Annotated in this window: 122 protein-coding genes and 1 tRNA gene (2 of these 123 cut by a window edge); 38 read left to right on the top strand and 85 right to left on the bottom strand. The window is 36.8% G+C overall.

Translation table 11 applies throughout. The annotated features are described in order from the left end of the window. From ACULEU_RS13500 to ACULEU_RS13775, 56 genes are all read right to left on the bottom strand, one after another. On the bottom strand, position 1 holds a 1-nt sliver of the coding sequence (locus ACULEU_RS13500) for a hypothetical protein (RefSeq protein WP_445453085.1). 2,030 nt of this gene lie to the left of the window's left edge; just 1 of its 2,031 coding nucleotides falls inside the window; its start codon straddles the left edge of the window (only 1 of its three bases is visible, at position 1); the stop codon falls past the left edge of the window. Between the two features lie 20 nt (positions 2-21). Then, a complete protein-coding gene (locus tag ACULEU_RS13505; protein WP_445453086.1) occupies positions 22-2,247 on the bottom strand; it encodes a hypothetical protein in 2,226 nt (741 codons plus the stop codon). Continuing rightward, entirely contained in the window at positions 2,244-6,437 is a 4,194-nt protein-coding gene (locus tag ACULEU_RS13510) for a hypothetical protein (RefSeq protein WP_445453087.1), read from the bottom strand. The genes ACULEU_RS13505 and ACULEU_RS13510 overlap by 4 nt, the downstream gene beginning before the upstream one ends. After that, entirely contained in the window at positions 6,437-7,030 is a 594-nt protein-coding gene (locus ACULEU_RS13515) for a hypothetical protein (protein WP_445453088.1), read from the bottom strand. The genes ACULEU_RS13510 and ACULEU_RS13515 overlap by 1 nt, the downstream gene beginning before the upstream one ends. Continuing rightward, positions 7,027-7,479, bottom strand: coding sequence for a hypothetical protein (locus ACULEU_RS13520; RefSeq protein ID WP_445453089.1), 453 nt, complete (start codon positions 7,477-7,479; stop codon positions 7,027-7,029). The genes ACULEU_RS13515 and ACULEU_RS13520 overlap by 4 nt, the downstream gene beginning before the upstream one ends. A gap of 65 nt (positions 7,480-7,544) precedes the next feature. Next, the gene (locus ACULEU_RS13525) at positions 7,545-7,751 is read right to left on the bottom strand and encodes a hypothetical protein (RefSeq protein ID WP_445453090.1); all 207 of its coding nucleotides are present in this window, start codon (positions 7,749-7,751) and stop codon (positions 7,545-7,547) included. Positions 7,752-7,762: 11 nt separating this feature from the next. Next, on the bottom strand, positions 7,763-8,644 hold the full coding sequence (locus ACULEU_RS13530; protein WP_445453091.1) for a hypothetical protein: 882 nt from the start codon (positions 8,642-8,644) through the stop codon (positions 7,763-7,765). An 11-nt stretch (positions 8,645-8,655) separates the two neighbouring features. Then, on the bottom strand, positions 8,656-9,189 hold the full coding sequence (locus ACULEU_RS13535; protein WP_445453092.1) for a hypothetical protein: 534 nt from the start codon (positions 9,187-9,189) through the stop codon (positions 8,656-8,658). Between the two features lie 3 nt (positions 9,190-9,192). Next, positions 9,193-9,780 carry a hypothetical protein gene (locus ACULEU_RS13540; RefSeq protein WP_445453093.1) on the bottom strand — a complete coding sequence of 196 codons (588 nt, stop codon included), beginning with the start codon at positions 9,778-9,780 and terminating at the stop codon, positions 9,193-9,195. Between the two features lie 9 nt (positions 9,781-9,789). Further along, positions 9,790-11,331: a major capsid protein gene (locus tag ACULEU_RS13545; RefSeq protein WP_445453094.1), complete on the bottom strand. Its 1,542-nt coding sequence runs from the start codon at positions 11,329-11,331 to the stop codon at positions 9,790-9,792. A 2-nt stretch (positions 11,332-11,333) separates the two neighbouring features. Then, on the bottom strand, positions 11,334-11,717 hold the full coding sequence (locus ACULEU_RS13550) for a hypothetical protein (protein WP_445453095.1): 384 nt from the start codon (positions 11,715-11,717) through the stop codon (positions 11,334-11,336). A 25-nt stretch (positions 11,718-11,742) separates the two neighbouring features. Further along, entirely contained in the window at positions 11,743-12,414 is a 672-nt protein-coding gene (locus ACULEU_RS13555) for a hypothetical protein (protein ID WP_445453096.1), read from the bottom strand. 128 nt (positions 12,415-12,542) lie between these two features. Beyond that, positions 12,543-12,827 carry a hypothetical protein gene (locus ACULEU_RS13560; RefSeq protein ID WP_445453097.1) on the bottom strand — a complete coding sequence of 95 codons (285 nt, stop codon included), beginning with the start codon at positions 12,825-12,827 and terminating at the stop codon, positions 12,543-12,545. 52 nt (positions 12,828-12,879) lie between these two features. Then, positions 12,880-14,289, bottom strand: coding sequence for a phage portal protein (locus ACULEU_RS13565; RefSeq protein WP_445453098.1), 1,410 nt, complete (start codon positions 14,287-14,289; stop codon positions 12,880-12,882). A gap of 3 nt (positions 14,290-14,292) precedes the next feature. After that, positions 14,293-15,561 carry a phage terminase large subunit gene (locus ACULEU_RS13570; protein WP_445453099.1) on the bottom strand — a complete coding sequence of 423 codons (1,269 nt, stop codon included), beginning with the start codon at positions 15,559-15,561 and terminating at the stop codon, positions 14,293-14,295. A 189-nt stretch (positions 15,562-15,750) separates the two neighbouring features. Next, positions 15,751-15,990 (bottom strand): hypothetical protein, encoded by a 240-nt coding sequence (locus ACULEU_RS13575; protein ID WP_445453100.1) that lies wholly within the window; start codon positions 15,988-15,990, stop codon positions 15,751-15,753. Positions 15,991-16,047: 57 nt separating this feature from the next. Continuing rightward, positions 16,048-16,293 (bottom strand): hypothetical protein, encoded by a 246-nt coding sequence (locus ACULEU_RS13580; protein ID WP_445453101.1) that lies wholly within the window; start codon positions 16,291-16,293, stop codon positions 16,048-16,050. A 39-nt stretch (positions 16,294-16,332) separates the two neighbouring features. Then, positions 16,333-16,488 (bottom strand): hypothetical protein, encoded by a 156-nt coding sequence (locus tag ACULEU_RS13585; RefSeq protein WP_445453102.1) that lies wholly within the window; start codon positions 16,486-16,488, stop codon positions 16,333-16,335. 220 nt (positions 16,489-16,708) lie between these two features. Then, positions 16,709-16,781: transfer RNA gene (locus ACULEU_RS13590), tRNA-Met, on the bottom strand. A gap of 211 nt (positions 16,782-16,992) precedes the next feature. Beyond that, the gene (locus ACULEU_RS13595; protein ID WP_445453103.1) at positions 16,993-17,124 is read right to left on the bottom strand and encodes a hypothetical protein; all 132 of its coding nucleotides are present in this window, start codon (positions 17,122-17,124) and stop codon (positions 16,993-16,995) included. An 82-nt stretch (positions 17,125-17,206) separates the two neighbouring features. Beyond that, complete coding sequence (locus ACULEU_RS13600) at positions 17,207-17,695, bottom strand: hypothetical protein (RefSeq protein WP_445453104.1); 489 nt, start codon at positions 17,693-17,695, stop codon at positions 17,207-17,209. Between the two features lie 2 nt (positions 17,696-17,697). Next, positions 17,698-17,934, bottom strand: coding sequence for a hypothetical protein (locus ACULEU_RS13605; protein ID WP_445453105.1), 237 nt, complete (start codon positions 17,932-17,934; stop codon positions 17,698-17,700). A gap of 47 nt (positions 17,935-17,981) precedes the next feature. Beyond that, entirely contained in the window at positions 17,982-19,457 is a 1,476-nt protein-coding gene (locus ACULEU_RS13610; RefSeq protein ID WP_445453106.1) for a hypothetical protein, read from the bottom strand. Positions 19,458-19,669: 212 nt separating this feature from the next. Continuing rightward, a complete protein-coding gene (locus ACULEU_RS13615) occupies positions 19,670-19,879 on the bottom strand; it encodes a hypothetical protein (RefSeq protein WP_445453107.1) in 210 nt (69 codons plus the stop codon). Positions 19,880-20,168: 289 nt separating this feature from the next. Further along, complete coding sequence (locus tag ACULEU_RS13620; protein WP_445453108.1) at positions 20,169-20,540, bottom strand: hypothetical protein; 372 nt, start codon at positions 20,538-20,540, stop codon at positions 20,169-20,171. A 2-nt stretch (positions 20,541-20,542) separates the two neighbouring features. Continuing rightward, positions 20,543-20,911, bottom strand: coding sequence for a hypothetical protein (locus ACULEU_RS13625; RefSeq protein ID WP_445453109.1), 369 nt, complete (start codon positions 20,909-20,911; stop codon positions 20,543-20,545). Further along, on the bottom strand, positions 20,908-21,996 hold the full coding sequence (locus ACULEU_RS13630) for a DNA cytosine methyltransferase (RefSeq protein ID WP_445453110.1): 1,089 nt from the start codon (positions 21,994-21,996) through the stop codon (positions 20,908-20,910). Before ACULEU_RS13630 ends, ACULEU_RS13625 begins: the two co-directional genes overlap by 4 nt. Continuing rightward, on the bottom strand, positions 21,890-22,531 hold the full coding sequence (locus ACULEU_RS13635; RefSeq protein WP_445453111.1) for an ASCH domain-containing protein: 642 nt from the start codon (positions 22,529-22,531) through the stop codon (positions 21,890-21,892). Before ACULEU_RS13635 ends, ACULEU_RS13630 begins: the two co-directional genes overlap by 107 nt. Beyond that, on the bottom strand, positions 22,528-22,734 hold the full coding sequence (locus ACULEU_RS13640) for a hypothetical protein (protein ID WP_445453112.1): 207 nt from the start codon (positions 22,732-22,734) through the stop codon (positions 22,528-22,530). Before ACULEU_RS13640 ends, ACULEU_RS13635 begins: the two co-directional genes overlap by 4 nt. A 54-nt stretch (positions 22,735-22,788) precedes the next feature. Then, positions 22,789-23,160 (bottom strand): hypothetical protein, encoded by a 372-nt coding sequence (locus ACULEU_RS13645; protein ID WP_445453113.1) that lies wholly within the window; start codon positions 23,158-23,160, stop codon positions 22,789-22,791. After that, complete coding sequence (locus tag ACULEU_RS13650) at positions 23,139-23,360, bottom strand: hypothetical protein (protein WP_445453114.1); 222 nt, start codon at positions 23,358-23,360, stop codon at positions 23,139-23,141. Before ACULEU_RS13650 ends, ACULEU_RS13645 begins: the two co-directional genes overlap by 22 nt. A 3-nt stretch (positions 23,361-23,363) precedes the next feature. Then, the gene (locus ACULEU_RS13655; protein ID WP_445453115.1) at positions 23,364-24,179 is read right to left on the bottom strand and encodes a DUF5131 family protein; all 816 of its coding nucleotides are present in this window, start codon (positions 24,177-24,179) and stop codon (positions 23,364-23,366) included. 2 nt (positions 24,180-24,181) lie between these two features. After that, positions 24,182-24,664 carry a CAP domain-containing protein gene (locus tag ACULEU_RS13660; RefSeq protein WP_445453116.1) on the bottom strand — a complete coding sequence of 161 codons (483 nt, stop codon included), beginning with the start codon at positions 24,662-24,664 and terminating at the stop codon, positions 24,182-24,184. A gap of 2 nt (positions 24,665-24,666) precedes the next feature. Then, positions 24,667-25,275, bottom strand: a complete 609-nt coding sequence (locus ACULEU_RS13665) for a hypothetical protein (RefSeq protein WP_445453117.1) — start codon at positions 25,273-25,275, stop codon at positions 24,667-24,669. A 2-nt stretch (positions 25,276-25,277) separates the two neighbouring features. After that, positions 25,278-26,396: a DNA polymerase III subunit beta gene (gene dnaN / locus ACULEU_RS13670; RefSeq protein ID WP_445453118.1), complete on the bottom strand. Its 1,119-nt coding sequence runs from the start codon at positions 26,394-26,396 to the stop codon at positions 25,278-25,280. A gap of 18 nt (positions 26,397-26,414) precedes the next feature. Beyond that, complete coding sequence (locus ACULEU_RS13675) at positions 26,415-27,791, bottom strand: PcfJ domain-containing protein (protein ID WP_445453119.1); 1,377 nt, start codon at positions 27,789-27,791, stop codon at positions 26,415-26,417. 6 nt (positions 27,792-27,797) lie between these two features. Then, entirely contained in the window at positions 27,798-28,484 is a 687-nt protein-coding gene (locus ACULEU_RS13680) for a PcfK-like family protein (RefSeq protein WP_445453120.1), read from the bottom strand. After that, complete coding sequence (locus ACULEU_RS13685; protein WP_445453121.1) at positions 28,484-31,006, bottom strand: DEAD/DEAH box helicase family protein; 2,523 nt, start codon at positions 31,004-31,006, stop codon at positions 28,484-28,486. Before ACULEU_RS13685 ends, ACULEU_RS13680 begins: the two co-directional genes overlap by 1 nt. A 62-nt stretch (positions 31,007-31,068) precedes the next feature. Further along, positions 31,069-31,398, bottom strand: coding sequence for a hypothetical protein (locus tag ACULEU_RS13690; protein ID WP_445453122.1), 330 nt, complete (start codon positions 31,396-31,398; stop codon positions 31,069-31,071). 9 nt (positions 31,399-31,407) lie between these two features. After that, on the bottom strand, positions 31,408-32,925 hold the full coding sequence (gene dnaB / locus ACULEU_RS13695) for a replicative DNA helicase (protein ID WP_445453123.1): 1,518 nt from the start codon (positions 32,923-32,925) through the stop codon (positions 31,408-31,410). Beyond that, positions 32,926-33,774: a DUF4373 domain-containing protein gene (locus tag ACULEU_RS13700; RefSeq protein WP_445453124.1), complete on the bottom strand. Its 849-nt coding sequence runs from the start codon at positions 33,772-33,774 to the stop codon at positions 32,926-32,928. It abuts the gene before it with no gap. A gap of 4 nt (positions 33,775-33,778) precedes the next feature. After that, complete coding sequence (locus ACULEU_RS13705; RefSeq protein ID WP_445453125.1) at positions 33,779-34,927, bottom strand: DEAD/DEAH box helicase; 1,149 nt, start codon at positions 34,925-34,927, stop codon at positions 33,779-33,781. A gap of 3 nt (positions 34,928-34,930) precedes the next feature. After that, positions 34,931-35,494, bottom strand: a complete 564-nt coding sequence (locus tag ACULEU_RS13710; protein ID WP_445453126.1) for a hypothetical protein — start codon at positions 35,492-35,494, stop codon at positions 34,931-34,933. An 11-nt stretch (positions 35,495-35,505) separates the two neighbouring features. Beyond that, positions 35,506-35,838: a helix-turn-helix domain-containing protein gene (locus ACULEU_RS13715; RefSeq protein ID WP_445453127.1), complete on the bottom strand. Its 333-nt coding sequence runs from the start codon at positions 35,836-35,838 to the stop codon at positions 35,506-35,508. Beyond that, positions 35,835-36,179: a hypothetical protein gene (locus ACULEU_RS13720; protein WP_445453128.1), complete on the bottom strand. Its 345-nt coding sequence runs from the start codon at positions 36,177-36,179 to the stop codon at positions 35,835-35,837. The genes ACULEU_RS13715 and ACULEU_RS13720 overlap by 4 nt, the downstream gene beginning before the upstream one ends. A gap of 92 nt (positions 36,180-36,271) precedes the next feature. Further along, positions 36,272-36,532, bottom strand: a complete 261-nt coding sequence (locus ACULEU_RS13725; RefSeq protein WP_445453129.1) for a hypothetical protein — start codon at positions 36,530-36,532, stop codon at positions 36,272-36,274. Beyond that, positions 36,529-36,804, bottom strand: coding sequence for a hypothetical protein (locus ACULEU_RS13730; RefSeq protein WP_445453130.1), 276 nt, complete (start codon positions 36,802-36,804; stop codon positions 36,529-36,531). Before ACULEU_RS13730 ends, ACULEU_RS13725 begins: the two co-directional genes overlap by 4 nt. Then, on the bottom strand, positions 36,805-37,542 hold the full coding sequence (locus ACULEU_RS13735) for an MBL fold metallo-hydrolase (RefSeq protein WP_445453131.1): 738 nt from the start codon (positions 37,540-37,542) through the stop codon (positions 36,805-36,807). Between the two features lies 1 nt (position 37,543). After that, the gene (locus tag ACULEU_RS13740; protein ID WP_445453132.1) at positions 37,544-38,443 is read right to left on the bottom strand and encodes a recombinase RecT; all 900 of its coding nucleotides are present in this window, start codon (positions 38,441-38,443) and stop codon (positions 37,544-37,546) included. Between the two features lie 10 nt (positions 38,444-38,453). Beyond that, a complete protein-coding gene (locus ACULEU_RS13745) occupies positions 38,454-38,675 on the bottom strand; it encodes a hypothetical protein (RefSeq protein ID WP_445453133.1) in 222 nt (73 codons plus the stop codon). A gap of 1 nt (position 38,676) precedes the next feature. Further along, complete coding sequence (locus tag ACULEU_RS13750) at positions 38,677-38,925, bottom strand: hypothetical protein (RefSeq protein ID WP_445453134.1); 249 nt, start codon at positions 38,923-38,925, stop codon at positions 38,677-38,679. Then, entirely contained in the window at positions 38,925-40,955 is a 2,031-nt protein-coding gene (locus ACULEU_RS13755) for an AAA family ATPase (RefSeq protein WP_445453135.1), read from the bottom strand. The genes ACULEU_RS13750 and ACULEU_RS13755 overlap by 1 nt, the downstream gene beginning before the upstream one ends. 64 nt (positions 40,956-41,019) lie before the next feature. Beyond that, a complete protein-coding gene (locus tag ACULEU_RS13760; RefSeq protein ID WP_445453136.1) occupies positions 41,020-41,163 on the bottom strand; it encodes a hypothetical protein in 144 nt (47 codons plus the stop codon). Further along, positions 41,145-41,306 (bottom strand): hypothetical protein, encoded by a 162-nt coding sequence (locus tag ACULEU_RS13765; RefSeq protein WP_445453137.1) that lies wholly within the window; start codon positions 41,304-41,306, stop codon positions 41,145-41,147. Before ACULEU_RS13765 ends, ACULEU_RS13760 begins: the two co-directional genes overlap by 19 nt. A gap of 2 nt (positions 41,307-41,308) precedes the next feature. Beyond that, positions 41,309-41,575 (bottom strand): hypothetical protein, encoded by a 267-nt coding sequence (locus ACULEU_RS13770; protein WP_445453138.1) that lies wholly within the window; start codon positions 41,573-41,575, stop codon positions 41,309-41,311. A gap of 210 nt (positions 41,576-41,785) precedes the next feature. Then, positions 41,786-41,992 carry a hypothetical protein gene (locus ACULEU_RS13775; RefSeq protein WP_445453139.1) on the bottom strand — a complete coding sequence of 69 codons (207 nt, stop codon included), beginning with the start codon at positions 41,990-41,992 and terminating at the stop codon, positions 41,786-41,788. A 128-nt stretch (positions 41,993-42,120) separates the two neighbouring features. On the opposite strand from ACULEU_RS13775, the gene ACULEU_RS13780 reads away from it, so the two are divergent. From ACULEU_RS13780 to ACULEU_RS13820, 9 genes are all read left to right on the top strand, one after another. Continuing rightward, on the top strand, positions 42,121-42,798 hold the full coding sequence (locus ACULEU_RS13780) for a S24 family peptidase (RefSeq protein WP_445453140.1): 678 nt from the start codon (positions 42,121-42,123) through the stop codon (positions 42,796-42,798). Between the two features lie 12 nt (positions 42,799-42,810). Beyond that, the gene (locus ACULEU_RS13785; RefSeq protein ID WP_445453141.1) at positions 42,811-43,173 is read left to right on the top strand and encodes a hypothetical protein; all 363 of its coding nucleotides are present in this window, start codon (positions 42,811-42,813) and stop codon (positions 43,171-43,173) included. 6 nt (positions 43,174-43,179) lie between these two features. Next, the gene (locus tag ACULEU_RS13790; RefSeq protein ID WP_445453142.1) at positions 43,180-43,485 is read left to right on the top strand and encodes a helix-turn-helix domain-containing protein; all 306 of its coding nucleotides are present in this window, start codon (positions 43,180-43,182) and stop codon (positions 43,483-43,485) included. A gap of 377 nt (positions 43,486-43,862) precedes the next feature. Next, positions 43,863-45,095, top strand: a complete 1,233-nt coding sequence (locus tag ACULEU_RS13795) for a tyrosine-type recombinase/integrase (protein ID WP_445453143.1) — start codon at positions 43,863-43,865, stop codon at positions 45,093-45,095. A 345-nt stretch (positions 45,096-45,440) separates the two neighbouring features. Then, a complete protein-coding gene (locus ACULEU_RS13800; protein ID WP_445453144.1) occupies positions 45,441-47,126 on the top strand; it encodes a T9SS type A sorting domain-containing protein in 1,686 nt (561 codons plus the stop codon). A 10-nt stretch (positions 47,127-47,136) separates the two neighbouring features. Next, positions 47,137-50,388, top strand: a complete 3,252-nt coding sequence (locus ACULEU_RS13805; protein WP_445453145.1) for an RHS repeat domain-containing protein — start codon at positions 47,137-47,139, stop codon at positions 50,386-50,388. 12 nt (positions 50,389-50,400) lie between these two features. Next, on the top strand, positions 50,401-54,084 hold the full coding sequence (locus tag ACULEU_RS13810; protein ID WP_445453146.1) for a DUF6443 domain-containing protein: 3,684 nt from the start codon (positions 50,401-50,403) through the stop codon (positions 54,082-54,084). A 4-nt stretch (positions 54,085-54,088) separates the two neighbouring features. After that, positions 54,089-54,535, top strand: a complete 447-nt coding sequence (locus ACULEU_RS13815; RefSeq protein ID WP_445453147.1) for a hypothetical protein — start codon at positions 54,089-54,091, stop codon at positions 54,533-54,535. A gap of 4 nt (positions 54,536-54,539) precedes the next feature. Next, positions 54,540-54,863: an immunity 53 family protein gene (locus ACULEU_RS13820; RefSeq protein ID WP_445453148.1), complete on the top strand. Its 324-nt coding sequence runs from the start codon at positions 54,540-54,542 to the stop codon at positions 54,861-54,863. Positions 54,864-54,963: 100 nt separating this feature from the next. Here ACULEU_RS13820 and ACULEU_RS13825 read toward each other — a convergent pair whose 3' ends face one another. Beyond that, positions 54,964-55,227, bottom strand: a complete 264-nt coding sequence (locus ACULEU_RS13825; RefSeq protein ID WP_445453149.1) for a helix-turn-helix domain-containing protein — start codon at positions 55,225-55,227, stop codon at positions 54,964-54,966. A gap of 75 nt (positions 55,228-55,302) precedes the next feature. Between ACULEU_RS13825 and ACULEU_RS13830 the strand changes: the two genes are divergently transcribed. The 10 genes from ACULEU_RS13830 to ACULEU_RS13875 all read left to right on the top strand — a co-directional run bounded on the left by ACULEU_RS13830 (position 55,303) and on the right by ACULEU_RS13875 (position 62,198). Further along, positions 55,303-55,785: a hypothetical protein gene (locus ACULEU_RS13830; RefSeq protein WP_445453150.1), complete on the top strand. Its 483-nt coding sequence runs from the start codon at positions 55,303-55,305 to the stop codon at positions 55,783-55,785. 20 nt (positions 55,786-55,805) lie between these two features. Then, a complete protein-coding gene (locus ACULEU_RS13835) occupies positions 55,806-56,228 on the top strand; it encodes a hypothetical protein (protein WP_445453151.1) in 423 nt (140 codons plus the stop codon). Between the two features lie 5 nt (positions 56,229-56,233). After that, positions 56,234-56,434 (top strand): hypothetical protein, encoded by a 201-nt coding sequence (locus ACULEU_RS13840; RefSeq protein ID WP_445453152.1) that lies wholly within the window; start codon positions 56,234-56,236, stop codon positions 56,432-56,434. Positions 56,435-56,633: 199 nt separating this feature from the next. Continuing rightward, positions 56,634-56,978: a hypothetical protein gene (locus ACULEU_RS13845; RefSeq protein ID WP_445453153.1), complete on the top strand. Its 345-nt coding sequence runs from the start codon at positions 56,634-56,636 to the stop codon at positions 56,976-56,978. 107 nt (positions 56,979-57,085) lie between these two features. Further along, positions 57,086-57,985, top strand: a complete 900-nt coding sequence (locus tag ACULEU_RS13850; protein ID WP_445453154.1) for an AAA family ATPase — start codon at positions 57,086-57,088, stop codon at positions 57,983-57,985. Next, positions 57,960-58,946, top strand: a complete 987-nt coding sequence (locus ACULEU_RS13855) for a DUF3871 family protein (protein WP_445453155.1) — start codon at positions 57,960-57,962, stop codon at positions 58,944-58,946. Before ACULEU_RS13850 ends, ACULEU_RS13855 begins: the two co-directional genes overlap by 26 nt. A gap of 69 nt (positions 58,947-59,015) precedes the next feature. Further along, positions 59,016-59,264: a hypothetical protein gene (locus ACULEU_RS13860; RefSeq protein WP_445453156.1), complete on the top strand. Its 249-nt coding sequence runs from the start codon at positions 59,016-59,018 to the stop codon at positions 59,262-59,264. Positions 59,265-59,812: 548 nt separating this feature from the next. Further along, entirely contained in the window at positions 59,813-60,931 is a 1,119-nt protein-coding gene (locus tag ACULEU_RS13865) for a VapE domain-containing protein (RefSeq protein WP_445453157.1), read from the top strand. A 113-nt stretch (positions 60,932-61,044) separates the two neighbouring features. Further along, positions 61,045-61,698, top strand: a complete 654-nt coding sequence (locus ACULEU_RS13870) for an NUMOD1 domain-containing DNA-binding protein (RefSeq protein ID WP_445453158.1) — start codon at positions 61,045-61,047, stop codon at positions 61,696-61,698. Between the two features lie 62 nt (positions 61,699-61,760). Further along, positions 61,761-62,198, top strand: a complete 438-nt coding sequence (locus tag ACULEU_RS13875) for a JAB domain-containing protein (protein ID WP_445453159.1) — start codon at positions 61,761-61,763, stop codon at positions 62,196-62,198. 58 nt (positions 62,199-62,256) lie between these two features. Here ACULEU_RS13875 and ACULEU_RS13880 read toward each other — a convergent pair whose 3' ends face one another. The 4 genes from ACULEU_RS13880 to ACULEU_RS13895 are packed head-to-tail and all read right to left on the bottom strand — an operon-like array spanning position 62,257 to position 68,254. Continuing rightward, entirely contained in the window at positions 62,257-64,116 is a 1,860-nt protein-coding gene (locus ACULEU_RS13880) for an HsdM family class I SAM-dependent methyltransferase (RefSeq protein WP_445453160.1), read from the bottom strand. Between the two features lie 56 nt (positions 64,117-64,172). Beyond that, the gene (locus tag ACULEU_RS13885) at positions 64,173-64,880 is read right to left on the bottom strand and encodes a hypothetical protein (protein WP_445453161.1); all 708 of its coding nucleotides are present in this window, start codon (positions 64,878-64,880) and stop codon (positions 64,173-64,175) included. Then, positions 64,873-65,943 (bottom strand): hypothetical protein, encoded by a 1,071-nt coding sequence (locus ACULEU_RS13890; RefSeq protein WP_445453162.1) that lies wholly within the window; start codon positions 65,941-65,943, stop codon positions 64,873-64,875. The genes ACULEU_RS13885 and ACULEU_RS13890 overlap by 8 nt, the downstream gene beginning before the upstream one ends. After that, entirely contained in the window at positions 65,933-68,254 is a 2,322-nt protein-coding gene (locus ACULEU_RS13895) for an ATP-binding protein (RefSeq protein WP_445453163.1), read from the bottom strand. The genes ACULEU_RS13890 and ACULEU_RS13895 overlap by 11 nt, the downstream gene beginning before the upstream one ends. 425 nt (positions 68,255-68,679) lie before the next feature. Here ACULEU_RS13895 and ACULEU_RS13900 point away from each other — a divergent pair, with 425 nt between their 5' ends. From ACULEU_RS13900 to ACULEU_RS13910, 3 genes are all read left to right on the top strand, one after another. Beyond that, positions 68,680-68,973: a GIY-YIG nuclease family protein gene (locus tag ACULEU_RS13900; RefSeq protein WP_445453164.1), complete on the top strand. Its 294-nt coding sequence runs from the start codon at positions 68,680-68,682 to the stop codon at positions 68,971-68,973. Between the two features lie 232 nt (positions 68,974-69,205). Beyond that, on the top strand, positions 69,206-73,000 hold the full coding sequence (locus ACULEU_RS13905; RefSeq protein WP_445453165.1) for a T9SS type B sorting domain-containing protein: 3,795 nt from the start codon (positions 69,206-69,208) through the stop codon (positions 72,998-73,000). 471 nt (positions 73,001-73,471) lie between these two features. Next, positions 73,472-74,101, top strand: a complete 630-nt coding sequence (locus tag ACULEU_RS13910; protein ID WP_445453166.1) for a hypothetical protein — start codon at positions 73,472-73,474, stop codon at positions 74,099-74,101. A gap of 194 nt (positions 74,102-74,295) precedes the next feature. On the opposite strand, the gene ACULEU_RS13915 is transcribed toward ACULEU_RS13910, so the two are convergent. After that, on the bottom strand, positions 74,296-76,800 hold the full coding sequence (locus ACULEU_RS13915; protein ID WP_445453167.1) for a DEAD/DEAH box helicase: 2,505 nt from the start codon (positions 76,798-76,800) through the stop codon (positions 74,296-74,298). Continuing rightward, positions 76,797-77,747 carry a HamA C-terminal domain-containing protein gene (locus tag ACULEU_RS13920; protein ID WP_445453168.1) on the bottom strand — a complete coding sequence of 317 codons (951 nt, stop codon included), beginning with the start codon at positions 77,745-77,747 and terminating at the stop codon, positions 76,797-76,799. The genes ACULEU_RS13915 and ACULEU_RS13920 overlap by 4 nt, the downstream gene beginning before the upstream one ends. A 358-nt stretch (positions 77,748-78,105) precedes the next feature. Between ACULEU_RS13920 and ACULEU_RS13925 the strand changes: the two genes are divergently transcribed. The 6 genes from ACULEU_RS13925 to ACULEU_RS13950 all read left to right on the top strand — a co-directional run bounded on the left by ACULEU_RS13925 (position 78,106) and on the right by ACULEU_RS13950 (position 85,363). After that, positions 78,106-78,627 carry a hypothetical protein gene (locus ACULEU_RS13925; protein ID WP_445453169.1) on the top strand — a complete coding sequence of 174 codons (522 nt, stop codon included), beginning with the start codon at positions 78,106-78,108 and terminating at the stop codon, positions 78,625-78,627. A 106-nt stretch (positions 78,628-78,733) separates the two neighbouring features. Beyond that, on the top strand, positions 78,734-79,150 hold the full coding sequence (locus ACULEU_RS13930; RefSeq protein ID WP_445453170.1) for a hypothetical protein: 417 nt from the start codon (positions 78,734-78,736) through the stop codon (positions 79,148-79,150). 238 nt (positions 79,151-79,388) lie between these two features. Further along, positions 79,389-81,365, top strand: coding sequence for a tetratricopeptide repeat-containing sensor histidine kinase (locus tag ACULEU_RS13935; protein ID WP_445453171.1), 1,977 nt, complete (start codon positions 79,389-79,391; stop codon positions 81,363-81,365). 6 nt (positions 81,366-81,371) lie between these two features. Further along, the gene (locus tag ACULEU_RS13940) at positions 81,372-82,127 is read left to right on the top strand and encodes a LytR/AlgR family response regulator transcription factor (RefSeq protein ID WP_445453172.1); all 756 of its coding nucleotides are present in this window, start codon (positions 81,372-81,374) and stop codon (positions 82,125-82,127) included. Positions 82,128-82,320: 193 nt separating this feature from the next. Then, complete coding sequence (locus ACULEU_RS13945) at positions 82,321-83,499, top strand: hypothetical protein (RefSeq protein ID WP_445453173.1); 1,179 nt, start codon at positions 82,321-82,323, stop codon at positions 83,497-83,499. Positions 83,500-83,518: 19 nt separating this feature from the next. Next, positions 83,519-85,363: a T9SS type A sorting domain-containing protein gene (locus ACULEU_RS13950; protein WP_445453174.1), complete on the top strand. Its 1,845-nt coding sequence runs from the start codon at positions 83,519-83,521 to the stop codon at positions 85,361-85,363. Between the two features lie 97 nt (positions 85,364-85,460). Here ACULEU_RS13950 and ACULEU_RS13955 read toward each other — a convergent pair whose 3' ends face one another. After that, positions 85,461-85,670, bottom strand: a complete 210-nt coding sequence (locus tag ACULEU_RS13955) for a hypothetical protein (protein WP_445453175.1) — start codon at positions 85,668-85,670, stop codon at positions 85,461-85,463. 313 nt (positions 85,671-85,983) lie between these two features. On the opposite strand from ACULEU_RS13955, the gene ACULEU_RS13960 reads away from it, so the two are divergent. From ACULEU_RS13960 to hemN, 7 genes are all read left to right on the top strand, one after another. Then, the gene (locus ACULEU_RS13960) at positions 85,984-87,273 is read left to right on the top strand and encodes an acetyl-CoA hydrolase/transferase family protein (RefSeq protein ID WP_445453176.1); all 1,290 of its coding nucleotides are present in this window, start codon (positions 85,984-85,986) and stop codon (positions 87,271-87,273) included. A 99-nt stretch (positions 87,274-87,372) separates the two neighbouring features. Further along, positions 87,373-87,879, top strand: a complete 507-nt coding sequence (locus ACULEU_RS13965) for a hypothetical protein (RefSeq protein ID WP_445453177.1) — start codon at positions 87,373-87,375, stop codon at positions 87,877-87,879. 101 nt (positions 87,880-87,980) lie between these two features. Further along, entirely contained in the window at positions 87,981-88,415 is a 435-nt protein-coding gene (locus ACULEU_RS13970; RefSeq protein WP_445453178.1) for a hypothetical protein, read from the top strand. Between the two features lie 11 nt (positions 88,416-88,426). Then, entirely contained in the window at positions 88,427-88,633 is a 207-nt protein-coding gene (locus ACULEU_RS13975) for a YgaP family membrane protein (protein ID WP_445453179.1), read from the top strand. 31 nt (positions 88,634-88,664) lie between these two features. Continuing rightward, on the top strand, positions 88,665-89,492 hold the full coding sequence (locus ACULEU_RS13980; RefSeq protein WP_445453180.1) for a restriction endonuclease: 828 nt from the start codon (positions 88,665-88,667) through the stop codon (positions 89,490-89,492). Between the two features lie 4 nt (positions 89,493-89,496). Continuing rightward, positions 89,497-90,852 carry an MBL fold metallo-hydrolase RNA specificity domain-containing protein gene (locus ACULEU_RS13985; RefSeq protein WP_445453181.1) on the top strand — a complete coding sequence of 452 codons (1,356 nt, stop codon included), beginning with the start codon at positions 89,497-89,499 and terminating at the stop codon, positions 90,850-90,852. Between the two features lie 112 nt (positions 90,853-90,964). Beyond that, positions 90,965-92,323: an oxygen-independent coproporphyrinogen III oxidase gene (hemN, locus tag ACULEU_RS13990; RefSeq protein ID WP_445453182.1), complete on the top strand. Its 1,359-nt coding sequence runs from the start codon at positions 90,965-90,967 to the stop codon at positions 92,321-92,323. 80 nt (positions 92,324-92,403) lie between these two features. Here hemN and ACULEU_RS13995 read toward each other — a convergent pair whose 3' ends face one another. The 9 genes from ACULEU_RS13995 to ACULEU_RS14035 are packed head-to-tail and all read right to left on the bottom strand — an operon-like array spanning position 92,404 to position 101,247. Next, entirely contained in the window at positions 92,404-92,637 is a 234-nt protein-coding gene (locus ACULEU_RS13995) for a YdcH family protein (RefSeq protein WP_445453183.1), read from the bottom strand. Positions 92,638-92,658: 21 nt separating this feature from the next. Then, positions 92,659-93,360, bottom strand: a complete 702-nt coding sequence (locus ACULEU_RS14000; RefSeq protein ID WP_445453184.1) for a sulfite exporter TauE/SafE family protein — start codon at positions 93,358-93,360, stop codon at positions 92,659-92,661. Further along, positions 93,360-93,809: a FixH family protein gene (locus ACULEU_RS14005; RefSeq protein WP_445453185.1), complete on the bottom strand. Its 450-nt coding sequence runs from the start codon at positions 93,807-93,809 to the stop codon at positions 93,360-93,362. The genes ACULEU_RS14000 and ACULEU_RS14005 overlap by 1 nt, the downstream gene beginning before the upstream one ends. Before the next feature lie 11 nt (positions 93,810-93,820). Continuing rightward, positions 93,821-95,242 carry a cytochrome c oxidase accessory protein CcoG gene (gene ccoG, locus ACULEU_RS14010; RefSeq protein ID WP_445453186.1) on the bottom strand — a complete coding sequence of 474 codons (1,422 nt, stop codon included), beginning with the start codon at positions 95,240-95,242 and terminating at the stop codon, positions 93,821-93,823. A 12-nt stretch (positions 95,243-95,254) separates the two neighbouring features. Beyond that, positions 95,255-96,199: a cbb3-type cytochrome c oxidase N-terminal domain-containing protein gene (locus tag ACULEU_RS14015; RefSeq protein ID WP_445453187.1), complete on the bottom strand. Its 945-nt coding sequence runs from the start codon at positions 96,197-96,199 to the stop codon at positions 95,255-95,257. Next, a complete protein-coding gene (locus tag ACULEU_RS14020) occupies positions 96,196-96,396 on the bottom strand; it encodes a CcoQ/FixQ family Cbb3-type cytochrome c oxidase assembly chaperone (RefSeq protein WP_445453188.1) in 201 nt (66 codons plus the stop codon). The genes ACULEU_RS14015 and ACULEU_RS14020 overlap by 4 nt, the downstream gene beginning before the upstream one ends. 4 nt (positions 96,397-96,400) lie before the next feature. Further along, positions 96,401-98,590: a cytochrome-c oxidase, cbb3-type subunit I gene (ccoN, locus tag ACULEU_RS14025; protein ID WP_445453189.1), complete on the bottom strand. Its 2,190-nt coding sequence runs from the start codon at positions 98,588-98,590 to the stop codon at positions 96,401-96,403. A gap of 2 nt (positions 98,591-98,592) precedes the next feature. Then, positions 98,593-98,787 carry a cbb3-type cytochrome oxidase assembly protein CcoS gene (ccoS, locus tag ACULEU_RS14030; RefSeq protein ID WP_445453190.1) on the bottom strand — a complete coding sequence of 65 codons (195 nt, stop codon included), beginning with the start codon at positions 98,785-98,787 and terminating at the stop codon, positions 98,593-98,595. 3 nt (positions 98,788-98,790) lie between these two features. Next, positions 98,791-101,247 (bottom strand): heavy metal translocating P-type ATPase metal-binding domain-containing protein, encoded by a 2,457-nt coding sequence (locus ACULEU_RS14035; RefSeq protein ID WP_445453191.1) that lies wholly within the window; start codon positions 101,245-101,247, stop codon positions 98,791-98,793. A 107-nt stretch (positions 101,248-101,354) separates the two neighbouring features. Between ACULEU_RS14035 and ACULEU_RS14040 the strand changes: the two genes are divergently transcribed. Continuing rightward, the gene (locus ACULEU_RS14040; RefSeq protein WP_445453192.1) at positions 101,355-102,035 is read left to right on the top strand and encodes a Crp/Fnr family transcriptional regulator; all 681 of its coding nucleotides are present in this window, start codon (positions 101,355-101,357) and stop codon (positions 102,033-102,035) included. A 396-nt stretch (positions 102,036-102,431) separates the two neighbouring features. Here the strand turns inward: ACULEU_RS14040 and ACULEU_RS14045 are convergent, their stop codons facing one another. Both ACULEU_RS14045 and ACULEU_RS14050 read right to left on the bottom strand, forming a co-directional pair. Further along, positions 102,432-103,397: an OmpA family protein gene (locus tag ACULEU_RS14045; RefSeq protein ID WP_445453193.1), complete on the bottom strand. Its 966-nt coding sequence runs from the start codon at positions 103,395-103,397 to the stop codon at positions 102,432-102,434. Positions 103,398-103,451: 54 nt separating this feature from the next. Beyond that, positions 103,452-104,213 carry an exodeoxyribonuclease III gene (locus ACULEU_RS14050; protein ID WP_445453194.1) on the bottom strand — a complete coding sequence of 254 codons (762 nt, stop codon included), beginning with the start codon at positions 104,211-104,213 and terminating at the stop codon, positions 103,452-103,454. A gap of 209 nt (positions 104,214-104,422) precedes the next feature. Here ACULEU_RS14050 and ACULEU_RS14055 point away from each other — a divergent pair, with 209 nt between their 5' ends. After that, the gene (locus ACULEU_RS14055) at positions 104,423-106,234 is read left to right on the top strand and encodes a GNAT family N-acyltransferase (protein ID WP_445453195.1); all 1,812 of its coding nucleotides are present in this window, start codon (positions 104,423-104,425) and stop codon (positions 106,232-106,234) included. 30 nt (positions 106,235-106,264) lie between these two features. Here ACULEU_RS14055 and ACULEU_RS14060 read toward each other — a convergent pair whose 3' ends face one another. The 10 genes from ACULEU_RS14060 to ACULEU_RS14105 form a co-directional block, all read right to left on the bottom strand. Then, positions 106,265-107,062: a M48 family metallopeptidase gene (locus ACULEU_RS14060; RefSeq protein ID WP_445453196.1), complete on the bottom strand. Its 798-nt coding sequence runs from the start codon at positions 107,060-107,062 to the stop codon at positions 106,265-106,267. 2 nt (positions 107,063-107,064) lie between these two features. Next, complete coding sequence (locus tag ACULEU_RS14065; protein WP_445453197.1) at positions 107,065-107,562, bottom strand: hypothetical protein; 498 nt, start codon at positions 107,560-107,562, stop codon at positions 107,065-107,067. Further along, the gene (locus ACULEU_RS14070) at positions 107,493-107,897 is read right to left on the bottom strand and encodes a DUF2752 domain-containing protein (protein ID WP_445453198.1); all 405 of its coding nucleotides are present in this window, start codon (positions 107,895-107,897) and stop codon (positions 107,493-107,495) included. The genes ACULEU_RS14065 and ACULEU_RS14070 overlap by 70 nt, the downstream gene beginning before the upstream one ends. A gap of 3 nt (positions 107,898-107,900) precedes the next feature. After that, positions 107,901-108,239 (bottom strand): TM2 domain-containing protein, encoded by a 339-nt coding sequence (locus ACULEU_RS14075; protein ID WP_445453199.1) that lies wholly within the window; start codon positions 108,237-108,239, stop codon positions 107,901-107,903. A gap of 57 nt (positions 108,240-108,296) precedes the next feature. Further along, positions 108,297-108,695, bottom strand: coding sequence for a VOC family protein (locus ACULEU_RS14080; protein ID WP_445453200.1), 399 nt, complete (start codon positions 108,693-108,695; stop codon positions 108,297-108,299). Positions 108,696-108,749: 54 nt separating this feature from the next. After that, positions 108,750-109,718, bottom strand: a complete 969-nt coding sequence (locus ACULEU_RS14085; protein ID WP_445453201.1) for a 2-hydroxyacid dehydrogenase — start codon at positions 109,716-109,718, stop codon at positions 108,750-108,752. A gap of 96 nt (positions 109,719-109,814) precedes the next feature. Continuing rightward, entirely contained in the window at positions 109,815-110,696 is an 882-nt protein-coding gene (locus tag ACULEU_RS14090) for an aldehyde dehydrogenase family protein (RefSeq protein WP_445453202.1), read from the bottom strand. Positions 110,697-110,707: 11 nt separating this feature from the next. Continuing rightward, a complete protein-coding gene (locus tag ACULEU_RS14095) occupies positions 110,708-112,174 on the bottom strand; it encodes an aldehyde dehydrogenase family protein (protein ID WP_445453203.1) in 1,467 nt (488 codons plus the stop codon). A 5-nt stretch (positions 112,175-112,179) separates the two neighbouring features. Further along, positions 112,180-113,082, bottom strand: coding sequence for a deoxyribose-phosphate aldolase (gene deoC / locus ACULEU_RS14100; RefSeq protein ID WP_445453204.1), 903 nt, complete (start codon positions 113,080-113,082; stop codon positions 112,180-112,182). A 389-nt stretch (positions 113,083-113,471) separates the two neighbouring features. Beyond that, positions 113,472-113,948, bottom strand: a complete 477-nt coding sequence (locus ACULEU_RS14105) for a GNAT family N-acetyltransferase (RefSeq protein WP_445453205.1) — start codon at positions 113,946-113,948, stop codon at positions 113,472-113,474. Between the two features lie 495 nt (positions 113,949-114,443). Between ACULEU_RS14105 and ACULEU_RS14110 the strand changes: the two genes are divergently transcribed. Then, positions 114,444-114,995, top strand: partial view of a M13 family metallopeptidase gene (locus tag ACULEU_RS14110; protein ID WP_445453206.1) — the 5' end (the start) only. The gene runs 1,467 nt beyond the window's last position; only the first 552 of its 2,019 coding nucleotides appear in the window; its start codon is at positions 114,444-114,446; its stop codon lies beyond the right edge, outside the window.

The raw sequence follows: 114,995 nt of genomic DNA on the forward strand, positions 1-114,995 counted from the left end.
TGGCTGTAGTATTTTTTTAAATTATCGATTTGATTTAAGTAGCTTCCAGGATCCTTTACCGTTTGGCTTGAGGTTGAAAAGAAAGCCCTTCTCTAATTCTGATTTATCATTGATGAATTCGATTGTTCCGTAAAAGTTAGGTATTTCATTCCCAAGTATTACTGTAGTTCCTTGAACTTGCTGCATGACATCGAAATCACACTCATGCTCAAACTCTATCCATTCATTTACAAATCGAGGCGTTCCTAGTTCGGTCACTATGATATTTCCGTTTTCAGCATATTCATTGCCACCAATCAACTTTGTTTTTAATTGGCTATTTGCAGAAGAACTTCCGAATCTGATGTAATCGGTTATGTTTTTCTTAAGTCCCGAAGCAATTACCCATCCATGTCGCAAAAGCATATTGAAAGGCGAAAACCTTAAACTATCTGCTGTATCTGGCGCAAATACTCCCGTTGGCTGTTGCGCGAAATCATCTTGCCATTTTCTTTGAAGAAATACATTCGACAAACCTCTTTTCAAATCCAAGAACCAATTATCTTCATCATATTGGGTGTCTAAAGTGTCGAATTTTGAAATAGGTTTTCTTCTTGCAAATTCTTTACCATAACTATCGGCTCTATAAATTGACATCTTTGAAAATGTTTTCTTTGGCCTAATTATAGGAGTTGTAAAATTTGTTTTTCCGTTAGGTTCGTCAAGTCCCTGAGCTTCGGAATAAACCCCGCCGTTATCGTACCCTATATCAATGGCCGAACAATAAAACTCAACCGCCTCGGTACGCTTCAATTTCTTAACCTGATTCGGCAGTTTAATTGTAACGTTGCTGTTGTAGAAGTAGCTCAAAGGCTCTATTCTGATTCGCTCTTTGTTGTTGATTTCTTCGATACCCATTCCAACGTTAAAAACCGCAGAAGTGGATTGAACAAGGTCTTTAAGTGATGTCTTGAATGATTTAAAAAGATTTGGAAACTGCTCTGTCGATATTGGCAGTTTATCAAATCCTCGAATCCAAAACCCATGAGTTGAACCAACAAATGCTCCCGGTCCATCTACCGGATATCCTATATCAATTCTACCAAAATATTTAGAATAAAAAACATCCTTTTTTGAAGAGCAAATTGTGGCTAGTCTATCAAATAGATCATGCACGAAAACAAACTTTGATTTTGATGGCTCAAAAAAGCTATCTTCTTCACAAAATACTTTACCTGAAAAATCGCTAAGGTCTGCTAAGAAATCAACTGAAGCTCCCAAATCAGAACCGATATAAAACTCTAAAGCAACACTGTCCCCTTCATCAACATTAAATGTTTCGTCAAAGTTTAACTGAAAAGTTTGTCCTGATATTCCAAAAACATTCGGTAAAGAAGTAGATTGATATCCGGCATGAAACAATACTCTTCGGTCTTTTAGTTCATAGGCCGTTCCGTTTCTGTACGATGTAATGCAAACTTTAAAGAAAGCCCAATCTACGGGTTTATCATAAATTGTTGGCTTGAATTGCACTTGGCTACCAATTAATCTAACAGTTCTACTTCTATCGAATAATGCTAACATTACACGTCCAGATGAACCGGTATCTCCGGGACCCGCTAAAGTTGGTAAAGTGCTTTGAGCCTGTTCGTGAGATTGTGATTTTAAAGTCAAAGGAAATCCACATCCGGCATATCTGGTGTTACCATCGCTAGAGTAAACACGAATTCTCAAAGGATTGCTATCGTTGTTAGCTTCCCAAATAGATTTTAAAAATATTCTTCGGCCTTCAAATAAAACCTCGTTGGTTTGAATTGGTGTTAAGATATCGCCATCCATAGTATCTAGTCTGTCAATCTCCACCGTTTCACTTTCACGGGTTTTAATAAGTTGTTCCAATCCACCGGAATTGAACTTGATAGAGACCTGATTATCTTCAAAACCCCAAGTTGACATATCCAAATATCCCCAATAGCTTTTGGTCCATCTGTCAGTCTGTGGATGCTTTTCGTATTTAGTCATTCCCAATGGCGCATTGATGCCTAAAATATCTCTAGCATAGTTTATATACTCTGCGCCATTTTCGATGAACTTAAGAGAGTTTGAAAACTTTGGAAAAATACCGTGATACTCTTCATTTCTGGCAAACTCTTTATCGTCGTTTTTCCATCCGATCGGTTCGGTTATAACCAAATCATCAAAGCCTGGTGATTGGCACCAAAGTATGAATTTTTCTCTATCGTTAAAAGCTTGATTTATATTACTCATCTTTTATTCCAATTAGTATTTGACAATTTCCAAAGTTCATGGCCTAAATCGAATTTGTTATGCAAATGAATACTCGCTTTACTTTTTCTGACGGCTTCGGTATTTCTTTTTAGTTCATCCAATAGCTCTTTTGAGCCTCCGTTTGATTGATTGATATTTATAGATGTAAATTCTTTTAGTCTTAAATTATCTCTTTGAATATCTTGAGCAATTCCGGTATTAACATACTTTTTATAATCCTCTAAAGACTTGTGTACCTTTTGCTTTTTGCGAAGAAATACTGCAGTAGGTCTATCTGGAGTAAGCAACGGATTTGAACCATCTGCTTCAGAAATAACCTCGCGCACACCACGGCCATTTTGTTTTCCATCACCAACAATTGCCCACTCGTCAGGACCGTCTTTTCGACCATCTTTATATTTAGGAAGTGGAGTGGCCAACACAATAGCTGCTTGAACAGCTCCGGTACCAATAATAAAAGGAAGTAATGAACCACCGAATACCGGTCCAAGTCCAATTGGAGGCGGTGCAAGAGCTGCAATAGATGCCATGGCTGTTTGAGCAGCTATTGTAGCTAAAGAAACAACTTTACTAAAAACAGCGGCATCATATTCTGCTTTACGTTTCTTTTTCTCTAAAGCAATTCTTCGCTTTTCCTTTTCTTCTTCAAGTAGCTTTTTTTGTCTGTTATCATTTCCGGCTGCTTCAATTTGTTGATCATAGAAGTCGTTGCTTTCTTGAATCTCTGCATCTATGTTTGAAATCTTAGCACTGAATATCGCATTTGCCAAATCAATAACTGCATTTGCTGCTTGTTGGGCAAGTTCAATAGTTCTGTTTTTTAGTTCTAACCTTAAGGCTTTTTCTTCCTTAGCTGTTTCTTCATCATTTGCTAGTTTTTTAGCATTGGCAGCTTGATTATTTTCGACATCAATTTCACTCAATCCCTTTTTTAAATCCGAAAGTTCTTTTTCTACCTCAGCTCTTTTTTCAGCAGAAAGTTTTGAGCCTTCAAGCGCATTGTTATCTCTTTGAAGAAGCAATTCTATAGCGCTGATGCTTTGCTCAATTTTTAACCTAGAATACTTTTGAGAAATATCAAAAAGCTTCTTTTCATGGCCTTCGGTAGCCTTTTCAATTATCTCAAAATTGTCTTTATTGACTTCAAGAATTTTAAGGAACTTTTGATTTTCGGCTTCAATTTCTTTATTTTGTTGAGTCTCAAGTTTGGTGTCTTGTAAATCAATTTGCTTTTGAATAACATTGGCCTGAGCATCTACAAGCTTTTGTCTATCGGCTTCGCCTTTCTTGGCAGCCGTAGTCAATGATGCTTGATACTTTTCATAAATCAACTGCTGTTCGGTAGTTAATTTTTTAGAAGTGGAACCCGTTTTAATTAACTCTTCAATCTGCAAATCAGAAAGCTCTCGAATAAATACTCCCTTATCTTCATTATACTTGCCAAGGTTTTTCAATTCATTTTCGGCGGCTTCTTTTATTTTGGTTTGAAGCAGTTGATTAGAATCCAAGAAAGCAGTTATTCTTTCGTCAAAAGAAGCCTTTTCATTATTGACAATTTCGTTATCCATATCGATGGCCACTTGAAGTCTGAACTGTTGCAACTTGAATAGATCATCAGCAGCTTTCTTTTCGGCATCATAGATTTCTTTAAGACGTTTTTTTCTTGCTGCAATGGCTTTTTTGTCAATTTCGGCTTGGGCGGCTGCATTGTCAACATTATTTTGTTGCTCAAGGTCTGTCAATAGCTTATTGAATTTGTCGTACTCACTTTTATAAATTTCTTGCTTTTTAGTAAGGGTAGCTTTGAGTGCATCATTATCTGCTTTTTCTTTAACAAGTAAATCATTCTTATCCTTAACACTTTCGCCAAAAGGATTTCTAAGAGCAAGGCTGTTTATATCGTCAAACTCCTTTTGAGCCTGAGCAACTCTTTTATTGGATTCTTCAATTTGCTTTTTTGTTCTTTCGGTTTCGGTACCTTCAAGGGATTTTAAAACAAACTCCTGACCCTTTATGATTTCAACTTTTCTTCGTATTTCTTCTTCATCAAGTTTTTTAGAATCTTCGCCCTTGGCTCTTCTAAGCGATATCTCATCTTCAATGGCTTTAAATTCTTTTTCGCGTCTTTTATCTCTTTGGTTTGTATAAAGATTCTCTGAATCGGCAACTTCTTTTTGAGCATCATTAACAGCCTTTACTCTTATTTCGGTTTCAGATAACGTATCGTTGAAAACCATATACGCTGCAACAGCAGCCGCAACTAATCCCGCTATCAAACCCCATGGCGTTGCTTTGGTTGCCACATTAAGTCCATTTTGAGCAACTGTAGCCGCTCTGGCAGCTTCGGCTTGTGAGAGTATTGATTGGGTACCTATACCTGTAGCTAATGCAAATCGTATTTGTCCAGCAGTCCAAGCAACTTGCAATGCAGAAGAAGCCGCTATTACAAAATTATAAGTCTTCACAACTCCCAAATAAGTCAAGAATACTGCTCCGGCCTTTAGAGTAAAATCAATAATCTGTTTGAAATTATCGCGAAGGAATTTCAATGATTTAGTAAGTGCATTGGTGCCTCCTTCGGCATCGTTAACCTGAAGAACGTATGCTTCCCACTTATCTCTCAAATCAGCAACAATAGAAGCGATACTTTCCGATGCTGCAGCAACTTCTTTGTTCAAAGCCTTATTGACTTGATATTCCTTATTTGCTTGAGCAATTGAACCTTCAAGAACTCCATAGTTGGCAGCCAAAGCACCGATAACAGTAAAGGCTCTCTTTTCAGTGATTTCAACATCTGATAAAACTCTTGCAAGGTTTTCGCCTTCGCTTTTAGCTTTGGCCAAACCGCCAACGAATTTGACAAATACTCCCGTGGCATCCTGATTAAATTGTTTTGATAATTCTTTTTGAGTAAGTCCTGTAAGTTTCAAAACCTTTTCGAGATTTGCTCCGCTTGCAATAGCATTGTTAATTACAGAGAAAGTAGATTGAATTGCACTTCTTGATGCTTCGGCTTCTGATCCTAATGTAGAAGTTGCAGAACCAAGCGCCAAAACTCCCTGAGCTGATGTTTTGTAAACCGCAATACCTTTTTGAATCTCGGTTGCATTGGCTAAAACTTCGGCCTCTGTGGTTGCGTATGAGTTACCTAATTGCGTAATAACAGATGCCAATCTATCGGCATTATCGAAACTATCTGATGACACCTCAATAAACTTCGCGAACTGTCCTACCTGTTCATCTGAAATGATATTCGATGTAAGTTTCAGTTTCTCAATGGCTGTAGAGAATTTTAGAATGTTTTCAGTTCCTGTAACTCCCAACTGTCCGGCAACCTCAGCAGATTGAATAAGTCCGTCAACCGTGATTCCGTCAAGTTTATCTCCAAGCTCAACAACTTCACGCCCAAATTGCTTCAATGCTTCTCCGGATATGTTTGTGGTTTTTCCAACTGCAATAAGTTGTCGGTCGAAATCTTTTACAACGTTGAAGATGTCTTTTACTACAGTACCAAAAAGAGCGATTCCGGTAACTAATCCGAAAGTTGAAATCAAACTTCTGGCCGTCTCGTTTAGTCCTGAAAATGCACTAGAATAGTTTCCGATGTTTTTGGAGTAGTTTTTTATGGCTGCATCAACCGCTTTAACTCTGGCATCTAATTTGTCAAATTCAACCGTAGCCCTTGCAATCTCGATATTGTTTCTTTTTTCAGCAGAAAGCAAATCGGCCAATCTTTTTTGAGATTCGTTACGCTGTTTATTCAGCCTTTCATAAGCCGTTACAAGACCTAGACTTTCTCGAACTTGTTGCTTTATCTCTTTATTGGTTTCCGATAATAGAGTGCGCTCTTTTACCAGCGCTTTGTTGGTTCCTTCAGTGGCAAGTTCGTTTTTCTTTTTAGTGGAAATCAAGGCCAATTCCAATTGGTTTTGTTCTTTCCAAATACCGATGGCCTGTTCTCCAAGTTCATTTGATTTTTTCAAATTAACCTGAAGTTCTTTATCGTTTCGAGAGTTTCTAACCTGTTCATTGGCTGCGTTCAATGCTAAAATAGATGCAACAAACTCTTTGTTTTTATCGACTGCAGGCTGTAGGTTTTTAGCATAGGTTTCGCCCCATTGTAAAGCCTCATCTTCGATTATTTTCTTACGTGTTATTATTCCTGACATTACTTCTTGTTTTTAGCGTTTTGTTTTTCGATTGCTGCAATTTTATTCTTGACTTGTTTCTCTAGGGCATCATGGTACTTTTCAACCGATACCGTATAGAAATCAAAGTCAAATCCGAGTATTGATATAAAAGCGCCCATGTTCTCAATAATTGAAAAACCTGATGATTCTGTTTGCTCTGATTGCTTTGGGAGTTTCTCTTTGAACTTGTTTATTTTTATGGTGATAGCCTCGCTTTCTCGGTCGATGCGTTTCAAATCTTCGTTGTAGTTCTCAAGAGTTAATCTGTAGCCATAGGATTGAAGCAATTCAATCAAGTCATTATCTACATTGAACTCAAGGGAATCAACAGCGCATTTTATGATTGTGTACTTTTTATCTAAATACTCGATTTCTTTATAAACATTGAATACCTTACTATGCTGTTGTTTATTGTATTTTTCATTGAAATCGGCTTGTAATTGCTCCCAAATCAAAGCCAATTCATTGATGTCGATTTCTTCTTCATTGGAGCACAATAGACGAATGTTTCCGGTTTCGATTATCTCAATTTGAGTTACTTTGGGAAGTGTTCTTAGTGTTTTGTAAATCATAATAAAAGTTGTTTTTGATAGTATTCAATCATGAAAGGCTTTAGTTTTGTATCGATAAGGTTTTCAAGGTCTAAATCAGTAAGTCCGAATAAATCAGACGAAAGCCAATTTTCTGAATTTAGTATTATTGATGTTTTGGGGTCTGATGAACCAAATACAACCATGTTATTCTGAACTTTTGCATATAATCCCTCGAGAAAGCTTCCGGTATCTTTTGCCGTGAAAGGCTCTCCGGCTTTTTTATCTCCCTTAGTGATTATCTCGGTTGCCTTAGAGTAGAATCCAATAGCATCACCGTAGATGTCTTTGCTTTTTTCGTTTAACTGCTCTCGGTTTAGCTGAACAATTTCGGATTCGATACTTTTAATGAAATCGAATAGCTCTTTAGATGCTCTGTCGGCACTTAAATTGGCTTTTACTTTGTAGAAATGTTGCTCTATTGCTCCCATTTTTATAAAAAAAGAGGCCTAACACCTATTAAGTGTCGGCCTCTTCTACAATAAGATTTAAAAATTTACTTTACTTCTATGTTTTCAACTGCTTTAGATTGAGATTTGTTGTGCTCAATCAAGTCTTTGAAAAGCTTTTTCATTTCTGATGACCTTTCTTTTGCTTCAATTGATCTAAAGACGTGGGTCATTGAGAATTCTGCTTGGAACTGCTCGAATGTACCATTCCAACCCTCTGCGAAAGTGATACCTTTATACTGAAACTTTTGCATAGTATTCAGAATTAAGCTGGAATACCAGCGATAGTAAGGGCACCATCACTTTCGTAAGTTGCTTCAGTTTGCTGAACAACTCCGTTAAGATTGATGTACATTCCGTTTGCAAATCCGGTTCCGGTAAGTTCGTAAACTCCGTTAGCATCGGCAGCAACGAAAGTGTGAGTTTTCAATGTTCCATCAGCGTTGTAAAGTTTTACATCAGCATCTTCAAATGCAGTTACTAAATCTTCTCCGGCACAACCAGCAGAAGCAGTAAACTTGATTGATGTAGCGCTTGGAGTACCTGACAATGCTAAAGTAACATCGAAAATACCTTGCAACTCGATGTGTGACCAAGTCGGACGAAGTACAACCGGTCCATTTTCGAATTCTTTGTAGTCTTCGTAAGTTACAGTTACCGGAGTGTATTGTGGTTTTTCATCGGTTGCATCAACCATTTTACCAACTTCGATAGTAACTAATTGACCACGAACTTTAGTTCCGTCAGGAGTTGTAGCTTTGATTTCTTGAGCATCCGTGAACTCATAGATTCTCATTTTTTTACCGTTGTACGAGGCTAATGCTCTGTGAGAGCAAACACCTAAGTGCACCTCGAAAGTTCTGATTTTCTTACCGTTTTTAGTTTTATACTTTTTACGAGCTTCGTAATAAGTATCTTCGGTATCAGCAACTGCCAATTGCTCAATTTCGTACAAAGGAATAATTTCCTTTGCTGCTTCGGCTGTTCTCCAATCTGCTAATGTTTTAGCTGAAGTTGCCGTGGCAAACTCCTGATCAGTTGGAGATAAAGCATGACGAACAACAGGACCATTTAAGCATTGCTCTTTGGCTCCTGTGTTTAATTGTGATGCGCCATCTTGAGCACATTCTACGATTCCATATCCCATGATAATATTTTTTAATGATTACAATTAAATGTGTATTTTAAAACACCGTTTATTGAAAAAGTGTGATAGGGTTGCATTCCATTAAGTTTGATTTTTGAAATATCAAAACCTTTGAATACATTCTCGATTCCTTTTTCAATTCCGGTAGGCGTAATAGTTCCTATTTTTTTTAATAGCTTATAGCACGTTTCCTGAATTTCAGCATCCGGCCAATATGTTTTTCCTGATAACAACTTATCCAAGTTCAACATAAAGACAACTTTTACATTAGCTTCAACTTGATTGTTTTTGATTGTCTCTTTATCTTCAACGATAAAGAAAACATTTCCACCAGGTGCATTCTTACCATCATAGTAAACCTCTTTTCGCTTTGGGTATTCGGCATAAAATTCAGGAGTAAATGATTTTAAATCTTTCGATAAAACCTTTTGAACTCTACCATAAAAATCTACATTATCAAATCCAAGCTTATCACTCAATACATTTTGAGTGATCAATATTTTTGCATCTGCGCCAATAGCCGGATAATTGTTGTAGTTATTCATGGTTTACCAAACTGATTTGCTGTCAACGGTTGGAACGATTGGAAAAATCTTTTCAGAAGCAATCGAAACTGCTTTGTTGAATTTTTGAACCAATCCACTAGCGACTAAAACACCTCCATCGTTTCTGAATCCCTCAAGTTCAAGTTTTAAATTTGATATTGCGAGTTTAGCATTTCTTTCAGTTAGGTTACTTTCTTTAGTAGCCATCAAATACTCAAGAACCATCATAGCTGCTTTATAACCAAGAGCATCATCAAACAACACAATGTTATCAGTGATGATTTGGTCATAGTCAACAGTGTTGTTGTATTGCTTGTTTTTATCCATTATTAATGGAATAACAAAACTGGCTGCTTGAAATCTGAAACCTGTAAGAATATCATTGAAAGTATCTTCTGCGTCCGATTCTTCTAAATCCGGAGTTGCAGCAAAGATGTTTTCAACAGTAACTAATTGATGGAATGCTTTAAAAAAACGACCTGATGAACCAACAGAGTTGGCTTCCTCTAATTGAAAGGGGAAGCCTGACTCTAATGGTAAACCGAAACCTATTCGGTTAGATAATGACTCTATGGTATCTTCAGAATACATACTATGCTATTACGCTACAGTCGCAGTGATTGTTACAGTATCAGAAGCTACAGTTCCAGCGCTATCAGTTACAGTTAACTTGAATACATAAGTACCAGTTACTAATCCTGTCGCGGTTGGAGTTAATGTATCTCCGTTTGTGAAGCCAGCTGTATTTGGTCCAGAAACTTGTGACCAAACTGTGGTTGCGATTGTTTTGTCTCCAGCTGCAGTTGCAGTACCGGTTAAAGCTTTAGTTGCTGAATTGGCAGTTGTATTAGAACCGGCATCAACTACTGGAATCTCAAGGATTGCTTTTAAGGTAGTTTCTTTAGCTTTCGATAATCCGTTAACCATTTCAATCAATTCTACATCTGTATTTTCTGTTGTAGCAGTAACTTTAACCGCAGCCAAAGCATTGATTAAGTTTGCAACAGTTACAGTGCTATCGCCGTAGATTGTGATTGTAGCGTTACTCTCTGTTTGCCCAGCTGTAGTTTGTGCTTCCTCGCAATCTAAAATATAGATACTATCCATATTGTCGATAACCGGTAAAACTAAAGCCTGAGAAGAAGTAAACTCTCTGATTGGGTCGTTTTTGTGATACTTAGACAACAAAATGTAGTTGGCCACTTTTGTATAGTCAACTTGTTTTGCCGGGTGATCTTCCTCTGCCAAACGACCATAAGTTAATGTACCTACCTGAGTTGTTGTTGTAAACACAACCGCATTGTCTGCCCATGGATTTTTAGTAGTCCTGTTGCCATTTTTCTCGAAAGTAACAGTTCTATCAATCACATGGATTTCGATGCCGTGAGAAGCCGAAAGAGAATCATTGACCTGTGTCAAGTTTGGTGTTGGAATTGCTGTTCCGGTAAACCCTAAACTGAAAGCAAAATTCTGTTTGACTTGAGAGTTTGACCTAAATACATTCCAAGTGCTTCTATCCATCCAGATATGTTGAAGAACATCTCCATTCTTTTTGGCTTCAGAAACAATTCTTTCGATATCATCGATTGGTTTTGCATCTGGATCAGACCAAATCTTTACAGCACCGTATTTGTTTTCGTCCGGATGTCCGAAGTTAATTCTGATTTCCTGTCCAGGATTATCTTCATTTGTAATCGATGTTACACCTGAAGAAAAAGCCTGAAGGAACATAAATTCCAACGCTTCATAAATACCGACAGTACACTTCTGAACATCTCCAAATAATTTTCTGATGATTTCGTTATCCTGGCCTTGTGTTCTTTGAAGAATGCCAATGTCAGACATTGTTTTTTCATTCAAATACAACTTCATTCCAAGTTTAGGAATATCACCTTCATACTTTTTCAAAGAATCTCTCTTTTTAAGAGGAAGTGATGAATCTAATGCTACAACATCGGCTGAAACCATTGTGTTGTTAGAGGACAAAGAGCCCCATTTCAAAGTGGTTGAGAATTCAGGTCTCAACATGATAAGGTGCAAATAGGTCAAAGGGTTCTTAGAACCATTGATTTTTTCTACAACCTTTTGAGCGATTGGTGCGAAATACTTCGCTACCCACTGGGCAAATAATGACTTTTCCATAATTAATCTTTAGTGAATAAAATGTGGGTTAGAGCGTCTTTTGCACCTTGAGGCACAGGATAAGGAGAAGCTGCTTCGTTAACATCACCTGAAAGCATGATAGCTGCCATTGGTTTTGATTTCAAAACAGTCGAGATTAGCACACCTTTATAAGTGTGTTGCGATGGTAAAGACACATAAGCGCCTGAAGAAACATTCAACGGCTTGCATTCGCCAGTCGCGGTTTCTTCAATGATTATATGCCCGGCTTTGATAACGTCAGTCGGCGTGAAGCCGGTTACATCTAACGTTTTTCCTCCAGGAATATCAACCAATATTTTTCTGATAACGATTGAGTCATTATCAGTACTGATTTCTTTCGGAGTTCCGTTCAAATCTGTTTGCATAATTGTTTACTTTTTTTTAATTGTTTTACAATGAATCAACAATGTCTCCAATGAACTTATCATCAGGCTTTGTGTTAGGATCGCCTAACGGAGTAGGACCAGCATGTTGTGTGCTGTCTGCAGCAGTTTGAGTAATCTCAGAATACTCAGTTTCCAAAGCTTTGATTTGGTCTTCGATGGGAGTTTCTGATGCTACATCAATTCTGTTTAACCAACTTTGCTTTACTTCCGGTTTAAGTCCTTTAAGAACCTCAGAATTACCAAATAGCGTAGCCGCTGTTTGCTTCTTAGTGTCTACGACTTTACCGTTTTCAATCGCCGTTACCTTTTCCAACAACTTTTTATTATCGTCGACTAACTTTTGGTTGGCCTCAATAATTGATTTTGCCCATTCTGGAGCATCTGCTGGTGGTGCAGGTGGGGTCGGCGGATCAGCTGGAGGAGTCGGTGGTGTAGGTGGAGTCGGCTTTTGATTTGCTTCTAATGTTCTGATTTTATCGTCTTGCTTTGCGATATCCTCAAAAGAAACAAATGAATTTGCTGCCTCCAAAACTGCATCAATTGCCGCCTCATCTGCGTCATCTGCTGGTTGCGTACATAGTTTAGCCGAAATCTCGTCTATCCTCTTTGTTGACAAGTTCGCTTTAGGGTATTTTACCTTGATGCGTGCCTTAATCACTTCTGGTTTTACTGCCATGATAAATTGATTTTAATTATTGATTATTAACTGAACAAATATATTATTTTTATTTAGACTAAATAAAAATAATGATAATAAAAAAAACCACCTCAAATTGAAGTGGTTTAGCAACATAGCAGTACCGGTTAACCTGCCGTTTCGGTTTCTTTGCAATTTCGTCTATTCAAATCCTGAAAGTAGTTAAATGGCTCTCTTTCCAAGGCAGCGTTTATTTCTTCCTGATTTGTATTAAATGTGAAGTCTGTCGGTGGCTTCAATATCTTGGCATCAATCATCAGATTTTTAAAATGATAGACTGTAGCCAAAGCTATCCTATGCTGTTTTGACATTTCCTCAACCCAAGTGGACTTAAATTCTTTCAACTTACATAACTCATCGATTAGCAGCTTTCTCTCAAACGTAAGCCTCATGTTGTTATGATTGAAATAGTTCAATATATTCTGTTTCAGCGCTTCATTCATGTTACAATACTTCAGGTTTCTTGGCAGTTGTTGTGGCCACTTCTTTTTCTATCATCTGAACCTCTGCATCGACATCCTCACTCATGCCTATAAATTCTACACCTGTTCGTGTCGACATCAACCCGGCATTTTTAAGAACAGAAGCGATATCAGCCGATTTCTTCAAGTCATTTGGAAGAATTGAATTGAACAATACATCAAAAAACAATTTAGAAGCATCGGTTTTCATACCAGTATTGGTTGTGGTTATGATACCCGAAATTAAGATGTTCAAAATCCGTTCATACATGGTCCGGTTTTCTCCTTCATTTGATTTTGCTTTCAATATTGGATCCAGAAACATTAATTCCAATGCAATACCAGAAGTACCCAATCCCATAAGGTTATCCAATGATAGGTTTGGGGTTGAAGAAATGTTGTAAATGAATTTCTCAATGGTTTCAATTTCCAGTTTGTTGCTCTCCGGAGACGTCTGCGCTTCAAGGAATGAAACATCTCCTTTTATTTCGTTTCCTTCAGCATCATATTTAATTGGAATTAACCAGGCTTTACCATCTTCGTCTTTATCTGGAGCGTTGGTTACATCTCCATGAATTTTTAACATTGGATGCCCGGAATAATCATTGGAAGCTCCAAGTTTTGAAACCGCTACCTCAATACGGTCAATCATCGCTTGAGTAATAAACCACTCTGGTTGTTCCTGGCTTACATAAACAATAGGGATTTTGTCAAATCCATGAGGAAGTACTTCAGGTACCGTTCCCTCGTCAACGAATTTATAGACATTCTTATCGCTGTAAACCCAAGTGTTCTTTTGCTCTTTCCCATCGGCTGATTTTGAAACAAATGCCCATGTAAACGCGATCATATTTTGGTAAGCATCAAAGTAGGGATACATAGTGCCCTTTGAATTTTCCAGAACGGAACACTTAATCTCTTTCTTTTGCCCGGTAATACCAATGCTGACAAGAAGCTTCTGGATTAAGGAACCTTCCTTAATTTCGCTCATGAAAAACAATAGCGCTGCCTGAGTTTCCGATTTCTGAACTGTTTTAAGGCGTTGAATTTTGCTGTCTATTCTGTTGGTCTTCCAAAGATTTTTGACCAATTCAGCAAGCTTTGACTTTTTGTCGTTAGGAATAAGCGTGGCTGGCTCTCCTACTTCAAATGCTACTGAAGTTCGAACAATCTTTTGTTGAAAGTTGATAGGTATTCTAACGGCATCTACCGTTTGACCTTTGACTTGTTTGTCTTTTTGAACTTTCCCGATTTGAGTTAGCCTGATGTTTCTGTCGGTAAGGGTAAACTCCTTTATAAGATTTTGAATATCATCAGGCTTTTTGCCTTGAGATTTCAGCAATTCAATTGCTTTCTTTGGCTCGGTGGCCAACATTAAAAATATATCATCCATTTTTTAATAATTTACATTTTTTAATACTGCTTTGTCGGTTGTATGAACTGTTGCCGGAGAATTGAAAGCAATGTGGCCGTAACGACCCATATCCCAAATGTGATTGAATGAATCCATAGGTTGATTAATTGCTATTCCGTTTATCTCCCTCATTCGATAATTTTGCTGCTCTTTCAGCGCCTGTTGATACAAATGGTTTTTAACGATGTGTATCTTTTTTGTCTTCATCGAGTTAAGCCAATACATTACAGATTTGGTCTTACTGATTTTATAAGCATTTTCAAATCCCTCGAGCTTCAATCCCTTAACCATTTCAACTGTACCCTTATTCTCTCCGGTATATTTATCAGCCGAATCACAAGGAATGATTTCCTTTTCGTCAATATTCAAACTGCGGAGAAGATTAGCTAACTCTGCAGGTGTTTCTATTGGCTCATAGCACAACGGCTCGATCCAAATGTTATGCTCATCTTCAGCATACCTTCCGAGAACGTTAGGATCAGTTGTGAAACCAAAGTCATTCGGATAAATAACAGCTTTATCGGCTGGCCATTGTTCCGGAGTAATCCATTCAACGTATGGGAATATTACTCCTTTCATTGCACCTCGTAATCCAAGTCCATAGACCTTCCAGTTGAACTCGTCAGCCGTTCCGTTGGCAATGTTTGTAGGATGCGGTGGCGGTTGATTTGTTTTGGACACCGGTTCGACTTTTTTTGTCAGCGGATTGTAGCACATGATTACACTATTCTCAACGAAATATGAATCAGGCTTCCATGGTTCCCAGCTCAAGATTTTGTTTTTCTCCTGTGAAGAAATATGCTTGTTATTCAAGTACGTTGTTCTCAGGAAGGCCACATCAGGACGACAAAGAACATTATCAAAGAACCAGTGATCAGTAACCGAAGGGTTGTAATCCGCCCACCAGAATTTTCTACAGCGCAACTCTACCTGATCGAAAACGGATTGACGGATAAACATCATTTCATTGAAGAAAGCGTAATCACATCCACCTCCGTGCTTACCATCTCCAAGAAAATAAATTGTGCTGCCATTTATCTTGAAGCTTTTGACCTCTTTAGCGCGATGAAAAGGATTAGGTAAACCATAATCATCAAGTCTTCGCTTGAAGTCATCATATAGAGTTGTTTTGAATTCGTTGTACGTTTCCCGGTAGATGTTGATAGTACAGTTCTTCTCAACATACAGACAAAGCCAAATAATTATATCAACTCCGGACCAAGTTTTACCAGAACGTGAGCTGCCTTCCAAGGCGCAACCCCTATAACCACCTATAAGTTCATCTTCATCATTATATTGCTGCTTGGTTATTGCATCATAAAGCAGCGCATAGTTTGGATTTGTTTCTTCATCAATGGTCTGTAGCCGTTTTCTGGAAAGATGAATTTCCCTTTCTTTCAAAAGGGTTTCAAACTCCAACATTTCAGCTTCAGTCAACATCTATTTTATAATTACTTGAAGTTTGCCTGAGGCAATCAATCCTGCTATTTTATTCTCTACTCTGTCGCGTTCTCTTCTTGACAGCGTTGACTTCTTTTCCTGAATAAGATTGTACTCGATAACCAGGCTTTTCATTTCTTCGGTTTGCTTTACATCTTTCTCGGTTTCGGCAACCTTTCTTTGCTTCCTTAATTTCTGGTACCACTTCCAATTGCCTATGATATTATTTAGAATCTTCATTATAATTTGGTTAGAATTAGTAAACCGCCTGACGAAACGAAAGGCGGTCTGTTTGTTTTAATTTGCTCTTTCGGCTGGCCAATCCCATTTAGATCGGTCGGCTTCTGTTTCTGAAGAGTGAGGAATGTTCTTAACGAAAACCATTTCTCCATTTCCATACACCGTTAAATCAACACTGCCTTTGTTCAGCTGAGTGATTTTGGCCGGATAGGTTTTCTTGTCTTTCGTTTTGAACTTTCTTTCTCTTGTACTGTCGCTGGGAGTGAATGTTACATCTGCTCCCTCATAGGGTTGTTTTTCCATAAGCTTAACGATTACCTACACATCGAGAGGTTTTGGTTATTAGGTAACAAACACATCGCTATCTCGTAACTCTATTGTCATGCCATCGTTCTCAACTGTTTCGGCAAAATCAAGTAGAGCATATCCGATTAGCTCCGGGTCTGTGGTCGGCTCATCATCTAAGAAAACAGTTCCACTGATAATTTTGATGTTCATATATTGAAATGGGTTAGTTTAAAATAAATGCCGTCTTTCCGTTAAAACCCTAATACTTCTAAAAGAGTTAAGCTGTCAGTTTTTCGATAATTTGCAGGGGTAAAAAAAGATATACCACAACCTTGACCGTTACCCTGCTTTGCAACTATTCTGATTATCGAGGCCTACATCTCCGACAAGAGAGGATTTATGAAAACGGTCTTACTTTATTTCGGCTTCGTAGCGAGAGGAGGACTCGAACCCCCGACCTGTGGGCAATGAACCCACCGAGCTGCCTACTGCTCTATCTCGCGGTTTGAAAAACCTCATAATGCATGTTATGAGGTTTGTTCGGATGATGAAATTCTTAGGTTTTAAAGACCAGGAATCGGTAATCGATTTCTAATTTCAGGTGATTGATTTTGAAAAGACTCCGCTATTGAATTCCAATTAGCATCGGCGCTCGTGCCTTTGATAATTACAAACTGCTTTGAGTCGTACAAGTCAACCACCAAGCAAAGCGCCTTAGGGTGCGTTACTTGAAATCGAGAACAACTGTGGTTGCTCTGTTGTAGGGTTTTGTTTGTCGGAAGTACCAACTGACAATGCGAAGGACATGCTAAAGCACAACACACACGCTAACAATACTTTTTTCATAATTGAAATGGTTTTAAATTACATTTCAAATGTAACATATTTTGTTACATTGTATCATATTTTGATACAAAATATTTTAAAGTCATTGTTTTAGCGCTTCTGCTGCTTTAGCAGCTAACTGTCTAAGACGAGCTTCTTTTTCTGGTCCAAAACCTTCTTCGACAATAATTGGATTGTCTTTATCGCCTTGAAAGACGACCTTTTTGGCTGGATGAAGTGCTTCCAGTTTGTGGATTTCTTTTTTGATGTTGTTGATTACGGCCATACCTCGAGGAGTTCCTTTGAACTCATCCTTCATATTCCGGATATCTTGCTTAAGACCAGCAATAGCCAATGCTCTTTTCTGCTCTACATCGGCCACTTGATTTTCGTGCCATATCTCATAGGCTTTGGCCAATAAGTTTTTGGCCTGTCTTAATCCGATTGGCTTTTCGCCGTCTTTGGTTTGGTTTTTAAATTGCTGTTCGCATTGCTTCAATATCAAATAGTCGGGCACGCCGTTAATTATCCAACCTTGGATAATGAACACACGTCTTTCCGTTTCGATTTTTGTTGCTTTTGCACCGGGCATGGTTAGGTATTTGGATACATCGCCTTGATCACTTGAATGTGTCGGCGTAACTCATAGACTCTGTCGCGTAGTTTGATAGCTTCACGCTCACGCATGACACGAATTTCTTCACTGCTATCAAGTATTGCTCCTGGTTCGTAGGCTTTCAAAGCATCTTCGCATATCTTCTTTTCCTCTTCCAGATAATCAACAATTTTATCCCTCATTTCTATAAGCATTTCATAGTTAGCACTTGCCATTTCGATAGTAGTTTTGGATTTAACGGCATAAAAATACACCAAAACTTTTATTCTGCTGAAGCAATTTCTTCTAAGTCGTCTCCAAGGTTCAATTCCGGATAGTTCTCTTTGATTTTCTTCGGATCGCCTTTGTAGAACACCAATACATTCTGGTGCATCTTTCCAACCTTACGGCCACCGTTGAACTGTCGGCGCACACGAATGGCCAAACTACCTACAACGTTAACTAGGATAACTTCATTGTATAATTCCATTCCGGCTTCACGGAATGCTTGGATTGTATCGCTGACAAAGTTGTAATAGAAGCCGGACTTCTTATCGCGCACATCACCCACAACGAATGCAGCAAATCTATCATCCTTCAGCTGGGCAACAGATTTCTTTATGATGCTGAAATATACTTCCTTGAATTGAGCGTAAGGCATATTGGAAAGGTCGTTCGGGTCGTCGCTGTACTTCTCAAGGTCAGCGTATGGAGGACAGCTCATAAGGAAGTCGGCAGCCATCGAAAGACGGTCCAACACTTCATTGCTATCTCCGGTTATCCAATTCACATTCTCCAGGCTTAGGATTGATGCTTGTTTTCTGTTGGCTTCTACTTGGTCCTCACGCAAATCAATTCCCTCGTATGGATATCCAAGAACTCCGGCCACAACACCTCTAACAGAACCACCGGCAAAAGGGTCAAGTACAGAACCTCCTTCAGTACAGAACCACTTGTACAGAAGCTCACACAATACCGGGTCAAAGATGCTGGCTCCTTCGTAAACGTGAAGGCCTTTCTGTTTGGCATAATCAATGATTTCATCCCACGTTGGCTCACGGTGCAATGACTCGCGCATTTTGTTTCGTAGTTCATAAATGGCCGTCGATTGTCCGCTTTTAGCAATTAGCTCGACATCCTCTCGGGTTTCTTGAGAATTGAAGCCAAGCGATATCCATTTGCGTTTCCGGTCCTGCCATACGCCGGAACGAGTATCGAGTATCGAGAACGGTGGGAAGATGAAACTATCTTTTAGAGATGAAGGAGTAATCTTTTCGGTTGATTCTCCAAACTCGCCCTGGTGCAATAGCGCTTCAAATTCGAAGCTATCAAACTCCGGGATGTTCAAAATGTCCTTCAGGTCGGGAAAGTTCAAATCGAATGTCTGAACGAATTCGAGTAATCCTTGTTGGGTTATCTTCGCATAGGCCGAAGAATACACCAGCACCAATTCGGCTGCCTCCTGCATGTTCTCGCAATCAATGAACGTGGCCGGAAGAAGTTCCGGAACATCAAACTCAGCTTCGGCAACCTTTACCAAATCAAGATATCGGTGTCGGCCATCCAAGCAATACAAAACGCCGTCATTCTCCCAAACCTTGAACGGATCAACAAAGTTGTATTTCATAAGCGATTCCAACAGCTTTGCATCGCCATTGTTAATCCATTCTTTGAAGTTGTCCTGTTGGATAAATTGAAGTTTTCGCCAGTTTATTGGTTCGGTTTTGAGTACTCGGGATGCGATAGTTTGGGAGGTCATAAAGTGCAATTATTTTTTCTTTGGTAATATTATGAAACAAATGTAGCAAAATATGATACATAATAGCAATATATGATACGATAAAAAAACCGCCAATTACAGGCGGTCATTTGTTAATTTGTTGATAATCAGTTATTGTTTACACATCGTACACTTTCCATCTTTGAATAGCTGCATGGAGAAACAGCGTTTGCAGTACTTGAACATGGTTTTTAGTTTTGTAATTCAAAGCGCCCATTTATGTCATAAGCGAGTGAATTGGTTATGATTTCCTCTAATTCATCGACAGTTTCTTCGTTTTCTTCGAACTCATAAGCGCCGGTTCTGATGTTCCATTCTGCATGGAAGCATGAATTGTCTAATCGGAATTGGAAGATGTTTGCATCGATTGTTGTTCTTGGTGTAAATAGGAGTGTGGCCATAATATTGCTTTTTAAATTGTTATCGTTGAGCAATATTGGGTTGACTCTTTGGAAGTATCAAGATAATTTCGACATAATTTCATCAGATTTATTAAAACATTCTGATATAAATTCCGCATGTAATAACGCCTCAGCCTTCTCTCTTGTATTTATTATTTCACTATCACATACTAAATAGGGTATCCTGGCTATTTTATACTTTCCAGACAGACCAGTGTTAACTATGTTCCATGCATTTTTTGATTGAGAATGGACAACTTTTGTTTTAATTTTTGGATTTTCCATATTATTATTTCTTTCGTTTCATTTCGGGTTTGATAGTTCGGGTCCTTTTTGGAGTGGCTGCTTTCTTTTCTTCATTCGTCATTATGATTTTCTTTGGAAATTCCATCATTCTGCGCCAGATGTGTTCTATATCGTAGTTTGGCAATAATCTTTGATACATCTTCCAATGTTCCCGGCACAACAGAAATCGTTTATTTATTGAGAAGAAACTGTATCTTCTATCCCAATATTCCGGATCAATACCATAGTCGCGTACCTTTGTTCCTCTGCAACATCCTTTCGCCTGGCAAATCCACCAAACGGTTTGAAATGGCACGTTTTCGAGTTCTTCCTTTGACATTGCCTTTAATTCGGCGATTGCTTCTTCCTCTTCCATGATTAAAATAAGCTAAGTTGAAATTGTTGTTTGAATTCGATGATGCGATATAGAACGTGGCTGTTGGCTGAATCTACTTTTGCCCTGAAGAAGTACACATCTCCAATTCTCAAATATCGGTGTGTCTTCATGCACTTTTTTACTTCTGGAATTGCACCGAAAATATCTTTTCCTGTCATGTAGCAATGTTGTTCCAAACTTGGTCCGTGATATTCATTTCCAACCTCGAGAATCATTTCTTGCGCTCTCTTTCTCCATTTTTTGGCTTCTCTATATCGGTCATTCAATATGTCGGCTGCATTGTCCATAGAGATTTGTTCCCATTGCAATGAATCTAAAACTGATTGATTTATTTCTTCTTCACCTGTCATAAATCTAATATTGGTTGATGTATTGTTACTTCGTCAAATGAGCAGTCTAATTCTGATCCGCAATTATGACAATGTGTTCTTTTATCCTGATTGTATTTAAGGCATGTTGTGCAAATCACATGGCCTTCACGTTTTCCATAAGTCCAAGTTCCTCCACGCCATGTTTCGCCAGCTTGAATTGGTGGTAAATCGGCAATTGCCTCAACTACATTTTTTATCAAATCCACTTTCTCCAGCTGGAGTGCAAATTCTTCTTCCATGTCTTCCTCGCGCACTGCAAAAAATAGCACACGTTTTCTTCTTTGAGGAACACCATAATCGGCAGCATCGTGAACCTGATATTCCATGTGATATCCAGCTTCTTTGAAAGCCTCGCGAATCCATATCACAAATGGTCCTTCTTTTTCTCCTTTCTTGCGACCTAATGAAAGTAATCCCGGCACATTTTCCATCAGCACATATTTTGGCTTCATAACCTTTGCATAGTGGATAAATCTCAAAGGCAATTGGTTTCGTTTATCAAGTTCGTCTCGTCTTCCGGCAGTAGAAAATCCCTGACATGGCGGTCCACCAATTAAGCATCCTAAATCTCCAGCTCTCATGCCTATCATTTCGAGGAACTCTTCCGGCTCAATATTCATAATATCCATTAGGAAGAAGTTAGCGCACGGCATCGGCGCTTCTACCTCAAGCCAATTGTCGGGAACACCATCAGGCCATAAATGGTTTTGTGTTTTTCCACCATCCCAACGTTTTCTGATCCATTCAATTGTTTTGGTGTCTTCTTCGTCAATCCATAAATGCGACCAGCCATTGTAACATAGATTGTACCAATAAGTCCATGCAGCATCTTTGGCCATTTCCATTGCTCCAACGCATTTCATCAACGCCATGATAAAGCCCAAAGAAAAACCTCCGCATCCTGCAAATAAGTCAACGAAGGTTGCCCTGGTATCTGGAAATTTTATTACGGTTTGATTATTCATCTTCTCCTTCACAAGCGCTGCACAAATTTTCTTCAACCCAATGGCAAGGATGTCCTGTTTTTTCAACACATTGGCCACAATCATTGTTGGTGCATCCACACACCCGGCATTTCCAGTTTTCTGATTCTTGCTGGTAGCCGGTAACACAATCAGTGCAAAACCATTGCGCCTCTTCATTTGTAATCATGTTGTCGATGTTCTCCGGTTCCTGGCATCCCTCACAAATTTGCAAAGTGATATCCGGCTCCCAGAAAGATAGTTTCCCTTTCACATTCCAAATCGGATTTTTATATTGGACCGGATTGGCCAGAACCCAGTTATAAATTTGCTTTCCGTTCACGGTTCCTTTCTCCGCCCATTGGCTCGGATGATTGATAACACAATCTACGATATCAACTTGGCCGATGATGCAGCCGAACAATTCTTCTTCCTCAGCTTCGTTTAAAGCAGATGAAATCTGTATTTCTTGAGCGGTCGCTTGGCCAGGCATTTCAAATTCAAATCGAGCCGGCTTTAATGAAGCGTGCACGTAAACTGTTCCTCTAAACTTGGTTGGCCAAGTTCGGTTTTCGATTCCTTTGATGCCTTGGACAATTAGCGATGCCCAAGGCTGTTTGATTGATACTGCTTTCATGGCTTTTTCTTTTGAAATGTGGTTACAATTGCACTCAGCAAAGCTTCATATCCTGCAAAAAGCGGTATGTAAATGAAAATCCAGAACAAAATGTTTTGCTCGAGAAACTTGGCGTTACATTGGAAGTAGCTCAGTCCAAATCGAATTAGTAAAGTGGTCAGGATTATTTTTATAGCAAAAGCTATGATGGTTGTTGCTTTCATAATTATTACTGTTTTTGGTAATATTTTTAATTATTACGGATTTCCGTAATGTTTTTATCGTCTGTTTACAGGTGCCCGGTATTTCCTTTTATCTCGATGATAATTGTAGATCAGGTTCGGCCTCTTGTAATTGTGTTGGACTGGGATAACCGGGAAGAAATCGTAAGGCTGATATTCTGAAAGCTTCAACGATTCAATCAAAGCTTCCATGCTCTCTTTAGTCATAGTGAGTTCAGCACTAAAACTTGACATTGCTTTTCCGAAATCCTCCATCTCTTTAGTTGCAGTGTGCATTAGTTCACCTATTATGGCTCCTGTAATCAGAACCACCTTTCCCTCGCGAATTAATCTCCGTAAATCTGCCAAACCATTACAGTTTGACATATCATCTCCTTCAATTAGGATTACTTTTGGTTCTGATTCCATGGCTTTAATTCTCTAATACGGTCGTTAATTTTCTCATCATTGAAGCCGTGCTCAAGGTTATATTCCTGCATACTTTCGAGCCTTTTGAGCTCAGCTGCTTCGGATTCAAGTACAATTCGCTGGATATCCTGCATCTGGCTTTCTAATGCAATTACTCCCAGTTCGTCATGTAGATAGTCAAATAGTTTCTGGTAGCTCATACGTTATTGGTTTTGGGGAAATTCTCTTATCATTAAATTTTCTGGAATTGGCAGCACCTTGTCTATTTGCTTGAAGAAATAGGGAATTCCATATTGTTTACACTGATCATGCATCCAGTATGCCCATTCAGTATTGAATGGCCTTCTGTTATGGCCACTTTCACCTCCTTGAATAATCCAATCAATCAAAACTGATACTTCAGTTTGACCTATTTTATCACTTACCAGGTCTATGGAACCTAATTGAGGTTCTATGCTTAAAAACAATTTTCCTCTGACTTGCATTAATTGTCGAACCAACTTATTGTATGTTTCCTGATTTACCGGAGAGGTGCCAAACATTACATTTTCCGGCGGATTGACTTTCCATGCTTCCGGAATATATTTGTTGATGTTGCTTGGCCGCTTCGTTAATAATAAAAACATCAAATTGGGATAAAGTCCTCTCGAAATATTGCCAAAAAAAGTGTCTCTTAAATCTCCGGTATTCATCCCCACTTCGTCCATTTCATCCAAAGGAATGATTTGTCCTTTACTGTCAACCAATGGCATCGGCTTTTCAAAAATATCCATCATTGAGCCAACAAATACCCGGTGGATTTCTCCTAATTGAGCTGCTGCCTTTTGGAAATTTGCCAAGTCTGTCCAAAACTTTCTGATTGCCTTCCGAGGCTTATCTTTTCCCCATAAATCGTTTTTGTAACGTACATCTGAAAAATATTCTGCGTAACAGTTGTCGCAGCCTTCATGCACTTTTGTACATCCCCACCATCGGTTCGCGGTGTGATGTGTCCATTCTATTTTTGAATCTTTTGCCATAGTTAAGTTGTAAAAATTACTGTGTAATAAAGTTTTGAATTGATGTCGGTTGCGGTTGCAATCCCTATGTTTAAATATTCAGGATTTCGCATGGCTTTATCGTGGCCGGGAGAATTCTTCCAGCCGGCTACTACTGAAGCAGCTGATTGGAAATTATAAGCGACGATTTCTCCAACTCGTTTGTTTGGGAATTGGTTCTGGCGCTCGGTGGCGTAGTCATGCGATGGCTTCTTTTTCTTGGCCATGTATAGCGAATGTGAGTTGGCCACGTTGTTGATGTGTTCATCAATTGTAAAAACACGTAAATCAAGATTGATTCTGTATTCGTTGATCAATCTCACAACTTCGAGGTCAAGCGGTGTTGGCTCGTAATGAGGATAAATCTTGATAACCGGTGGCTCCGATGTTTTTCTCTTTCGGGTAGCTGAGTAGACCACAAAACCTATTATGGCCACTAAGAATAAAATGTAAACTATTGTTGTCATGATTACAGGTATTTGTTAATTAATTGGACCGGAGTGCATCCATGCAATTCTGATAACTCAAAAATTGTCATGGCAATGTTTGTTTCCATTGTTAAGCCGGTGGCACTTTCAATTTCTTTGAAAAGACCGTTCTTTTTAGCATCCTTCATGTTGATTTCTGATACATCCATTGTTCCTGGAGAACATTCCCTACACCAATAATCGATTTGGTTGTCGCTTTTTTTATTGTGTGGCTCAACAACTTCCTTGTAGTATTTGTCGACCTCATCAAGTTGCAACCAGGCGATGTAATAATGGCTTCTTTTATCGTGATCATAACCACTTTGAAATGGTTTCGATACTTCAAATGGTTTGTATTTAGATTCCACAACTTCCGAGCATAGAAAGTAGTTGCATGGCAATTCGATTGGTTCCGGATGATTGTCGCTTTTAAGACAGTTCTTGAATTTCTCAAGCACGTCGGCGCGATCTTTTCCTTGGATGGACATTTCCATTTTGCGGTTTTCTCGGCCTTCTTCCCATATCCTGGTTATCAGGATAACTCCCAATCTTTCAGAGCCGTTTTCTGCTACGGCTCTGATTATTGGTTGATAGTAGAACATCTTTTTCATGGCTATTTGTTTAACATTACTGGCATTACGAGCATCAATAATTCTTCTCCTTCTTCCGGTGTTTCAGGCCTAACAATGCCGGCTCTGTTTGCCACCGATGTTTCAATGACAACGTTTACATCATCAAGATTGTTCAAAGCTTCAGCAAGAAATCGAGCATTAAAACCGATTTCGATATTTCCGGTGGCAGACTGGCATTCCAAAGATTCCTTACCATTGGTACTATAATCGATGTCCTCGGCAACCAAATTCAATTCAAGTGCCTTTTGTTTGATGGCTACCTGGTGTGTGGTTTTGTTTGAGAAGATGGAAACCCTTTTCAAACTGTTGGATAACGACAAAGTATCCACCATAAATTGGTTTGGATTGTCTTTCGGAATCACTGACTCGTAGGCCGGGTATTTCGCATCAACCAACCTTGTTTTCAATTCGTAATCCCCGAAGTTGAATGATGTATTGCTGGTATTGTATTGAATTTCCACATCATTAGCATCGGTGCCACCCAATACTCCTTTCAGAATACTCAACGGCTTTTTAGGCACTACAAAGTCAACATCATTGCTTGCGAAATGGTCCGTTCTACTGTATTTAACTAATCTGTGAGCATCGGTGGCCACGAATGTCATTCCGGTTGTTCGCATTTGAAATAACACGGCACTCATAACTGGTCGAAGTTCATCGTTACCACATGCGAAAATGGTTTTTTTGATTGCGCGTTCCAATACTTCCGTTGGCAATGTAATTGTAGAAGGGTTTTCTACTTCTTTAGCCGTTGGGAATTCTGCACCGTCATGATAAGCGATTGTATAGTTTCCGGAAGCAGAAACAATTTCTATTGAATTGTTGTCTTCCACATTCAATTCGATTGGCTGTGATGGCAGCGCCTTTAAAATTTCAATAAGCATCCTTGATGGAATTGCCAGGCTTTTTAATCCTTGACTTTCGACATCCATTTTAGCTATCATTGTGCTTTCCAAATCAGAAGCCGTTATCTTCAATAATTTGCCGTCCAGTTCAAATAGGAAGTTCTCTAAAATTGGTAATGTGCTATTGCTCGGTACTACTCCGACCAAGTACTGCAATCTTTCTAATAATTCTTTACTGTTTAATCTGATTTTCATGGTTTCTATTTTTAATTGTTATGCAGCTTCTTCCTGCGTTAATATTTTTGACTTTTCTTCATTTGACTTTTTGAATGTTTCTATAAGCTTTGAGATTTTTTTCACATTCTTCTTGATGATATCGATTATCTCGTCATGATACTCCGTTGTATTATTATTCAAACCTCTCGCTTGAATTATCTTTAAGGTTGACAGAGAAAACTCAATTGTTTCAACACGTTTTTCGCCAATCCTTGCCGACATCAATAGTATTCCCGGTTTCTTATGATAATTATTTGCATGAACACAGTGTTTTAGAACTTTTCCTTCCTGCATGACATCTGATTCTTCAATTAGTGTTACTATCTTAATGTTGCCTCTCTGCAGGGAGAAATCACTGAAGACTTCCAATTTCAATTCCTTTAAGATTTTATCTCTTGCTGCACGTTCTCTTTCTTCCTCTTGTCTAATCAGCTCTTTCTTTGCATTTTCGATAGCAACCTTTTTTTGTTTTTTGAGTACTAAAGCATTATGTGCTTGCTTCAAGTTTTTAGGAAGAATGAACTTAGGATTTCTGATATCCTTTCCAAACTCCGAGAGTAGTTGAAGATAATCGTACCAAATTCCGGCATCATTGATTTTGTATTTGTTCCGGAGCATTATTCTGATTTGTGGCCAATATCGATTGTAACTCGAATCTTTATGAATTGCATGTTCAAGCAAATTATATTGTCGTGCCTTCAATAACGTTTCTACTTTCGGCTGCATCTCGAGCCTATGAATCAATGCTCTCCAATCGCAATTATGCTTGTTAAACTTTCTCAGTCCGTATTTATCAAACCGTGGAAGGAACTCCGCTCCCGGACAATTGATATCTGAACAGAAACGATCATACTCTGTCATTCCTCCATATTGCGATTTGTTTCTCCTTACCTCGTAGTCGCTGGAAGTGAAACCATCGCCACTCCAGGTTGTATTTCGGCCAACAACCACTTTCTTGTTTTTCTCATAATCAGTCCACTCCTCAAACAAGCTCCTGAAAACATACTTCGGTTTTTGGTTTTTGTACATCCACTTCCAGCAAGCAAAGTATCTCACAACCTGGAATCGCTCTACCACCTGAACAACCGAATAGGTAATTATCTTGAGAAATTCTCCATTGTTGATCCAAATTCTTCTGAGCTTCTGTTTGCATGACGGACATGTAACTTGATGCGTTCTGTTTCCGGAATGTTTCTCCCAGAAATTTTCGCCGGGTTTCCATGTATGATTACATTCCAGACACACTAAATTTTTATAATGAGTAGTGTAATACAAGTGATGATTTGAAATTACAAAAGGCTCATGTTCCTTTGGGTTTGGAAGGGTTTTGTGTAACTTCCAAACTTCGATCTGTAGTTTCGTAGATGGTATCATAGAAAATTAAAATAAAGTTCCCTGTTCTTCTTTCTTTTCTTCAATTGCAGTTTCAGATACTGCTGGCTTAACCGTTTTTGGTTTTTTCTTCTCAAGCATTTTTTTAGTTGCTTCAGCTGTCGCCAATTCAACTGCTTTTGTTTTTACATCAGCCATATCTTCTTCGGTAAGCTTTATTTCTCCAGATTCCACCAATTTCTTTTTCTCATCTTCAACAGCTTGCTTCATCGCTTTCTCCTTGGCTTCTTCCTTCTCAGATTCTGACAATTCTACCGATCTATTAACAATTACTTTTGCATTTACTGGCTTAACATCTTTGATATCATCTTCGTCATAATAGTGGACCGCCCACCCGAAAACTTCTTCGTCAGAGTAACCTGCACAACCGCCTTGCTGAGCACATTTTACAACGTAGTTGCAACATTCTTCAAGGTTTTTGTTTTCCTTTTTGTAGGTTACTGCAAAGAGCTCATCTTCGGCAGCTCTCTTTTCGAGATAGTCCTTAATTTGTTGTTTAAATTCCTTTGATACTTTCATGATTTCTGTGTTTATTAAATTTGATTTTAAAGTTTTTCTATCTATTGGTGACCTTTCCGGGTCAAACTCTCTTTTCCAAACAACATCGTGTTTCTCGGGCTCGGCAGTAGTTATTATTCCACATTTCCGGCATCTTATTCTATATTGCTGCTCCATTAGAATTGCAAGTATTCAATTTCCTCGAAGAAGTCTTTAATGTCTTCGATGTGTGATAAATCCATTCTGTGAAACTGCTTGTAGTTGCCCATGTGATAACCATCTTGGATTCTGACTATACGGCACCAAACTTTTGTTCCGGCTCTTTCGAACACGCAAGACGGAAGCATGATTTCTCCTGTCAGCTGGTAACGTTTGTTCTTCGGATCATCTAAGAACTGATCAAGTCTTTTTTCCATCGATGGTCCGTTCGGAATGATGGCCAATAACTCGCCACCTGCCCAATGCAACATTCTACAGGCCTTCTCCAAATGCTCCATAGCTGTTTTTCCGGAAGTTCCAAACGGTGGGTTCATTGCAATTTTGTGGAACTTGTTACCGATGTAATAATTCTCGAAAGAGGTATTGTGAACACTACCATTTACATTTACCGCGAGTTGTGAAGCCAAATCATGGCTTTGCTCAACGAAATGGTTTGTTGTGGTACCAGGAAAGAATCTGCCAATTGCTCCGTGCCCAGCTGATGGTTCCAGCATATCTTCGTTTGGCTGCGGGTTTAACCATTCAACCATTTTCATTCCGAGTGGTTCCGGTGTGGCGAAGTAATCAACACCTTCACGCGATTTGTTGCCGGAAGTTTTCTTTCCTCTTGCGAAGTAGTATGTTTTGGCCTTGTCAAATTCCGATATCGTGAACAGATATTTATCTGCTTCTTTTCCTCCTACACCCTGATTAACGTTCGGCGCATCTGAATGTGGATTGTTGTAACCTTCTTTGAATGCAGTTTCCAAATCTCTGGCCAGATTGCCCATGGCCAAATTCTCAGCCGTTTTGGAACGCTCTGCGATTTTGGTTGCAAAGGCATAACGTTCTGTAGTTGTCTGCAGAGTAGGATATTCATAAATCGCATTGCTTTTAAGGCCTTCGCGATAAACTCGCCCTTCTGTTTGAATCGCCTGTGTTGGTGCTGTTGGCAATCCGAGGTTTATTAAAACCCTTTGATAATTTCCAGTTCTGTCGTGAAGTGATATTCCTTCCTGCCCGGCTTTTATTTGAACAACAATCAGATTAGTATCTGATCCATCACGGTTAAAATCGTTGATGTGTTGGCTACGGAGCCTCTTGTTTACCGTTCCATTGAATTCCTTTGCATGTGGAAAAAACATCCTCAAAGTTTCACGCACATTGATCAAGTAGTTTAACTCCAGGTCCCAGAAGAATGAATATTCATTTCGGAAATTGGATATTTCAATTTCCAAATCCTCGTTGCTGTATTCATCTTTCTCAAGGAACTCTTCAATCTCAAATTGAAATGGATGTGAAGGCAGTGAGTTATTGTAGTTGTGGAAAACAACAACCTTTCTCCCCATATCCAAGTGCTGTTTGATACGCTTGCATATCTCACGTGCCTTGATACATTCAAGCAATTGGGTAATGTATAGATGATTGTGTTTCTTGTGGATCCTGTCGGCTAAAATTGGATACTTTTTACAGAAAGCATCTTCCCAGAATAAGTCAAATCCTTCTTCAATCTTTTGGCCGATTTCAGAATCAAGATGTATAAATTCTCTTGAATAATCAAACTCCAGATTGATTTGTCGCGTTGACATCACGCCTTTTTCTTTCCATTTTTCGAAGAAGTTGCGCTCCATCAGGTTCAAATCAACACCGCTTTCCGGAACAGTGCATTTGTTATATCTCATTCGGTACCCGAAATTCTCAACCATAAATTTGGACCAGCCGGTCGGCGCATTATATTCGCCATTGTACTCCGGTTCTTCAATCGTTTCATAGATATCGAATAGGCATCCATCGGCATATTTTATTGATTTGTGATATGCAAACGGTGTAGCAGAAAGGAAAACTACTTTGGTTTTTTCCACCATTTCAGCAACGATTTGATAGTATTTATTCTCGTCAAACACTTCTCTATCGCCATCCATCGAATACAGAAAAGGATATTTTTTAACTTTCGGCTTTACCACCGATGGAACCTTCACAACTTCCTGATGTTGTTGGTAATATGCCGTGTAATTTCCTTGCTCGTTTTGATTCAGATAATGGCTTTCGTCATAAATCACTAAATCGAAGTCGCGGTTTAGAATTGCTTCATTCTGGTAGAAATTGGCGTATGTGGTAACGGTGGTTTCAAATCCCTGGTCATGGATACCATTCAGTTGATAAACATTCAAATCGAAAATGGCTGCTTCTTCTGCCCAATCAGTACACTTCTTTTGTGTCGGTACCACTATCAGGATTTCCCTTTTTCCTTGCGAATGGAAGCGCTTTGCAATGCCCAGACCAACAAACGTTTTTCCAGTTCCGGTACCGTTTGTAAAAAGATATCCTTTGCCCGATTCAAACCTGCGTTCGGCAAAACTTATATCTTCAACTTGGGTATCAAAAAGAAATGGCATCATCGTTTTTATATCTGAGTCGTGCTCTATTACTATTGGCTCTGCTTCGAGGACCTCAACCTCTTCGAATAGGAGCATTAACTGATTTTGGTTTTTGATTTTCATTATTAAATTTTCTTCAATATTGGGTTGACTTAAGTTACTTATCAAGGGATTTCTTGTTTAAGTCAGCTCGTTATTGATTCTATTTTGAATCTCACATACTCTTCGCCTTTTTTTACTTTTTCCTTTGACACAATTCCTTTTTTTATCAACTTATCATCAAATCCATATTTTTTTGAGAGTATATCCTGAAAGGGCTTGACTGGATTATCCCAATCTGAAGCCTCAGAACTGAACCCGAATTCAAGTGTTAGTACGAATGGTGGCTCAGGCATTTTTAGTTTTGGCAGCATGAATAAAAGTGCGTTTTCATAAACCGCATATTCAGGCGTTTTAAATCTTTTCCCTTTCCAGGCATCATTAACCGATAGTGGCTTTATTTGTATTTTAATCATGTTCTTTTTTTAAAATGGGACATCGCTGTCATCGTCGTTATTGGTATTATTTCCGAATGCTTCTTGAGGTGTAATTGCCGGAAGAAACTCTACTATTTTTTCCTTTATCTCTGCGGACCGGAAAAAGCGATCGGTTAAATCTTTGCCGAGGCTTTCCATATCCATGAACCTCATGTACCTCAGCTGGCATCCAACTCTCGTTACTCCGATGCTACCGTGCCTATATTTCTGCAAATCAATCTCGGCTGTGTTTACCGTTGGCGCTGCTTCTTCATCATCCCAAGTATCAATTTTGTAATACTCCGGACGGTAGATAAACATTACAGCATCTGCATCCTGTTCAATTGCTCCGGAATCACGTAAGTCTGAAAGCTGTGGTCGTTTGCTGGCTCCTCGGCCTTCGACAGCTCTCGATAATTGAGAAAGGGCTGCCACCGGAATGTTCATGCTTTTGGCTGTAGCTTTTAACGTGGCCGAGATATCGCTTACCTCATTCTCCCTGCTAAATGACTTTTTATCTTTTATGGTCATCAACTGCAGGTAATCCACCCACACCATCTTAACTCCAAACTCACGGATCAATCTTTTGGTTTTAATCTTGAATTCAATTGTCGATAAGCCGGCGGTGTCGTCAATGTAAATTGGAAGCTGGGAAAGTGTGAAAGCACATTGTTTGATATACTTCAATTCAGATTCCGACAAATCCATGTTTTTCACTTTGGTTGAGTCGATGCCGGACATTATGCTCAAGAACCTACCGATTATTTGCTCAGTGCTCATTTCCAAACTGAAGAAACCGACCGGGATTCCGGAAAGAGCGCACTCCAAAATTTCATTCAACGCAAAAGCGGTTTTTCCCATTCCTGGTCTTCCGGCCAGAATTATCAAATCGGTATTCTGGTACCCGTTCAACTTTTTGTCAAGATTTGATATCGAGCTCGGTATTCCTCTGGCTGCCTGTTTCTTTTTTGGATACTTCAAAACCTCAGTTCTGAAGTCGACCGTTTTTCCAACATTGATGAAATCAGATAATTCGCCCAGGCTTTTGAAGGCGCCATCCAGAACATCCAAACAATCGGCATCATCTTCGTATGATTCTTCAATTATCGCTGAAGAAGTTTTGATCAAACTCCTTTGGATATATTTCTGAAGAATAATCCTCGCATGAAAATCAATGTGCGCTGACGATGATATCTTCTGTGTTAATTGTATCAGGTAGAAATCACCTCCGGTCAATTCCAATTTATTGTCTTTCTTCAGCTGTGCCGATACTGTCAATAAATCGATTGGCTCATTACCTGAATACAATTTGAAAATGGCTTCAAAAATTAGCTTGTGTGGCTCTTTGTAAAAGGCATCCGGTTTCAGTATATCAATGACCTCATCAATTCCTTTGCTGTCAATCATCATCGCGCCAAGGACCGCTTCTTCCAAATCGATTACTTGCGGTGGGAGTTTTCCCTTTTCCAAGTTTATAAGCGAGGTTTTTTCAACCTTTACTGGCGTTATATTTCTGATGTTTTCCATTTAGAATTTTTCTCTTTTTAGATGATCAGTATTTTGGCTTTGATTTTTACCACCATTTTTATCGTCCGCAAACATTTTTGATTTGTTCTTCCAGCAATCGTGCATCTTTGTAAAGTTCTCAGGCCTTAATAACCAATCTGGTCGAACGCGAACTGCAGGGAGTGTGTTTTGGAAAAACAAGCCGGCCACAGCAAATTCAAAATCTTCTTTTTTATAGCCTTCTTTGATCAGGTTGTTAAAACACATTCTCTCGGCCGGAAGCAGCTTGTCAATACCTGTGGGTTTATTGTCAAAATGCTGTCTTGCTCTTTTCCAGATATCAATCAAATCATCCTCGCATATATCTTCTTCTTTACTCTTCTCTTCTTTACTATCCTTTTCTTTAAGGGTAACTTCCGCCGTATTGGCTTCTTCCTTATGAATAACTTCCGGCAATCCGGCGGAAGATTGACCTATTTTTATGCCTTTTTCCTTCAATATGTCGGAGTATTGATAAATTGGGTTCTTCCTTTTTCGGTAAGCATCCTGAACAGAATCAGAGAATTTTTGGCTAAAAATGATATTGTGTTCTTCATAAAGAAATTTGTCAATCGCACCCAATTTGGCCAAATCTGAAAGTATTTCTCTTGTGGTATTTTCATCAACTCTGAATGTGGAAACCAAGAATAAAAATGTAAACTCGTCCGTGATATCGATGAAATGGTTGTTGGCTTTTCCAAGCTGTTCTAAAAGCTTGAACCATGCAGCATACCCATCGTTACCGTATTTTGATTCTATGATGTGCATCTTCCGACCATGAACGCATTGGTGTGGAAAATAGTCGACATCTTTTCTTTGCTCTCTTGCCATTGTTTTACTTTTGAAATGGAACGTTTGTTAATTGTCGGCCATTGTTCCAGATGGCATATCTACCTTCATTATCCTGCTGTATTTTCATCGTTTCAATCTTTCCAAAGAGGTTTATGTTTCCTCCCATATCAACTACCCATGCGTTCTCTTTTGTTGGCCAGATTCTCATTGCTCTTCCTACAATCTGATAGTAAAGCGAAAGCGACATTGTGGACCGTGCCATAAGAACCGCTTCGAGCTGTGGATAATCAAAACCGGTTGTCAATACTCCAACGTTTATCACGCATTTAATGATTCCTTTTTTGAACCTTGACAAGATTCTTTCCCTTTCTTCTTTTTTGGTTTCTCCGGTAAGAACAACCGAACCAGGTATCATCTTGGCCACTTGGTTTGCTTCATCAATCAGAGAACAGAAAATCAGAAGATTTGGCTTTTTTGACAGTATGTAGTGTGCTGTTCTCGCAATTCTTGAAGGCATGTCAATTGACTTGTAATACCTTTTTAGTGATTGCGGAGTGAAGTCAGTTCCATTACTGTTCATTTCCAATTTTGAACGGTCAATTACATCGAAGGAATAGTACTCAAGTTTGGCCAGGTAACCGGAATTGAAAAGAGTGTCGTTTTGAACATAGTAAAGTACATTATCAAATATTTTAGGACTACTCCTCGTTAAGAATGTCAGCTGGTAACCTTCATCGCCCATAGAAAGTCGATAAGGGGTGGCTGTTAACCCTAAAACATTTGCATTTGGAAAAGCCTTGATGAATTCTTTATACATTCCATCTTCTGAGTTCACTAAGTGGCATTCATCGATAAGTATGTTTTTAAGACCTTTGAATAAATGCTTCTTTTTGATGATGCTGCCAATGGTGCAGAACGTAACCCTATCAATTCTTTTCTCCCCAGCAGAAGCACTATAAATAGATGCTTTGCCGTATTTGCTATACTTTTCGTAGTTCTGCTCCAGAATCTCTTTTGAAGGCTGGAGTATAACGGTCATGCCGTCAACTCCAGCTACAATTCCTGCAGTTACAATAGATTTACCTGCGCCAGTCGGTAGAATGATGATTCCATTTTCAGTGGTTGTGCTTTTAAAAAAATTGACACCTACTTCAATCGATTCAGTTTGGTAAAATCTATACTGGAAACTCATATCTTAATCCTGTACTTTGGCAGCTGTAAATTCATCCCCTCCAGATGGAGTCACGGCGAATTGCATTTCTGTTTGTTCCATTTGTGGAGCAGATTTACCGTTCATATAAGCCTCTACTTCCGCAATTGCGTTGTCAAGAGCATCTATAAGCTGGTTTAGGTACAAGTAGCTTCCATTCAATTTTACCTTTGGCGCATCAAACTTGATTGCTCCAGCTGATACATACTTGGTACCAGAAATAACAAGAGATCTGTTTTCTTCAGAACCGGAGATTTTGAATGATGATACGTTGTAAGCTTGGGTTTCTACTTCCTCCTGAAGGAATGATAACTCTGTAGAATTATCGTTTCCTGTGAATGCATCATCTAAGTGAGCTAAGAAAACATTGAAATTTGAGAATGCTTTCTCCAAATCTTCGTGAATAATGTGTTTCCCTTTGTGATCAAGTTCATCACCAGCGGTTGGTCCGCTCAATAACTCATAGGAGTATTTACATAATGCATCGCTGAGGGATGCGCTTTTAATTTGGACTTCCTTTTGTTCTTGGATGTCATCATTGTTTGTCATAATATGGTTGTTTAGGAATTAATGTTTATAAAATATTCTTTGTATCGTCCTTCTTTGGTTTCTTTGTCAACGTGCACTCCGTAGTTATCAATCAAATCTTTAACTCTCCTTCTGAGGTCGCCGATTCCGTAATCTATCAATGCCCTTGTGGTAGTTAATCTTTCTCCACGCATGAAAGCTTTATATAGGGTTTTGCACTGTTCAGAAAAGTGATCAATGTTTCCATCAAAAATTGCTTGACTTTCAGAATTGTTCTCTTTGTGCACCAGAGGCTTTGTTAAATCGACTACCGGTTTAGGGAAATTATATCCCGAGAATTCCATTTGTAATTGAGAGTTGCTCATAGGTACCGTTCGTTGTTTTTTAATTGAATTTCTATCTCTTGCAATGCGACTAAATCTTTTGGTTCCGGCAGATAAATTCCGGCGTGTTTGGCTGAATAATCTCTAAACTTGTCAATCACGTATGTTGTTTGGTCCTTGTCGATATTGGCGAAGCTTTTCCAATCTTCTCGGATTTCTCCGGTCCTTTCGTTTGTTCTTTCAGTTCTGAAGACTTCCGGACAAACTATCCTCTTAATAATTTCTTGCTTCACGTACTCGAAATCCTCCCCATATTCCCAGGCAAACCAACCAACAATCAAATGGAAATACCTGTTTTGATTTGAGGATTTAGATCTTGTCATTCGTTTCAGTTCAAAAGGCTGGCCTTTGGCTATAAAGTGCTTCAGCTTTTCACATGCCCGGATAACATCTATTTCCTTTTTCGGATTGTAAATCATGTCATTACAGGTAATTTCTTTTTTACGTTTATCTCCAGTTCACTAAGCGCTTCTTTTAGGTTTACTATTTTGGTTAACATTTCTTCAACCTGGTCCGGATCATTCAAATTGTTCCAAATTTTTATTGTGTTGTTGCAATCTGATATCCTTATTTGTACTTCTCCACACGGCTTAATTTTCGTATGAATCACGGCCATCGACATTAAACTTTCCGGAGCGATGAACCTCTTTTTGTTGAATATCTCGTGATTGTTCATAGCATCGATTGTGTTTTGGTTAATGCCACTATTCTCATGTCAGTATCAAGCGAGATGAACTCTTTTGTTTTGGTGTTATAGCCATCCCAATTGCCCACACTATCACGGTAGATTACCTTGAAATCGTCTCTGTTGATTTCTTCTTTTTTTGCGATTTCATCCACTACATTTTCAATGTTGTTGGTAACCGACATCTTCCCTAAATTCAAGTCTTCTATCTCAATGACTTTATCGACTTGATGTATCTTATATATGTAATCTGATTTGCTCATTTAGAATGGTGTTTTGTTAAAATCGAGTTGAATTCCATTGACAGCTGCCAACACATTTTTTCTGGTTAAATCCGATACCTTTTCGACGAATTGCTTCTCGTCCGAATTGGTATCCGATAGGTGGATTAATACGATGTTGTTCACTTTTGACAAGTCATTCGCTGACAACATATCCATACAGTTTTCCAAGGAGAAGTGTGAACGAAGGATTCTATCCCGGAGAAACTCTTTATCGCTGTCCTTACCGTATTTCTTATCGATGATAGCCTTTGAATAGTTGGCTTCAATAATGATATTGTTAAGTCCAGGAAAAGTGTACTTGCAATAAAAAGTGTCAGTGATAAAAAGCACACGCCCACAATCAGTATGCTCAATTAAGAATCCCAAACATGGTACATCATGCTTTACATCGAAAGGCATTACTTTAAACCTTCCAATGTGGTAAGTTTTAGTTGCGCTTATAACAATTGCATTATGATGCGTGTAAGTCGATGTTGAATTCAAAGTGTCGAACGATGCGAAAGTTGTAATTCCGGCATTCATAACATCTTTGATTGATGATGAATGGTCTCCGTGACTGTGAGAAACAATACACCCAACAACCTTTGAAACATTAAAATCTAAAGCCTTTTTGATTTCCTTGAAGTTTACTCCGGCTTCAATTAGGAGAGCTTCATCCCCATTGCTGAGGATGTAAGCATTTCCAATACTACCGGTGCTAATTACTTTGAGTTTCATCTTAGAATCCTGCTCCTTCGGCTGGTTGTTGGTCAAAATTCATTTCGGAAGTAGCCTCCGTAGCTTTTGTGGTATTTGATTCCGGCTCTTCTTTTACTTCTTCGAAAGCAACCTCTTCTTCATTTTTAAAATTTAAAGGCTCTCTGTTGGCTTCTGTTTTGATTTCGTGGTCAACATTTTCGGCCGTAACATCAATTACTTTTTCTTCTTCTAACGGGTCGTATAAAACAGAATCATCTGAGGAACTGATAAGTAATTTACAAGCTCGGTTGATGACTGTTTTAGCTGCCATTTGGTCTGCAAAGTTTTTGTGCGCTGGCGAACCACCTTTGCTTCCACCTTGACCCCAAGCCATTCTGATTTGATTGATATTCATTACCTCAACGTCAACAGTTCCGTCGTTCAATTCATAAACTGCATAAGCTCCAACTATTTCATTAGTTCCTATGCTTTCAAGATTTTGAAGGTGCTTGATTACTTTTCTACGACCTGTAACTGAATCAACTTCAAACTCGAAAGAATCTCCTTTGAAAATTGCATTTGCCTTGATGTTTTTAAGTTTTCCGTAGCGTTTAGCGATTGCAATATTTCCAGCATAAGAAATGGAGCATTCTAATTTGTTGCCGTAAGGGATGAAATAGCATTGTTTTTTGATCGGTGACACTCCGTAAACTACCATCTTTAATAATGCTTCTGCTATTGAAGATTTATCGCATTTTTCTAAGATGTTATTCTTGGGGTCTGATAATATGATGTAAGCCGATTTTAGCGCATTTTCTGCGTTGTAATCTTTTGGCAAGGTCAATTCTCCAGACTTTTGAAAAGAATCGATTTTAGCTAATACTTGAGAAGAAATATCTTTTTTAATTTCCGCTACTGCTGTTGTGTTTGGTGTACTCATTTTTTAAAATTTAAATTTCAATTGTTAACTGATTATCTTGTTTTGGTAATTCATCGGCTTTACTGCATTTTATCTCAGGTATTTCAAAGCCGTATTTTTCCATTTCTTTGGCTGTATTTTGGTTGTGTTGGCAGTTGGCCGTACAATCAAAAGAGCCTATTTTAACTCCGAAGTTCACTGGGCAGTTTTGCGTAAGCATACCTTCGGAGTTTCTGATTACTTTGTAACTCACTTTATTTGCTTTTTGATTTGTAACGTTTTTTAGCAAAAAATTCATACTGCATAACAGCATCAACCGTACTAATAAAAGATGTCATTTGCGTTTTTGTAACTCCTAAACTTATTTTATGATTAATAATTGACTGAAGGAAGTTTATGCTATTAGCTGAAAACAAATATTTTTTTTCTTTGAAATACTCAACTCTGCTTTCAAATATTTCCTCAAATGTCATTCTCCTAATATTACCCTCTGTATTACTCATTACGCTACCATTTCTTTAGATTCAACAGTCAATTTCTTGTGCATTGGAGAAACTATCAAACTAATAATTTGATTGTCGGTTTCGATTAAATCGGTCACGCTTTCACGGTTGTCAATTATTACGGGAGCAGAAACACCGTAAAAGTCAGATAGTGTGTTGATGATATCCAATCCCGCATTGATTCTTGATGCCGTATTCAAGTCTGTAAATGGAACACCGTTAACCATTGCGACACAAGTTTCGCGTAAAGCCCCATTGATTTGTTCCTCGAACATTTTAAACGTTACCATTTTAAACTTGCCGTTGATAGAAGATTCCAAACGGTCTATTTTAGCTTTGATGAAGTTCTCAATTGTGAATTGGATTTTCTCAACATCAACGATTTGTTGACTAAGAGTTAACTCTTCTTTTTTAAGTTCATCAATACGTTTGTTGCAACTTTCGATTTGAGTTTTAAGATTCAATTGACCTTTGATGTTGTCGATTGCTTCAACCAATTCTTTTCTTTTCAATTGAAGTTCTTCATTGTTCACTTGTGGAATATCCACTAACTGACCTCTCAAAGTTTCAAGCTCTTTCTTTTTGTTTTCGTAAGTAGGATGCAATGAAAGGATGCTTTGGTAAACATCTTCTTCAGATGGTAAATCGGATGCAGAAACATTATTTAGACTTGAAATTTCAGCTTTGATGCTTTCGATTTTGGTTTTAGCCTCAGTAATTGAATTTTCATTTTCTTGGATTAATCCGGGAATTGGTTTCAATTCAGATTCCAAGGTTTCTTTGTAGGCTTTTAATCTTTGACCTTCGGCTGTGATTTCGTTTAGCTTTGCATTTTTATCAGCTTTGAACTTAGTAAGCATTTGCGCTTTTTTACCTTCAATATCTGTCGGGTCGTAAGCACGTTCACAAGTAGGACAGCAGAAATTTGAATCATCGAAAACCAACTCTTTGGCATTTTCGGTTCCCCATTCGGCTCTCTTAGCATCCATCTTATCGGATGTCGCTTTGATATTGGCTTCAAGGTTTGATTTTTTCTGCTCAAGAGTTGTGTTGGTATTTGTCAAAGAAGAAACTTCACCTTCTTTTGTTCGCAAATCATTTGTGAGTTTATTCAAAGCCGAAGTATCAGGAGTTAATCTATCTAAGGCTTCTTTTCTTGAGTTTGTTTCAATGTTTGTAATTTCAGACTCCACATTGTTGATTGAGATTTTTAAGTCTCTCTGTGAGTCTAATTTCGATTGAAACGCCTTTGAAGAATCTTGAATTTCAGAATCAACTTTTTCAAGGTCTTTTTGATTGGTAGCAAGGTCTTTTTCCAAAGCATCGAAATCTAATGCTTCGGGTTTTTGTCGATTAACTTCATCGATACGTGTTGGAATAGCTTTCAAATCTTCTTTGGCTTTTTTAACAGAATCCGCTATTTGCTTTTTATACTCGTCAAGAGTTTTGCCTTGTGTAAGGTTTAGAAGTAACGCCTCGTAGCTTGGATTTCCCGCGGCAATTTCAGAATCAGAAACTTCACCAGCGATTTGAGTAAGGATGTTTCTTTTCAATTTCCAATCAATCGAATTGAAGTAAGTAGCCGAAGTAATCATTTTGAAAACTTGCTCTTCTAAAACTGCATTCACTTTTTTGTTGAAATCAGAAACAAGCATCGGCACCTCGTTCCAATAACACTCGGTTGTATTTCCGGTATATTCAAGCTCGGAAGAACCTCTCTTTTTTACCCAATTTTCTTTGAGCACTCGCTTCATAGTTACAGTATCACCATCGATAAGGTAAACCGCTGAAACCTCAACTTCTGTTTTTGGGTTTGTTTTGCCGTTGGCATCTAGGGTTTTGATTTCAAAATCTTTTCGGTCTTGGGAATCTTTACCAAACCATAACCAATTAACAGCATCTGCAATTGTGGTTTTTCCGGTACCGTTGGCACCATAGATATCAGTCTGATTTTCAAAATCGATATGAAGTCTTTTTTGGCCTTTGAAATTTTCAAGAGTCAGACTCTTGATTGTAATTACTTTTTTCATAATTTTACAACGTTTATTAAACTTTTATTGAAGGTTTAGGCTCACAGCTCCAACTGTGGGCTTTTTATTTATATGTTCGGTATTGAATTCTCTCTTCGTCTTTATTTTTATGGATTAGTTTTAGCCACCATATTCCAAATAATGTCGCTGCTGCGCCAATTAAAATGGCTATCAAAATGCAGATTGCTGTTATTGTAAGTGTTTCCATGTTTCGTAATTTTCGCTAATGAATGATATCAGAAAAGCCACTAAAAGAATGATAAGCATGGCTATTGAGAACTGTATAATCTTCAATCCCATGTCAATGGAATTAGTGCTTTTTGAATAGGCTTTTTTAGGTTTTAGTTCCATGGCTATGAGTTTGCTAAAATTTCTAAATGTTTGCTTTCGTATGATTTATTGGCTTCTCTCGAGTAAAGAGCATTGGCAATACCTTGGTACGCATTTCGCTTTACTTCGTTGGTAGTTTCTTCTGCGATACTCATACATTCGTGTATGAAGTCTGCAAACTGTTCGTAGGTTTCAACTTTATTATAGGCAACTCTGATCCAAATGAATATTGCCGGAAAAGTTGGAAAGTTTACTGCTGGTTTTGTAAATGGAATTGGCATAGTTTTCATATTTTAGTTATTGTTTGCGAACTCTGGTTAATGCTCTATTACCAATTGCTTTGGTAATTCTTGCTTTTGGTACCTTGTTTTCCCTTTTGGGGGAGTTACCGGACACCACACCCGGTAACTCTTGCTTCAGCATTGTAGCTTCGTTTAAGATTAATCCAGCCAACGATTCTAGCTGATTAAGTCTTCTTAATATGTTTGTTGTGGACTTCATTACGCAACTTCAGTTTCGAATATTTCTTCATCCGTGAAACCATTATCCTTATATACTTTTACAGCAGACATCTTGGTTAAATTGTCTGAATTTGCTTTCGCTAAATTTTGTACGTTACGTTCACTTACCTCTAATGCTAATGCTGTACTTAATCGAAAATTCTTGTCGTTTAGCAGTTTTTCAATAATTATTTGTGAAACTCTCATTCTGTTTATGTATTTTTGTTCGTATAATTATACAAATATACAAACAGTTTGCAAACAAAAAAACATTTTGCAAACTATTTCAAGATAATTTGCAAACTTTTTTTAAAGTCATTGATATTGTTAGCTTTATGTACAATAAAAAATTAATAGCTTATGTAGCTACGCTAAAATTCGACAATGCTGTCACTCAGGTTTCTTCCGATTTGGAAGTTTCAAAGGGTAGCGTCAGCAGTTATTTAAGTGGAAAAATTAAAGCGAGTAAAAACTTTTTAGAAAAGTTTGGGAACTTTTATAATGTAGATCAATCTAAGCTCCAAGACATCAATAATGATGTTGTAAGAGTTGATATGGAAATTGTAAAATCAAAATCCGGAAAGTCATTTGATAAAAATACCGGTCTATTGGTACCTTTTTATGATATTGATTTTTCAGCAGGTAATGATATCGTTACTATGGATAACAATGGTATATCAAAACCGGACTATTATATGGATGTTCCAGAGTTTGCTGGATGTACAGCTTTTAGAGCTTATTCAGATAGCATGGAACGTTTGATTAAGAGCGGCAGTATACTTTTTGGTACTAAAGTTGAGGAGTGGAATCTACATTTAGAATATGGCCAGATATATGGAATAATTTGTAATGATGGTCGACGGTATTTGAAGTATATTAGAAGACATTTGGAAAATCATAAAGATTTATTTCTACTTAAAAGTGAAAATAACAACTACGATGATTTCGATATTCCAAAAAGAGCAATAAGATCTGTTTGGTTAATACACGGATGGCTGAATAAAAGAACTTAAAATAAATTTATCATGAAAAAAGCATTATTAATTATCATTTTTAGCATTTTTTTTGTTGGATGTTTTTCTGAAAACAAATCAGAATACGAAAAAAACAAAGAAGAGCAAGAAGAATTGAAGTTCCAAGCATGGTCTGCTTCAAAGGAATTTGTAAAAAAAGAATTGAAGTCCCCGGGTTCGGCAGAATTTAATTTCATCGATGATGGAATCAACAGCTCTGTTATAGGAAGCATAACGGAATCAGATACCACATTTACAGTAATAGGTACTTTCGATGCTCAAAACTCATTTGGAGCATCTATTCGAAATGATTTCAAATGTGAATTAGCGCTAAACTACGGCACTTTTTCACTTATTAATCTCGACATTGAATAATATATTATGAATCAAACAGACGAAATCATTCTTGAACTTCTCGATTACCTGAGGCTTATCAAAGAAGTCAAGTCTGAGGCTGACTTTGCACGTCGAATCGGTTCCTACCGAGCAACATTAACAAAAATAAAAAAGGGAACTGCTCACTTTACAGTAGAACAAATTGGATCTATCTGCAGAGAGTTTAATGTAAATGCCAATTTCCTTTTCGGTGCACAAAAAAAAGTGTTTAATACTGATGATAGTATCGAAATAGACAGATATCTGAAGCCTGAAAACATTGAAACAACAGCATTTTCAAGCAGTAAATAACCGTCAATAATAAAGTGAATAATAATATAACCTCTGATAAAAAATAAGCAATAAACAATAATTGTAGCTCAATAAAATAAGGCATTAAGCGGCTTTTAAGCTATCCACTTCTCTCTGTTAATCAGAGGGTCCTTGGTTCGAGCCCAAGAGGGGGAGCAACTTCAAAGAAATCCAGTTTATTTATTTAGACTGGATTTTTTGTTTTTACTCACTTCCTCATATCCTACAAGGATTATTAAACAACTTCAAGTTATAGGTGTCAATTCCTATAAATCAATTTAACTTCAAAAAAGGCTGACAATTTGGTGTGCATCTTCCCAAAAAAGGTGTGCAAACATTCTAGCTATATCCTAACCAATTAAAATGAACCATTAATAATGAATACTCCTAATAATAAAGTGACATTTGTTCTATCAAAGAGCAGATTAAATGCAGCAGGGAAATGCTCTATTAGATGCAGAATAACCTATTTAAAGAAAAGATGTGAATTTGCCACAGGATTATTTATAAATCCAATTCATTGGCAAAGCAAACCACAGATTGCAAAACCACCTAATGATGAGAATACATTTATCAATAACCAATTGAGCTTGATTAAGAACAAAATTAATCAGGCTTTTTTATTGCTTCAAATTCAGGAAAAGAATTTTAGTGTTGATGAAATTTACAACCAATACAAAGGCAAACCAAGTAAACAAAATATTGGAGTTGTTAACTATTACAGTGAATACCTCCTAAAATATAAAAGACTTATCGGAATTGAAATTAAGGAAATCACTTGGAACAAATTCAACTATATACATAATGATTTAAAGGATTTCATTAAATGGAAGTATGAACAAAACGATGTCCTTCTAAATGATTTAGATTATTCTTTTATTGTTGAATTTGAATACTATTTAAAGACCGAGAAAAGCCAAAAACAAGTAACTATAAACAAATGTCTTCAAAGATTCAAAAAGGTCGTTAAAATGGCTTTAATTGATAAATTAATAGACAGCTATCCATTCATTGAACATAAGCCTAAAAAGGTTGTAACTAATGTAGTGTTCTTATCTACTGAAGAACTTTTTAAAGTAGAAAACCATGTCTTTTCACAACCTAGACTTGCCTTTGTTAGAGAGCTTTTTGTGTTTTGTTGCTATACTGGTCTTGCCTTTAATGAAATGTCAAATCTAGAACCTAAACATATAGTAACCGGATTTGACAATAACCAATGGATTGAAATGATTAGGGTGAAAACGAATAAACCTATTTCTATTCCTTTATTACCAAAAAGTAAAGCTATCATTGAAAAACACTTAAATATTGAGAACAAATATATTTTACCAAGAATAAGTAATCAGAAGTTTAATTCCTACCTAAAAGAAATAGCCGAAGTAATTGGCATTGAAAAGAACTTAACTCATCACACAGCTAGGAAAACATTTGCAAGTACTGTACTGCTGTACAACGATGTTCCGATGGAAATTGTTTCAGAATTATTAGGACATTCAAAGATGAGTATTACTCAAGAGTATTATGCAAAAGTGGTAAATAAAAAAGTGAGTGAAGCTATGATTAAGTTGTCTTCTAAAATGAGTAATGGTCTAAAAGACAAGACTAATTAAATGATTACTCTGTTTGAATTATTCAAAAAATAAACATGATTTTTTTTTTCACTTACAAAGTATTTTATATTTTCGTAGTCGTAAAACTAAATACCACCCCTGTAGTTTTATAAATTTTCCATTGCCCCAAATTGAATTATGCTAGAAAATTGTTAGCTTCTTGTGCAGGTAATCTGTTGCTAACCTTTACTTACCTTAAGTCTTTGATGGAAAGTTACTGTTTATTTTTTGAATAATTTTTGAAGTTTATGAATTTGTGATATTTAACAAAATGTACACTTTTAGTGTACATTGGATTAAAATACACAGTTTATATTCGCCATACTAACCACTATTAAATGTATTATGAAAAACCTCTTGCATTGGCAACAGTTCCTGTGTTGCGTTTCACTATTTATTTGTAATTGTAATGCCTCCTTCTCCCAAGACATCCTTTGGGAAAAAAGTTATGGTGGTAAGCATGCTGACTATTTATTTGATATCATTCCAACACCTGATAATGGATTTATTCTAGCTGGGAGTTCTTTGTCTAAAAAGACAGGATCCAAAACCGAGGACAATCGGGGAGATTTAGATTATTGGGTATGGAAGATGGATGAGAAAGGTGAATTAGATTGGCAAAAAACTTTTGGAGGTAGTGGTCAAGACATTTTACGTAAAATAACTTTAACTAATGACGGAGGTTTTCTTTTAGCAGGTTCTTCTGATTCTGAAGAGGGTTTGGATAAAAAAGATAAATGTAGAGGAGACTCTGATTTTTGGATTATTAAACTCAATGCCAAAGGAGGTGAAGAATGGCAAAAAACAATTGGCGGTATCGGGTTGGATGATCTTAACTGTATTGAAAAAACAGACGATGGTGGATTTATTATAGGAGGATCAAGTAGTTCAAATATGTCTGGTGAGAAGACACAAAACAGTTACGGAAATCTCGATTATTGGGTACTAAAAATTGATTCAAAAGGACAAATCGTTTGGCAACAAACTTTTGGTGGTAAGTATTCGGATGAATTAAGAAGTATTAGTATAACTCCGGATGAAGGATTAATAATTGGTGGCAGCTCTAATTCACCTGAAACTGGGAATAAAACACAAAAAAATATAGGTGAAAGTGATTATTGGGTTATAAAGTTAGATAAAGATGGTATTCAGCAATGGCAGAAAAATATAGGAGGTACCGGAGATGATCAACTTTATATAGTACATACATCTATTGATGGAAATTATATTTTGGGAGGTAATTCAAGCTCAGAGAGAGGAGAAGACAAGCGAAGCTCTAATAAAAGCGGTACTGATTTTTGGGTTCTAAAGCTTGACAAGGAAACACGTGAAATTCTTTGGCAAGAAACCTATAATTTCTCTAAAACAGATGTGCTGACTTCATTGGTAGAAAATAATGATAAAACAATTTTAATTGGGGGATATGCACAAGGAGAAATTGTTGAAAATAAAAAACCTATTAAACAATCTAAAAAGACTTTAGTTAAAAAAGAAATTAATCAGGAAGATCCAAAAGTTAAAAAAGGCACTGATGACTTTATTGCTCTAAAAATTACTGAAAAAGGTGAAGAATTATGGCGTAAGAATGTTGGTAGTGATGGTCAAGATATTTTAAGGAAAGTAATAGAATCCCGCGATGGTGGATATTTAATGGCTGGAACTAGTAAAACAATCTTAAATGTCGATGGAGGAGTTAAGGCAACGGGGGATAAAAGTACTGGTTTCGGAAATAATGATTTTTGGGTAGTAAAGCTTAAAGACAAAAAGAAGCCTAAAGTAGAAAAAAAATTACTTGAAGCAGTTCCAAATCCAGCAACAGATTACACTAATGTTATCGTTGGATATCAATACTCTAGAGGGATAGCAATATTAGTAGATATCGCAGGTCACATTTTACAACAATTTGACATTAAAGAAAGCACAATACCTATCGATTTAAATGGTCTGCCTGAAGGTATATATATTGTAAATATCAAAACAGATATACAAGAAAACAGCGTTAAAATTATAAAATCAAATAAAAGAAATTAAGATCTTAATTATGAAAAAAATTCTATTATCAATTATTTTATTAAGTGTTCTTTGGTGTCACTCGCAATCTATCAGCGATGATATAAATAATTTTGAATCAAATACAACACTTTCTTCTCCTGATGTTTATTCATTTGAGAAAGTAAATTTGACCGAAGTAAAGAAATATGTTGGAAAAGCTGATGTAACAATTCCTATCTATGAAATTAAATCCGGAAATCTCTCCTACCCAATATTTCTTAAATACGATACTGGAGGTATTAAAGTTGACCAATTAGCATCAGATGTAGGTTTAGGTTGGAGTATATCCCAGTGTCTAATAACAAGAAAAGTAAATAAAGGAAATGATTTTAACACAGTTGGATATAAATCCCAGTTAAATTCTAATTATACATTTGCAACGCCATTAGAGCAAAGTATGGATGTTAGTGTTTTCTTAGGATTCAAAAGGCGCCTTGGTTATTTTATGAATTTAGGACTAAACAAAAAGATATCCCTTGATGATAGAGTTATTGATTTCGTTCCTGACGAATACAATTTTTACTCTAATGAATTCAATACTAAGTTCTTTTTTAAAACTCTTACAAACCCTATAGAACTGAATCCTCAAGGAACAATAATAAATGCAACTAAGAATAAGTTCCAATTTGACGCTAAAATAGCATATAAAGACCCTAATGATAATCTTTATAAAACCTTCTATGAGTTTCCTACAGAAGATTTTTTCAATATGGATATAACTTCAAAAAAAGGAGTTAAATATACTTTTAATGATTATGATTTAGCAACAACCATAAATTGGGATTTCAATGGCGTATTAGATTACTATTTTGCAAACAACAGAACTGTAAATCTTAACACTATTTATGTTTCAGCTTTACATATTTCCAATATAGAAGATTTACAAACGGGAAAGAAAATATATTTTGAATATGACACTACTCATTCAAATCCTTATAATGAATATAATGCTACAAACGTTACTAGTACAACACTACAAGATGGAATTAAAAAAACACCAAGAAATTATAGCTATTATACAGCAAATATGAATTATAATTCAGGACAATGTTTTTATTGGGCTCCATTTCTCTCAACTAGTGCTTATTCTCAAAGTTCTGTATTGCAAGTTCAAAAGAAGAGATTAAAAAGGATTACATATGATGAGGGAACAGTAGAATATAAATATAATAATGATGGAGGAACTGTATCGGGAATACCTAATTTAAGACAAGATATTTATAATGGTGATTTTCTAACAAAGATTATTGTAAAAAACAATAAAGGAGAGGTAATAAAAACTTTAGAGTTTAAATACGATTATTTCAATTCCAATTACAATGTCGGAGAATTTAATCCCGATGGGTTTAATAATACAACAAGATACAAAAGATTAAAATTAAAAGAAGTTCAAGAGGTTGGAAAACCAGCATATGTTTTTAGTTATGAGGAATCAATTAAATTACCACCAGTTAATTCATTTTCAATTGATTTTTTAGGATACTTTAATTCATCACCTGATATATCAAGTCTTGCACAACTCCAAAGTATAAATCCTAATCCAAAAATTTGGTATTATCCAAATAATTTTGAGAAAAGTGTACTTCCTTTTCCTGTTCCAAATCAACCAGTAAATATGGTTAATGGATATTTTGATCGCCAAGCAAATATAAATGCGAAAGCATGGTCATTAACCCAAATAGATTATCCTACAGGAGGATTTGTTAAATATGAATACGAATCAAACACGTTTAAATTGTTTAATGAAAATATTACAGGAGGAGGTATAAGAATAGCAAAACAGTATATTAACGATGGTTATAATAATCAAAGAGTTTTAGAATACTCTTATCTTGATGACAATGGAAAGTCTTCGGGAAGTCTAGCCACAATTCCATATTTTGGTCACCCAGCTAATAAGTTTTTTGATGTTGGAATTGATGACAGGGCATATCCATTTTTTATTTACACAAATTACCCAACATCTATAAATTTAATACATTGGAAATTGTTTGATAAATGTAATTTAAATAAAGATATAGTTTCTGGGTCATATGTTGGGTATTCTAAGGTTACTGAAAGAGAAGTTGGAAGAGGAAAAATTGAAAACTATTTTACCTCTAATGATGATTTGGGTTTTCAGAATATACACTATAAAATTCATCCACAAACTGACCCTTTTCTTTTAACAATTCCAGCAGAAAATCCAGTCGCTGTATTGGGAGCTCCTTCATGTATGACCTATTTTTTGATGGCAAATAGCGCTATGGAGTGCGATACTTTTACAGATAATGGCTATAAAAGAGGAAAACCTACGTTTGAAAAAATTTACAATGAATCAAACCAACTTTTAAGAATGAGCGAAATAAGCTATGTAGATAATTCCTATAATAGCCATGCTTTTTTACAGCCAATTACTTATCCTATTAAAACTCAAGGCGAAACAAATTTGGGACAAATTTTTAATTTGATTAAAAAAATTGAAATAAAGAATCATTTCAAAACAGCAGAAAAGATTTATCATTACTCTAACGGAAATAATCTAAAAGAAGAAACTAATTATTCATACAACAATATAGGTTTGTTAACATCAAAATTAGAGTTGTATACCAATAAAACACTTGAGACTAAGTATTATTATGCTAATGACCCGTTAGTAAATAATGAGCCACTTATCAGTCTTATACTTTCTAAAAATTTATTAGTGAATCCTTTAAAAGTTGAGACACTTGCAAATGGGAGCAAAATTTCTGAAAAAAAGACAGTTTATGTGAAAGATTCAAGTACAAGTAATCTGCTTTTACAGAAGTATTTATATGTTAAAAAAGGGGATGATGTAAATGGTATATTAGAAAAGAAATTAACAAAAGATCTATTTGATAATAAAGGAAATGTAATTCAATATACCAAAGAGAACAGCATTCCTGTTTGTTTGATTTGGGGTTACAATAAAACATTATTGATTGCAAAAATCGAAAACGCAACTTATAGTAGTATCTCATCACTAGTTGCAGTAGCACAAAATGCATCCGACACGCAAACGGAAGCACAGTTAATTAGTGCTTTGTCCAATATTAGAACTTCTTTACCTAATGCAATGGTAACTACTTATACTCACAAACCACTTGTTGGTGTTACAAGCGTCACTGATCCAAAAGGATATATGAAAAAGTATACGTTTGATTCAAATGGAAGACTTATCAAAGTAACTGATAAAAATGGTCTTATTCTCTCAGAAAACGAATACTTTTTCCAACCTTAATTACATCTAAACATGAAAAAATATTTTCTTTTGATATTTACATTGGTAATTTCATCATGTGTGCAATCACAAAATTATGTTAAAACAACAGAGTATAAAGTCCCAACGACTGTAAATATACCTTTGCCAAATCCATCTCAAGCAAATCGAAAAATTACTTTTTACGACGGTTTAGGCAGGCCAATACAGAAAAAATTCCATAAACAATCTGATACGGGTAAAGATATTGTTCAAATAATTGATTACGATGCATTTGGAAGAGAAGAGAAAAAGTATTTACCTTATGCGAATAGCACATCGACGTTGAGTTTTGAAACTAGTGCAGAAACAGATGTATTAAGTTACCCTGATTATGTTGGTCAAAGCCCCTATAGCATGACACAATATGAACAATCAGCATTTGACAGGGTTGAAAAGCTTTCTGCTCCAGGAACTACAAATGATTGGGCAATGGGAGGCAACCATGAAATAAGATCGGAGTACTCAAATAACACTCCTACCGATAATGTAAAAATAATAACAGCTCAATCAAACTGGGATTCATCAAAAGGACTTTATGATACTTCATTAACACAAAATGGGAGTACTTTTTATTTGACACCTGTACTATTTAAAAAAATTGTTAAAAATGAAAATTGGGTAAGTGGATTGGATAACACTTACGAAGAATACACAAATAAAGAAGGTCAAATAATTTTAAAAAGAGCGTATGAAAATAACATCTCACACGAAACATATTATGTATATGATCAATTTGATAATTTAACTTATATTATAACTCCGAAAGCTGATTCAGTATTAACAAATACAGTCTTAAATGAATTGTGTTACCAGTACAAGTATGATTATAGAAATAGATTAGTTGAGTTAAAATTACCAGGCAAAGAGTGGGAATTCATTGTTTACGATAAATTAGATAGAGTTGTTGCCACTGGTCCGTCATTTTCACCATTTACTGATTTACAATCATTACCTCCAGCCTCACCAATTGTGGGTTGGTCTATTACAAAATATGATGCTTTTAATAGAACTATTTTAACAGGATGGCTGCAATCTTCCTCAGTTTCTAACACAGACAGGAAAGCTCTACAACTATTATATAATGCATCCGTTTTGCCAGTAAATGAAACCAAAGCAACAGGTAATACAATAAATGGAACAGGTGGATTTACTACAAGATATACAAATGTTGCGATACCAGCTATTTATGCCACAACCTATCATGTGTTATCGGTTAATTATTATGATGATTATTCAACTAATATAACTTTTAATCCAGCAATTAGCTATACAACTCCAATTACTCCGCAGCCAGTTTATTATAACAACACCGCTGGAACATTTCCTAAAGGACTATCAACAGTTTCATGGGTAAGAGTATGCGAAACCTCAACAACAACTCCAATAAAAGCTGAAACTAGTTATAGTCTTTATGATAATGTTGGTCGAGAGGTTAGGGTCTTCAAAAACAATTATTTGGGGGGATTTACTAGAGTTGACAGTCAACTTGAAACAATAACAGGGAGAATAAATTATATAGAGACGACACACAAAAGATTAAGTACAGACACAGATATTTTTGTTAAGGATATATATGCCTATTCTTCCCAAGATAGACAAATTTCGCATGTACATCAGATTGGGGCTAACGGGACACCGGAATTGCTTTCTAAAAACACATATGACGAACTAGGAAACTTAAAAAGTCAAAACATTGGAGGAACTGACATTGTTAATTTTACTGGTTTGCAAAAAGTAGATTATAAATATAATATCAGAGGTTGGTTAACAGATATAAATGATGTTACTAACCTATCCCAACAATCTGATCCTAATGATTTGTTTGCATTTAAGTTAAATTATAATACTGTTCAAAATGAAACTAACTATACCGGAACACCTCTTTATAATAGTAATATTTCAGAAACATATTGGAGAACGGCAAATGACAATATTTTGCGAAAATATGGTTATAAATACGACGCCTTAAATCGATTGAAAAATGCAATATACCAAAGACCAAATAATGCTGTACGTGTAACTAATTCTTATAACGAAAGTGTTACCTACGATAAAAACGGTAATATATTAACATTACAACGATATGGAGATTTTGATGACCCGATTACCCCACTTCAAATTGATAATTTAACTTATTCATATGATTTGACAAATGAAACAAACCGTTTGATGAAAATTTCAGATGCAACTAACAGCACTATTGGTTTTAAAGATGGTGCAAATAACGCAACTGAATATGGTTACGATTTTAATGGCAATATGAATAGGGATGATAATAAAGGTATAGTAAGTATAAAATATAACCATTTAAATTTACCAACAGAAATTATATTTTCGGGGAGTAGTGTTAAAAGAATTGATTATCTTTATTCATCTGATGGTGTAAAGGTCAAAAAAGTAGTCACTACAGGTACTGTTTTGAATACCACAGATTACATTGATGATTATCAATACAATAAACCTAACGCTTCTTCAAATGCTGTTTTGCAGTATTTTCCTCATTCAGAGGGTTATGTTAGCTATAGTGGACAAAATATTTATAACTATGTTTACAATTATCTTGATCAACTTGGCAATATCAGATTAAGTTATACTTTAGATTCTTCAAATCCCTCAGGAAACAATCTGACTATTCTTGAAGAAAATCATTACTATCCTTTTGGATTAAAACATACAAAGTATAATATTGATCAATATTTTTATGATAATTGCGGAGGAAGTTGTATTATAAAAGTTAAACGGTCACCCTATCAGTATAAGTTTCAAGGTCAAGAAAGACAAGATGAACATGGACTTAACTGGGATAGTTTTAAGTGGAGAAATTATGATTCCGCAATTGGTAGATTTATGGGTATTGATCCTTTGGCAGAGGAATATCATAATTGGTCCCCTTATGTTTTTGCTGGTAATCAAGTAATTCATTCAAGAGAATTGGAAGGGCTTGAACCTGTTGAAGATTTAAATAAAGACCATAAAGTTAACATTCCCGCTGAAATAAAAAGAGCGATAGAAGTGGCTGTAGAAAACCAACTAGTAGCTGCAGAATTGGTAAATTTAAGTCAAACTCTTCTAGCTAGTCCATTCGCCATGGGTGCTATGAATGCAACTGCGTCTAATATGGTTGCTGGTGCTGGGAGAGCAACTCCTGAATCGACTAGTAATAGTCAAGAATTTGCGGAAGGACAGGAATTTGGAGATAAATTGTCAGCTGTTATTGGAATAGTTGAAATTGTAGGAGGGATACTTGGCGCTAGTGGCTCACTAGCTGCTGAAGTGCCATCAGGTGGAACTTCAACAATAACGTTGATTGCATCGGGTGAATTGATTGGTCATGGTGTTATTACTACCTTAGTAAGCTTAGCTAATTTGATGAATGGTGGTGGTGGCCCTTCTGAACGGACGTCAAATGATCCTTTAAGAAGAGGGAAGAACGGAGAGCCCGAGGTAGATCCTGAAGCAGAGGGAACATCTCATACTCAAATGGGAACAAATAAAGGGCGAAAAGGTAATTATAAGGCTGGTAGAGAATTTGATGCAGATGGGAACCCAGTTCAAGATATTCATCATACTGATCATGGCAGACCTAGTACTCACACAAATCCTCATAAGCATGTTAATAAACCAAGTAAAACCGGTGGAACTCCTCAAAGAGGAGCCCCAGAACCTTTAGATTAATATCATGACAAAAAAGTTAATAATTAAAGAGGATTTAGAAGTGACTGTTTTAAAAGTTACTCTAGCAGATATTCTCAAATGTATCAGTGAGCCGGATTTTTATAAATGGAAAATACTTTGGTTTGAGGGAATATGGAATTTGGATGAATCTATTCTAGATTTTGAAGACACTATTAATAACTCGGAAAATGGGGTATCATATAATTTTACTGATTTACTTATTTTATCTAACAATATAAATCAAATTATGGAGATTATCTTAGTTGGAGATAAAGACATGGATAAATTAGTAAGATATCAGGAAGATGTAGAAATGTATGAAAATTGTGAAATGGTTTTAGAATTAGTTGATTCTTCATATTGGGAAATAAATACGAGTAATGCGAAATTCTCAGATAATCTAATTAAAAGTTTTGAAAATGTTGAAGTGGTGACACAAAATAAAGGTTAGTGATATGATAGACTGGCTTCAAAATTGGTTTCAAAACCAATGTGATTCTGAATGGGAACATAATCATAGTATTAGAATTGAAACCATAGATAATCCGGGATGGAATATCGAAATAGATTTATTGAATACACATTTAGCCAAATCTACTATTAAATGGGAGTTATTTGAATCCTCTGAGACAAATTGGTTAGGATATAAAATAGAGAACGGTTGTTTCTTTGCATCAGGGGATTCACAGAAACTTGATTTTTTAATTTCAATTTTTAAAGAATTTGTTGAAAAGGGAAAAGTCAATAATGATTATATCTTAAGCAAAATGAAAAGTTAATGAATTTGAGAAAATCTATCACGCTAAATAGATAGGATTCTAATTATCATGAAGACGAACTTTAAAGTTCGTCTTTTTTTATACTTAATAGATCCAAAAATTAGGATTTAATTGACAACCCTTTTAAAACTTCAGAAGTAGTCGTGTTTAAAGCATAACACATTCTTAAAAGCAGATTAATCGTAATGCCCTGCTTATTACTAAATATCCTTCTAATAGTTGTCTCACTGCATTGTGATGCTTTCGCAAATTCAGAGTTATTTCCATTGAACTTCTCAAGGAATAGCTTGTATATCCTTTGAATTAATTCAACTTCTATTTCTTCAATTTGTTTCTGCATGAAACAAAGAAAATAAACAGGCATTTCAATAATGTAAATTCAATTCGACTTATAAGTCGAAAATTATTTTAATTTTGAACTTAACTAAAACTCGACATCGTGAAAAAAATATTACTCATAATAATTAGTTGCATAAGTTTCAACATTTCTGCTCAATCAGACATCAAGACCATCACAAGACCAGATGGTAACACCATAAAATACTTCAATCCAAAACCTATTATAATTCAAAAGCAGTACGAAGTTGGAACTGCCATTTATAAAAATGTAACTTCTGGAAAGTATATGATTAACATATCTGTCCTTTTTAAAACTATTCCAGCTAAAGACATTAAAGGCAAATTAACTATTCAAACTCAAGGCAAAAAAGGGCTTGTACTGAAATTAGTAAAAAGCGAACAAGTCGAAATGAACGGAAGAAAACTAGCAACTGCTTTGTACGAAATTGACAAAGTGAGTTTAGTTGAACTGAAAAAATACCCTCTAAAAAGTATATTCTTTTATTTAGGTGATAAGCAAACAGGAGCAACAGCTACAAAGAATAAAAGTTTAATTATAACTGAAATCAAAAGTTTAGAATAACAACTATTAATAATAATAAAATGAAAAAAATAATTACCATCTTACTACTATTGATGCTGTCAATGTCTTATAGTCAAGAAGTAACTTTTATTGAACTAGTATCATTTAAAACAATACCTGTAAAGTCAACGGAACAAATACTAAAAAAGAAAAAATACTCATATTACACTACACAAAATAAAGGTGTACAATGGAAAGCAAATGATGGTTCAGGCATCATTGGATTTAATGGCAAAGGAGTTGTACTGTTTATGAGTTACAATGTTACTTTGTACAAAAAAATTGTAAACCAAATGAAAGCTCAATCATATAAACTTGATTCTAAACTCAATAATGGTAAACTTCAAGGTGACGCTTATATAAAAGGGAAAAACACAGTTTATTTAAATACAGTTTCTAATCCCGACAATGGTAAACCTATGTATTCCATAACGCTTATTTGACTTTAATGGAACATAAGGAAAAAAACTATGGTTGTTTGGCTGTTATAGTAATTCTAGTTGTTGGCTATGTGGTTTTAAGTGTATTCGTTCAAGTAACGGAAACTTTAGTGAAAGTATTAGAAAATCCATTTATTAACTACTCTATTCCTGTTTTGATTTTATTGGTTATACATCTTCGGACTAAAAATGAGAAGAAGGACAAATAATTTTTTTAGAAAAAAATTTTAGAAAATTTTTTCTGAGAGCTTTTTATTAATGTAAATGCGAACCAAGCCAAGTCATGCCCCGACTTTGGCAAAGCTTTGGGCGATACCCCGGGGCAACTTAAGAAATTGTGGCTTCATCCCACGACTATTAAATTCTGCGGGTTTCACCGTATTGTATAATCCTAAAATTTAAAAAACTATGGTACAAATTACAGGTTACAAAACCTATCAAAGAGAAGATGGGGAAAACTTCCATATCCTTGTTTTGCAAGGAGGAATTGAAGCTGTTAAGAGTCAGCAAACAGGCAAAACTTATTTAACAACCAAGATGGCAAAAGTGTCCTGTACTTTTGATGAAGCTACTTGTGAATCATTAATCGGCACTAAACTTCCAGGCGCTATTAAACGTGTTGAAGTTGAACCATATGAGTTTACTATTGCTGAAACTGGGGAGGTAGTTGAACGTTCTCACAGATACGAGTATATTAGTGAAGAAGAAGCCATTGTGGGCGCAAATGTGCTAGAAAAAGAAGAGGTAATGTAACCTCTTTTTTTATTTAATTGAATAAGGAGTTTCAGCAATGGAGCTCCTTATTTATTTTAAGATTAGACCCTATTAAAAACAAATTATAAACAATTAAAATTAAAATTATGCAGTTAACAAGAGCCGAAAGGCATCAAGTCAAACTCAGACTTGGTTTATCTGGAGCTAGTGGATTTGGTAAAACCTATTCCGCATTATTATTAGCCTTTGGAATTACCAACGACTGGAGCAAAATTGCCATCATTGATACCGAGAATGGCAGTGCCAGTTTGTATTCTCATTTAGGGGATTACAACACCTTAACATTGGATGAACCTTTCAATCCAGAACGTTACATTGAAGCAATTGAAACCTGTGAAAAATCAGCAATAGATGTAATTATTATTGATTCTATTTCACATGAGTGGTCGGGCAAAGGCGGTTGTCTGGAATTACACGAACAGTTAGGTGGGAAATTTCAAGATTGGGCGCGAATATCTCCAAGACATCAAGCGTTTATTGACAAGATTCTTCATTCCAGTACTCATATCATTACAACTGTTAGACGTAAAGTAGACTACTCAATGGATGCCGATATGAATGGTAAATCAAAGGTTATAAAACACGGCACGAAAGAAATTACCAGAGAAGGTTTTGAGTACGAATTAACAGCCAATTTTGAGTTAATCAATGACAAACATTTAGCAAAGGCCAGCAAAGACAGAACGGGTCTTTTTATGGATAAACCAGAGTTTATAATTAATTCTGCAACAGGTAAAAAGCTAATGGAATGGTGCAACAAAGGCATTTCTTTGGATAAAATCAAAGAAGAGATTTTCAAATGTGAAACCATTGAAGCATTAAAACAATTATATGCCAAATACCCAAGCTTTCAGAAAAAGACACATCCATTAATTATGGAAAGAAAAGAGCAATTGGATGATGTAAACGGACAGCTAATTTCGAGTGAACAAGTAGTAGAACCTAAAGAATTAATAGAAAATGGTAACAACAGTAGTGAGCAGTAGTATCAATAATCAAATTGTAGATGAAACGGAAGTAATTCATAAAGCTTCAAGTGGTTTTATAGAAGCTAATACCATTAAGGTGGATTTAAAGCATCTAAAAGATGATTGTATCATACCTGTATTCTCTAAGGACAATGAAAGTACGATTTCACATTATCAGTTTATAAACAAAGCTTTTGAAACTGTACAAGAATTGTTTCCGGATTTTAGCCCAAAAGAGCCTGAAATTAGAGTTTCTCATGTAATTAAAGGCAGAATACCAAGTGCTATAGGAAAACCTGCTAAAGAGCTCCTAGAAGAAGAGAAAACCATCTATTATGAGCGTTGTGCTTTCCTCATTGAATTGCATCAAGCCAAAGAAAATGTAAATGGTAATTCACTTATACTATCAGTCGGAGGAGTTCGAAGTTACAGCCAAGAAAACCTATACAGTAAAAAATCTGTAGAAAAATTCAAAATTTTTATAGGCTATCAGAATAAGGTGTGTACTAATCTTTGTATTGCAACGGATGGTTTTAGTAATGAGGTTAGAATTTCTTCCATAGGTGAATTGCATACAGATATGGTCAACTTGTTCAGTAATTATGATCGGATTAAACATCTGGGTATGATGGAACGGATGTCAAAATTCTACCTAAATGAAGAACAGTTTGCTCACTTAATTGGTAAAATAAGACTGTATCAGCATTTGGAGAAAAGTGAGCAGAAATTAAAACAACCTTTCCTGCTCAATGATGGTCAGGTTAATTCTGTAGTTAGGGATTACTTTAATTGCCCTAATTTCTCAAGAGATGATAATAAGAACATTTCGCTTTGGAGCTTATATAATCTCTTTACAGAATCCAATAAGAGCAGTTATATTGACAATAATTTGGAACGGAATGTAAATGTATATGAGTTCATAAACTACCTCGTCTATTCTATCCAAAACGAACAACCAAATTGGTTTCTTCCATTATAATATCATAGCATTTTTGGCATTATACCAAGTAAAAAAGCAAGGACAAAAACAAGAAATTAAATAGGTAAAATGAACAAAAATCAACTGGCAGAGATACTCAAATACTGCTCTCCCAAAGTGCTGTATGTGATAACCTGGAATAACTTGCTCAAAAGAATCTTATGCCCATTTAAAGTTAGAGTGCTAAACCCAGTCGGTGGACTAAAAATGGGCGAGATTGTTTGGGTAGATGAAGTAAAGGTTACAATGGAATTAAAAACAATATTTATTATAAAAGGTAATGCCTACTATTACTATCACTTTGATATTATTATATAGCTATTTGCTGTATTGGAGTATGCTGAATTTTGATAACCAACTTTTGATACGGTCTCCATTATCAAAAACCACTGAAAAAGTCTTAGCTAAATTTTATTTTCTTGCCACTTGAATAGAAATTTTTGTGGCAAGTTGATTAAAATATTTAAAAAAGGGGTCAAAAACCGACCACAAAAATGATCAATTTAGCTATTATTAAAAGCGAATTTTTTGCGTTTTTTTGCAAATTCACTTGACTTTGGGGGGTCGTTTTTTGTATATTTGTCTAAATCCTCACGAGATAGTTTTCATCTAATTCCATTTAAAATCTTTCCTTTTTTAAATGTTTCTCCCCTTAAAAATTTAAAACATTAATCATTAAAATCATTTTGCCTATGACGTAGAAAAAACGAATTAATATTCCAATTCAACATTGTTATTGGATAACACTAATTGGAGCTCACTGCTATTTGTAAAAGTAGTAAAGTATGGTTAAAACTCTCGACCTGTGGAGCGAATGAAAATGAATAAATGAAATGAGAGATTTTTAGAATTAAAATAGATTAAGAATGTTAGAAGATTATTTGAATAATAAATATGAATTTAGATATGACGAAATTTTAAGCAGAACTTTTTACAAAGAAAAAAATACTGATTCAAATTTTGAATTATTAAGGAGCTATAAGCTCAACTCGATTAAAAGGGAATTGAACAACGGCAATATACCTTCCACCCTTACTGATCTTAAATGCTTATTAGAATCCGATTATGTAAGCATATATAACCCGTTTATAGAATACTTTAAAGGATTACCAAAATGGGATGGCAAAACAGATTATATCCAAATGCTTACTGATACAATTAAAACAACAAATCAAATAGAGTTTAGTTGGGCATTTAAAAAATGGATAGTAGCAGCCGTCAGTTGTGCGATTAATGAAGAGATTACAAATCAAGCGGTTTTAATATTTACTGGTGAACAAGGGCTTGGAAAAACTACTTGGTTAAAACGTATTGTACCAGAACAACTAAAACAGTTCTTTTTTAGTGGGATAATTTCACCAACTAACAAAGACACTACTTTGCTTATGGCTGAAAAATTCATAATCAATATGGACGAAATGGCTTCCTTAAATAAGAAACAAATTGAAGCTTTCAAAGAGATGGTGACAAAAGGAATGATAACTGAAAGAAGAGCATATGCCCATTTTACTGAAAACTACACAAGAAGAGCTTCATTTGTGGGTAGTTCCAATCATAATGAGTTATTAATGGATGTCACAGGAAACAGAAGATTTCTATGCTTTGAGGCCATTGAAATTGATTATGAACATACGATTGATATGGATAAAGTGTATAGCCAAATTATGTACATATTACAGAATGATGATTTTAAATATCACTTTGAAAAAGAGGACATCACACGATTAGAAGAGAATAATAAAATGTTTATTCAATCTTCTGAAGAAAATGATTGGATTGATGAACTATTTTCTATTCCTGACAATGGAGACCTAGATGTTAGTTATTTAAATGCAACAGATGTTAAAAATTATATATGCCAAAAAAAAGGTGTTTATAATAGATTAGATGTACAACTGGTTGGAAAGATTATGAAGTCTAAAGGATTTCAGAGAAAGAAAATCAATGGAATATGGAAATATATAGTAAAAGAGAATAAAGGGTAACAGGGTAAGTTAGGTAGGTAGTTTTTAAAAGTATTTAGTTCATTAATGTTAATGTGGCTAAAATTCTTTTTCAAAATATTAGCTACCCACCTACCCATTTAAATTAAAAGACAATGAAAAATGAAAAGGCAATAATTTATAAAGTTATAAATGATCAAACCAATGAGGTCTATATTGGAGCAACGACTAAATCAATTGAAGATAGAAGACAAGACCATTATCAAAAATCTACAACTGGAAGTGATGTTAAGTTTCATAATGCAATTAATACCCTTGGGATAGATTCATTTCAATGGGAACAAATAGATACAGCTTCTTCAAACGATGAATTAGCTCAAAAAGAAATCAAATATATTGAAGAGTTTGATGCTTTAAACTCTGGTTATAACTCTGATAAAGGCGGTGGATTTAAGAAAACTATTTATAAGTATAATTTAGATGGTTCTTTGAATTCAACTTTTGAAAGCCTTAGCGATGCCGGAGAGAGCATTTACGTTAGGAAACAAGACATCAGTAGAGCCTGTTGGAGTGTGAATCACACTCTAGGCGGTTATATGTGGAGTTATGATTACGTTGAACCCTTTATACCTAAAACTGATAATCGAAAAAAAGAAGTCCTGCAGTATAATATAAATGGCAATCTCTTAGCAAGATATGTTTCAGCTTCAGAAGCATCAAGAAAAACAGGAATATCTAAAACCTGTATAACTAGGTGTTGTAGAGAAGAAAGAGAACATTCAGGAGGTTTCCTTTGGAAATATTCCTAAAAAAAAGAAGAAGGCGGTGTAACAACCGCCTTTTTTGTTTTAAAAACTTTAAATTTTAAACTATGCACGTATCAGAAATAAAAGTTTCCTATTCAAATAAAAACCCTTTAAAAATTAAAATAACTAGTAGTAAAACAACATATGATTTAGTTATTAATCAATGGGATTTTAATATAATTGAATATCAGGAAGAAGTTAAAATAATATTATTAAATAGGAGTAACATAGTACTTGGAATTTATGAAATGTCAAAAGGAGGAATTACTGGATCCGTTGTTGACATTCGTATAATTTTAGGAGTTGCATTAAAATGTGGTGCTTCAAGCATTATAATGATTCATAACCACCCTAGTGGCAAATTAATTGCAAGTGATGCAGACAAGACAATCACAAAAAAACTAAAGAAAGCTTGTGAATTATTAGATATCGATTTGTTAGACCATTTAATAATTTCAAAAGACAGCTATTACAGTTTTGCTGATAATGGCGAACTACTTTAATGAAAATTTATAAAAGAATGATGTTTTCGATGGATAAAGAGATGAAAAAATATTCGCTTTACATAGATACATTTATAAAGTCCTCTTTAATCCTATATTTTTTCAGCAAAAATTCATCAATTTTTTTTGAATCCTCTAGATTCAGAATCATAATTCTCTCTTCATTACTCAAGTTACAAATCCCAAAGTTTTTTATATAGTTTTTTGCGACTGAGAAATAGCTCCCAGAATATGGTTTACTGGTATTTTCAATATAGAACCAAAATATTTTTGACATTAGTATTTTCTGAAGAATGTGCAATTCTTCTATGGAATCAGAAAAAATAGCATACCCATTGTAAAATAATAAATCTTGGTCATTTGTATAAACAAAGCAAGGTGCATTGGTTATATAGGGTAGCAATAATTTATATCCCGATATTAATAAAGCTTGATTTCTACCAAATGCATACCATTTCTCATATTCTCTATTACCCTTATCTCTTTTGGATAGTATTTCTTTTTGTGTTAACAAATAGGCATAAGTATATGGAAAGTTAAGTTTTAAATATTCTTCCTCCATTATTTGAAGGCTTTTTTTATTTTCATTAAATAAATCCGCTCCATTGATAGTTAAATATGGGAAAATTAACTTTTGAGTGTGATTTTCAATTTCTGATTCTAATTTTAACGTATTTGGCTTTATAGCATTTCTGCATATATTTTTTTCAATCTTGTATTCAACATTGTCTTTTTTTAAATAAAAGAAATCATCTGTTTCTCTTGATGGGGAGAATACATATACATTATTTTTTAAAGTTGCAAAGCCATTTCGGATTTCAAATTTCGAACCTAATGGTTGACCTGCCATTTCAATTTTGTTGATAATTTCACTTACTTTATTTTTAATTAAATACCATCCTTCAAAATCATTTAATTCATTGTAAGCGATTTTTAAATATTTTGATTTTTTTAAGGACTTTATATTTACACTTTCAGATTTTACATATTTAACATTTTCTGAAGGAGTTTTAGCGATTAAGCAAATACAAGTATAAGTCGAACGCCCTTTAAATAATTGTTCTCCTCCAAAATCTATAATTGTTAAATCAAATTTATTTTTGGAAAAATAACTTCTAACAGATCTACCGTTTAAACTTTTATAAAATGTGTTGACAGTAATGTATCCTAGAATCCCTTGCTTGTTAAGATTTTCCATTCCTATTTCAAAAAAGGGGATATACAAATCAGATTTACCAGAATCAGACACAGTCCAATTTTTTAGTAATTTTTTGGTTTCGGCATCAATTTTTGATGCACCAACATAAGGTGGATTTCCAACAATAATGTCAAATCCTCCATTTTGCTTTATCTCTTTGATAGAATTCCAATCAAAATTTAGTGAATTTCCTTGATATAAATTAAACTCGTAATCGACTTTATCTTCTTTATTATAAATTGCATGAAGAATTAAGAGAATTTTGGTTCTTTCAATGCTATAATTCTGAATATCTACACCATAAATATTTTGCTTAAAAATATCAAAGTAACTTTTATTTGTTTTTAATTTTATGATGTCTACAATTGTTTTAAAAAAACCACCGCAACCACAAGCTATATCTGCAAATTTTAAATCATTTAAATTTTTGTTTGGATTTATGTACTGATTAATAGATTGTTCTACTATAAATGTTCTAATATAATTGGGGGTAAAGACAGCACCGTTGACTTCTTTATCAGCAGGAGAAATTACAAATTCAAATAACTCTAGTAAATCTTCAATATCAAATTTTACATCTCTTAAAAGCTCAATAAATTCATCTAATTTCTCCACTTCAATTTCATCATTCTTAGAAATTAAATACTGCTTAATAAATTTATTTTTAATATTATTTAAGTTGTTAACTTCTAAAAAAGAAGAAACTAAAAGTCTATTCACGTCGAATGTTTTATATGAGTAGCCCTTGAGAAATTTTAAAATATTTGGGTTCATATTTAATTTATATACAACGGAAACACATTAGCAATCGTGAAATCGTTATGGGTATTTGTAGTGTCAAAAGCCTTAAAATAAGGATTCCATAATCTATCCTGAGCTCTCATAATTATTTGTCTGTAATCATTATCTGCCAACAATGAATCAACAAATGCACAACTTTGATTATTATAAAAGTTAGAGAGAATGAAATGAACTCCTAAAAACAAATCCATAGGAGGATGGGGGATTCTTGGACTTGACAACAATAACATAGTATCGTCTAATAATTCCATTTTTTTACCGCCGTATTGAAAATGATATGAGGGATGTGTATATTTTGCCTTTGGCTTATTTAGATGCCTATCTAGATGCCAACTACTATGATAAACTTTTTTTGTATCTGTCTTATTCTTGTAACCATGCAAGTTAATATCTAAATAATATCCATGCAAAGGGTCATAATTTTCTACTAAAGGATCTTTGACCATCAACATAACATCTAAAAAAATTTGGCAAAAGTGAACTTCATCTGGTTTAGTACCGGCAACCCGTTCGTTTATATGAAAACAAACGTTTTCCAATTTGTATTCTATAAGGCTTTTCGAATCTATTAAACTGACTAAATTTCTTAACTCAGTAAAATCACCCGTTACTTGATGGTCATCTATTAATTTAATAAAAATTGACAAATCATTTCTAAATTGTCGTAAATCCCAACTATTCATTCGTATTTATTTTTTGAGCTAATTCGCGAATAGCTTTTTTGTCAATTTCGCTAATAATATCTTTGTAGGTGTCAATTTCTGTTAAAGCTGAATCAAAAGAAATATACTCTTTATCTTGCCAAGGAAGATATTCTTTTTTTAATAATTCAATACCGTCAAATGGATCAAGTGGATGTTTAGAGTGTTTACATATTGTCCAGAAATTTGAGCTTTTCGAATAGGGAGTCTTTATCACTGGTTCTAAATCAACTAATGATAATTTTTCTTTCAGAACTGCTGTTCTCTCTTCCGCATTTAACCTTCTGAGTGGAACGCCTGCTTTTATAACTTCTTCCCACCAATAGTTTATTTTACCCATCCACCAACGTGAATGAATATCAGAAAAAATCCCTTGATATTTTGCAGGCTCTAAGTGCGATAACAATTTATCCCAATCTTTAGAAGCCTTTGAAACTCCCAACCGTGCCGATAATACATCTTCACCGATTAACAAGCCTATAGAATGAATGATGTAATCATTTATAAACCGTGTAAATTCATAAACGAATCCATCTTTATGTTTTAATTTTAAAATTATATGAGAATGAATTAGTCCTTCGTCACCAGATTTTAACCCTAGTATCTCAGTTAGAATAAACTTGTCAGTTTTGACTTTGTCATAAGCTGTAATAAAAGATACTATACATTGTTTAAACTTTTCTTTGTTTTCCAAAAAGCCCTTTTTTGATACAGCAAAATCAAATAAGTCTTGATTTCTGAAATCTTTATAATAGTCTACAATAATGCTTTCGTTAGACATCAAAATTATAGGTCTTTCTTTAAAATCAGTAGTATGTTTTGAACGTAGTGTTGCCGCTATGGTCGGCGCATCAAAACAGGCTTGATTTTCACCTTGGGTTAATCTGTAATCTAAAATCAAAGCATTCTTATCTCCGACTTTTGATAAAACTTCTTTCATGTCAGATGATGGATCATAACTTTCAACATCAAATCCAAGAGCTATTAAATCTGATTCTCTACTATCTGTTTTTTGATCTTCTATATATAAAATTTTATAACCCATATTTATCTAATTCTTTATCTGTTGCTTTTGGAATCTCAATTCTGATACAAGTATTATATCCTTCTTTAGGAGCAACTACTTTTATATTCCCACGATAACTAGTTATTATATCCTTAACAATCTTTAAACCTAAACCTGTGCCCGTGATTTCGCTGGAGATTTCAATATCATCTAAAGATTTTGGTGAAGTAGTAGTAAAAAATTCATCAAAAATTTTTTCCTCATTTTCCTCAGAAATTCCATCACCACTATCTGAAAATTCTAAATAAATGAAATTCTCATAAAAACCACACTCAATATTGATCTGCCCTGGCAATTGAGTCCTTTTTATTGCTTTTTTTGCATTTGTATAAAAATTAAAAAAAACAGAAGACCATTCTGAGGGATGCATAGGTAGTGTATACATAAAAACTCCCTTTCTTTCAGGCTTATTAAATTTGATGTTACTTTTTTGCGCGTCATTTTTAATAGACTCCCAAAATCTTTCACTAGCTTTTTGTAAATCTATTGGTTTCAAATCTCTGATAACATTTTGTGAAATGACTCCATCGAAATAAGATGTGTAAGTCTGAAAAGTTGCTACATTTTTGTCCAATATTGTTACTCTTTTAAGCAATACTTCATCTGCCTTTAATTTTTCTACTAAAAAACCAATATCAGATTCCATATTAATTAAATAATCTTTCACTTCATGAATAAATTGACCTATTGTTAAACCGACACTACTTAATACCCTTAGCATTGATTTTTCTTTAAGATATTTCCCTTGCTCTTCTTTTTGTAAATCTGCAACTTTTTTAATATCTTTTTTTAGTTTATCTAATCTTTTCTTTCTTCTCTTTTTTACTTGAATATTACCTTCCTCATTTTCTAATTCTCTGTCTAAAGCTTCAATTGTATGGGCAATATCTTTGATTCTAATTTCTATTTTTTCATATAAGCTTCCTTCCTTTCTTTGTCCTGATGCGATTTTCACATTCCTAACTTCAGCAGTCTTTATAACTCCTGTGAGCAATGATCTATAAATAAAATTTTGAAGTTGTACAAACGCTTCGTTTTCCACTAACCCTTCTCTACTTGAAGTCTCATTAAAATTCTTTTCTTTATCAGTCAATTCTACAAAGCCAAAAAAATTAGAATTAGCATGCACAGGAAGAATCGATCTTTTTGCAATAGAAGCGTCTAGTTTTAACCAATCATTCCCCGCTTCGCCATACGGTAGAACTCGAAATCCATTTCTATATAATCTGATTCCGCCAAATTTTCTAGACAAGTTTTTTATATTTGACTCATACATTTTAGGAATTAGATCTAAATTATAAATATAGTAATAAGCCCTAAAATTTATATTTCTCAAAAGACTAAAAGGAGTAGTGTCGTCATCAGGATCGCTTCCAATTGATCGAGTTTCATTTATTCCTAATTTTTTGCTTTCAATCGAAATTTTACCGTGCCCTGACTCATCTATTGACCCCTCAATTACAGTAAGTGCATGTTCATATACCATGCTTTTATCATCTGCAATAATTATTGCCTTGTTATCTTCAAATTTTTTAAAAACTGTTTTAAAACCTGGATCATTAGTTTTTTCTTCTCTTTCAACATCTTCCTTTTCCTTCTCGATTGATAAAGGGAAAGGTTGAATTATGTCGTTTACATAATTGTAAATTCTTTTAATAGATGCCTGAGACCATTTATCTCTTAATTTTTCAATTTTTAAAGTGGTGCCCTCTTCTTTTCTTTTATCAACTTTTATTATTTTATTACTAATATTTAGAAGGTCTTTGTCACCTTTATATTTATCCCATTCAATTGTTAAAACTAAAGCAAATTCATCTTTCAAAGTCTGAGTAGTGATTGTCAATTTTTCACCTAGTCGTTGTACAGCAAATCGACCTATTCCTTTTTGACCCGCTCTATCTCTTTTATAACGTTCAGATATTGGGTTGTGAAGTTTGTCTGTTGAAGATATTCTCATAAATCCATTAACTAGTTGCTCTCTAGTCATACCTAAACCATCATCTTCTATATGTAGTGTTCCGCCAATGGTATCTGTATTCTCAAACTTTAAGGTTACTTTTTTAGCATCCGCATCATAAGAATTTTTTACTAACTCAGAAACAGCCGTTTCTTGACGAGCAACTAATTCTGTACCCAATCTATCAATAACCCCTGCATCAACGCTAAAGCGTACATTATCATTGTCAAAGCTTGCTAGTTTCGATGACAATTCAATAATTTTATTATAATTAGTTGGGTCATCGACCAAAATTTGAGATAATTCATCCCTAATTTTTTTTTCGTCTGCCATAATTATTTCTTTTTATGCTTAGTTAAACAATTGAAATTCTTTAATTTATTTGAAGTTTATCAAAAAATAAAGAACTCTAAGCTATTCGTTTTTTGCAATCAAAATGATGAAGTTAAAGTAATTATTTTAATTAGTCTTTTTGAGATTTTTTTTAGTTTTTTTAATTTATAAAAGAGAGTAATAATCTGTACATTTTTTAGAAGGTCATAAATAATAGTATTGAAAAACAAAAAACAATATATTTGCACTTCTCAAAAGCTCTTAGAAATTACAAATCGGCATACAATCCGACAACATAAATAGAGTTCATTCATGGATGTGAGCTTTTATTGACTTTACCTTCCTTGGTTCGAGCCCAAGAGGGGGAGCAAACGAAAAGCCTGATACGAAAGTATCGGGCTTTTTTGTTTTTATAAAAACTTCCTATGGATTTAGTTTATATTTTACATTCTGTAAAAATCAACCGATTTTATATTGGTTACACTTCTGACATTAAACTTAGGCTTGAGTTTCATGCGAATGCAGAGAGCCATAAGTTCACCTATAATGCCGATGATTGGACTCTATTCCTTACTATTGAGTGTGAATCCAAATCTCAGGCGTTAGCTATTGAAAAACACATCAAGGCAATGAAAAGCAAAGTTTATATTGAAAACTTAAAGAAGTATCCTGAGATAAAAGAAAAACTTCTTGAAAAATACAAATCCGTTGACTGTTAATCATCCCGATAATTATCGGGACCGAATAGCTATCGGGGTTGGTTCGAGCCCAAGAGGGGGAGCAAACGAAAAGCCTGATACGAAAGTATCGGGCTTTTTTATTTAACAATACTACCTTAATAAATAGAATAATAACTCAAAAACCTATTTAAATAACTCAAAAACACACTTTAATAGTTGAGATAAAGAATGTAAGGTAATATGCATATATTTGTTTATCAATTTTTTATCCATGAAAAAATTAGCCTGTGTACTCTTTCTTTTATTATCTATTTCACAGGTGTCCTATGGACAATTATCAAACTTTACACTAACGGTTACCAAAACCGATGAATCCTGTACCGGTAATGGTTCCTTATCGTTTAATGTTTCCAATACAGTCACTGGCTCAACCATTATATACAGAATCTATTTGCTTCCGGATGCCATCAACCCTATTGCAACATTGTCGGCGAATACTTTTGGAGGTTTAGCAGCTGGAACTTACAGGGTAATTGCTACGCAGACTTTGGGCAGCACAAGCGGAACTCAGCAACAGGATATTACAATCCTTGACACACGGACTTATGTTACTTATCAGACTTCAGGTGTAGCGACAAGCTGTAATACCGGTACCATAAACGTAAATGTGCTGACAGGAAACCCAGTTAGTTATGAAATAATAAGCGGTCCTGTAATTGTACCTCCCCAAGCGTCAGGTTCCTTTACTAATCTTCCCGAAGGGACTTATAATGTCAGGGTTAATGATGCCTGCGGTGAAGGTGTGGTACAGACTTATACGCTAACATTTTCAAACCTGCCTAACCTGACGATAAATACTCCTGTAACCGATTGCCCGTTGACATCCTGTACTTCTATCGGGATTTCTTATTCAGTAGTCTCTGACGGTACAGCTGACATTCGGTATCCGCTAAATATTGAAATAACTGTTTTTCCACCTACAGGTGCTGCTATAGTGATAACCCAAACTATAACTTCGGGAGGCTCGGGCAGTCTTTCATTATCGGATATTATTCCTTTTTATTACGATCAGTTGTATTCTTATACTATAAAAATAGTAGATAACTGTGGGAATGTATATATCAAAAATAACATCCCGATTAATCTGAATCTGGCAGTTGGAGCCCGCCAAACCAATACCGGCTGTATTAAAGGAATCCGTGTAGAGTTATGTAATTTTCTTCCGCCTTACAACGTTACTTTCCTGTCAGCTCCTGCAGGATTTAATCCGTCAGCCTACAATAGCATTCATCCGGGTCCTTTTACTGCCGGAGTCATAAATTATGTTTCTACTCCCACAGATGAAATTCCGAATGGAGACTATACCATTCAGGTTACAGACGCCTGTAATCATACCGCAACCTGCCAGGTTACTGTAAAAAAAATTGAACCCCTTTATATAATAGTTGTTGAGCCCACTACCTGTGACATCAACACTTTTATACAAATCCCCCGAGATATCTTTGCCGGACCCTTTATTACAACGGCAATCTTTACAGCAGCATCGGCAAATTTAGGTTCTCCAATTCCTTATGATGTTACCTCTCAAATACAGTCGGGAATCCTGCTCATGCAGCTTCCACCCGGAACCTATACCATTCAGGGAATGGACGTATGCGGGCATCCTTACAGTTATACTTTTACAATGCCTCCAAAAGCTTTTGCGGTAAATGCCGTACCGATTAATATCAACGGTTGTTCTCCTAATGGTAAAGGAAGTATCAGGCTTACTTCGGTGGGTGCCTTAATAACTTCGATAATCATTACACAGGCACCGGCAGCTTTGGCTCAGCCATTACCTTACGATGTTTCTTTTTTAATTCCGCCCGGAGGAAGCAGTTTAATGACCATACCTAATTTACCAGCCGGAGATTATGTCCTGCACATTACGGATAGCTGTGGCAATAATTACATTAAGAATGTTACTATTAGTGTTAACATTTCCATACAGCCCTTAATTTTAATTGAACGAAAAGGATGTGGGGAAAACTATGATTCTATTGCTATGGCGAGTCCAAATGGTGCCTTGCTTATAGTAATCATTACAGCAGCCCCGCCTTCATTCCCTTTTACACTACCTTATGATGTTTCGTTTAATATTGCTACTAATGGTAATTTTTACATGAATTCCTTTCCCGAAGGCAGCTATACTTTTTATACAAAAGATATTTGCGGTATAGAAAGAACATCCACCCACACTTTAACAGGCTATCATAGTGGTGGTACTATTGATATAATCAACAATTGTGGGGCATTCAATGTGAATATGAATTTTACGGATAATGCCGTAAATCAGGCCAATCTTTTTTGGCTGCAGAAGCTCAATACCGCAACAGGGCAATGGACCCATCCGTTAACCGGAGTTGTCTATCCTCCGGGCTCACTTCCAAACGCGGGAAATTCCTATATGCTGACCAATTCAACCATCAACTATAATATTATGGCTACGGGCACATTCAGGATCCTGGCAAGATATAGCTATTACGACAATGACACCCCTTCATTAATTAGTTGTGTCGAAACTATTAAAACATTTGATTACACAGGAGAACTAAAAATCTTATCTGCCTATGCCATTCCCTGCGTAAATGGAGGTTCTCAGGTTTTCATAATCACAAACGGTACACCTCCCTTAAATTATCAGGTGACCACTAAGGACGGCCTGCCCTTTTTAATTGATAACGGATCATCCAATTCCTTTTCGGGTCTTCAGCCAGGGGTATATAATTTCAGGGTAAAGGATTTTTGTGGCAATATAGTTAACCGATTGTTTGACATCAATACCCTGCAGCAGCCGGAAATATCATCGAGTAATTTCTGCGAGGGTTTAAACGGACAGTTGTCGGTGCAGCCTTTTTCTTTTTTATTTTATGAATGGTGGAAAGACGGCAGCCCCGGAACCATTTTAAGTACCACCAATACGCTTACTTTTTCTCCTTATACAAACGCCAATGCCGGTATTTATCATGTGCGTATTTATTCCACTACCTTAAACTCGTGTGTGGACAGAGTGCTGACCTATACCCTGTCTCCGACTTCCATTCCCAATGCCGGATTAGACGGTACAAAAGTTATTTGCGGTGACTCTACAGGCGTAAATTTATTTACACTCTTAAACGGAACTTACGATGTCGGAGGAACCTGGACCGAACTAACCTCAAGTGGAATGTTGATAGGAAATAACTGGATTCCTGCAGGTCTGTCTGCCGGCACTTACGTTTTTAAATATACCGTCAATGGATTTTGCAATGCTACAGACTTTGCCATAGTAACCATAACGCTGAATCCTGCTGTTGAAGACCCTGTTATAAGTGCTAATCCCGATTATTGCACGGGAGATACTATTTCCCTCTCCATCCAGTCTATTCCTAATGCGGTTTATCAATGGAGCGGTCCTAATACTTTTTCATCATCACTGCAAAACCCGACTATACCAAATGCCAATGCTGCCAATGCCGGAACTTACACTGTTACCGCTACAATAGGTGACTGTCATTCGCTGGCTACAGTAGTAATAAACAGTAAGCCTTCACCCGATTATACTTATGAAAGTTCGTGCAACGCCGGTGTTTTTACGGTTACCATAATTCCAGCTCAGGATTCTACATTTGACCCTAATACGGCAACCTATTCGTGGACAGGACCCAATAATTTTACCAGCACCAACAATCCGCTGATTCTTACCAACCAGTTATCGGGGAATTATAATGTTGTGGTTACCAACAACGAGGGCTGCTTTAGTCCGCAAACCATTGCTATAACAACTACTTTTTGTGATTTCCCAAATGTTATAACACCGGGCGTTGATGGTTTTAATGATTCTTTTGACCTGACCAATTATGATGTCGAATGGTTTGAAGTATACAACCGATGGGGTCGATTGGTCTATAAGGAAGCTAATTATATCAGCGGTTGGTACGGACAGAATATGGATGGTGGATTTCTCCCCGATTCTACTTATTATTACATCGTCAGGTTAAGGAACGGAGAAGAAAAACAAGGCTGGATTTTCGTCGGCAGGGGGTAATTATCTATTAAATTGTCCTACTGAACCCTCCTCTTTGTCATACTGATGAAAGAAGTATCTCTTACGCTTCGCAGTAACCACCCCGGCTTTCAGCCACCCCTCAAGAGGGGAATTTCTTAGAAAGCTTTACCGCCCTATTTTTAGCGTCGTGATTAAACATCGTTTTTTTGCGCGTTGGGTGATGGAGAGTGGACCTTTGAAATTAAGAGGAGGACTGCCAGTGGCAGTCAGGCACGCCTGCCTACCGGCAGGCAGGCAAGCTTTAGCTTGCTAAGAACATTTATCTCATCATAGTATTGCTCTTTTTTTACCTCCATAAGATTACCATCGCTTTATCTAAGATTTCGTATTGCAAAGGTAACTATATGGCGAATCAGTCAGTTGTGAAAGCAAAAGCCGAAAGTCATAAGAAAACCCAACTTTTCTAGTATCTTTGCCAATTGATTTTAAACATTTTAAACATTATAATCCATGAAATCTATTAAGTTCTTTTCAAGTCTTTTAGTATTAACTTTCGTATTAGCTTGTAGCAGCTCTAATGACTCCGGTACAGATTGTGACAGTTTAGCCGACGCTACAGATGCAGCCCAAGCGGCCTACCTCACTGCTACACCAGACAATCAAGTAACACGATGCAACGCCTACAAAGCCGCTTTGCAAAATGAAATCGTGAATTGCGGTGACGAGTTCGGCGATTTGCAGGCTATTGTTGATGGTTTGAATTGTACTGCGTCAACAACCACCGGAACATTGTCTATGAGTTTAGGTTCAGCACCTATTTCATTTGACGAGATCACGGTTACTACTACAGGTACCACACGTCACGTTCACGGAGAAAACAGCACTACAACATCATACATAGTTGATTTTGATGTTGAAATAGGCCAAACAGGTGCTAACAAAATCAACAATTTCCAACTTCGTCTTTTGAGCCAGACGTATACGCCTTTGATTCCGGCTGCTTTCGGAAACAACTGGACTAACAACATAACCGTGAATTCTAGCACTTCCATAGTGGGAACTTTTCGCGGTGAGTTGGTGAACGCAGGCCAGACCAGCGTTCAAGATATGCTTGGCGGTGTAGTGGATATCGATTTTTGATTCTTTCCTTATAAAGAAATACCTCTAGATACACCCGACTAAAGTTGGAGTGACTGTACTGTAAATACATTTCCCCCGCTACCACACGAAAGGAGTGACTTTGTCTAATCTTCGATTTTGTGTGGTAGCGGGGGATTTTGTATTGCAACGCTTATAGTGAGGACTCCAAGTCTGAAGACTTTGCGCAGCGGGGGTTATTCAATATTTTTATTAATGTCATCAATAATTATTTCAGAAATGTCAAATTGCTGAAAATCTTGTTCCTTCAACCATTTTAAACATTCACTTTTTGACATTTGTGTATTTGTAATATAATTGGAGAGTTCAATTACTGAACTTCTAGTTAAGCCTATTGATAAAAGAGACAAATGGGTTTTTTGAGAAACTCCAAATTCAAGCCACAGATTTAGTTGAGGAATTTGGTCAAGTAATTCCCTATTATTCTTCGACTCCAAAAAATATCTTAGAATGTCTATATAACATCCAGAATCTCTCGCAAATCTGAATCTAACGAAGCTTTCTATATTTTCCATTACTTCTCTAATAATAGTTTTTAATTTTTTATCACTCCCTTTGTTTTCATAAGATTTTTGACTTCCAGAAATCAGAAAAGACAATGGTCTTCCCTTCATCCAATTAATTAAGAGAATTGCTCTAGAATTATTTAGTGGTTCGGGATAATTTGAGATAGTTGTACCTATCCTGCCTACTAATTTTACATACTCTTCATATGCATTATCGTCTTCTGGATAAACGGGGATAAACTCATCAATCGTATCGATATTTTCATTAAAGTAGTCATATAAAGTTTGCTGTGCAATAGGCGAAATACCCGGGTTTCTTTTAATTATATAATCAGGTATAATGATTGTTTTTTTCAGTTCTTTGAATATATTAAATAATTCACCCTCTAGTTCATTATCAGCCTCTAATTCATTATTTAAGAACTTTATGTAATAATACCCGAAAGCTGACTCTATGTCTTGTTTGCTTTCTGCAACATCCCTAGGACTGTTATTTTTTATAAAGTCAATAAGTTCATCTTTTTTTGCGACTACTTGATCAATTGCTCTTTTAATCTTTTGCCTTGATTTATTTGGATTTGGAGGTATAGTCCAATCTTGAGGATTTATACAGACTATATTTCCACTAAATTCCTTTCCCCATCTTCCTGCTCTACCAGCTAAGTTCCAAAAATCATTTTGATCTAGAGGAGTATTTCGACCTCTAGTAGGTTTTCTAATAAAAATTGACTTTGCAGGCAGATTAATCCCCTCTAATAAAGTAGATGTACATATTAAATATTTGATTTCACCTTCAGCAAATAATTTCTCTATTTCTTGCCTAATTAGCAATGGCATATTTCCATAATGAAATGCAATACCCTTGTCTAGTACCTTAGCCAAAGTGTAGTCCTTATGTATTGTTTTTTTTATTAAACTTATTAATTCTTTAATTTTTGTTGAAGTTGTAAATTCATTTAATAAATCATAAAGGATCATAGCCTTATCTTCTGATTCTGCTGCTCCATTAGAATAAATAATATTACCGCTTTGCGAATTTGAAATTGATTCACTTAAATAAGTTATTTTCTTAGTTTCGGTATTAGGTCTCTGCTTAAGAATAACTTGACCTAAAAGTATTCTTCTATCCGGTAGACTTAAATGAAGATTCCATTTGTCACTTTTTCTAGGATATTGAGTAGCATAGATTAAATTCTGATTTACGGAAATAAATTGTGTATTAACAATTTGCTTACTACTTTCATTATTTACATTTTCTAACAAGATTTCTGGATTTGATGTAAATGGACTGGAAAAGTAGACTCGTATTCCAATATTATTCTTTACTACTTCTTCTAGTTTTTGCTGAAGAAGAATTCCCCTATTCCCATCATCAATTTTATGAGCCTCATCTATTAATATTAAGTCTAACCTTAAATTACTTTCACATAAAAACCAATGTAATCTCTCTTGTGTAAATATAAATATGTTTGAACAATCCTCTTCTAATTCATTTTGAGGAACTGTGGAAATGTTCACATTGTTAATTTCATACTTTTTTACGAGATCTTTTAAATCAGCCTCTACCTGACTTATTAATGCTCTAGTGGGAACTAAGTAAACTATATTTTTTTTGCCTTTAGTTATTTCTTCTATTAAAATATTGCATAAGATAAATGACTTACCAGCAGATGTTGGTGCAGATATACTTATTGTTTCAAAATTCTCGTATGAATCATGAACGTTTTTCTGAAACTTATTCAATGAAAGTAACTTTCCATTAATAAATATAGAGTTATCTATCTCGGTATTTATTGTTTGTAATTTGAAATTAAGAGGAAAGTTGTTTTTGTATTCTTTACCAATATAATTTCTTTTTATTGCTAAATTTAATGATGGTTTATTTGTCAAATTTGAAAGAATAATTGCAGAGGCATTTTTTTGTATTTCATTAGATGATTCTTCAGAAATGCAGGTTTGGGAAATCCTCAAAGCAGCTTCTAAATGTGAGTTTCTATCAGAATAACTCAAAATAGTAGAAATACCTAACAAATTATTCCAATCAATTTTTGAAAGTAAGATTAACTTATTTTCATTCCAAATTAATTTGGGAATTGTATCACATACAGACAAAACAAGTACTGCTTCATATTGTCTCTTGAAACTTTCAAGCTCAAATAATTTATCAGCTATCATACCTTCAATGTTTCAAGATAATATTTTCTAAACTCAGAAACAGAAGGAAAAGGCATTAAAAAAATATGAATTTCTTTGGTATCAAGTGATGGGAATTTTTTAATTCTCTCAGAAATTTTTCCATAATGCGATTGTAACTCATTTAGGATTTCATCTTTAATGTTGTCTATTGTCTTTGTCTTATTAAGTTCTTTATAAGCTTTCATATCATACCCAATAAAACAAATTCCCTTATAAACTAAGCGATTTGACATTTCACTATCCTTATCAAAGTATTCAACTATCAATTCTTCAAACTCAGGATTATTTACATTGTTGTTTATGTTTTGGGTTATCAACAACAAATCTCTTTCTTGAGTAGATGAATAACTAAGTGGATCTAGTAAAAAGCCATTTAAACTTTTAAAGCATTTATTTATAGCTGCGTTAACATCTTCATACATTTTAGACTCTCCCCAATATAAGTCTAATGTTTTATCATTACTATTATACTTAACATGGATTCCATCTGAACCTTGATAGTGTAATTGCCCTGAAGTTTTTAATGACATTTTGCTGATAAGCTGTGGGATTTTTAAAATTTCTAAAGCTAGGATATACAATAAAAGTTCTCCTCCTTCTCCTGTTCTTTCCAATTCCGTAAATAGTGTTTCAGCTTGTCTTCTTAAGTTCAATATTTTTGAGGTTGAACCTGTTTCATTCAAATGCTTTATAGCCTTGTCAATTTCTTTTTTAGGGATAGCATAATCTACAATTTTAGAGTCAATAAACTCAATTAAATCTTCGAGTCTAAGGTTATCATTCCCATCTGTTTTTAATGCATAGCAGTAACCCTTCGAACTTGTTTTTTCAATGTCAAATTCAAAAGATACTTCTTCAATTCTTGAAAAGATTTCTTTTTTCGTATCTACTAATAAACTATTAATAGCTTTTTCAATCCTATCCATTCATTTAATTGTGTCTGTTAAAGTTAAGAAAATACTTTGTAAAACGAGATTTTTAATAGAAAAATCACAAAAGTTTAAACAGACTCACTCTTCCCAAGCCCCCCAAGAATCCCTTCATATGCCACAAACCCAACCCCAGCCTCCAAGCTGGGTTTTCTTTTTCCACTCACCTCTCCCCAAAAAAAATTTTAACCCCTCTGTGTCAAACTTTTCAAAAAATAAAATCTTGCCACAACAAGTGTGGCAAAGTTTTTGATTTGTCAAAACGTGCCACACCAATATTACTTTTTTTGCCATGAGTAAGAAAAAAGAAAGGAAGCCCGGGACCAGCGCTATATTGGGACTTACCCAGAAACAAATGGCGTTGTTGTTGGAAGTAAGCCGCAGTCAATTGTCGATGTACGAATTGGGAAAGCGCGGTTTACCCCTTAGTGCGCGACAACTGTTAGCCGAGATTGTCGAATTTTTACAGTCTGAGGATAAAGACATCAGGCTCTTGCCCTATCTTATCGAACAGGAAGAAGCCCATAAAAAACAAGTGGAGCAAGAGCTTAGGGACAACGAAGACCAACTGTATATGATTGATAAAAAGGTAGCGGCCTTGGCCACAAGATACAAGAGCAACCTCAATATTATAGGGATTGTAGATTATCTGAACACACGTCCGAATATCCATGAAAAGATTGACGAAGAGCTCTTGGGCGCTTTTGCGGTGGATGCCAAGGTCTCTTTACAAAAATCGGGGCTAGCCGAACTGAATGCACTCCGAAGGAAACAGGAACAATTGGAACTGGAAAAAATACTTTTGGGCTCGGCACTCCAAAAAGCGGTCAGAACCCTAGAAGAAATGAGGAATAAACACTTTTCTTCTGATTGTTAATATCGCAATAAAACCGTTAAATAATTCCTAATTTATTATCTTTTTGAGTGTTTTGGCATGTGATTTGTTTTTTGGCTTGGCATTAGTAACCCTAAATTTTTTTATTATGAATTATTCCGTTCAAAATTTAACACAAGTAGTAGACTGCGATGTGTTATTAGCTAGAGCCTTAAAAAGGAAGGCCGATTTGAATCACAAAAGGTACACTGAAGAAAATCTCACCTCACGTTATGGGGAGACTTCGGAAGAAATTGAAGCTTCCCTGCAAATCGTTATTGCGGAGATCGCTGCGGAAACCACGATTATCGCCGGACTTCCGGAGGGTACTGTAAAATCGGGACACATCTACAAGAAAAAACAATTGGAGTACAAACAGTTGGTGCTCGAGCATCGTTTAGAAAGTTATGGTGTGGTGGCCTACCTGGAACAGGAATTAGATTTGGGAACCTTAGACCAGCAAATCGAAGAGGTAGATGCCTTTATTGATCTGGTTACTGCCAGAAAACTAGAATTGGCCGCATAACATTTATAGCTGGCATTTTGAGAAAGCCGCCCTTTGTGGGTGGCTTTTTTTATGGGACTCGCTTTGTAAAGTCTTCAAAGTTTGCTGAGCCGGCTCTCGATACAATTTTTACGAAGTAAAAATTACGCGAACTGACGGACTTCGAACCCGAGCCTCTCCCAAAACCTTTCGTTGGGAAAATGGTATCTATTATTTCCTTATTTTAGAGCCCGATTTCTAACCCAAGTCCGTTTACTATATGATGCATACGACCCGCCTTATTGCTTTACTGGCTTTTTTGTGGATGACTTCGGCTTCCTATGCGCAAAATACCATCATGGATTCGCTGAAAACCGTATTGCGCAATCCAAAGCTTCACGATACGACTCGATTGCAGGTAATCTCGGATGTCATGAACGAAAGCTATACCGATAATGATCGGAATTATTACGTGCTTAATACCATGTTGGGCGCCTTGGCTCAAAAAAAGTATGCCGAAGAACGGAATCCTATCGTACATAAAGTCTACACCGAATGGCTCGCCAGTTACTATTCTACCAAGGCCAGCGAATATTCCCATCAAGCGGATAAATCAAAAGCGGTAGCTTATCACGACAAAGCTATAGCTCTGTTGAAATCAATTGAATCCTATGATGAAATGTATGTAGCTGTCATTGGAAAAGCTTCCTATTACATCAAAACAGAAAAAGATGACAAGGCTATACCGCTAATCTTCTCCGCGCTCAAATATTACGAAAAAGACCAAAAAGCATACAACCGGGAGATGTCGTACGCCTTTCAGATATTAGCCCATGTATATTCGAGGCAAAAGCAGTATCAAAAAGGGATAGCGTATAGTATAAAAGCCATCCGCTGCTTTGATAACACCTATAAAGAGGACCCTTACAATCAAACCCTATATCTCAAAGCCTTGTCGTATGGTACTATTGCCTTTTGCTACAGCAGAATGAAAGCCTATACCAAAACCATTGAGTACAGTAATAAAGCGTTGGACATCACCAAAAAAATAGGGGCCGATGCCGCGACGGGTATCACCTTATCCAGAGCCGGAGAAGCACACTTAAAACTGGGCCATTTTGAGGAAGCTGAAAAGCTTTACACGGAAGTTTTGAACATGAAAACCTTGACACTGGCTACCGATGACGTAGCCATTACTATGGCAACTACAGGTCTCGGGGTTTTGAATTTTAAAAAAGGGAATTATACAAAAGCAAATGATTATGCCAATAAAGGTCTGGCTTTAAGCAAAAAAACAGGCGATATTAACCTTCAGAAAGAGGCCGCCGATTTGATCTACCTCATCAGTCTCAAAACTAAGAATTTTGAGAAAGCACTCGAAATGTATCAGTATACCGAGAAAATTGTCGATTCTAGTCAAATTGAAGCCTCCAAGAATGCGCTTGCCCAACAACTCCTTAAATACAATTTTGAAAAAAAAGAACTCAAACTGAAACTGGATGCCGAAAAGAAAACCGCAGCCAAAAACAATTGGCTTATCGGACTTTCAGGAGTGCTGTTATTGATGGTTCTGGGCGGTTTCTTCTATTACAGAAATAATAAACAGAAACAAGCAATTACCGTTTTAGAGAAAGACCAAATCAAGCAAAAATTGCTGGTTACCCAAATGAATCCGCATTTTATCTTTAATTCAATTGGCAATATTCAAGGCCTAATTTACGACCACAAAAATACCGAAGCGGTCAATTATCTGGATAAATTCTCTGCCCTTACCCGACAGATTCTGGAAAACTCCAACGAGAATTACATATCGCTTTCGGAAGAAGTCGAAATGACCCAAAACTACTTGGCGATTCAGCAACTGCTCTACCACAACAAATTCGATTTTACCTTAACCATCGAGGAGTCGATTGATCCTGAAACCATCTTTTTACCGCCGATGTTGACCCAACCTTTTATCGAAAACGCTATCAAACACGGCTTGAGTACTACCGCTGCGAATGGGATGATCAGCATCTCCTTTTTTCTGAAAGACCAGAAATTATACTTTGAAGTTTCGGATAACGGAAAAGGATTCGATGCCGTCAAAAAAACCAGCAATCACAAGTCGCTCGCTATGACCATCACCAAAGAACGTCTGATTACCTACACCAAAAATCAGGACTTTGTAGTGCATACCGACAACATCATCGATAAAGACACCAAGGTAGTTGGTGCCAAAGTGCGTTTTGAAATTCCCTATATTTACGAAAATTAAATAGCCATGTTAAAAGCCGTTGTCATTGACGATATCGAAGGTATCCGCAAAAGAAACATTACTATCATTCAGGCGAATTGTCCCAATATTTCCATAATTGGTCAGGCTGAGTCAGTAGCCTCGGGAATAACCCTCATTAAGCAATTGTCGCCCGATATTGTTTTTTTAGATGTAGAAATGCCTGATGGAACAGGTTTCGAATTATTACAGAAGCTCAGTCCGTTTACCTTCAAGGTCATCTTCATCACCGGTTATGAAGATTTTGCGATAAAAGCCTTTCGTTTTTCGGCCATTGATTATTTGTTGAAACCGTTAAATGCGCATGATTTGATGGAAGCCGTAAAAAAAGCCGAAGACGCGCTCAACAAAGAAGTTTTTGATACGAAGCTCCAAAATTTATTTGCCAATCTGGAACGCCCGAAGAACCTACAGAAACTCATTCTAAAAACCTCGGATCGGATTTATTCGGTTAACATTCAAGACGTGGTGCACTGCGAATCGGATAAGAACTATACGACCTTCTATTTTATTAATGCCCCGAAACTAGTCGTATCGACGAATCTGAAAGAGTATGAAACCTTGCTAACACCTTATAACTTTTTCAGAACCCATCAATCGCATTTAATCAACATGGCGTACTTTGACCATTTTATCAAAACCGATGGAGGCAATACCATTATGATGAAAAACAAAACGGCCATTCCACTTTCTGTCCGTAAAAAAGAGGAGTTCTTAGTACTGCTCGAAAATCTTCAACTTTAAGAAAAACGAATTTACGGCAAGTTTCAACGAATATAGTCCAAAAGAAACCAAATGTACATTGGTCAAAATTGGCGGCTTTGTTTGCTGTAGTATTGCATAATAAATTCTGTAAAGTCCTAAGAATTAAGCAAAAAATTTCGTTGCTTTACGCTCTTAAAAAAAAATATCCTAAAATAAAATAAAAAACACCAAAATGAAAAAACAACTACTTATTGTAATCGCTGGATTATTTAGCACTATGGCTTCTGCAGCCGATTTGTATGTTAGAAATGCTGGAGCCGGTGGGGCGTATTCCACTGTAGGCGCTGCTATTACTGCGGCATCAAACGGAGACCGCATCATCATTCAGCCTAAAACCAATGGATCTGCTTATGTAGAAAACCTAACGATCAATAAATCATTGACGTTTGTTTCCGAAACCAATTACAACCGATATTTTATTCAAGGGAGTATCAATATTAGTCCAGCAGCTGGAAGAGTGGTTAGTTTTAATGGCTTAAGCTCCGGAAATTTTACAATTTATAACGTTACTGTTACGGCGGCTACCACTGGAGGAAGAACTACCGTTAACTTATACAACTGCTATCTTAATAATGTAGACACCACTCCGGCAAATACTACTCTAAACATGTCAGGATGTATCGTGAGTGGATATGTATTCTTCTCTCATGGAAGAGTTACGGGTAACAGAATGCAGTCAATGAACGCCTATAACACTAGTGTAGATACTTCTCTTTCAACAGATAATGTTGAAATTATAGGAAATGTGACCACTTTTGGAATTACCAATCAGCAATCGAGTTATCCTTTTATGATGTACAATAATTTTACATCAAGCATTAATGTTTACGGATCGAAACCGAACACTACGAATGAAATCATAAACAATACCGTGTATCAGCCTAGCGGCGGAGACGTAGCGCCAATTTATCTCACCGGAAATGGCAATCCGGGCAGTGGTGGAAACGTTTTAATTATGAACAATGCGATTTCATTTACGGTAGCCCAAACTAATGCCTGTATCCAAACCGATGGTATAGCGAATGTAACGGCAAGTTATAATGTAGCTACCAATGCCTTTGTAACCCAAGGGACCATTACGCAAAGCAATAATACTGGTGCCGTGAATATGACCTTTAACGATACTTTTTATACTGTAACAGGGGGGAATGTAAATGCCGGAAATCCTGCGACAGCCTACACCGATTTAGACTTAACCAGAAACGACGCAGGTCACAAGGGTGGCTCGAATAGCTGGGATAACTACTGGCCAGCAGATGGTGGAGCCAAACCACAAGTAAACTATTTAGTTACGCCGAGAAGCATTTCTTCAGGTACCTTAAACGTAACAGGATCAGGTTTTACTAAATAATCCCAAATCATACATCAAGATGAAAAAATATATTTATAGCCTAGTCGCTTTGTTTATGGTTACCTTGTGTTCTGCACAAATGTTCATAAGCCAGGCCGAGTATTTTTGGGATACCGATCCAGGTGTCGGAAACGGAACCGCTATTTTAGCCACCGACGGAACGTTCAACAGTGCCTTTGAGCAATTGACCCGAACAGGCATTACCTTACCCTCCAATGGTTTGCATAAGTTCAATATCCGTGTTAAAGACAATACCGGAGTTTGGGGACCGGTTTTTACCAATGTCATTAATGTACAGCAATCAACAGCCTCTACCATAATGGCCATTGCACAAGCCGAGTATTTTTGGGACACCGATCCCGGAGAAGGAAACGGAACGACTGTTTTGGCTGCCGACGGTAGTTTTAACAGCACGTTTGAACAACTGACTCAAACAGGAATTGCGTTACCCGCTGCCGGTTTGCATGTGTTTAATATCCGTATAAAAGACAATACCGGAGTTTGGGGACCAGTTTTTAGAAATGTTATTAATGTACAAACTACCCCTTCCGGATGTTTTCAGAAAATCGATGCAGGCGGCGCTCACAATTTTGCTATTAAAAGTGATGGTACACTTTGGTCTTGGGGTACAAGTGGCCATTTAGGAAGTGGCTCGGTCTCTAATTATAATGCCCCAACGCAAATTGGGACGGCAAACAACTGGAAAACCGTTTGCGATGCCGGACAGCATGCTGCGGGAATAAGAACAAATGGAACGCTTTGGACATGGGGTTATAATAATTCAGGGCAGTTGGGTCTTGGCACAGTCGGTACCGGTGTTTTTGTACCAATACAAGTGGGCACGGCCACCAATTGGAAAAGTGTAGCGGTTGGATTTGAAATTACGCTAGCTATCAAAACCGATGGGACGTTATGGGCTTGGGGGCGTAATAGTGGTGGCGGATTAGGAGACGGAACCCTAAACAACAGATCGGTTCCTGCACAAGTAGGTACGGCTAACAACTGGGCTGAATTATCGGTATCCAACCACGTGCTTGCTTTAAAAACAGATGGTACCCTTTGGGGATGGGGTACGAATGCTAGCGGACAATTAGGTAATGGAAACACCACTATTGTTACGGTACCAACACAAATTGGCACGGCTACTTGGCAAAAAATAGCGGCCGCTTTATCCCATACGCTGGGGATACAAACGGACGGTTCGCTTTGGGCATGGGGGAATAACATGTATGGCAAATTGGGTGACGGTACAGTTACCAACAGAACTGTACCGACACGCATTGGCACGGCTACCAATTGGCAAAGTATTGATAGTTATGAAAACCATTCCGTAGCTATAAAAACAGATGGCTCACTATATGCCTGGGGACTAAATAATGAAGGTCAGTTAGGCGATGGTACTGCCACGGACAGATCGGTACCGACTCGTATTGGCACAGCCAACAATTGGCAAAGTGTTTCTGGAGGAGGGTATCATTCGATTGCTTTAAAAACAGACGGTTCGCTATACTCTTGGGGCTATAACAGTGCTGGCCAATTAGGAAATGGCACTAGTGGTTTTACGAATGCCTTTACACCAACAAGTGTTGCTTGTCCTACAAGTACTTTAGCTATTGATGAAGTTGAAGTGACCAGTCAAATTAAGATATATCCGAATCCGGTTAAAGACATTTTAACGCTTTCTTTTGATAAAGAAATGGCAACGGTTTCTATGTATAATGTATTAGGGCAAGAGGTTTTTGTAAAAACGGTTAACAGTAACGAAGCTACTTTAGAAGTTTCTCACTTGACTAGAGGTACTTATATCGTAAAAGCATCAACCGCTGATGGACTTACTTTAAATAAAAAATTGCTTAAGGAATAAACTTTTGAATACCTATTAAGTAAAAATCCCGTATTGTTTTGAACAGTACGGGATTTTTAATTAAGAACGTTTTGTGCTACTGGCACTATGTCGCTACTTAAGAGGCTAACGGCATTCGGTAAATCAGCTCAAACAACTGTTGTTGGATATCCAAATTGCGCTCTTGGTAGAGTTGTTTCTTGAGATTAGCAATAATGATTTGCTTCATCTCTTCCTCCAGATTGCTTAAACGGCTGCGTAAAAAGTTCACCGTGGTGTATTTGTAAGGCGTTGTTTTAAGTCGGTTGATAATGTAATTAGAATCCATAATATTAGTATGTATTAGGTTGTTGTTTTAGTAAATTGTTACAGCTAAAGTATCTCCGAAACCGCACAAAGATGTTATAGCATTTTTTGCCGAATTTATAAGATTTTAAGCAAGGTTGGATTATGGAATTGTTAGCTTATCCGATGGTTTATATTATTAGATTGTTAGGTTTTTTATACTTACCGATTTCAAATTATGAAAAAGAATAGAAGCACTAGGGATTATTTTTACTCCTTTAGAAAAAGTAAACCCTTTATGACGAATGTCATAGTTTACGCCCTTCTATCTCATTAGTTTTGCTAAAAATTTTGATATGAAATATTGCACTACTACAGAAGAGGCTGTTAGCGTAATCCAATCCAACAGCCGGGTATATGTTCAGGCTGCTGCTGCCGTTCCTTCCTTATTAACCAAAGCTTTAAGCGATCGTCATTCCGAACTCCGCAACGTGGAACTCTGCCATCTACATACTGAAGGTGAAGCGCCTTACGCCAATCCGGACTATGCCGATGCCTTTCATGTAAACTCTTTTTTTATCGGCAAAAATGTCCGACACACAATTGAGGCTGGAAACGGTTCGTATACTCCGGTATTTTTGAGTGAACTTCCTAATCTTTTCAGAAAGAAAGTCATTGCGCTTGACTATACTTTTATTCATGTTTCGCCACCCGATACGCATGGTTATTGCTCGTTGGGTATTTCTGTTGAGGCAACTGTTGCCGCACTACAGCTTTCCAAAGTGGTCATTGCACAAGTCAATCCGAATATGCCGAGAACTTTTGGCGATAGCATCATCCATGTCTCTGAAATCGATTATTTGGTCAATGTAGACGTGCCCCTTTATGAGCATAAAATTCAGATTCCGACGGCCATCGAAAACAAAATAGGTCAACATATTGCCAGTTTGATTGACGATAAGAGTACCTTACAAATGGGCATCGGGTCTATTCCTAATGCGGCATTGGCCAACTTGGGCAATCATAAAGATTTAGGCCTGCACACCGAAATGTTCTCCGATGGTGTCATCGACTTAATCGAAAGTGGCGTTATCAACTGCAGACACAAAGGGATTGGCAAAGGTCGAGCACTGGCAACTTTTCTAGTAGGTTCGAAACGACTGTATGATTTTGTAGACAACAATCCGTTTATAGAAATGCGCGAGTCGTCCTATGTCAATGACACGGCCATCATCCGAAGAAATCCTAAAATGACCGCTATCAATTCGGCCATAGAAGTAGATGTAACCGGACAAGTTTGTGCCGATTCTATTGGAGCCAAAATGTACTCAGGCGTGGGAGGTCAAATGGACTTCATTCGCGGAGCGGCTTTGAGTGAAGGCGGAAAAGCCATTATTGCCTTACCATCGACTACCAAAAAAGGTGAAAGCCGTATTGTTCCGTTTTTAAAGCAAGGTGCCGGAGTGGTCACTACACGTTCCCATGCGCAGTACATCATCACCGAATATGGAATCGCCGACCTCTACGGCAAATCCCTGAAACAAAGGGTAAAAGCCTTAGTCAATATTGCGCATCCCGACCATCAAGAATGGATTGACAAACAGTATTTTGAAATGCTGCATCAGTCTGTCAACCGAGTGAACTAGGCGTCTTAGTTTTATTTATCTGAAAACCTGATAATTATCAGCTGCATTGCTATTCGTAATGCGTACATTTACTATGTAAATTAGTATCGTAAAAACCACATGAGTAGGAATCCGAAAAAGAGTTATTTGCTGAGAGCGATTGAAATTCTGTTGATTGTAATGGCCATCAGCCTGTTTTTTCTGGATCGGTACACCGCACTTTACATTAACAATATACTGATTCACTTTATAGTGTTTTATGTAACAGTTACAGGTTTGGCATTAATTGGTATGGTTTTTATTTTGGGTTACAAAAGTTCTTACGCGATTCTTGTCGTGTTGTTCACTACGTTACTTCTTTGCTTTGCCGTAGCTTTCTTTAGTTGGGGTGGCGAATGGAAAACGCAAACCGTACTGTATCAACATAAGTTCTATCCGGAGCGCACTATCGAGTTAAGAATGCGTGGCGATCGCTTTTCCTTTGGTTATAAAAAGCAAATTGTAGCACGAGAAAAGATACTGTCTTTTGTAGATAGAATCACAGATGTCGACACTACAGAAATAGATCAGTCCCAATGGAAAAGAGTTACTATTAGGAATAATAACCTGAAATTCGATGACGACTAGCCCATAAAGCCCGCGTAGATTTTGGTTCAATGTAACATAAAACGCTAACAACAATGAAAACATGTCGCTACCTTCTCCTGTTTGCCCTTATCCCTTTATTAATGGCTCAAAAATGCGCCAACGAATCGGAAGAAACTTACGATGAAAGCGATGATGCTACAGAAATCTATTTGGATAAAAACAATGCCATTACCAAAGAGATGGCTATTGAAAATTGGGAGCTTTTTATCAAGCATTCGCAATCGTCAATTGAGTTCACCGAATTAAAAATAGATAAACTACTCCTGCAAATTGAGGAAGCGGATGGCTATCAAAAAAACCAATGGTTAGCAAGTTGTACTAAAGCCAAACAAGCCCTTGCACGCCTTAAAGCAGAGAGACAGAACAGATACAGGGAGTTTGAAAGCGAATTGGCCGAATATGATAAAGCCGTTTACATAATGAACGAAGTCTTTGAAAAACATTTCAATCAAGAATTATCTGCCATCAATAGCGCTCTTGACACTCTTTTTGAAAAAATATACTCAGGAAAATAATACTATTTATCATGAAAAAAAACATAGGTTCAGCCGATCAGTTAATCCGATTCCTCTTAGCCTTTATAACAGTAATGCTGTTTTTAAGCGACTACATTAGTGGCACACTACTAGTAATTCTTTTTATCCTACTGGCAGTCACTTCATTGAGCGGCTTTTGTCCTTTATACCATCTTTTTAAATGGAACACCAACAAAAAGCCGCGGGAAGAAGAATAAACGTAACCTTCTAAAAGACAAAATTCAACCCATGAAAGTTCAAAAAAACTCAGGGATTATTGTCACTTTTGATAGCAACAAACTCCGACAGTCTTTACTCAAATCGGGTGCCGGAAAAAAAACCGTAGAAAGCGTACTGCAAAACATTGAGCACGAACTATATGATGGTATTCCCACCAAAAAAATCTATAAGCTTGCCAGTCAATTGCTCAAAAAAGTAGCGGCTTCTCATGCTGCCAGATACAATTTGCGCAATGCGTTATTGTTGCTAGGTCCGGCTGGGTTTTTCTTTGAGAAATTTATCGCGCGATTGTATGAAAAGGAAGGCTATAAAACGCTGATTAATCTCAATCTAAAAGGCCATTGCGTCAGTCATGAAGTTGATATAGTAGCGCAGAAAGAACTTCGAAATACGATGATTGAATGCAAATTTCACAACAGCAGTACCAATAATTCTGATGTCAAAACACCGATGTACATCTTGTCGCGCTTCAATGACCTCAAAGTGAACCGCCACAAGCTGTTTAAGGAAAATGAAAAGATAGACCGATGCTGTATTGCCACCAACAATAGGTTTACCAGTGATGCGTTGACGTTTGCGCTTTGTTCGGGGTTGGATTTGCTAAGTTGGGATTATCCTTTCAATGACAATTTAAAGATAAAAATCGATGAAAACGCCCTGTATCCTGTGACTTGCCTTACCACTTTGTCGGCGGTTGAAAAAGAGAAACTACTTATTCTTGATGTGATTTTGGCATCAGAACTACTCCAACATTCTGAAAAACTAAACGACATCGGCATCAGCCACAACAGGCAAAAAAATATACTTAAAGAGGCATCAGAACTTTGTAAAAATTAGTACCATGAAAATACAATTCTTAGGAGGTGCCGGCACGGTTACCGGCTCTAAAACGCTAATAGAAAGTAACGGCATTAGAATTTTAATAGACTGCGGACAGTTTCAAGGAATAAAACCGCTGCGAGAACTCAATTGGGAACCCTTACCGATACTCCCGGACAGTATCGATTTTGTACTGCTGACTCACGGTCATCTGGATCACTGTGGTTGGCTTCCCCGACTGGTAGCCCAAGGGTTTAAAGGAAAGATATACTGTACCTCGCCTACAAAAGAGGTGGCAAAACTCATCTTACGGGATAGCGCTAAAATTCAGGAAGAAGAAGCGTCTAAAGCCAATCGAGACAACTATTCAATACATGAAGTGGCGGAACCTTTATATACAGTAGCCCAAGCTGAGGCAGTATTTCCTCTGTTTCGAGTAATCAAAACTAACGAAGATATTGCTTTGGATACTACCATTAGTGCGGTGTTTAAAAATGCGGGGCATATTATTGGTGCCTGCAGCATTGAACTTAGCCTTGAAAATAAACTACTTGTTTTTTCAGGAGATATTGGGCGTGATTCGGATGTCCTGATGTATGCACCGGTCAAACCTCGTAAGGCTGATTATATTTTTCTGGAAAGCACCTACGGTAACCGACTCCATCCGGACAACGATGTTTTATTGGAATTGGAAACCTATATCAATACTACTTTAGATAATAACGGCACTGTAATTATTCCTGGTTTCGCAGTAGAACGGGTACAATCGGTCATGTATTTGATTTGGTTATTGCGAAAAGAGGGACGTATTCCAGACGTCCCTTATATACTGGATACACCCATGGGAATCAGTGTTCTTGAGATATTTCGAAACAATCCACAATGGCACAAGCTCACGCCAGAAGAATGTACCGCTATGTGCTCCATGTTTTCCTTAATCTCCGATTACAAAGAAACCCTTGATATCATTGAAGATAGTCAACCAAAAGTCATTATTGCCGCGAGTGGAATGGTCACCGGAGGTCGAGTGCTATCGTATCTCGAATATTACATTGAGAAAAACAATTCAACAGTACTTTTTGTGGGCTATCAGGCGGAAGGGACCCGAGGTCGCAAAATGCTTGAGGGTGCTCCTGAAATAAAAATACACGGAAAGTACTATCAGGTAAAGGCTAAGATTTTGGAAATACAAGGAATGTCTGCCCATGCCGATCAGGAAGGCTTACTGAATTGGCTTTCCGAACTCGAAAACAAACCCGAAAGAGTCTTCTTAGTTCATGGTGAAAACCAACCTGCGGACGAATTGCGTCTTAAAATAAAGGAACGCTATGGCTATGCTTGTACAGTGCCATTGCTTTTTCAACAAATAGAACTGTAGTTTCTCTTCGCCAAAACAAACGGGATCCCTTTTCTGAAAAATATATAGTAGTATGATAATTATCATTCTATAACTGTATTTCCATAACTAATTTTGTTTCAAATTATAGGTTATGGAAAAAGAACTCATTCAAAAATATAATGTTCCCGGACCACGATATACTAGTTATCCTACTGTACCTTATTGGGATGATACTTTTAATGCAAGAGTATGGGAAAGAACGTTTACAGCGGCTTATGATGAAAACAAAAACGTTGGACTTAGTCTTTATATCCATTTGCCTTTTTGCGAAAGCATGTGTACGTTTTGCGGATGCCATAAAAGAATTACCAAAAATCATCAACTTGAGAATCCCTATATAATGGCTCTACTTAAAGAATGGGATTTGTATTGTACACTATTCGAAGAAAAGCCACTCATTCGAGAAATCCATCTAGGTGGTGGAACGCCTACGTTCTTTTCGGCAGAAAATTTGGAACTACTAATCAACGGCATTCTATCAAAATCAGTAAAAACTCCTGATTGTGAAATGAGTTTTGAAGGACACCCAAACAATACTACTAGAGAACATTTGGAAAAACTTTATGAGCTTGGCTTCAGAAGAGTGAGTTTTGGGGTTCAGGATTACTCCGACAAAGTACAACGAGCTATCAATCGGATTCAACCGTTCAGCCATGTAGCACGAGTGACTATGTGGGCCAGAGATATTGGATATACTTCTATAGGACATGATATTATTTTTGGATTGCCCTTTCAACACGTAGAAGATGTGGTAGATACCATCGAAAAAACCAATACCCTAAAACCGGACCGTATCGCTTTTTACAGTTATGCTCATGTGCCATGGATTAAAGGAAATGGACAGCGTGGATTTAAAGACGAAGATATTCCACAAGATGACGAGAAAAGAATCCTATACGAAATCGGGAAGAAATTATTGCAACTCAACGGCTATGAAGAAATTGGGATGGATCACTTTGCCTTAGTTTCGGACACGCTTCACAAAGCATCCGTTGTTGGTGAATTGCACCGTAATTTTATGGGGTACACTACAACACGTACCAAAATCATGGTAGGTTTAGGTGTTTCTTCGATTGGCGATTGTTGGTATGGCTTTGCTCAGAATGTAAAAAGTATAGAAGAATATTATACGTTATTAGAAAAAAATCAATTACCGCTTGTAAAAGGGCATATTTTAACTCCGGAAGACCTAGTGATCAGACAGCATATTCAGAATTTAATGTGTCGATTTGAAACTTCTTGGAGCGATGATGCGCTTTATTTTGAAGCTATTCCACTAGTGCTTTCGCAACTGGAAGAAATGGAGCATGATGGTCTTTTGACTATTGGAAACTCCTCTATCAAAGTCACTAAAAAAGGAAAGCCCTTTGTACGGAATATTTGTATGGCCTTTGATTTGCGTTTGAAAAGAAGAACCCCTCAGTCCAAACTATTTTCGATGACCGTTTAGCTTTAAAACAAGAGTTAATTACTATAAAAAACCACGTTTCGCAACGTGGTTTTTTCATTAATTTAGACTTAAAAACTATATTAATTACTGGCTAATATGGCAAATATGGCATCTTTGATATGTAATAATTTGGCTTTCTTGGCATGTATAATAGCGTCTGAAGCCAATTCTACTCCGCTGTTAAGACGACGGATTTCGTGCTCTATTTCGTCGTATTCTTCAAATAATTTTTTAAAATGGGAATCCTGTAATTTCAATTCGTGAATTTTACTTTGGTATTCCGGAAACTCGTGTAATAAATCGTGCTTTTCCATAAGGTTATAAATTTTAGTTAGTTAATGACAATTAGGGTCCGCCTGAATAAACAGACTCATGGTACTGGGTGACATATAGGGAATTCCCAATCCCATGCCTCTAAGGATAAAAAGTAGTCCGAGACAAACTACTACAATAGGAATTATTTTCTGAATTTTACTGCGAACGGGAACACTAAAGAGTTGCTGCAGATACACTACACCGCTCAATAACGGCATGGTTCCGATTCCGAAAAGTATCATATACAAAACTGAGAAATGGAGTTTCGGCATTGTCAAAGCCCCAAAAACAGCTGCGTATACCATACCGCAAGGCAGTAATCCGTTTAACATTCCGATAGAAAATATTGAAGAAAACGTCCCTCTAGTAAATTGTTTTCCCAGCTTACTTTTCAATTGCGAGATTATTTTAAACGCTGGCTTTGACAAATTGTATTTGGCAAATACATTCACTGGAAGCAGTATCATCAGAATCATGGCGACTCCGGCAAAGATGGAGAGCTGTTGCTGCACTCCGGCCAGATAAAATCCACGTCCAATAATACCAAAAAACAGTCCAATAGCTGCATACGAAAAAATCCTGCCGAAATGATACGTGATAATCTGCAAGGCTTTTTTCTCCGGATTGTTTTGAGCCACAGGAAGCATCATGGCGATAGGGCCACACATGCCAATGCAGTGCAGACTGCTAATCAATCCCAGTAATAGCGCCGCGTATAACATTACTCAATGAATAATTTCTGTTTGGTAATATAGTCTTTCCCTTTGTAGTTCCATGAGATGGTCATGTCCCACTTGCCGCCTGCAAAATCCGCTTTAGGTATGAGCATTGTGGAATTGGATAATTGAAGGGAATATTCAAAATCCAACAGTTTAGCAGACGGCCTGTAAAGGGACACTTTACCTTTAATATCATTAGCATTAAACTCTTTTGGGAACACAATAGAGACACCTTTGTCTGTCTTGCTTATCAAGGGTTTTTCGCTTAAATCTTCAGCATTTTGAATTTTGGCTAGTTCTTCGCTGTAATGTGCGTCGTGCTTGTAGTATTCTTCCACTACAAGTTCGTTGTCGTATTTGGAATTGCTTTGTACTTTAACAATAAAAAAAAGTATAAAACTGATAAATAATGCAAAAGCCAAAACGATAGAGGTTCCCCAGTTTAATTTCATGATCATCAGTGTTAATTAAAAGTTCTCGGACTTAAAAAATTAGTTGTTGTGGTTTCAATCAGACGTTTACCTTCATAAACGCCAATCTTAATTTTAGTTTTATCGTTATCGAGTAAATATTTGCTCACTTCGATAAAAAGTGTTCCTTGCGACATTTCCTGAGCCTTTATCGAAAAATGACTTTTACCGACTGTGGTAATCGTTCCTTTTTGGGAAATTAGCTCAAAATGGATGTCGTTATAATCCTTCATGGTTTTGTTGACTATTTTGTAGGTATAGACATTACTGATATTGTCTCCTTTATGTTGGAACAATTGTCCTGGCAAACGCAATATGTCAGCCTCAACCTCAGTTCTAAGGAAAAGTAATCCTGTAAGCACTCCTATCAATATTGCTAAAACGGCGGTGTATCCTTTCATTCTAGTTGTAAAACGAAAAGGCTCATTCTTTTCGATTTCGTCTTCCGAAGCATAGCGAATTAATCCTGTTGGCAAACCGACACCTTTCATTATAGTATCACATTCGTCTATGCAGGCCGTACAGTTGGTACATTCTAATTGCGTTCCGTTGCGAATGTCAATTCCCATGGGGCAAACATGTACACATTGCATACAATCAATACAATCGCCTTTTCCTGTTACTGCGCGGTCTTCTTTTTTATTGAATTTGGCTCTACCGATTTCTTTTTCACCGCGAACAAAATCATAGGCCACATTAATCGATTTATTATCTAAAAGTACGCCTTGTAATCGCCCATACGGACAGGCAATAATGCATACTTGTTCGCGAAACCACACAAAGATGAAATAGAAAACACCCGTAAAAATTAACAGTGCTATAAAGTTCCCCAATTGCACCATTGGTCCTACTTCAATCATTTGAAATAAGGCATCGCTACCGATAATGTACGCCAGAAAAACATTAGCAATCAAAAAAGAAATCACGAAAAACACGGTCCATTTCAGCAGTCTCTTTCTGATTTTCTCCCCATTCCACTCTTGTTTTTCTAATCGTATTTGTGCTCCACGGTCGCCATCAATCCAGAATTCTATTCTTCTGAAAACCATTTCTAAGAAAATAGTTTGAGGACAAATCCATCCACAGAATATTCTTCCGAAGACCACCGTAAAAAGTATTACAAATACTACTCCTATAATCATCATCAGAACGAAAAGATAGAAGTCTTGTGGCCAGAATGGAAATCCGAAAATATTGAATCGGCGTTCCAAGACATTAAACATCATAAACTGATTTCCATTTATCTTAATAAAAGGATTGGCTATCAGTATGGCTAGCAAAAGATAACTGACATACTTGCGATAGTCGTAGAACTTTCCGCTGGGCTTTTTAGGAAAAATAAACTTTCTTTTCCCTTCGTCATCCAGTGTTCCGATGGTATCTCTAAAAGCGTCGTCGTTATTATTTTTAAGCATGATTTTGTTTGTTTATTTAGTCACTTCCGCAACTTTGGGTGCTACCTCAGCTTCGGGCGCTAACGTTTTAGCTGCAGCCGGATCAACCCAAAGTTCACCATCTGGCGCTTTAGCATCTTTAGGATTGCTTCCTTGCAAAGACAATATGTAACTAGAAACTTGTTGTATTTCTGTTGGTTTCAATGTGGCTTTCCAAGCTACCATTCCTTTTCCGTCACGACCACCATTTGTAACGGTATGGAATAGATTTTTAATGTCTCCTCCAAAAATCCAGTGCTGGTCTGTTAAGTTTGGCCCGATTTGACCACCACCATCTGTACGGTGACAAGCAGCACAATTAGCATCGAAAATAGTTTTTCCTTTAGCTAAGCTTGGTGCATCGGTTAATTTAGTAACCTTACTTTCATCCATCATATCGGGCGCTGTCAACATGTATTTTGCAATATCTGCTTTGGCTTGAGCCATTTCTTTGCGAAGTTCCGTTTCCTGATTATCGCCACCCATGATTTCAAATCGTACCATATAAACCGCTGCAAAAACAATACAACCATAGAAAAGGTAAAGCCACCACGGCGGTAATTTATTGTCTAACTCTTTAATTCCGTCATAATCATGATCCAACAATAAAGAGGCATTTTCAATAGGTTCTGACTTGGTAAGCATTTTCATTAAATTCTTGTACCATTGTTGGTCAGCGATACTAAAATCTACACTAGTTGTTTCGGCGAGCTTTTGTTTTTGCTCTTCCGTCATCATGTGATAGGTAACATTATCTACGGCTGCCACTACAATTTCTATAGCGATAAGTAAGAATAGAAAAACAAATAAGAATACGGCTACCATCGGATACTTTACAAATGCTGGACGATCACCAGAATCGATAAAATATTCCAACGCAGCAAAAACAGAGAAGAAGATTATTGGTAATCTTACATATACTGGGACTAACTTTTTCATTTTTCTCGATTTAATGGTTCGTCAATTGGGTTTTCGTTCAATGGCATGCTGCTGAACGCAGATAGAGTTTCTTTTTTATAGGTAAACACCCAAACTCCCAATGCCAGGAAAAAGAGGAAAAAGATTAACAGGGATAATATTGGGTAAATAGCTACCCCTGCAATAGTTTCCATATTATGTTTAATGGCTTCAAACATGGCTTTATTTTTTAGCGTTATCTTTTACTTTAATATCGGTTCCAAGTCTTTGTAAGTAGGCTATAAGAGCAACAATTTCACGCTTATGCATTGGTACAAATTCTTCTCCTTTAGCTTGCGCTTTTTTCTTGCTTTCTTCATAACTCTTTACAAAGTCAGGATCAGCATATAAGTTTTTCTCAATTTTTTCTCCCTGAATTTGCATCAGTTTGGCAGCAGATGCTATTTCATAATCGGTATAAGGAACTCCTAGCTCACGCATCACTTTCATTTTCTTTTCGGTCGATGAAATATCTAAAGGTTTGTTGTCAAACATCCATTTATAACCAGGCATTATAGAACCTGAAGAGGTGGATTGTGGATCCCACATGTGATTGAAATGCCAGTTGTCGTTGTATTTTCCTCCAACTCGAAGCAAATCCGGACCTGTTCTTTTAGAACCCCATAAGAATGGATGATCATATACATATTCTCCAGCTTTAGATTGTGGTCCATAACGCTCTACTTCGCTTCGGAAAGGACGTACCATTTGAGAGTGGCAGCCTACACAACCTTCACGAATATAAAGGTCACGACCTTCCAATTCAAGTGGCGTATAGGGTTTTACACTGCTTATGGTTGGTATGTTAGATTTGACCATAATGGTTGGAACTATTTGGATAATACCTCCAATCAAAATAGCTACAGTAGCCAATAAGGTTAATTGAATTGGTCTTCTTTCTAACCAAGGGTGGAATTTTTCTCCTTTGATTCTTGAAGTGCTTATTTTTTCAAGTTCTGGTGCTTCTGCTAATTCATCTGTAATGGCAGCATTAGCTTTAACAGTGCGAATGATATTGTAAACCAAGATAAACATACCAATGATGTACATGGTTCCACCAATAGCACGCATCCAATACATCGGCATAATTTGGTGAACCGTTTCTAGGAAATTACCATAAGTTAATGTTCCATCAGGATTGAATTGTTTCCACATAGATGCCTGAACAAATCCGGCAACATACATGGGAAGGGCGTAAAGGATGATTCCTAATGTTCCTATCCAGAAATGGAAGTTGGCTAATTTTGTAGAAAACAAAGGCCCTTTGGTCATTCTTGGAATCAACCAATAAATCATACCAAATGCCATAAACCCATTCCACGCTAAAGCGCCAACGTGAACGTGTGCAACGATCCAATCGGTAAAGTGTGCAATAGCATTTACATTTTTAAGCGAAAGCATTGGGCCTTCAAAAGTGGCCATACCATAACCCGTAATGGCTACAACGAAAAACTTCAAAACCGGTTCTACACGTACTTTATCCCAAACACCTCTCAGTGTCAATAATCCGTTTATCATACCACCCCAAGATGGCGCAATAAGCATTATTGAAAACACAACTCCTAGGTTTTGTGCCCAGTTTGGCAATGCAGAATACAATAAGTGGTGAGGACCAGCCCAGATGTAGATAAAAATAAGCGACCAGAAATGCACGATAGACAATCGGTAAGAATACACAGGTCTGTTCGCTGCTTTAGGAACAAAGTAGTACATCAACCCTAAAAATGGTGTCGTCAAGAAAAATGCCACCGCGTTATGACCATACCACCATTGTACTAAAGCATCTTGAACACCGGCATAAACAGAATAACTTTTGGTTAACGATACCGGAAGCTCCAAACTATTAAAAATATGCAGTACGGCTACGGTAACAAATGTGGCTAAATAAAACCATATCGCTACATATAAATGGCGTTCCCGTCTTTTCAGAATGGTTCCAATCATATTGATTCCGAATACTACCCAAATTAAAGCGATGGCAATATCGATTGGCCACTCTAATTCGGCATACTCTTTCGAGGATGTGTATCCTAAAGGCAATGTAACTGCAGCTGCAACAATAATCAGCTGCCATCCCCAAAAGTTTAAATTGCTTAAAAAATCGCTGAACATTCTGGCTTTTAAAAGTCGTTGTAGCGAATAATAAATACCTGCGAACATCGCGTTTCCAACAAAGGCGAAAATAACGGCGTTGGTATGTAATGGACGTAATCTTCCGAAGCTAAGCCACGGAATACCATCGGTTAAATTGGGAAAAAGAAAAAAGAAAGCGAGCAATAGCCCGACTGCCATACCTACAACGCCAAAAATAATAGTGGCATAAAGGAACTTTTTTACAATTTTGTTGTCGTAATAAAATTGTTGCATCTCCATAATTAAATTTGTTTTTTACTTGGTTTGTGTATTGGTGTTTCTGTATTATTCGGTTTTAATTCGTCGTCAAAAAGCATGCGCACTGACGGAGTGTAATCATCCTCATACTGACCGCTTTTTACAGCGCGTATGAAGGCAGCAAAAAAGCATATTGCTACGATGATACTGATGGAAATTAAGAGATAAATAACGCTCATACCTTATGTTTGTTGGGTCAAAATTACGTTTGGGTTTTTCTTTAAACTATGATATTTATCATACTCTGTAGGAGTTTTGACGGTTTGAAGTCCACGTGCATAAAAATTACTGGCGAGGGTTACAAAACTGATGATGGTAATGGTGCTCAAAGGCATTATTATAGCAGCTACAAGAGGCAATAAATTACCTGTTAACGCAAAACTCAATCCCACCACATTGTATAGCAATGACAATCCAAAACTTATTTTTATCGTCAGCATGGCTTTTTTGGAGAGAGCCAGATATTTATCTAACTGGTTTAGCACTGATGCATCCAGAATACCATCACAAGCTGGAGAAAAAATATTGACATTTTCAGAAATGGCTATTCCAACGTTAGCTTGTGCAAGGGCTCCGGCATCGTTAAGTCCGTCACCAATCATCATCACGGTATGCCCCTTTTGTTGCAGTTTTTTAATAAACTCGAGTTTTTGTTCCGGTTTTTGATTGAAAACCAATTCGCTTCCTTTAGGCAGCAATTGTTCTAAAACACTTCGTTCTCCTTCGTTGTCACCAGACAACACTTTCATCGTATATCCTTTTTGTAATTTGGATAACAAATCCGAAAGACCAGGACGGTATTCGTTATGAAAAATATATTTACCCAATACTTTTTGATTGATACTGATATAAACCGTTGTTTGGATTTTTTGTGCTACTTCATCGATGCCCATTAATTTTGCCGAACCAATGCGTATTTCATTTTCACCTATTTGCGCTTTGATGCCTTGTCCGTTGATTTCTTCAAAAGCTTCTAGTGCCATCGTTTTGGACATGGGAAGTTCGTCGTAAATCATTCTGCTTAAGGGGTGATTGGAAGCTCTTACGCTATTTTTTATCCACGATAATGCTGTTGCCGAAAGCGCTTCGCCTTCATAGGTAATTCCAGATAACTTTCCTGACGTTATCGTTCCTGTTTTATCAAAAACAATAGTATCTATTTTTGATAATTGTTCTATTACTGTGGCATTCTTTAAATACACCTTTTCTCTTCCGTATATTCTAAGAACATTCCCTAAAGTAAACGGAGCTGTCAATGCCAAGGCGCAAGGACAGGCAACAATCAGCACCGCTGTAAATACATTGAATGCCGTGTTGGTATCGTAAAAAATCCAATATCCAAATCCTATTAACGAAATTAGGAGTAAAATCGGAGTAAAATAATGACTTACTTGGTCAGTAATCGATTCAAATCTACGAGCCGCTTTCTTTTCAAAAACTTCATTGCTCCATAACTGCGTCAGGTAACTTTGGGAAACCGGTTTTAATGCTTCCATTTCGATTATGGTTCCGTTTAGTCTTCCTCCTGCAAATATCTTATCGCCCGAAACTTTGTTAACTGGAATGGATTCTCCTGTTACAAAACTGTAATCGATGGCGGCACTTTTTGACAAAAGAATACCGTCGGCCGGAATAAGTTCCTGATTTCTGATGAGCAATCGGTTGCCTTTGTCTATTTCGTAAATCGGAATATTTTCTTCGAGGTTATCGCCTTTGATTCGGGTTACCGCCACCGGGAAATACGATTTATAATCGCGTTCAAAACTCAGGAAACGATAGGTTTTTATCTGAAACGATTTCCCCAATAACATAAAGAATATCAATCCGGTCAGACTGTCAAAAAATCCGGGGCCGAAATCAAAAATGATATCGACCATACTTCTGACAAACATCACTACAATTCCCAGCGCAATTGGAATTTCAATACTTAGGATTTTAGCTCTGAGACTTTTATAGGCTGCCACATAATAACCACTGGCCGAATAGAAAAAACTGGGCAAAGAGAGCAAGCAAATTAATGTTCTGAAAAAGTTGCGGTATTGATCGAGCCAAAACTCTTTAAGTTCAAAATACTCGGGAAACGACAATAACATGATGTTTCCGAAACAAAAGAAGGCAACACCAAGTTTGTAAGTTAATGTTTTGTCCTGAACTTTTTTCTCGGAATCGTACTGTTCCAATGAAATATAGGGCTCATAACCTATCCGGCATAAAAGCAACACAATTTCCTTTAACGTGATGGCTTCGGAATTATAGGTAATACGGACGGTCTTTTCGTGAAAATTGACCTGTGAAAAACTAATTTCAGGTTGTAGTTTTCGTAAATTTTCTAATATCCAAATACAGGAACTGCAGTGAATATGCGGAATGTGTAACGCCACAATATGTGATTTCCCTTCACTAAATTGCAGTAACTTTTCGGCTATTTTTTCATTATTTAGAAAATCATATTTACTACTACTTTCGAAAGGAGTAGCACCCGGTGCCTTTTCAAAATCGTAATAGGAACTTAATCCATTACTGCTGAAAATCTCGTATACCGTTTTACATCCGACACAACAAAAATTTTTGTCGTCGAAATGAATTTCATCAGCAGGGCTGACCTCTAATCCACAATGGAAACAATTCCCAATATCCATAATATGCTCATTTTACCTGAGGCAAAGTTGCTGCGACATTTCTCTAAAAAAAATGATATTTATCATGTTAATGGTTACCTTTGCGCTACCTAGTAATCTATTTTGGCATGAGTAAATGTGAACAGTGTATCGTTAGAGAATTCAGTTCGTTAAAAGCGCTAAACAAAGACGAGTTGATTAAGTTGGCGCATTGCAAAACCTCTAAAATTGTCCGTAAAGGGGAAACTATCTTTAATGAAGGAGAAACCATCAATGGTGTCTTTTGTGTAAAAGACGGCGTTTGTAAAATGACCAAGCTCAGTGCCAACGGTCGGGATCAAATTGTTCACTTGGTAAAAAGAGGCGAGCTATTGGGACAACGTTCCATGATTAGTGATGAACCTACCAATCTTTCTGCAGTAGCCCTTGAGGACATGCAGATTTGTTTTATTCCGAAAAGTGAAATCCTAGGTTTTTTTAATCAAAACAATCAGTTTTCGATGAACGTAATGAGAACCATCTGTGGTGATCTTAAGGAAGCTGATAATATTATGGTGGATATGGCGCAAAAAACGGTTAAAGCACGTTTGGCTCATACCCTTTTGTATCTCGAAGATAATTTTGGTATCAATACCGATAAATCGCTGAAACTGCAGTTGTCTCGCGAAGAGATTGCTAGTATGATTGGAACCGCGACCGAAAGTTGTATTCGTTTACTCTCGGAGCTGAACAAGGCTGAAGTAATCAAGCTTGACGGAAAGAAAATCACCATTTCCAATCGTAAAGAATTGATGAGAATAACGGAATAGCCCTTATTTTTTGAGTTATTTTATCTAAAATCGTAAACCGATTTTATCACATACGTAACAATTCACCAAACAATCAATTTGTGGTCTTCTTCGACTTTGATAGGTTGAAATTCCTTGTTTTCAGGCATTAGGCAAATACCTTCTTTATCACTTCTAGCGATGATGCAACCGTCATTATTTAACAAAATAACGATGGCTTCCCTACTAATTGTGGCTGAAAAAGAAGCTTACACGCAGCGTAAAAATTAGCACAATCGACTAAAGCATACATGAGATAAAAGTACGAAATCGGTCGCTATTTCGGAAGAACAAAAGTTAATTTTGGAGATTGTTGATCACTAAAAAACCCACCAAGTTTGCTCCTGATGGGTTGGGTGTTTTTGTTCTAGAAACGAATTAAAACTCGTTCAGCATTTTGGAAATCTCATCTAATTTAGGCGTTAAGATGATTTCTATTCTTCTGTTTTTGGCTTTCCCTTCCGGCGAATCATTGCTTAAGATTGGTGCAAATTCACCACGACCTGCAGCCGTTAAATTTTGTTTTTTGATACCCGCGTTTTCTGCTAAAATATTTACTATGGCAGTGGCTCTTTTAGTCGATAAATCCCAGTTGCTTTCGATACCGCCACCAATGTTTCCAAGAATTTTATCGTTGTCTGTATGTCCTTCAATCAAAACGGTAATGTCCGGATTTTGAGCTAATACTTTTCCGACCTCCACAACAGCGCGTCTTCCTTCTGAACCCACAGCCCAACTTCCGGTTTGGAACAGTAATTTGTTTTCCATAGATACATACACTTTTCCGTTCTTTTGCTCAACAGTCAGTCCTTTTCCTTCAAAAGCATTCAGCGCTTTGGACAAGGTGTCTTTTAGTTTTTTCATCGCCGCGTCTTTGGCGGCAATCATGCTTTCCAATTCGTTCAAGCGTTTGGTATTTGAGGCTAATTCGGCATTCAATTTATTCAATCGGTCTTGTTCGGCTGCCAACGATTTTTCTTTAGAATCCAACTGTGTCAAAAGCTCTCGGTTTTTGGCCATATTGTTTTCTAAGGCATCGTTACTATTTCTTTCTAAAGCGGCATACGAATCTTGTAAGGCTTTTAAATTGTTACTCGTAGCAGTGCAATCCGCCTGCAGTTTGGCTCTGTCTGCTTTTACCATATCCAATTCCGCCATCAAGGCTTTGTTAACTGAATCAAATTCGGCATTAGCCTTGTGAAGCTCGTCGTTTTCATCTGCTATTAATCGGTTTTCCTTCTTCAAGTCGGTGTATTTATTTTCCAAATCGTTGTAGATTTTTTTTGACACACACGAAGACAGTAAAGTCAACATAATCATTCCTAATACTATTCTTTTTATCATCCTATATTCTTTTTATCTTGTTTCTTTCTTCTTTTCTCTTGCTTCTTGCTTCTTTTAGTCAATCTCCACCAAAATCGGACAATGGTCAGAATGTTTGGCTTCGGGCAGAATAACGGCTCGACTCATTCGGTCTTTGAGGTTTTCGCTTACTAAATTGTAATCAATACGCCATCCTTTATTGTTTCCTCTGGCTCCGGCGCGATAGCTCCACCAACTGTAATTATGCGGTTCTTTATTGAAATGACGGAAGCTGTCAATGAATCCTGATTTCATAAAATTATCCAACCAAGCACGTTCCTCGGGCAAAAATCCGGAAACTGTTGCATTTCGTATTGGGTCATGAATGTCAATAGCCTGATGACAAATATTATAATCGCCACAAATAATCAAATTCGGAATCTCATTTTTCAATTCATTAATATACCGCTGAAAGTCATCCATGTATTTGAACTTATGGTCCAATCTGTCCAAATTCGTTCCCGATGGCAAGTACAGACTCATGACGGAGATATCATCAAAATCGGCTCTCAGATTTCTTCCTTCAAAATCCATGTGGGTCACTTCGGTTCCTTTAACAACACGGTTTGGTTTTATTTTAGACAAAATAGCGACTCCGCTATAGCCTTTCTTTTGTGCCGAAAAATAATATTGATACGGATATCCTGCCGCTGTGATGGCTTCTGTTGGGATTTGATCTTCGGTTGCTTTGATTTCCTGAAGGCAAATCACATCAGGATTTGCTTGTTGTATCCAGTCTAAAAATCCTTTAGTAATGGCAGCTCTGATGCCGTTAACGTTATAAGAAATGATTCTCATGAGGTCTTCCTTAGCTTTTTTAAGTTCGTTTCGTTCGGCGTAAAGGCCTTGTGTCAAAAGTAAATAAAACAAACATAAATTTATGATTTAAGCGCAACGTTTTTTGTTGAATCAAGCGAATAAACTTCCGCAAGCAAAAATCGTGAATCTACAATCTTCAATTCATTAGAATTGTTATCTTTGTTTCTCGCTCAAAAATCAAATTATAAATGGGTTTAGTTACTGCTAAAGAAGTTGCCAAAGCGATTCACGTCGATAAGTATGGGGTTTTCGGGACTTTTTGTGGTTGGCTATTGATGAAAGCTTTAAAGATTTCAACCTTAAACAAAATCTACGATCGCAATAAACATTTAAGCGAAATTGAGTTCCTGAATGCTATCTTAGATGAGTTTCAAATCAAATTTGAAATTCCCGAAGAAGATTTTAAACGTTTGCCAAAAGACGGCGCTTACATCACTATTTCCAATCATCCTTTGGGTGGCATTGACGGCATATTGTTGTTAAAATTAATGCTCGAAAGAGAACCCGATTTCAAAATTATTGCCAATTTCCTTTTGCATCGTATTGAACCAATGAAACAGTATATCATGCCGGTGAATCCTTTTGAAAATCATAAGGATGCGAAATCGAGCGTCATCGGCATCAAAGAAACGTTACGCCATTTAAGTGATGGCAAACCGTTAGGAATGTTTCCTGCCGGAGAAGTGTCTACCTATAAAGATGGGCAATTGGTGGTCGACAAACAATGGGAAGAAGGCGCCATAAAAGTGATTCGAAAGGCACAAGTACCGGTAATTCCGATTTATTTTCATGCCAAAAACAGTCGCTTTTTTTATTTGTTATCCAAAATAAATCCGACGCTTAGAACAGCCAAACTCCCATCGGAATTGCTGACTCAAAAAGATCGTGTAATCAAGGTTCGTATCGGAAAACCGATTTCGGTAGCCGAGCAAAACGAACACAAAAGCATCGAAGAATACTCCGAGTTTTTGAGAAAGAAAACCTATATGCTTTCCAATTCCTTCAACAAGGAAAACAATATTTTTGACCCAAGAAACCTCAACTTGGATTTAAAGTCACCTAAAAGCCCGAAACAAATTGTAAAACCAGCCAATCACGATAAGATTCTGGAAGAAATCGCTTCCTTGAGAGAGAGCGATTGTCGTTTGCTACAAAGTAAAAACTACATTGTTTTCTTAGTTCCGGCTGATAAGATTCCGAATATCCTTCATGAAATTGGGCGTTTGCGTGAAATCACCTTTAGGTCTGTAGGCGAAGGAACCAACGAGTCTATTGATTTAGATCGATGTGATTCGTATTATCATCACATGTTTTTATGGGATGATGAATCGCAGGTGATTGCCGGTGCGTATCGTATGGGATTGGGTTCAGAAATTTTTCCAAAATATGGTATTGAAGGTTTTTATCTTCAGGATTTATTCCGATTTGAACCCGAGTTGTATGGTATGATGGAACAATCCATTGAAATGGGAAGAGCGTTCATTGTCAATGAATATCAGCAAAAACCGATGCCTTTATTCTTGCTTTGGAAAGGAATTGTACACACGACTTTGCGTTATCCGGAGCATAAATTCTTAATTGGCGGTGTGAGCATCAGCAATCAGTTTACAGAATTTTCAAAATCGCTGATGATTGAGTTTATGAAATCGCATTATTACGACCCTTATGTAGCGCAATATATTCATCCTAAAAAAGAGTTTAAGGTAAAACTAAAAGATGCCGACAAGGATTTTGTATTTAGTGAAACAGAAGCGGATCTGAATAAATTTGATAAAATCATTGACGAAGTAGAACCAGGTTCGTTGCGTTTGCCGGTGTTGATCAAAAAATACATCAAGCAAAATGCTCGCGTGGTAGCGTTTAATGTTGACCCCATGTTTAACAACGCCGTCGATGGCTTAATGTATATCCGAATTGCAGACTTACCTGAAAGCACGGTCAAACCCGTAATGGAGGAGTTTCAAGCGGAACTTGAAAAAAAGGAAAAAAATTATAAATAAAAAAGGCAACTCGTTGAGTTGCCTTTTTTGTTATTCATTACCAACCTTTTCTTGAAAGGCTTTCCAATCTTTTTCAGTCATGGTAGGTTTGCTTTTGATCTTTTTACCTTTGATATAATCCAATATATATTTGGCGCGTTCTTCTGATTCGGGATGATCGGCAATCCAATACATTGCACTACTCATATCGCTATCCTGTGCCATCTGATACATAAAGTCGGCCATAGGTCTTGGGTCGATATCGGCTTCTAGCATATATTTTACACTAGTAATATCCGCTTCTTTTTCCAATTTTCGATCATACGCAGAAGAGCTTAGTGTTTTTAAAAGTTCACGCGCCATTTCGCCTCCTTTGGTTCCTCCAGCAGCGCTTAGTAAAACAGAATATCCAATTTCTTTGGATAGTTTTTTCATAACATGGTTTTTCTCGATGTGAGCAATCTCATGACCTAAAACACCTTGCAACGCTTCCTGCTTTTTACAGTCTTCAATCAATCCTGTATAAACCACTAAATGATTATTAGGTAAAGCAAAAGCATTGATTTCATCTTTTTTAATGATGTGTACTTTCAAAGAATCACGATCAATGTCGTTGGCATCACAAAGGGGTTTCAGCAACGTATCTAATGATTTTATGATGGTATCATTGGTGATTACCTCTTCTGTTTCTTCCACTTGATTCCAAATCATATCGCCCAGTTTCTTCTCCATGTTTTCGGTGTTTTCCTTAACCTTGAAGGCTTTCATAAAATCTACTTGAGAAAAACCAAACCATATCAGCAGAAAACACCCAACTACAATTACTGCTTGTACAAAAATATTTTTCATAATTAACGTCTACAAATTAGGTTAGTAAGATTTCCGAAGAATAAAAACTCGACATGTATTCCTTTACGGACTTGAGTAGCAGCGTAAATAGTGGAGAAAATTTCCAGAAGATTGAATAAAATCACCGTAAAAATATAAGCAAAGTATTGATTGCTCACTTGTTCGTCTGTAAAAAGTATAGAAACCGTCCACCAAAAACTGGCGCTATTGATTCCGAGTAATGCCAATTGTGAAAATAGGGCTTGCGTACAATGCCAACGGACAAAATAGGTCCCTTTTCGGTTGGCCAAATAAAAGAAAAATGTAGCTAATAAATTGATAATGGGTAATGGCAATCCGGCTATCAGTGCCACCAAAGACATCAAGTAACTGTTAGATGCTTTTTCGCGTTCGTGTTCGCCAGGTTTGTAGGCAAAAGTGGTTTCTTGTATCATAATTGTTTGTATAAGTTCCAAATCCAATTGAGCAATACTAACAGAATTAAAATCGTGGCCAGCCATGGCTTTCTGATGATTGCTTCTGTTTTTTTATAGGCTCGATAAAAGTGGTCTTTTTTAAATAATAAATCTGTCAAAATCCAAACAGGAAAGACAAACATCATTATAGCAACAAGTATTCCAAACGGATTCAGAAGTAGTGATGCTACAAAATTACCTTCTAAAAAAAATGAAACAGCTCGAGTTGTACCGCAAGATGGACAAGGATACCCTGTCACATTTTTTATGATGCAAACACGAAATGTTTCATTTCGTAAATGGTGAATACTATAAAAAAGATAAATGAATCCGGCGAAACAAGCTATAAGCACTATAGAATATAACTTATTTCGGGTCATGTATTAATAGAATGAATTTTGGAAGGTTTCCATATTTTTCTCACGAGTAGCTCCCATAATCAGGAACCAGTCGATGATTTGCCAAATTCCTAAACCTCCACAAGTCAACAGTTTCCCGATTCCCATTCCGGTATCGCCTATCATGAAACGGTCAATTCCTAATGCACCTCCTAGTAATGAAACGACTAACGACGTTGTTGGTTCTTTGAATTGCATCGTTTGTACTAGTCCCCATTTTGATTCGTCAAGGGTTAGTAATTTTTCTCTAACAGCATTTAAATGATGGCTTTCGAAATATTTTGCATTCATCATCATAAACATGTCAACTTTTTGTGCGTCCATAATATTTATTGGTTTTTAATGGTTTTGTTATTATTTATTCGACTAAAATATAAAAAATTATAAGAAAGCACTATCAATCGGCTCCCAAAGTTCAATTTTATTTCCTTCTGGGTCCAGAATCCAGCCGAACTTTCCATAGTCATAAGTCTCCATTTCACCAACAATTGTTACACCTTCTTCTTTTAAAACGTTCAGCAGTGCTTCTAAATCATGCACTCTATAGTTCATCATAAAAGGTTTTTCGCTGGGTGAAAAATACTTAGTATTGGCTTCAAATGGCGACCATTGCGTAGAACATTCGTTTCCCTCTTTGTCTTTCCACCAAAAAGTCCAACCATAAGAATCTACCGGAATTCCGAGATGATTTTTGTACCATTCCTTGATAGCGTTTGGGTCTTCACATTTGAAGAAAAAGCCACCCAATCCTGTTACTCTCTTTAAATCTTTATTGTTCATCGATACGTATTATTGGTGTTACATTACACAAATTAAATCAGATTTTAATTATTCCTACTCATACTTAAGGATAATTTTATCTACAATGGTTTGTGCGAGTTTCTGATGACTTTCAAAAGTCCAACCGGCAATGTGCGGCGTTAATAAAACGTTTTCTGCTTGTAGCAGATATTCAAAAGCTTTGGGAAGTTCGGCCGGTTGTTCTTGAGACGATAAAAACAGATTTTCAAACGATAGTTTTTCATATTCCAGAACATCCAAACCGGCACCTAGAATTTTACCGGATTGTAAAGCTTCCACCAAATCATCGGTCACTACGTTTTTCCCGCGTGACGTATTGATTAACCAAAAGGGTTTAGCGAACGCGTTGATGAAATTGGTATTGATCAATTTATCCGTGAGTGTTGTCCATGGAATATGCAGACTCAACACATCAGCTTTAGCTTGTAATTCGGGCAACGAAACCTGTCTGGCATAATCATCACCCACTTGAGAGAGAATATCATAGCACAAAACTTCAACATCAAATCCGCTCAGTTTTTTGGCAAATGATTTTCCCATATTGCCATAACCTATAAGTCCAACTGTTTTGCCTTCCAGTTCATGACCGCGATTCCCTTCTCGAATCCAATGTCCTTCCCGAACCATTTTATCAGCACGGTTTAGTTTGTTCATTAACGACAACAACATTCCCAGAGCGTGTTCGCCAACGGCGTTTCGGTTTCCTTCAGGCGCTGCAATCAGGTGAATGTTTTTGGACTCCGCATATTCGCAATCGATGCTTTCCAAACCAGCACCAACTCGGGCAATAAACTGTAGATTAGTTGCTTTATCTATAAAGTCTTTGTCAATTGTAAAGCGACTGCGGATAACGATGCCGTGATAGTCCTGAATTTTGGCCTCAATTTCAGATTTAGAGGAGGTAAAATCGGCTTCGTTTTGAAAACCTGTCTGTTCCAATTGTTTCCATAAGAGCGGATGATTGCTATCAATATGAAGGATTTTGACGTCTTTGTTGCGCATAGTTTTGGGTTGAAAACGTAAAGATAGTATTTATTGAAACAGCAAAAAAACAGCCCGGAACACTATTCCCAGGCTATTGCTTTTATCCGCTTTATATTAATATCCAGCTCCGGCTCCTGCAATGACTTCAATCGGATGCCAGGTTGTTTTAGTTTCTTGGAAGTCGTAGATTAAATAAGGAGATTCATGTTTATCATCAAAATAATCACTGTCTTCCCGAATCACCACACGTTTCAAATTCTCGATGGCTAAGTCCTGAATTTTGGCAATCATATCAGCATCTTTTCCGCAATACAAAATCGCATTAACATCCTTGTGCGCGGCGAACTGCGTCAATAATTCGGCTTGATTTCCCGTTAGGATATTCACTACACCACCCGGAACATCCGATGTTGCTAACACTTCTGCAAAAGTCACAGCGCATAAGGCTAATTGTTCAGAAGCTAATACTACACAAGTATTTCCACCAGCAATGATGGAAACAATTTGCGTCACTAATCCCAACAAACCGCTTTGCTGTGGCGCGTATACAGATACCACTCCTGTAGGTTCGGGTACTGAAAAGTTAAAGAAACTTCCCGAGACCGGATTCACCGTGCTGTAAAGCTGGGTATATTTATCACACCAACCTGCATAATAAATCAATCGGTCGATACTTAAATCCACTTCATTTGCAGCTTTGGCTTTGGTGATTCCCTGCAGTTCCAATTCGGAGACAAACTGTGCTTTTCTTCCTTCTAGGACTTCGGCGATTCTGTAGAGAATCTGACAACGGTTGTAGGCGGTTTTGTGTGACCATCCACCTTGTGCTCCTCTGGCTGCTACTACGGCATTTCTAAAATCTTTTACCGAGGATAAACACATATTGGCTACCGTTTTTTTGTTGACAATAAGCGGATAATACCGTCCTGATTCGGTTCTTGGAAAACTTCCACCGATGTATATTTTATAGGTTTTCAAAACTTCTATTCTTGACATGATACTTCTTTTTAATCAAATTTTACATAGGCTTCCAATCCATGAACGCCGCCTTCTCTTCCGTGACCGCTTTCTTTGTAACCACCGAATGGCGAGGTTGGATCGAACTTATTAAAGGTGTTAGCCCAAACTACTCCGGCTCGCATTTGCGAGGTCATATTGAAGATTTTGGAACCTTTGTCTGTCCAAACGCCGGCCGACAAACCATAAGGCGTATTATTCGCTTTTTCGATAACCTCATCAACCGTCCTAAAGGTTTGGATGGCTAAAACAGGCCCGAAGATTTCTTCCTGAGAAATTCGGTTAGATTGGCTTACTTTAGTGAACAGCGTTGGTCGGCACCAGTAGCCTTTTGAAGGCAAATCGCAAGCAGGCTGATACATTTCGGCGCCTTCTTGTTTGCCAATTTCGATGTATTTACTAATCGTTTCCAATTGTTTTTTGGAGTTGATTGCACCGATATCAGTATTCTTATCCAATGGATCTCCTACGTGCAGAGAATTCATTCGGTCTTTCAATTTTTGAACCACAACCTCAAACACAGATTCCTGAACATACAAGCGCGAGCCCGCACAGCAAACGTGTCCTTGGTTGAAGAAGATGCCGTTTACGATACCTTCTACGGCTTGGTCTAAAGCGGCATCTTCAAAAATGATGTTGGCTGCTTTTCCACCCAATTCCATGGTAGATTTTTTGGATGTTCCGGCAATAGCTTTCATGATTATTTTACCCACACCTGTAGAACCGGTGAACGCAATTTTATCCACATCGGGATGATTTACAATGAAAGAGCCTGTTTGCCCTGCACCCGATACAATGTTTACTACTCCAGCTGGCAATCCTGCTTCCTGAATTACTTCTGCTAATAAATAAGCTGTTAACGGTGTGGTTTCGGAGGATTTAAGGACTACCGTATTTCCTGCTGCTAAAGCCGGAGCTATTTTCCAAGCCGCCATCAATAGTGGGAAATTCCACGGAATGATTTGTCCCGCCACGCCTATCGCTTTTGGTTTTCTGTTCGGGAACGCGTATTCCAGTTTGTCTGCCCATCCGGCATAATAGAAGAAATGCGCTGCTGCTAACGGAACGTCAACATCGCGTGATTCTCTGATGGGTTTCCCGCCGTTTAAGGTTTCTACCACAGCAAATTCACGGGCACGCTCCTGAAGGATTCGGGCAATTCTGTAGATGTATTTCCCGCGTTCTTTTCCAGATAGTTTCGACCATACGGTGTCGTAGGCTTTTCGGGCTGCTTTTACGGCAGCGTCAATATCGGCTTCATTAGCTTCGGCGACTTTCGCCAAAACTTTCTCGGTAGCCGGATTAATCGTGTCAAAATACTTTCCGGATTTTGGCGCTACAAACTTTCCGTTAATGAATAAATCGTAAGTGTCTTTTATTTTGAAATGACTGGTGCTTTCGGGAGCCGGAGCTAAATTCCAGTCAGAGGTAAAATCGATGGTATGTTTTTTTTTCATGCGGCTTAAACTTTAGAAATATAATCATTCGATTGGTAAATACCCGATTGTTGTTTTGCGATTTGCAGCAACACATCGTTGGCTAAACTACTAGCGCCAAAACGGAAATACTCGTTGGTTAACCATTGGCCACCCAAGGTTTCTTTGACCATTAACAGGTAATGCAGTGCCAATTTAGAAGTCGAAATACCACCTGCAGGTTTCATTCCGATCATGATGCCGGTTTTGTAATAGTAATCGCGAATGGCTTCGAGCATGACCAAAGTAACAGGTAAGGTCGCCGCTGGTTTTATTTTTCCGGTAGAGGTTTTGATAAAATCGGCTCCGGCATACATGGCGATATCACTGGCCTGACGTACTTTATCCAAGGTTCCAATTTCTCCGGTTTCCAAAATCACTTTTAAGCGTACGTTTTTACCGCAGGCTTCTTTGATCATCGCGATTTCATCAAAAACAAAATTGTATTCACCGCTGTGGAATTTTCCACGACTGATGACCATGTCTACCTCATCAGCACCATTATCGACAGCCATTTTGGTATCTAATAATTTGATTTCAGCACTGGATTGTCCACTCGGAAAAGCCGTAGCAACCGCCGCCACTTTTACGCCTGTCCCTTTGAGTTCGTTAACCGCAAGTTTGACAAAATTGGGATACACACAAACCGCTGCAGTCGTTGGCAATCCAGGAATTTCATCGTGTAAATGGTGTGCTTTGAAGCAGAGTTGCTTTACTTTCTCATCGGTATCCGCGCCTTCTAGTGTGGTTAAATCAATCATGTTTAAGGCCATTAACAGACCCTGCATTTTTGATTCTTTCTTGATGCTTCGGGAGGTTATTCGGGCGATTCTGTCCTCAATCCCCACTTGATCTATTCTTGGGGAATTTAAAAAATCAATGTTCTTCATTTATAATTTCAGTTAAAAAGACTAAGGAAATACCGAATGTCCACTGGACATTCTCCTCTTGATATCAAATATTTATATTCAATTAAAAATCCTAGGTGTTTCCTTGATTTTGCCGAAACACCAACAAACAAATATATAAAAGGTTTATGATGTTTATTAGGTTTATGGGATTAAAAGTTTAGAAGGTTATAGAAGTGTATTGGAATTAGGAGCACCACTCCCTGTATTTTTTAGAACGCTCCTCCCGCTATCCGCGCTACATGGTAGCTAGCTCCTATCGGGGCTAAAAAGGAGGTTTAGTTTTCTGGGTAACCCCCGACCCTCAAAATCTTCAGCCTTTGTGGAATACAAATGATTATTATAATTTCTCGCTACGCTTGCGACTTGCTTTAACGGGGATGAATTAAATTTTGTTTGTAAAATATACTATCTATTGGATTGATTGGAAAATCTTTTGGCAACTCTTCTATACTAATTTTTTTGAAATTGTGCTTTTCATAAAACTTTTGTGCCGTTACAAATTGTGTCATAGTACCGAGGTAAATTGTTTTTAAGTTATTACCAAGAGCCCAATTTACAATGTTTTGTAAAAGTAATTCTGCAATCCCTTGTCCACGATAATTCTTATGCAGAAACATTTTTCTTAAAACAGAATTGCTATTTTCAAGTCGTGTAATGCTTATTGTACCAACTACTTTGTTTGCTGCTACTGCTACCAAATATGAGTCAGGAAGAATAAGACTTTTGTCTTTACTAATAGTTGATATAGGTTCTGAAAACTCCTTACTAATAGAATCAAGTAGCAATTCAATTTCTCGCTGATAATCCTCTTTAAATGGAATAATTTGAATATTTGAATTTATCATATGTTTTTATTATTCTTCCAACCCAAATGGCGCGGACTTGCAGTCCGTGCCTGCCTTTTAAAAAGATAAACTAACACTACTTCTATATCGCTTTCTAGTCCAGCATAATTACGTGCAGCACTAAAATAATAATCTTCAGCTAAAGTTACCATTTTATCCTTTACAAGATTATTGTAAATATAATTTACTTTTTCCTTAATAAACTTAGTGCTGTAAAGCAAGTAAGTCAAAGTCTGCTACATTTTTTGTGTATATCTGTTAAAGGAAAGGCCTTGACTGCAAGTCCGCGCCATCGGGTAACTCACTATACCATTAGTGGAAAGTTTACCCCTTTCGATAAATGGATGCCTCTACAACTTCCTCATGACAGCAATGCCAAATAATCTGCATTTTCCTGTAACAAACCCCTACTCCTAATGTCTAACCATCTTGTAACACTAATTTGCTATCGTATATTTTAGTAACTTTGGCAGATTAACCAAACCAAACCACTTCATGAAAAATATTAAAATGTCTCTTCTGGCGGCAGCCGTCCTTATGGTTTCCTGTGCTAAAAAAGAAGAACTTACTTCGGGTATCAACAAGAAAAATATGGATACCACTGTAAAACCAGGAGATAACTTTGCCAACTATGTCAACGGAACCTGGTTGAAAACGATGAAAATTCCAGCCGATAAAGCCTCTTATGGGGCTTTTGATAAGCTGTACGACCAATCGCAAAAAGATGTAAAAGCCATTATTGAAACTGCTGCGAAATCTAATGCTGCTGAAGGTTCAGACGAACAAAAAATTGGGGATTACTATGCATCCTTCATGGACAGAAAAGGTAGAAATGCCAAAGGAATTAGCCCGATAGCACCTGAAATGAAAGCTATTGATGCTATTGCCAATTACAATGATTTGGCTAGCTTTTTTGGAACTGCCAACAGAACGGGCATTAGTATTCCGTTTAATGTTTCGGTCTATACCGATTTTAAAGATCCAACAAAAAACATTCTGATCACTTGGCAAGGAGGATTAGGTCTTCCTGAAAGAGAATACTACACT

It is taken from the genome of Flavobacterium sp. 25HG05S-40 (assembly GCF_052654735.1).

What these genes read in the sequence shown, in the direction of transcription:
- ACULEU_RS13505 (WP_445453086.1), bottom strand. Translation starts at nt 2,247, where the DNA reads ATGAGTAATATAAATCAAGCTTTTAACGATAGAGAAAAATTCATACTT.
- ACULEU_RS13510 (WP_445453087.1), bottom strand. Translation starts at nt 6,437, where the DNA reads ATGTCAGGAATAATAACACGTAAGAAAATAATCGAAGATGAGGCTTTA.
- ACULEU_RS13515 (WP_445453088.1), bottom strand. Translation starts at nt 7,030, where the DNA reads ATGATTTACAAAACACTAAGAACACTTCCCAAAGTAACTCAAATTGAG.
- ACULEU_RS13520 (WP_445453089.1), bottom strand. Translation starts at nt 7,479, where the DNA reads ATGGGAGCAATAGAGCAACATTTCTACAAAGTAAAAGCCAATTTAAGT.
- ACULEU_RS13525 (WP_445453090.1), bottom strand. Translation starts at nt 7,751, where the DNA reads ATGCAAAAGTTTCAGTATAAAGGTATCACTTTCGCAGAGGGTTGGAAT.
- ACULEU_RS13530 (WP_445453091.1), bottom strand. Translation starts at nt 8,644, where the DNA reads ATGGGATATGGAATCGTAGAATGTGCTCAAGATGGCGCATCACAATTA.
- ACULEU_RS13535 (WP_445453092.1), bottom strand. Translation starts at nt 9,189, where the DNA reads ATGAATAACTACAACAATTATCCGGCTATTGGCGCAGATGCAAAAATA.
- ACULEU_RS13540 (WP_445453093.1), bottom strand. Translation starts at nt 9,780, where the DNA reads ATGTATTCTGAAGATACCATAGAGTCATTATCTAACCGAATAGGTTTC.
- ACULEU_RS13545 (WP_445453094.1), bottom strand. Translation starts at nt 11,331, where the DNA reads ATGGAAAAGTCATTATTTGCCCAGTGGGTAGCGAAGTATTTCGCACCA.
- ACULEU_RS13550 (WP_445453095.1), bottom strand. Translation starts at nt 11,717, where the DNA reads ATGCAAACAGATTTGAACGGAACTCCGAAAGAAATCAGTACTGATAAT.
- ACULEU_RS13555 (WP_445453096.1), bottom strand. Translation starts at nt 12,414, where the DNA reads ATGGCAGTAAAACCAGAAGTGATTAAGGCACGCATCAAGGTAAAATAC.
- ACULEU_RS13560 (WP_445453097.1), bottom strand. Translation starts at nt 12,827, where the DNA reads ATGAGGCTTACGTTTGAGAGAAAGCTGCTAATCGATGAGTTATGTAAG.
- ACULEU_RS13565 (WP_445453098.1), bottom strand. Translation starts at nt 14,289, where the DNA reads ATGGATGATATATTTTTAATGTTGGCCACCGAGCCAAAGAAAGCAATT.
- ACULEU_RS13575 (WP_445453100.1), bottom strand. Translation starts at nt 15,990, where the DNA reads ATGAAGATTCTAAATAATATCATAGGCAATTGGAAGTGGTACCAGAAA.
- ACULEU_RS13580 (WP_445453101.1), bottom strand. Translation starts at nt 16,293, where the DNA reads ATGGAAAAACAACCCTATGAGGGAGCAGATGTAACATTCACTCCCAGC.
- ACULEU_RS13585 (WP_445453102.1), bottom strand. Translation starts at nt 16,488, where the DNA reads ATGAACATCAAAATTATCAGTGGAACTGTTTTCTTAGATGATGAGCCG.
- ACULEU_RS13595 (WP_445453103.1), bottom strand. Translation starts at nt 17,124, where the DNA reads ATGAAAAAAGTATTGTTAGCGTGTGTGTTGTGCTTTAGCATGTCCTTC.
- ACULEU_RS13600 (WP_445453104.1), bottom strand. Translation starts at nt 17,695, where the DNA reads ATGCCCGGTGCAAAAGCAACAAAAATCGAAACGGAAAGACGTGTGTTC.
- ACULEU_RS13605 (WP_445453105.1), bottom strand. Translation starts at nt 17,934, where the DNA reads ATGGCAAGTGCTAACTATGAAATGCTTATAGAAATGAGGGATAAAATT.
- ACULEU_RS13610 (WP_445453106.1), bottom strand. Translation starts at nt 19,457, where the DNA reads ATGACCTCCCAAACTATCGCATCCCGAGTACTCAAAACCGAACCAATA.
- ACULEU_RS13615 (WP_445453107.1), bottom strand. Translation starts at nt 19,879, where the DNA reads ATGGCCACACTCCTATTTACACCAAGAACAACAATCGATGCAAACATC.
- ACULEU_RS13620 (WP_445453108.1), bottom strand. Translation starts at nt 20,540, where the DNA reads ATGGAAGAGGAAGAAGCAATCGCCGAATTAAAGGCAATGTCAAAGGAA.
- ACULEU_RS13625 (WP_445453109.1), bottom strand. Translation starts at nt 20,911, where the DNA reads ATGACAGGTGAAGAAGAAATAAATCAATCAGTTTTAGATTCATTGCAA.
- ACULEU_RS13635 (WP_445453111.1), bottom strand. Translation starts at nt 22,531, where the DNA reads ATGAAAGCAGTATCAATCAAACAGCCTTGGGCATCGCTAATTGTCCAA.
- ACULEU_RS13640 (WP_445453112.1), bottom strand. Translation starts at nt 22,734, where the DNA reads ATGAAAGCAACAACCATCATAGCTTTTGCTATAAAAATAATCCTGACC.
- ACULEU_RS13645 (WP_445453113.1), bottom strand. Translation starts at nt 23,160, where the DNA reads ATGGAATCAGAACCAAAAGTAATCCTAATTGAAGGAGATGATATGTCA.
- ACULEU_RS13650 (WP_445453114.1), bottom strand. Translation starts at nt 23,360, where the DNA reads ATGAGCTACCAGAAACTATTTGACTATCTACATGACGAACTGGGAGTA.
- ACULEU_RS13655 (WP_445453115.1), bottom strand. Translation starts at nt 24,179, where the DNA reads ATGGCAAAAGATTCAAAAATAGAATGGACACATCACACCGCGAACCGA.
- ACULEU_RS13660 (WP_445453116.1), bottom strand. Translation starts at nt 24,664, where the DNA reads ATGACAACAATAGTTTACATTTTATTCTTAGTGGCCATAATAGGTTTT.
- ACULEU_RS13665 (WP_445453117.1), bottom strand. Translation starts at nt 25,275, where the DNA reads ATGAAAAAGATGTTCTACTATCAACCAATAATCAGAGCCGTAGCAGAA.
- dnaN (WP_445453118.1), bottom strand. Translation starts at nt 26,396, where the DNA reads ATGAAAATCAGATTAAACAGTAAAGAATTATTAGAAAGATTGCAGTAC.
- ACULEU_RS13675 (WP_445453119.1), bottom strand. Translation starts at nt 27,791, where the DNA reads ATGATACCATCTACGAAACTACAGATCGAAGTTTGGAAGTTACACAAA.
- ACULEU_RS13680 (WP_445453120.1), bottom strand. Translation starts at nt 28,484, where the DNA reads ATGGAGCAGCAATATAGAATAAGATGCCGGAAATGTGGAATAATAACT.
- ACULEU_RS13685 (WP_445453121.1), bottom strand. Translation starts at nt 31,006, where the DNA reads ATGAAAATCAAAAACCAAAATCAGTTAATGCTCCTATTCGAAGAGGTT.
- ACULEU_RS13690 (WP_445453122.1), bottom strand. Translation starts at nt 31,398, where the DNA reads ATGATTAAAATACAAATAAAGCCACTATCGGTTAATGATGCCTGGAAA.
- dnaB (WP_445453123.1), bottom strand. Translation starts at nt 32,925, where the DNA reads ATGGAAAACATCAGAAATATAACGCCAGTAAAGGTTGAAAAAACCTCG.
- ACULEU_RS13700 (WP_445453124.1), bottom strand. Translation starts at nt 33,774, where the DNA reads ATGGCAAGAGAGCAAAGAAAAGATGTCGACTATTTTCCACACCAATGC.
- ACULEU_RS13705 (WP_445453125.1), bottom strand. Translation starts at nt 34,927, where the DNA reads ATGAGTTTCCAGTATAGATTTTACCAAACTGAATCGATTGAAGTAGGT.
- ACULEU_RS13710 (WP_445453126.1), bottom strand. Translation starts at nt 35,494, where the DNA reads ATGACAAACAATGATGACATCCAAGAACAAAAGGAAGTCCAAATTAAA.
- ACULEU_RS13715 (WP_445453127.1), bottom strand. Translation starts at nt 35,838, where the DNA reads ATGAGCAACTCTCAATTACAAATGGAATTCTCGGGATATAATTTCCCT.
- ACULEU_RS13720 (WP_445453128.1), bottom strand. Translation starts at nt 36,179, where the DNA reads ATGACAAGATCTAAATCCTCAAATCAAAACAGGTATTTCCATTTGATT.
- ACULEU_RS13725 (WP_445453129.1), bottom strand. Translation starts at nt 36,532, where the DNA reads ATGAACAATCACGAGATATTCAACAAAAAGAGGTTCATCGCTCCGGAA.
- ACULEU_RS13730 (WP_445453130.1), bottom strand. Translation starts at nt 36,804, where the DNA reads ATGAGCAAATCAGATTACATATATAAGATACATCAAGTCGATAAAGTC.
- ACULEU_RS13735 (WP_445453131.1), bottom strand. Translation starts at nt 37,542, where the DNA reads ATGAAACTCAAAGTAATTAGCACCGGTAGTATTGGAAATGCTTACATC.
- ACULEU_RS13740 (WP_445453132.1), bottom strand. Translation starts at nt 38,443, where the DNA reads ATGAGTACACCAAACACAACAGCAGTAGCGGAAATTAAAAAAGATATT.
- ACULEU_RS13750 (WP_445453134.1), bottom strand. Translation starts at nt 38,925, where the DNA reads ATGAGTAATACAGAGGGTAATATTAGGAGAATGACATTTGAGGAAATA.
- ACULEU_RS13755 (WP_445453135.1), bottom strand. Translation starts at nt 40,955, where the DNA reads ATGAAAAAAGTAATTACAATCAAGAGTCTGACTCTTGAAAATTTCAAA.
- ACULEU_RS13760 (WP_445453136.1), bottom strand. Translation starts at nt 41,163, where the DNA reads ATGGAAACACTTACAATAACAGCAATCTGCATTTTGATAGCCATTTTA.
- ACULEU_RS13765 (WP_445453137.1), bottom strand. Translation starts at nt 41,306, where the DNA reads ATGGAACTAAAACCTAAAAAAGCCTATTCAAAAAGCACTAATTCCATT.
- ACULEU_RS13770 (WP_445453138.1), bottom strand. Translation starts at nt 41,575, where the DNA reads ATGAAAACTATGCCAATTCCATTTACAAAACCAGCAGTAAACTTTCCA.
- ACULEU_RS13775 (WP_445453139.1), bottom strand. Translation starts at nt 41,992, where the DNA reads ATGAGAGTTTCACAAATAATTATTGAAAAACTGCTAAACGACAAGAAT.
- ACULEU_RS13780 (WP_445453140.1), top strand. Translation starts at nt 42,121, where the DNA reads ATGTACAATAAAAAATTAATAGCTTATGTAGCTACGCTAAAATTCGAC.
- ACULEU_RS13785 (WP_445453141.1), top strand. Translation starts at nt 42,811, where the DNA reads ATGAAAAAAGCATTATTAATTATCATTTTTAGCATTTTTTTTGTTGGA.
- ACULEU_RS13790 (WP_445453142.1), top strand. Translation starts at nt 43,180, where the DNA reads ATGAATCAAACAGACGAAATCATTCTTGAACTTCTCGATTACCTGAGG.
- ACULEU_RS13795 (WP_445453143.1), top strand. Translation starts at nt 43,863, where the DNA reads ATGAATACTCCTAATAATAAAGTGACATTTGTTCTATCAAAGAGCAGA.
- ACULEU_RS13800 (WP_445453144.1), top strand. Translation starts at nt 45,441, where the DNA reads ATGAAAAACCTCTTGCATTGGCAACAGTTCCTGTGTTGCGTTTCACTA.
- ACULEU_RS13805 (WP_445453145.1), top strand. Translation starts at nt 47,137, where the DNA reads ATGAAAAAAATTCTATTATCAATTATTTTATTAAGTGTTCTTTGGTGT.
- ACULEU_RS13810 (WP_445453146.1), top strand. Translation starts at nt 50,401, where the DNA reads ATGAAAAAATATTTTCTTTTGATATTTACATTGGTAATTTCATCATGT.
- ACULEU_RS13815 (WP_445453147.1), top strand. Translation starts at nt 54,089, where the DNA reads ATGACAAAAAAGTTAATAATTAAAGAGGATTTAGAAGTGACTGTTTTA.
- ACULEU_RS13820 (WP_445453148.1), top strand. Translation starts at nt 54,540, where the DNA reads ATGATAGACTGGCTTCAAAATTGGTTTCAAAACCAATGTGATTCTGAA.
- ACULEU_RS13825 (WP_445453149.1), bottom strand. Translation starts at nt 55,227, where the DNA reads ATGCCTGTTTATTTTCTTTGTTTCATGCAGAAACAAATTGAAGAAATA.
- ACULEU_RS13835 (WP_445453151.1), top strand. Translation starts at nt 55,806, where the DNA reads ATGAAAAAAATAATTACCATCTTACTACTATTGATGCTGTCAATGTCT.
- ACULEU_RS13840 (WP_445453152.1), top strand. Translation starts at nt 56,234, where the DNA reads ATGGAACATAAGGAAAAAAACTATGGTTGTTTGGCTGTTATAGTAATT.
- ACULEU_RS13845 (WP_445453153.1), top strand. Translation starts at nt 56,634, where the DNA reads ATGGTACAAATTACAGGTTACAAAACCTATCAAAGAGAAGATGGGGAA.
- ACULEU_RS13850 (WP_445453154.1), top strand. Translation starts at nt 57,086, where the DNA reads ATGCAGTTAACAAGAGCCGAAAGGCATCAAGTCAAACTCAGACTTGGT.
- ACULEU_RS13855 (WP_445453155.1), top strand. Translation starts at nt 57,960, where the DNA reads ATGGTAACAACAGTAGTGAGCAGTAGTATCAATAATCAAATTGTAGAT.
- ACULEU_RS13860 (WP_445453156.1), top strand. Translation starts at nt 59,016, where the DNA reads ATGAACAAAAATCAACTGGCAGAGATACTCAAATACTGCTCTCCCAAA.
- ACULEU_RS13865 (WP_445453157.1), top strand. Translation starts at nt 59,813, where the DNA reads ATGTTAGAAGATTATTTGAATAATAAATATGAATTTAGATATGACGAA.
- ACULEU_RS13870 (WP_445453158.1), top strand. Translation starts at nt 61,045, where the DNA reads ATGAAAAATGAAAAGGCAATAATTTATAAAGTTATAAATGATCAAACC.
- ACULEU_RS13875 (WP_445453159.1), top strand. Translation starts at nt 61,761, where the DNA reads ATGCACGTATCAGAAATAAAAGTTTCCTATTCAAATAAAAACCCTTTA.
- ACULEU_RS13885 (WP_445453161.1), bottom strand. Translation starts at nt 64,880, where the DNA reads ATGAATAGTTGGGATTTACGACAATTTAGAAATGATTTGTCAATTTTT.
- ACULEU_RS13890 (WP_445453162.1), bottom strand. Translation starts at nt 65,943, where the DNA reads ATGGGTTATAAAATTTTATATATAGAAGATCAAAAAACAGATAGTAGA.
- ACULEU_RS13895 (WP_445453163.1), bottom strand. Translation starts at nt 68,254, where the DNA reads ATGGCAGACGAAAAAAAAATTAGGGATGAATTATCTCAAATTTTGGTC.
- ACULEU_RS13900 (WP_445453164.1), top strand. Translation starts at nt 68,680, where the DNA reads ATGGATTTAGTTTATATTTTACATTCTGTAAAAATCAACCGATTTTAT.
- ACULEU_RS13905 (WP_445453165.1), top strand. Translation starts at nt 69,206, where the DNA reads ATGAAAAAATTAGCCTGTGTACTCTTTCTTTTATTATCTATTTCACAG.
- ACULEU_RS13910 (WP_445453166.1), top strand. Translation starts at nt 73,472, where the DNA reads ATGAAATCTATTAAGTTCTTTTCAAGTCTTTTAGTATTAACTTTCGTA.
- ACULEU_RS13915 (WP_445453167.1), bottom strand. Translation starts at nt 76,800, where the DNA reads ATGATAGCTGATAAATTATTTGAGCTTGAAAGTTTCAAGAGACAATAT.
- ACULEU_RS13920 (WP_445453168.1), bottom strand. Translation starts at nt 77,747, where the DNA reads ATGGATAGGATTGAAAAAGCTATTAATAGTTTATTAGTAGATACGAAA.
- ACULEU_RS13925 (WP_445453169.1), top strand. Translation starts at nt 78,106, where the DNA reads ATGGCGTTGTTGTTGGAAGTAAGCCGCAGTCAATTGTCGATGTACGAA.
- ACULEU_RS13930 (WP_445453170.1), top strand. Translation starts at nt 78,734, where the DNA reads ATGAATTATTCCGTTCAAAATTTAACACAAGTAGTAGACTGCGATGTG.
- ACULEU_RS13935 (WP_445453171.1), top strand. Translation starts at nt 79,389, where the DNA reads ATGATGCATACGACCCGCCTTATTGCTTTACTGGCTTTTTTGTGGATG.
- ACULEU_RS13940 (WP_445453172.1), top strand. Translation starts at nt 81,372, where the DNA reads ATGTTAAAAGCCGTTGTCATTGACGATATCGAAGGTATCCGCAAAAGA.
- ACULEU_RS13945 (WP_445453173.1), top strand. Translation starts at nt 82,321, where the DNA reads ATGAAAAAACAACTACTTATTGTAATCGCTGGATTATTTAGCACTATG.
- ACULEU_RS13950 (WP_445453174.1), top strand. Translation starts at nt 83,519, where the DNA reads ATGAAAAAATATATTTATAGCCTAGTCGCTTTGTTTATGGTTACCTTG.
- ACULEU_RS13955 (WP_445453175.1), bottom strand. Translation starts at nt 85,670, where the DNA reads ATGGATTCTAATTACATTATCAACCGACTTAAAACAACGCCTTACAAA.
- ACULEU_RS13960 (WP_445453176.1), top strand. Translation starts at nt 85,984, where the DNA reads ATGAAATATTGCACTACTACAGAAGAGGCTGTTAGCGTAATCCAATCC.
- ACULEU_RS13965 (WP_445453177.1), top strand. Translation starts at nt 87,373, where the DNA reads ATGAGTAGGAATCCGAAAAAGAGTTATTTGCTGAGAGCGATTGAAATT.
- ACULEU_RS13970 (WP_445453178.1), top strand. Translation starts at nt 87,981, where the DNA reads ATGGCTCAAAAATGCGCCAACGAATCGGAAGAAACTTACGATGAAAGC.
- ACULEU_RS13975 (WP_445453179.1), top strand. Translation starts at nt 88,427, where the DNA reads ATGAAAAAAAACATAGGTTCAGCCGATCAGTTAATCCGATTCCTCTTA.
- ACULEU_RS13980 (WP_445453180.1), top strand. Translation starts at nt 88,665, where the DNA reads ATGAAAGTTCAAAAAAACTCAGGGATTATTGTCACTTTTGATAGCAAC.
- ACULEU_RS13985 (WP_445453181.1), top strand. Translation starts at nt 89,497, where the DNA reads ATGAAAATACAATTCTTAGGAGGTGCCGGCACGGTTACCGGCTCTAAA.
- hemN (WP_445453182.1), top strand. Translation starts at nt 90,965, where the DNA reads ATGGAAAAAGAACTCATTCAAAAATATAATGTTCCCGGACCACGATAT.
- ACULEU_RS13995 (WP_445453183.1), bottom strand. Translation starts at nt 92,637, where the DNA reads ATGGAAAAGCACGATTTATTACACGAGTTTCCGGAATACCAAAGTAAA.
- ACULEU_RS14000 (WP_445453184.1), bottom strand. Translation starts at nt 93,360, where the DNA reads ATGTTATACGCGGCGCTATTACTGGGATTGATTAGCAGTCTGCACTGC.
- ACULEU_RS14005 (WP_445453185.1), bottom strand. Translation starts at nt 93,809, where the DNA reads ATGAAATTAAACTGGGGAACCTCTATCGTTTTGGCTTTTGCATTATTT.
- ccoG (WP_445453186.1), bottom strand. Translation starts at nt 95,242, where the DNA reads ATGCTTAAAAATAATAACGACGACGCTTTTAGAGATACCATCGGAACA.
- ACULEU_RS14015 (WP_445453187.1), bottom strand. Translation starts at nt 96,199, where the DNA reads ATGAAAAAGTTAGTCCCAGTATATGTAAGATTACCAATAATCTTCTTC.
- ACULEU_RS14020 (WP_445453188.1), bottom strand. Translation starts at nt 96,396, where the DNA reads ATGTTTGAAGCCATTAAACATAATATGGAAACTATTGCAGGGGTAGCT.
- ccoN (WP_445453189.1), bottom strand. Translation starts at nt 98,590, where the DNA reads ATGGAGATGCAACAATTTTATTACGACAACAAAATTGTAAAAAAGTTC.
- ccoS (WP_445453190.1), bottom strand. Translation starts at nt 98,787, where the DNA reads ATGAGCGTTATTTATCTCTTAATTTCCATCAGTATCATCGTAGCAATA.
- ACULEU_RS14035 (WP_445453191.1), bottom strand. Translation starts at nt 101,247, where the DNA reads ATGGATATTGGGAATTGTTTCCATTGTGGATTAGAGGTCAGCCCTGCT.
- ACULEU_RS14040 (WP_445453192.1), top strand. Translation starts at nt 101,355, where the DNA reads ATGAGTAAATGTGAACAGTGTATCGTTAGAGAATTCAGTTCGTTAAAA.
- ACULEU_RS14045 (WP_445453193.1), bottom strand. Translation starts at nt 103,397, where the DNA reads ATGATAAAAAGAATAGTATTAGGAATGATTATGTTGACTTTACTGTCT.
- ACULEU_RS14050 (WP_445453194.1), bottom strand. Translation starts at nt 104,213, where the DNA reads ATGAGAATCATTTCTTATAACGTTAACGGCATCAGAGCTGCCATTACT.
- ACULEU_RS14055 (WP_445453195.1), top strand. Translation starts at nt 104,423, where the DNA reads ATGGGTTTAGTTACTGCTAAAGAAGTTGCCAAAGCGATTCACGTCGAT.
- ACULEU_RS14060 (WP_445453196.1), bottom strand. Translation starts at nt 107,062, where the DNA reads ATGAAAAATATTTTTGTACAAGCAGTAATTGTAGTTGGGTGTTTTCTG.
- ACULEU_RS14065 (WP_445453197.1), bottom strand. Translation starts at nt 107,562, where the DNA reads ATGGCTGGCCACGATTTTAATTCTGTTAGTATTGCTCAATTGGATTTG.
- ACULEU_RS14070 (WP_445453198.1), bottom strand. Translation starts at nt 107,897, where the DNA reads ATGACCCGAAATAAGTTATATTCTATAGTGCTTATAGCTTGTTTCGCC.
- ACULEU_RS14075 (WP_445453199.1), bottom strand. Translation starts at nt 108,239, where the DNA reads ATGGACGCACAAAAAGTTGACATGTTTATGATGATGAATGCAAAATAT.
- ACULEU_RS14080 (WP_445453200.1), bottom strand. Translation starts at nt 108,695, where the DNA reads ATGAACAATAAAGATTTAAAGAGAGTAACAGGATTGGGTGGCTTTTTC.
- ACULEU_RS14085 (WP_445453201.1), bottom strand. Translation starts at nt 109,718, where the DNA reads ATGCGCAACAAAGACGTCAAAATCCTTCATATTGATAGCAATCATCCG.
- ACULEU_RS14090 (WP_445453202.1), bottom strand. Translation starts at nt 110,696, where the DNA reads ATGTCAAGAATAGAAGTTTTGAAAACCTATAAAATATACATCGGTGGA.
- ACULEU_RS14095 (WP_445453203.1), bottom strand. Translation starts at nt 112,174, where the DNA reads ATGAAAAAAAAACATACCATCGATTTTACCTCTGACTGGAATTTAGCT.
- deoC (WP_445453204.1), bottom strand. Translation starts at nt 113,082, where the DNA reads ATGAAGAACATTGATTTTTTAAATTCCCCAAGAATAGATCAAGTGGGG.
- ACULEU_RS14105 (WP_445453205.1), bottom strand. Translation starts at nt 113,948, where the DNA reads ATGATAAATTCAAATATTCAAATTATTCCATTTAAAGAGGATTATCAG.